The sequence below is a fragment of the Mycobacterium sp. IDUB_21 genome (assembly GCF_055419425.1).
The window spans coordinates 57,672-146,989 of record NZ_JBVAXQ010000014.1 but is presented as its reverse complement, the minus strand read 5'-3'; the positions used below and the strand labels follow the sequence as shown (position 1 = coordinate 146,989).

The window sequence follows — 89,318 nt, the reverse complement described above, 5'->3', positions numbered from 1 at the left end:
TTCGTGGCGCAGTTGGGCCGCAACTTCGCGATCATCTACGAGCAGGCCAATGCTCATGGTCAGAAGGTGCAGACCGCGGGCAACAACATGGCCAACACCGACGCCTCCGTCGGCTCCAGTTGGGCCTGACCAAAGCCAGAACGCAAGCAAGAACCGGCGCAGCCTGGAGGCTGCGCCGGTTCTTGCGTTCGAGGTCGGTGCGGCCGGGTTACCCGCCGCCGGCCGGTCCGCCCGGGGAGACCGATGCGCACCCGCCCAGCACCGTGGTGGAGATGAACGTCGCGGCATTGGCCAGATAGTTGTCGGACGGATCGTAGGTCGGCAGCGCCAGCACGAACGCCCGCCGATATTGCGCGGACAGCTCCGCGAAATCCTGGAGGGTGGGGTTGTTACTGCGGCGGCCCAGCTGCTGCATCTTGTTGGCCAGACTGATCATCACCGGTCCGACGGCCAGGTTGATCGCCTTCTGTTGGGGGTTCCAGTAGGTGCCCGGGATGCTCGGGTCGATCTCCGTCCACTCGCCGGTGTCGGTGCCGAACTTATTCAGCGCGGCCCGCCAGTCCGCGCACACCGGATTGGGCCCGGTCAGGTAGCGCTGCGGGTTGGTGGGGTTACCCGGCGAGGCGGTCTTGGTGGGCGCCGACTGCGCCTCGACCAGCGGCGCGCGGGTCGCCGCCGATCCGTTGTTGCTGGCCGCGCAGATCGCCGCCAGCGCCGATGCCGCGCTGTGTGCGGTACCGGCCAGGGCCGCGTCGCGTTCGGTGTAGGTGGGGATGTGCTCGACGAAAGCGCGAGCATAGGCGATGAACTGCTCGTAGAGCTCGCGCATCACCCGGTGCGGGGTGAGCTTCACCAGCCCGACCGTCTGTGCGGCGGCGTTGCGCACCACCTGCCCGGCGGCCAGGTACTCCTTCTTCTGTTCGTCGTTCCACGCCGTGGCCGGGATCGACTGATCGCGCTCGTTCCATTTGCCGTGTCCCAGCAGGGACAGCGTGTTGGACAGGTTGCCGCTGATCGACCCCCACGCAATACAACTGGGGTCGTTCATGATGATCGCGACCGGCCCGGTGTCGTCGGCGCTGGCGATGCCCGAGGCGGCCGCGTTGCGGCTGGAGGCCGCGCCATCCAGCGACCCCTTGCCCGGGTCACCGCCCAGCAGCACTACCCCGACCAGAACGAGGGCGACCACAGCCAGCACGACCACGGCGGCCAGCCCCCATTTGAGGCTGTTGGTCTGCTTTGGTGTGGCGTCGACGTCGTCGTCGTCGTCCTCGAAGTCATAGTCGAAGTCGTCGACGTCATCGGTGCCATTGGTCACAGTGAGCCAGCTTAAAGCACCGACCGGCTCGGGGCAGGGCTGCGCGATGGCTCTACACTTGGCGACCGTCGAACCGTTACCTAGAACCGTCCTCAAACCAGGGGGTATTTCGTGCTGCGCAGCCACGACGCCGGCTCATTGCGGGCCACCGACGCGGGGCGCACTGTCACGCTGGCCGGCTGGGTGGCCCGCCGACGCGACCACGGCGGGGTCATCTTCATCGACCTGCGTGACGCCTCGGGGGTGGCGCAGGTGGTGTTTCGGGATCTCGCGGTGCTGGACCAGGCCCACCGACTGCGTGCCGAGTTCTGTGTCGCGGTCACCGGCGTCGTCGAGGTCCGGCCGACTGGGAATGAGAACCCCGAACTTCCCACCGGTGCCATCGAGATCAACGCGGCCGCCCTGACCGTCCTCAATGAGGCCGCGCCGCTGCCGTTCCAACTCGACGAGTCAGCCGGTGAGGAGGCCCGCCTCAAGCACCGCTATTTGGACCTGCGCCGCGAAGACGGCCCCGGGGCGGCGCTGCGGCTGCGTTCCAAGGTCAACGCGGCCGCCCGTGCGGTGCTCGCCGAACATGACTTCATCGAGATCGAAACCCCCACCCTGACCCGGTCCACCCCGGAGGGTGCACGCGACTTCCTGGTGCCGGCCCGGCTGCAGCCGGGCTCGTTCTACGCGCTGCCGCAGAGCCCGCAGCTGTTCAAGCAGCTGCTCATGGTGGCCGGCATGGAGCGCTACTACCAGATCGCCCGCTGCTACCGCGACGAGGACTTCCGCGCCGACCGCCAGCCGGAGTTCACCCAGCTGGATCTGGAGATGAGCTTCGTCGACGCCGAGGACGTGATAGGCATCGCCGAACAGGTGCTCACGGCGCTGTGGGCGCTGATCGGCTACGACTTGCCGACCCCGCTGCCCCGGATGACCTACGCCGACGCGATGCGCCGGTTCGGCTCCGACAAGCCCGATCTGCGGTTCGGACTGGAGCTGGTGGAGTGCGCCGAGTTCTTCGCCGACACCACTTTCCGGGTCTTTCAGGCGCCCTATGTGGGCGCGGTGGTCATGCCGGGTGGTGCGTCGCAGCCGCGCCGCACCCTGGACGGCTGGCAGGAGTGGGCCAAGCAGCGCGGAGCCAAGGGTCTGGCTTATGTGCTGGTCGGTGACGACGGCGAACTGTCGGGGCCGGTGGCCAAGAACCTCACCGACGCCGAACGCGCCGGGCTGGCCGGGCACGTCGGCGCCGCGCCGGGGGACTGCATCTTCTTTGCGGCCGGGCCGGTCAAATCGTCCCGGGCGCTGCTGGGAGCGGCTCGCGGCGAGATCGCCCGGCGGCTGGACCTGATCGACGCAGGCGCCTGGGCGTTCACCTGGGTCATCGACCCGCCGCTGTTCGAACCCGCCGGCGACGCCGCGGCCGCCGGGGATGTCGCCGTCGGCTCCGGAGCGTGGACCGCGGTGCACCACGCCTTCACCTCGCCGAAGCCCGAATACGCCGGCAGCGTGGAGTCGGACCCGGGTGCGGTGCTGGCCGACGCCTACGACGTGGTGTGCAACGGCAATGAGATCGGCGGGGGCTCAATCCGTATCCACCGCCGCGACATCCAGCAACAGGTCTTCAAGGTGATGGGACTGGGTGAAGCCGAGGCTGCCGAGAAATTCGGATTCCTGTTGGACGCCTTCAGTTTCGGTGCTCCGCCACACGGCGGGCTGGCGTTCGGCTGGGACCGGGTGGTGGCACTGTTGGCTGGGGTCGACTCGATCCGCGAGGTCATTGCGTTCCCGAAGTCCGGCGGCGGCATCGACCCGCTGACCGACGCCCCGGCGCCGATCACCGCCGCCCAGCGCAAGGAAGCCGGGATCGACGCCAAGCCCGAGCAGCGCTGAACCGTAGACCCGGGCCGGGCCCATCGGTCAAGCTGGGCACATGGAATCCGCTGAATTTGCACGACTCGTCGCGGCGAACATCCCGTTCGCCGACGTGCTGGGGATCGAACTCGGTGGGGCGACACCGCACCAGGTGAGCGCCACCATGGCTTGGGCGCCCGAGAAGTGCACCACCGCCGGCATCATGCACGGGGGAGCGCTGATGGCGTTCGCCGACACCGTCGGGGCGGTGTGCGCGGTCGCCAACCTGCCCCGGGGTGCGAGCACCTCGACCATCGAATCGAAAACCAACTTCTTCCGGGCGGTGCGCGAGGGCACCGTCACCGCGACCAGCGTCCCGCTGCACGTCGGAAGGACCACGATCGTGGTGCAGACCGACCTGGCTGATGACCGCGGGAAGCGGGTCGCCCGGGTCACCCAGACCCAGGCGGTACTGGCGCCGAAGTAGTCGGTCTCACCAGAACGGTTTGTCTCACCAGAACGGTTTGAGGAGGCCGCGCAGCGCCGGGGGCACCCAGCCCTTCACCGACGACGGGAATACTTTCCCCGGACCGCATTTGGGCCACGCATAGGGCCCCTGCTCATCGAGGACCCGAGTGGCGACGGCTATCTGTTCCTCCCGCGACGCCTTCGCCGGCGAACCCACGCCGCCGAATGCGTGCCAGGTCGATGGTTTGAACTGCAGCCCACCGTAGAAACCGTTGCCGGTATCGGCGGCCCAGTTGCCGCCCGACTCGCATTGGGCGACCGCATCCCAGCCCATCATCATGGCGTTGTCGGCGTGAGCGACCCCTGCCGAGCCCAGCAGTGCGCCCACGATCCCCCCGGTGATCAGCCCGGATGCGGCCCACGCGAGGTGCCGCCTCCCGAACTGCACGACACGCCGTGCCGTGTTCCGGTACATATCACAACCTCCGTGATAGTTGTCTATCAGTGAGGTTTACGAGCATAACGCGACAATTGATGAAATTGCACATTTTTACTACCTAACGATGCAAATGGGTTTGATGTTGTTAGCTGGGGTAAAAGTCAATTAGCGTTGCTGTAGTTAACGAAGTTGTAATTGGTACGTATGTTGCGAGAGATCTCTTAGAAATTAAGAGTAATTTGAGCGACTAATGTTATTAGAGTGACAGATGTGACGGGTGTGACTAAATTTCGGCATCACGACGCGCGCGGTCGCTTCCATCCCGCCGCGGCCGAAGCGCCCTAGGCTGCCTCGGGTGGCCGACCGCTATGGAACCGACATCCTCGCCGACAACCCGCACTCCACCCGTAAGGCCCGTTCCACCGAGGTTCCGGTGGAACTGGGCATGGTGGTCGAAGACGCCCAGAGCGGTTACGTCGGCGCCGTGGTGCGGGTGGAATACGGCCGCATCGACCTCGAAGATCGCCGTGGCCGCACCCGCGGATTCCCGGTCGGCCCGGGCTATCTGATCGACGGCAGACCGGTGATCCTCACCGAGCCGCGGCCGGTCACGCCCAAAACGCCCGTCCGCACCGCTTCAGGCTCGGTGGCGGTGCCCGGCGCCCGCGCCAAGGTGGCACTGGCCAGCCGGATCTACGTCGAGGGCCGTCACGACGCCGAACTCGTCGAACAGGTCTGGGGTCATGACCTGCGCATCGAGGGCGTGGTCGTCGAGTACCTGGGCGGCATCGACGACCTGGCCGGCATCGTGGCGGAATTCGAGCCCGGGCCGGGCCGCCGGCTCGGGGTGCTGGTCGACCACCTGGTCACCGGATCCAAGGAGACCCGGATCGCCGAGAAGGTGCGCTGCGGGCCAGGTGGTGCGCACACCCTGATCGTCGGACACCCCTATGTCGACATCTGGCAGGCGGTCAAGCCGGCCCGGCTCGGATTGCGGGCGTGGCCGACGATCCCGCGCAACATCGAGTGGAAACACGGCATCTGCGCCGCGCTGGGCTGGCCGCACAACGACCAGGCCGACATCGCCGCGGCCTGGCAGCGTATCCGCGGCCGGGTCCGCGACTGGACCGATCTGGAACCGGAGCTGATCGGGCGGGTCGAGGAGCTGATCGACTTCGTGACGCAATCCCCCTGAATCCGGCCAACGCGGCCGAAACAGCGGGTTGGATGACAGCTATGAAAACAATTGCCGCCGTGGCGCATGCGCCCAACCAGCCCTTCGAGATCATCGAGTTGGACCTGGACGGCCCCGGACCGGGCGAAGTGTTGATCAAATTCACCGCCGCCGGGCTGTGCCATTCGGATCTGCACCTGGCCGACGGTGACTGGCCGGCCCGGTTCCCGATCGTCGGCGGACACGAGGGCGCCGGGATCATCGAGGACGTCGGCCCCGGGGTCACCAAAGTCAAGCCCGGCGATCACGTGGTGTGCTGCTTCATCCCCAGCTGCGGCAACTGCCGCTACTGCTCGACCGGTCGGCAGAACCTGTGCGACATGGGCGCCACCATTCTGGAGGGCTGCATGCCCGACGGCACCTTCCGCTTTCATTCGGGCGGAACCGATTACGGCGGCTTCTGCATGCTGGGCACCTTCGCCGAGCGGGCGACCGTCTCGCAGCACTCGGTGGTCAAAGTCGACGACTGGCTGCCGCTTGAGACCGCGGTGCTGGTCGGTTGCGGGGTGCCCACCGGTTGGGCGACCGCCAACTACGACGGCGGGGTTCGCGCCGGGGACGCCGTCGTGGTCTACGGCATCGGCGGGGTCGGCATCAACGCGGTGCAGGGCGCCGCGCACGCCGGCGCCAAATATGTGGTGGCGGTCGACCCGGTGGAGTTCAAGCGCGAGACGGCGCTGGCACTCGGGGCCACGCACGCCTTCGCCACCGCCGAGGAGGCGATGGTCAAGATCGCCGAACTCACTTGGGGGCAGATGGCAGACCAGGCGCTGATCACCGTCGGCGACCTCGACGAGGCCGTCACCACCGCGGCGTTCAACACCATCGGCAAGGGTGGCACCGTCGTGATCGCCGCACTGGCGAAGCTGGAAAGCCTCGACGTACATGTGTCGGGTTCGCAGCTGGCGTTGTTCGGCAAGACCATTAAAGGCACCCTGTTCGGCGGGGCCAACCCGCAGTACGACATCGTGCGACTGCTGCGACTCTACGACGCCGGCCAGCTCAAGCTCGATGAGCTCATCACCCGCCGCTACACCCTGGAGCAGGTCAACGAGGGTTACCAGGACCTGCGCGACGGTAAGAACATCCGCGGGGTGATCGTGCACGGCTGACGCAGCCGTGGTCAGACGGGAATGGTATGCCTGAAGTTGTGTCCGACGGACTGTTCGACCTCACCGGCGCCCCCGCACCCGAACCCGGAGCCCCCGCGTCCACACCGTTGGCGGTGCGGATGCGCCCGGCGTCCCTCGACGAGGTGGTCGGCCAAGACCACCTGCTGGGGCCGGGTTCCCCGCTGCGCCGGCTGGTGGACGGCTCCGGGGCGGCCTCGGTCATCCTCTACGGTCCCCCCGGCACCGGAAAGACCACGCTGGCCTCGCTGATCTCCGGGGCGACCGGCCGCCGTTTCGAGGCGCTGTCGGCACTGAGCGCCGGGGTCAAAGAAGTGCGCGCCGTGATCGACACCGCACGGCGCGCGGCCGCCTACGGCGAACAGACCGTGCTGTTCATCGACGAGGTGCACCGGTTCTCCAAGACCCAGCAGGATGCGCTGCTGTCGGCCGTGGAGAACCGGGTGGTGCTGCTGGTGGCGGCCACCACCGAGAACCCGTCGTTCTCGGTGGTCGCCCCACTGCTGAGCCGGTCGCTGATCCTGCAACTGCGGCCGCTGGGTCCCGAAGACATCGCCACCGTGGTGCGCCGCGCCATCGACGACGAGCGCGGACTGGGCGGGCGTATCGAGGTGGCACCGGATGCGGTCGACCTGCTGGTGCGGTTGGCCGCCGGGGATGCCCGCCGCGCCCTGACTGCGCTGGAGGTGGCGTCCGAAGGGGTGGCGGCGGGCGAACAGGTCGGTGTGGCGACCGTCGAGGGGTCACTGGATCAGGCCGCGGTGCGCTACGACCGCGACGGCGACCAGCACTACGACGTGATCAGTGCGTTCATCAAGAGCGTGCGCGGCTCCGACGTCGACGCCGCGTTGCACTATCTGGCCCGGATGCTGGTCGCGGGGGAGGACCCGCGGTTCATCGCCCGCCGGCTGATGATCTTGGCCAGCGAGGACATCGGGATGGCCGATCCGACCGCGCTGCAGACCGCGGTGGCCGCCGCGCAGACTGTGGCGCTGATCGGCATGCCCGAAGCGCAGCTGACCCTGGCGCATGCGTGCGTGCACCTGGCGACCGCACCGAAGTCCAACTCCGTGACCACCGCGTTGGGCGCGGCGATGAACGACATCAAGGCCGGCAAGGCCGGGGCGGTACCGGCGCACCTGCGCGACGGCCACTACTCGGGGGCGCAGGCGCTGGGCAACGCCGTCGGCTACCGGTATGCTCACGATCATCCGGATGGTGTTGTGCCACAACAATACCCACCTGACGATCTGGTCGGGGTCGACTACTATCAGCCCACCGGACACGGCAACGAACGCGAGATCAGCGGGCGGTTGCAGAAGCTGCGGGCCATCATCCGCCGCCGCTAGCCCCCGTGGCCGCGTGGGAATCTCACGGCGAGACACGCCCGCGATACGTCGTGGATTTCCCGCTCGGGGCGGGGCGCGGTGTCTAGTCAGCCGGTGACGCCGGCCTGGGCCAGCCACTCGGCCAGTGAGCGCCCGGCGTCCAGCACGTGCCGCTCGGCGATGGCACGCGACGCCTCGGCGTCCCGGTCGGCCAGTGCGGTCACCAGCTTCTGGTGGTCTTCCAGCGAATGGTGCTCGTGTTCGGGGAACACCGTCAGGAAGTTCGTCGGCACCACCCGCGCGGCATGCCGGATCTGTATCAGTAGCTGCGGCGAGTGGGCGGCCCGGTGGATCTCCTGGTGGAACTGCCAGTTGGCGTCGCCGATGCGGTCCGAGCCGCGCAGGGATTCGACGTCGGCGGCCAGCGTCCGCAGGTGCGTGACGTCTTCGGCGGTGAGCCGCTCGGCGGCCCAGGCGGCGGCTTGCCCGGTCAGCACGCCCAGGATGGTGAAACTGTCCAGCACGTCCTCGGGGCGGACCCCGATCACCGTGACGCCGCTGCGCGGCGCGACCTGGACCAGTCCCTCGTAGGACAACTCCAGCAGCGCCTCGCGGACGGGGGTGCGACTGGTGGCGAACTCCGCGGTGATGGCATCCAGGTCCAGGCGGGTACCGGGAGCCAGGTCGCCGGTGAGGATGCGGTTGCGCAGCTCGCGTGCGGCGCGCTCCCGCACGGTGCCGCCGATGTCGACATTGTTGGCCGTCACGGCAGGAATGGTACACATCACAAAACCCAATAGTTGATATCTGATATATCAGATGGTAGATATCAATTGTGACTTCCCGAACCTCGCGAACCGACCAGATGGCCCTCGTCGCCTTCCTGCAAGCGGGCAACGCCTCGGTGTACGCCGGATCGTGGCGCCATCCCGCCACCGAGCACGGCTACCTCGACGCCTCCTACTACGCCAAGATCGGCCGGCAGCTCGAGGAGGGCTGCTTCGACCTGATGTTCTTCGACGACCGGCTGGCGATGCCGGGGATCTACGGCGGAGCGGTCGCCGACGCGGTGCGCTACGGGGCGCGGCCGGTGAAGCTGGACCTCTCGACCGTCCTCGGTGTCCTGGCTCAGGCCACCTCGCGGATCGGGCTGGGGGCAACATATTCCACCACCTACTACGCGCCGTTTCACGTGGCGCGCACCTTCGCCACCCTCGATCACCTGTCCCGGGGCCGCGCGGCATGGAACGTGGTCACCTCGGTCAACGACGGTGAAGCGCAGAACTACGGTCTGACCAGCCATCTCAGCCACGACGAGCGCTACGACCGCGCCGACGAATTCCTCGACGTGGTCGCCGGGCTGTGGGACACCTGGGAGGACGGCGCCATCGTGGCCGACCGCGCCACCGGCATCTACGCCGACCCGGCCAAGGTGCACGAGCTGCGGCATGTGGGCGAATACTTCTCGGTGCGCGGACCGCTGACCGTGCCACGCACCCCACAGGGCCGCCCGGTCATCATCCAGGCCGGCTCGTCCGGACGGGGGCGCGAATTCGCCTCCCGCTGGGCAGATCTGATCTTCACCGGCGACCCCGGGATCGAGGTGGCCCGCAGCCACTACGCCGACCAGAAGGAACGCATCGCCGACGCCGGGCGCGACCCGGCCTCGGTGAAGCTGTGTCCGATGGCCTATGCGGTGGTGGGCGAGTCCGAGGACCACGCCAAGCATCGCGAGCAGGTGTTCCTCAACGATCTGGTGGACCCGATGGCCTCGCTCACGCTGCTGTCCGAGCTGATGAACTACGACTTCGCCCAGCACAACCTGGACGATCCGATCACCGACGAACTGATCGCCTCGGTCTCGGGCATCCGCGGGCTGGTGCAGAACCTGCGCACCCACATCGGCGACGACATCACCCTGCGGGACCTGGCCGGACATCGCGCGACTCTGCTGCAGGGGCCGCGCTTCGTCGGCACCGGAACCCAGGTCGCCGACCAGATGGAGGAATGGTTCCACGGCGGCGCCTGCGACGGATTCGTCTTGGCGGCAACACATTCACCGGGTGCCTACGAAGACGTGGTCCGGATGGTGGTCCCGGAGCTGCAGCGGCGCGGGCTGTTCCGCACCGAATACCGGGGCGCCACCCTGCGCGAGCACCTGGGCCTGGCCCGGCCCGGTGCGGCCGCAGTTCCGGCATGATGCTGGACGGCATCCGGGTGCTCGACCTGGCTACCCTGGCGGCCGCTCCACTGGTGGCCACCTACCTCGGCGAGTTCGGCGCCGACGTGATCAAAGTCGAGCAGCCCGGCTCCGGCGACCCGATCCGCAGCTGGGGCAGCCAGCGTGACGGTGTAGGGCTGATGTGGAAGTCGGTGTCGCGCAACAAGCGGTCGATCACCTGCAACCTGCGGGTCACCGAAGGCCAGCAGTTGGCGCGGAAGCTGGCAGCCCACGCCGACGTGGTGATCGTCAACACCCGACCCCAGACGCTGCGCACGTGGGGGCTGGACTATGCGGCACTGCGCGCGGTCAACGATCGCATCGTGATGTTGCACATCACCGGCTATGGGCTGTCCGGCCCGAAAAGCGACCGCCCCGGTTTCGGCACGCTCGGCGAGGCGATGAGCGGCTTCGCCAACATCACCGGCGAAACCGACGGGCCCCCGACCCTGCCGCCGTTCATGCTGGCCGACGGGGTGGCCTCGCTGAACGCCGCCTACGCGGTGATGATGGCGCTGTATCACCGTGACGTGCACGGCGCTTCGGGCCAGTTGATCGACGTCAACCTGATCGACCCGCTGGCGCGGCTGCTGGAACAGACCCTGCTCGGCTACGACCAGCTCGGACTGGTGCCGACGCGGGCCGGCAACCGCTGGGACATCTCCGCACCCCGCAACACCTACCGCACCAAAGACGGTCGCTGGCTGGCGATGTCGGGCAGCTCACCGGCATTGGCGCTGCGGGTGTTTCACGCGATCGGGCGTGGCGACCTGATCGGCGACGCCGATTTCGCCGATCCGCAGCGCCGCCTCGCCCGCGCCGCCGAGGTCGACCAGGTGGTCGCCGACTGGGTGGCGACCAAGACCCTGGACGAGGCCATGGCAGTCTTCAACGCCGAACACGTCGCGGCCGCAGCGGTTTACGACATCACCGACCTGGTCGCCGACGAACAACTCGCACACCGTGAGGTGTTCGTCCGCGTCGGCGACGACGAACTCGGCGCCATGACCGTCCAAGCGCCGGTGCCGCGGTTCTCCGACGCCAAAGGTCGCGTCGAGCATCTGGGCCCGCGGCTGGGGGAACACAACACCGACGTCTACCGCGAACTGCTCGACATGACCCCATCCGACATCGACGACCTGCGCGCCCGCGGCGTGCTGTGACCCTGGCCCTCAAGGAGAACCCGATGCTGCTACGCCGCTCCGAGCTGGCCGTGCCCGCGGCCAACGACAACATGTTCGCGCGGGCCGCCGCCTCCCAAGCCGACCTGGTCTTCTTAGACCTGGAAGACGCCACCGCGCCCGCGCACAAAGTGGCCGCGCGCGCCAAGGTCATCACCGCGCTCAACGAACTCGACTGGGGGCGCACCGCCCGCGCCATCCGGATCAACGGGCTGGACACCGCGTGGTGTCATGACGACATCATCGACGTCGTCACCGCCGCCGGCCACAACCTGGACACCATCGTCGTCCCCAAGGCCTGCACCGCCCGCGACGTGTGGTGGGTGGATCTGCTGCTCACCCAGTTGGAGACGAAACTCGGCCTGGAGCGCAAGATCCGCCTCGAAGTGCTCATCGAGGAGGTCGAGGGCCTGGCCAACGCCGAGGAGATCGCCACGGCCAGCCCGCGGGTCGACGCGCTGATCTTCGGGGTCGGTGACTTCTCGCTGTCGCAGGGCGCGCGGGTGGACACCAACTTCGCGCCGATCTGGGACTACCCGGGTGACTTCTGGCACTACGCCCGCAACAAAGTTCTGGTCGCGGCCCGCATCGCCGGGATCGACGCCATCGACTCGCCCTACCCCGACTACGCCGACCTGGACGGCTACCAGCGGGAGGCCAGGCGGTCCTCGCTGTACGGCTACACCGGAAAGTGGGCGATCCACCCCAGCCAGGTCCCGGTCGCCAACACGGTGTTCTCACCGACGTCCGAGGAGATCGCGCTCGCCGAACGCAACATGGCCGCCTACCGCGAAGGCGAGGCCAAAGGCCTGGGTGCGGTCGGGGTCGAAGGCGTGCTGGTCGACGCCGCGCACGTGAAAATGGCGCAGAACACCCTGGCCAGGGTCGCCCTGATCGACGGCGGCTAGCTATCCGGGGCAGCAGGCGTCCGTAGGCTGGACGGCGATGGATACCGAAGTGCTCGACGTCGACACCGCCCGGCGTCGCACCGTGGACCTCACCGCGCAGGTGCGGTCGTTCTGCGCGGCCCACGGTGACGGGTTGTGCAATGTCTTCGTGCCGCACGCGACGGCTGGGGTGGCGATCATCGAGACCGGAGCCGGCTCCGACGCCGACCTGGTCGACACGCTGGAGCGACTGCTGCCGCGCGACGACCGCTACCGGCACGCACACGGGACGCCGGGGCACGGGGCCGATCACGTCATGCCGGCGATCGTGGCGCCGTCTATCACGGTGCCGGTCGCCGATGGTGAGCTGCTGCTCGGCATCTGGCAGTCCGTGGTCCTCGTCGACCTCAACCGGGACAACCCGCGACGTTCGGTGCGGCTGAGTTTCGTCGACAGCGCCTGATCCGCACCCTCGAGCCGGTGATCGGCAGACCGGTACTGTAGGGCCGTCTAATAGGTGCGATAACGGCGGGAAAGCGACTTTCAGAGTGCAGACACACGAGATCAGGAAACGCTTCCTCGATCACTTCGTGAAGGCGGGCCACACCGAGGTGCCCAGTGCTTCGGTGATCCTCGATGACCCGAATCTGTTGTTCATCAACGCCGGCATGGTGCAGTTCGTGCCGTTCTTCCTCGGGCAGCGGACCCCGCCGTATGCCACCGCCACCAGCGTTCAGAAGTGCATCCGTACCCCCGATATCGACGAGGTGGGCATCACCACCCGGCACAACACCTTCTTTCAGATGGCCGGCAATTTCTCGTTCGGGGACTACTTCAAGCGCGGCGCCATCGAGCTGGCCTGGACGCTGTTGACCAACAGCGTCGACGAGGGCGGCTACGGGCTGGACCCGGAAAGGATCTGGGCCACGGTCTACCTCGACGACGACGAGGCGATGGCGCTGTGGCAGGAGATCGCCGGGTTGCCGACCGAGCGGATCCAGCGCCGCGGAATGGCCGACAACTACTGGTCGATGGGCATCCCGGGGCCGTGCGGCCCGTCATCGGAGATCTACTACGACCGCGGCCCCGAGTTCGGCGTCGACGGCGGCCCGGTCGCCAACGAGGACCGCTATATCGAGATCTGGAATCTCGTCTTCATGCAGAACGAGCGCGGCGAAGGTACCTCCAAGGAGGACTTCGAGATCCTCGGACCGTTGCCGCGCAAGAACATCGACACCGGGATGGGCATCGAGCGGGTCGCGTTCCTGTTGCAGGGTGTGCACAACGTCTACGAGACCGACCTGCTGAGGCCGGTCATCGATGTGGTGGGAACGGTGGCAGCGCGGCCCTACGACGCCGGCAACCCCGCCGACGATGTGCGCTACCGGATCATCGCCGACCACTCCCGTACCGCGGTGATCCTGATCGGCGACGGAGTCAGTCCCGGCAACGACGGACGCGGCTATGTGCTGCGCCGGCTGCTGCGAAGGGTGGTGCGCGCGGCCAAGCTGCTCGGCATCGACACCCCCATCGTGGGCGAGCTGATGGCGACCGTCCGCGACGCGATGGGGCCGTCCTACCCCGAACTGGTCACCGACTTCGACCGGATCAACCGCATCGCGGTCGCCGAGGAGACCGCCTTCAACCGCACCCTGGCCTCAGGATCCCGGCTGTTCGAAGACGCGGCGGCTGCGACAAAAGCCTCCGGGACCACCCTGCTGTCGGGAACCGACGCCTTCACCCTGCACGACACCTACGGCTTCCCGATCGAGCTGACGTGCGAGATGGCGGCCGATGCCGGCCTGAGCGTCGACGAAGCCGGCTTCCGGGAGCTGATGGCGCAGCAGCGGGCTCGCGCCAAGGCCGACGCCGCGGCCCGCAAGCACGCCCACGCCGATCTGAGCGCCTACCGAGATCTGGTCGACGCCGGACCGACCGAGTTCACCGGCTTCGACGAGTTGAGCTCGCAAGCAAGGATTCTCGGGATTTTCGTGGACGGCAAGCGGGTGCCGGTGGTGGCGCACAGCGGCGGCGCCGAAGTGCCGGATCGGGTCGAGCTGGTGCTGGACCGTACGCCGCTGTACGCCGAGTCCGGCGGCCAGATCGCCGACGCGGGCACCATCACCGGCGTCGGCAGCGGTGCCGCCGCTAAAGCACTCGTCACCGATGTGCAGAAGATCGCAAAAACATTGTGGGTGCACCGCGTCAACGTCGAATCCGGTGAGTTCGTGGAAGGCGACACGGTGACCGCGGCCGTCGATCCCGACTGGCGGCGCGGCGCCACCCAGGGCCACTCCGGAACGCACATGGTCCACGCCGCCCTGCGACAGGTTTTGGGGCCCAACGCCGTTCAAGCCGGATCGCTGAACCGTCCGGGCTATCTGCGGTTCGACTTCCAGTGGCAGGGTGCACTGAGCGAGGAACAGCGCACCCAGGTCGAGGAGGTGGCCAACGAGGCCGTGCAGGCCGACTTCGCGGTCAACACCTTCAATACCGGGCTCGAGCAGGCCAAAGCGATGGGCGCGATGGCGCTGTTCGGCGAGGCCTACCCCGACGAGGTGCGGGTGGTCGAGATCGGCGGCCCGTTCTCGCTGGAACTGTGCGGCGGCACCCACGTGCACAACTCGGCGCAGATCGGCCCGGTGACCCTGCTCGGCGAATCCTCGGTCGGATCCGGGATACGCCGGGTGGAGGCCTACGTCGGGCTGGACTCGTTCCGCCACCTGGCCAAGGAGCGGGCGCTGATGGCCGGCCTGGCGTCCTCGCTGAAGGTGCCGTCCGAGGAGGTGCCCGCCCGGGTGGCAAACCTGGTGGAGCGCCTGCGGGCCGCGGAGAAGGAACTCGACCGTGCCCGACTGGCGAGCGCACGCGCGGCCGCGGCAAATGCCGCCGCCGGCGCCGAACAAGTCGGTAACGTGCGCTTGGTGGTGCAGCGGATGTCCGGTGGGATCGGCGGTGGCGACCTGCGCTCGCTGGCCGGCGACATCCGCGGCAAACTGGGTGAGGAACCGGCGGTGGTGGCGTTGATCGCCGAGGCGCCTTCGGATTCGCCGGGCAACGTGCCCTACGTGGTGGCCACCAATGGCGCCGCGCAGGAACTCGGGCTGCGCGCCGACGATCTGGTCAAAGACCTGGCGGCGGCGGTGGCCGGCCGCGGCGGCGGCAAAGCCGACCTGGCGCAGGGCTCCGGTAAGGACTCTGGTGGTATCGACGCCGCACTGGCGGCCGTCCGGTCGGCGGTCGCCCGGAGCGCCCCGGCGTGACTGTGCCACAACATCGCACTCCGGACCGGCCCGGCGGGCCGGACGATCCCGGCCGCGGACGGCGGCTCGGAGTGGATGTGGGCAGCGTGCGTATCGGGGTGTCCTGCAGCGACCCCGACGGCCTGCTGGCCACCCCGGTGGAGACCGTTCGCCGGCATGCCTCAGGTTCGCATCTGCGGCGGCTGGCCGACCTGGTCGGCGAGTACGAGGTCGTCGAGGTGGTGGTCGGGCTGCCCCGGACCTTGGCCGATCGGACCGGTTCGGCCGCCGAGGATGCCATCGCGGTGGCCGACGAACTGGCCCGCGAATTGAAGAAGACGCTGGCTGCGGGATCGATGCCCGTGCCGGTGCGGCTGGCCGACGAGCGGCTCAGCACCGTGAGCGCGGCGCGCGCCCTGCACGCTGCCGGCATGCGGTCCAAACGTCAGCGGTCGGTGATCGACCAGGCTGCAGCAGCGACGATCCTGCAGAGCTGGCTCGACCAGCGCCGGGCCCTGACCGCACCGGCCCCGGCGGTTCCGACGGAGGACGATAGTGCCCGATGAACAACCAGGGACGGCTCAGGACAAACGCACCACGAAAGCCAAACCCGTTGCGGTCGGACCGCCGCGCCGCCGGATGAGCCGGGCCCAGCGGGCCCGAGATGACCGCAAGCAACGCCGGCACAACCGGCATCGCCGCCTGGTCGGCGGGCTGGGCGTGGCACTGGTTGCCATGATCGTGATCGCCGGGGTGTTCCTCGGCTCCAAGTTGTGGCACAAGCGCGGTCCGGTGGTCGATTACACCGGTGAGGGCGGCCAGCAAGTGCTCATCGAGGTGCACGAGGGCGACTACACCACCGCGATCGCCGAAACCATGCTGGGTGCCGGGGTGATCGCGAACGTCGAAAAGTTCCTCGACGCCGCGCACGGCAACGGTTCCATCGCTGCCATCCAGCCCGGCTTCTATCGGTTGCGGACCGAGATCCCGGCTGCCACCGCGGTGCACCAGCTCAGCGACCCGGCCAACCGGATGGGCAAGCTGGTGATCCCGGAAGGCCGCCAACTCGACGACACCACCGACATGAAGACCAACGCGGTGACCCCGGGGGTACTCACGCTGATCGCCGAGGCCAGTTGCCTGGACCTCAACGGCGACCGGCACTGCGTCAAGGCGCAGGATCTGCGGCGGGCCGCAGCGACGGAGACGCTGCAGGCGCTGTCGGTGCCGGCCTGGGCCGTCGACCCGGCGACCAAGATGGGCCGCGACCACCGCCGCATCGAGGGGCTGATCACGGCGGGCACCTGGAACGTCGACCCGACCGCACCGGCACCGGTGGTGCTGTCGAAGGTGATCGGCCAGAGTGTCGCGGAGCTGACCAAGTCCGGCCTGCCCGGCATCGCCGAGCAGCTGGGCATGACGCCCTACGAACTCCTGGTGGTGGCGTCGCTGGTGCAGCGCGAAGCCCTGCCGCAGGACTTCACCAAGGTGGCCCGGGTCATCGACAACCGGCTCAGCGAGCCGCAGCGCCTGGAGTTCGACTCGACGGTCAACTATCCGCTGGACCGCCAGGAGGTAGCCACCACCGACGCCGACCGGGCCAAGGTGACGCCGTGGAACACCTACGCCTCCGAAGGCCTGCCGGCCACCCCGATCTGCTCGCCGGGAGTGGAGGCCCTGCAGGCCGCCGAGCATCCCGAGCCGGGGGACTGGCTGTATTTCGTGACGATCGACAAGGACGGCACCACCTTGTTCACCCACAACTATCAGCAGCACCTGACCAACATCGAGATGGCGCTGGACAACGGTGTCCTCGACAGTTCCCGCTGACCCGCGGCCACGCAAGGCGGCCGTACTCGGCTCGCCGATCGCACACTCCCGCTCACCACAACTGCACCTGGCGGCCTACCGCGCGCTCGGCCTGCAGGGCTGGACTTATGACCGGATCGAGTGCGACGCCGACGAGTTGCCGGCGCTGGTAGCCGGATTCGGGCCGGAATGGGTCGGCGTGTCGGTCACCATGCCGGGCAAGTTCGCCGCGCTGTCCTTCGCCGACGAGCGCACACCGCGCGCCGAGCGCATCGGCTCGGCCAACACCCTGGTGCGCACCGCCGCCGGCTGGCTGGCCGACAACACCGACGTCGACGGGGTGAGCGGGGCGCTCGAGTCGGCCAGTCATGTTTCCGGGGAGGCGATCGTGCTCGGGTCGGGCGGCACCGCCCCGGCCGCGGCGGTGGCGTTGGCCGAACTCGGGGTCAGCCACATCACTGTGGCCGCTCGCAACCCGGACAACGCCGCCCGAATAGTGGCGTTGGCGACCGATGTCGGTGTGCCCGCACGGTATTGCGCGCTGGACGCTGCCGCACTGGGAGAGGCGGCGGCCTCGGCTTCGGTGATGGTCAGCACCCTTCCGGCCGACGTCGCGGCCGGGTACGCGCCGGTGCTGGCCGGGGTGCCGGTGCTGTTGGACGCGATCTATGACCCGTGGCCGACGCCGCTGGCGGCCGCGGTGAGTGCCGCGGGCGGCACCGTGATCAGCGGCCTGCAGATGCTGCTGCACCAGGCCTTCACCCAGGTCGAACTGTTCACCGGCCGGCCCGCACCCCGGGCGGAGATGACTTGCGCGGTCGCCGAGCCGGCCTGAGCATGGCTCCATGCAGGGGGCGGCGGCGGGCCTGGTGGCGGCGTGGCTGACGCTGCTGAGCAGCTATGACATCCGGCAGCGCCGGCTGCCGAACTGGCTGACGCTGCCGGCGGCGGTGGTGGTGCCGGCTGTCGCGGTCGAGGTCGGCCGAGGAACCGCGGCGCTGGCCGGGGCGGCGGCGCTGGCCGCGGTCTATCTGGCCGTGCATCTGATCGCGCCGGACGGGCTGGGCGCCGGCGACGTCAAGCTCGCAGCCGGCCTCGGCGCATTGACCGGCTCCTTCGGCGCCGACGTGTGGTTGCTGGCGGCGTTGGGTGCGCCGTTGCTGACCGGGGTGTGGGGCTTGATCGCCGCGGCCGGGCGACGGGGACCGACGATTCCGCACGGGCCGTCGATGTGCCTGGCCAGCGCGGTGGCGGCAGGTCTGGGGATGTACTGAGAATGCTGAGACACGTCGTGTGCCGAGGTAGCTGGCCGTTTGACGAGGGGCGAACACAAATTAACGGCATGGTTAGTCTTGACAGGAAACGTTTGCTACTCAGCCCATTATTAGCTAATATCTTCAGTATTGAACTCTGCTGACCGGGTGTAGCCAAGAGGGGGTGACCGTGAAGCGAGCCGTACTTGGGGGCGCAGCCGCTGCCGCGGTCGTCGTCGGGGCCACCGTGCTGGCTACCAACATGGCGTCACCGTCCCTGCCTGACGTGCAGGTTCCGGCGGTTTCGCTGTCCAGCGCCGAGGGGACCGACGCCACCGTGCAGTGGCTGGACCTGTTCGCGCAGACCTCTACCGGCAATGCCGACTCGTTCGGCGGGTACCTGCTGGACCCCAGCTCGGCCGTGCCGCCCGGCGAATCTCCGCTGGTGCTCATCGACCCGCAGAACTCCGCCGAGGACTTCGACCGGATTCTCGACGGGGTCGTCGGCAATGCGGGTAGCCAGCTCAAGGCGGTGACCTCGCCCAGCAACGGGCCCGACGCCGTCACCTATCTGATTCTCAAAAACGGTTCCTGACCTCCCTCCGGGGCGGTGGACCGGTTCGAATCCCGGTGAGCGCGGCACTGAGCCGTCTGTGTGCGCAACCGTAACGTCCTCCAAGCCCGGGGACCCAAGACCGGCATGGGAAGATGGGACACGTGTTGCGTTGGATAACCGCCGGGGAATCACACGGTCGTGCGCTGGTCGCCCTGGTCGAGGGCATGGTCGCCGGAGTGGCCGTCACCTCGGCTGACATCTCGACCCAACTCGCCCGGCGTCGTCTCGGCTACGGTCGCGGCGCCCGGATGAAGTTCGAGGCCGACGCGGTCACCGTGTTGTCCGGGATGCGCCACGGTGTCAGCCTGGGCGGCCCGATCGCGGTCGAGATCGGAAACACCGAGTGGCCCAAGTGGGAGACGGTGATGTCCACCGATCCGGTGGATCCGGACCTGCTCGACAGCGAGGGCGGGGCCCGCAACGCACCGCTGACCCGTCCGCGGCCCGGCCACGCCGACTACGCCGGCATGCTCAAATACGGCTTCGACGACGCCCGGCCGGTGCTGGAGCGGGCCAGCGCCCGCGAGACGGCCGCCCGGGTCACCGCCGGCACCTTTGCGCGCGCATTCCTGGACCAGGCCTTGGGCGTGCAGGTGATCTCCCATGTGATCTCGATCGGCGCCTCCGAGGCCTACGACGGCCCGGTGCCGCAACCCGGGGACCTGGCCGCCATCGACGCCAGCCCGGTACGGGCCTATGACGAGACGGCCCAGGAATCCATGATCGCCGAGATCGAGGCGGCCAAGGCCGACGGCGACACCCTGGGCGGGGTGGTGGAAGTGGTCGTGTCGGGCCTGCCGATCGGGCTGGGTTCCTTCATCAGCGGCGACGACCGCCTGGACAGTCAGCTGGCCGCCGCGGTGATGGGCATTCAGGCGATCAAGGGTGTCGAGATCGGCGACGGTTTCACCACCGCCCGCAGGCGCGGCAGCGCGGCCCACGACGAGATGTACCCCGGCCCCGACGGTGTGGTGCGTTCCACCAACCGGGCCGGCGGGCTCGAGGGCGGGATGACCAACGGCCAGCCGTTGCGGGTGCGCGCGGCGATGAAACCGATCTCCACCGTCCCGCGGGCACTGGCCACCGTCGACATGGCCACCGGCGACGAAGCGGTCGCGATCCATCAGCGCTCCGACGTGTGCGCAGTCCCGGCCGCGGCAGTGGTCGCCGAGGCCATGGTGGCGTTGGTGCTGGCCCGGGCGGCGCTGAACAAGTTCGGGGGAGACTCGCTGACCGAAACCCGGCGCAATATCGAGGCATACCTGCGTTCGGTGGCAGAGCGGGGACCGGCGGGCGGCCAGGCCCGGGCATCGGGGTAGACGCCGTGACGCCCAGAGCGGTTCTGGTGGGGTTGCCCGGGGCGGGCAAGTCCACTATCGGACGGCGCCTGGCCAAAGCGCTCGGCGTCGAGATACTCGACACCGATGCCGTCATCGAGGCCCGCACCGGACGTAGCATCGCCGACATTTTCGCCACCGACGGCGAGCAGGAGTTCCGTCGCATCGAAGAAGAAGTGGTGCGCGCGGCGCTGGCCGACCACGATGGTGTGCTGTCACTGGGTGGGGGAGCAGTCACCAGTCCCGGGGTGCGCGATGCGCTGGCCGGTCACACCGTGGTGTTCCTTGAGATCAGTGCCGCCGAAGGCGTACGGCGCACCGGTGGCAGCACTGTACGGCCGCTGCTGGCCGGGCCGGGCCGGGCCGAGAAGTTCCGCGAGTTGATGTCGCAGCGGGCGCCGCTCTACCGGCGCCTCGCGACGATTCGGGTCAACACCAACCGGCGAAACCCGGGAGCGGTGGTGCGCTATATCGTGTCCCGACTGCAGGACGCCGCGCCGAGCGCCGATACCACTCGGGCCACCCGAGCCACTCCGGCGCAGCCACCGCCGCCGCCGGCACCCGCCGGCTCACCGCCCACCCCCGCCACGATGGCCGCACGACAGACCGGAGGACGCAAGTGACCCAGATTCCCGAGCCGATCACCGTAACGGTGGCCACCGATCCGCCGTACCCGGTGGTGATCGGCAAAGGCCTGCTCGGTGATCTCGCCGGCCTGCTCGCCGGCCGCAACAAGGTCGCGATCCTGCACCAGCCCACGTTGGAGGAGACCGCGGAGGGAATCCGGGCCTATCTGTCCGACAAGGGAATCGAGGCGCACCGCATCGAGATACCGGACGCCGAGGACGGCAAGTCGCTGCAGGTGCTGGGCTTCATCTGGGATGTGCTGGGGCGGATCGGCCTCGACCGCCGAGACGCCCTGGTCAGCCTCGGGGGAGGCGCTGCCACCGATGTGGCCGGATTTGCGGCGGCCAGTTGGCTACGCGGCATCTCGATCGTCCATGTGCCGACCACCTTGCTGGCGATGGTCGATGCCGCGATCGGCGGCAAGACCGCCATCAACACCGAGGCCGGCAAAAACCTGGTCGGCGCGTTCCATCAACCGGCGGCCGTCGTCGTCGACCTGGCCACCCTGGAGACGCTGCCGCAGCGCGAGATCGTCGCCGGCATGCCCGAGATCGTCAAGGCCGGTTTCATCGCCGATCCGGTGATCCTGGACCTGATCGAAGCCGATCCGAAAGCCGCGATGGACCCGACCGGCGAGGTGCTGGGCGAGTTGATCCGCCGCGCGATCACCGTCAAGGCCGAAGTCGTCGCCGCCGACGAACGGGAGTCGGGCCTGCGCGAAATCCTCAACTACGGCCACACTCTCGCGCATGCAATCGAGGCGCTGGAGCACTACCAGTGGCGCCACGGCGACGCGGTGTCGGTCGGGTTGGTCTTCGCCGCCGAGCTGGCCCGGGTGACCGGACGACTGGACGACGAGACCGCCGACCGGCACCGCTCGATCCTGCTGTCCCTGGGCTTGCCGGTCAGCTACTACGAAAGCGCCCTTCCGGCGCTGCTGGAATACATGATGGGGGACAAGAAGACCCGGGCCGGCGTGCTGCGGTTCGTGGTACTCGACGGCCTGGCCAAGCCGGGCCGGCTGGATGGGCCCGACCCGATGCTGCTGGCCGCCGCCTACGACGAGGTGGGCCGGCGTTTCCGATTGGAGCGACGGTGAACCGGATCAACGTCATCAACGGCCCCAACCTGCAACGGCTGGGCCTGCGAGAGCCGGATGTCTACGGCGACACCAGCTATGAGGACCTGCAGGCGCTCATCGAGCGGGAAGCACGTGAGCTCGGTGTCGACGTCGTGGTACGGCAGAGCGACAGCGAAGCCGAACTGCTGGCCTGGATTCATTCCGCCGTCGACGCCGCCGAACCGGTGATCCTCAACGCCGGTGGCCTGACCCACACCTCGGTGGCGCTGCGCGACGCGTGCGCCGAGCTCACTGCTCCGCTGATCGAACTGCACATCTCCAATGTGCATGCCCGCGAAGACTTTCGGCGGCACTCCTACCTGAGCCCCATTGCCAACGGGGTGATCGTCGGCCTGGGCGTGCGGGGCTACCTGCTGGCGCTGCGCTACCTGGCCGAGTCGTCGGGCTAAGGGCCGCAGAGGCCGCTAAGCGTCGTTGTCCTTGACCGGGGGGATCTCGGTGGTCGCTTCGGTGTCGGCCGGGAATTCCTCCGTGGTGAAACCTGCGCTCGGCCCGGCCAGCGTCGCGTCGGTGCCGGTATGGGCGTCGGCCTCGGCTGCGCCAGCCTGGCTGGTCCCGATGGCCGCGGTGTCAGAGGTCTCCTCGGCGGCCACCGGGGCGGCGCCCACGGTGGCGAACACATCGGTCGCGGGGGCGGCCTCGTCATGGGCGGCCAGGCCGTGGTGGCGCTGCGGCGACTTCTCGTATTCCTTGTCGACGCGCCGGCGTCCGAGCGTGACCGCGGCCACCGCCGGCACGAACACCAACAGCGCGGTGAAGGCCGCGAAACTGGTCAGCTCGTTGAAGAGTGAGCTGACGTAGAGCGCCTTGTCGACCAGGCCGATGATCCACGACACCACGCCGCCGACCAGTCCGGCGACCAGTCCGGCGCCCAGCCAGGTCATGGCGAGGTCGTCGCGCCGGTCCGGGTCGGGGTTCGCTCCGGCGTCGGCGCGGCCGTCGGAATAACCCCACACCATGACCGCGATCACGAACAGAATCATCAGGATCAAGCTGATCAAGCCGGCCTGCGACTCGAAGGCGTTGATCAACACCCCCTGGATCAGTCGGATGACGACCATCAGCGCTGCGAAGACCAACCCGCGAAGAAACCACTTGCTCATGGGGGCACAGCGTAGCGAGTACCGTCACACCGCGTGACACATTCCTCCCGTCGGCTGCGTCTGAGCGCCGCGATCGGTGCGGCCGATCTGGACGCGATGCTGGTCACGGACCTGGTCAACGTGCGTTATCTGTCCGGTTTCACCGGTTCGGCCGGCGCTCTGCTGGTTTACGCCGACGAACGGCCGCCGGTGTTGGCGACCGACGGCCGGTACCGAACCCAGGCCGCCCGGCAGGCTCCGGATCTGCAGGCGGCGATCGAGCGGGCCGGGGTGAGCTACCTGGCCGCGCAGGCCGCGGCGGCCGGAGTGCGCCGGCTGGGGTTCGAGGGGCACGTGGTCACCGTCGACGGGTTCGACATGCTCTCGGCAGCCTTTCAAGCGGGGGGAGCCGCAGCTGAACGCGCCGTCGCGGGTGCCGAGCTGATTCGCGCCTCGGGCACGGTGGAGGCGTTGCGGGAAGTGAAAGACGCCGGCGAGGTGGCGCTGTTGCGGCTGGCCTGCGAGGCCGCCGACGCCGCGCTGACCGACCTGGTGGATCGCGGTGGCCTGCGGCCTGGCCGCACCGAGCGGGAGGTCCGCCGGGAACTGGAAGCCCTGATGCTCGACCACGGCGCCGACGGCGCCTCCTTCGAGACCATCGTGGCCGCCGGCCCGAACTCGGCGGTACCGCATCACCGGCCCACCGACGCCGTGCTGGCCGCCGGCGACTTCGTCAAGATCGACTTCGGGGCCCTGGTGGCCGGCTACCACTCCGACATGACCCGCACCTTCGTGCTGGGGCAGGCCGCCGACTGGCAGCGGGAGATCTACCAGGTGGTCGCGGCCGCGCAGCGGGCCGGTAGGGAGGCGTTGCAACCGGGTGCCGGGCTGCGTGACGTCGACACCGCCGCGCGTGCGGTGATCGCCGACGCCGGGTACGAGAAGACCTTCGGTCACGGCCTGGGTCACGGGGTGGGGCTGCGGATTCATGAAGCGCCGGGAATCAACGCGACGGCCGACGGTACACTGCTTGCCGGTGCTGTGGTGACCGTGGAGCCCGGCGTCTATCTGGCTGATCGTGGCGGGGTCCGTATCGAGGACACGCTCGTGGTCGCTGATACTGCCGGGCAAACCCCGGACCTGCTGACTCGGTTCCCCAAGGAACTGACCATTCTCTAGGAGACGTGAACGACCGTGGCTTCAACTGCTGACTTCAAGAACGGGCTGGTGCTGGTGATCGACGGCCAGCTCTGGCAGATCACCGAGTTTCAGCACGTCAAGCCGGGCAAGGGCCCGGCCTTCGTGCGTACCAAACTCAAGAACGTGGTGTCGGGCAAGGTCGTGGACAAGACCTACAACGCCGGCGTGAAGGTGGAGACCGCCACCGTCGACCGCCGTGATGCCACCTACCTGTACCGCGACGGCAACGACTTCGTGTTCATGGACAGCGAAGACTACGAGCAGCACCCGCTGCCCGAATCGCTGGTCAGCGACTCGGCGAACTACCTGCTGGAGAGCATGCTGGTTCAGATCGCCTTCCACAATGGGGTGCCGCTGTACCTGGAGCTGCCGGTGAGCGTCGAACTGGCGGTCACCCACACCGAGCCCGGCCTGCAGGGCGACCGCTCCAGCGCGGGCACCAAGCCGGCCACCATGGAGACCGGCGCCCAGATCAACGTGCCGCTGTTCATCAACACCGGAGACAAGCTGAAGGTCGACACCCGCGACGGCAGCTACCTGGGACGGGTCAACTCCTGACCATGCCGGATGGCAAGCCGCCGAGGCCTGCGAGGTCTGTCAAGGGCCGGCATCAGGCCCGCAAACGCGCAGTTGATCTGCTGTTCGAGTCCGAAGCCCGTGGCCTGACCCCCGCCCAGGGCGCCGAGATGCGGGCGGCACTGGCCAGCGAGCAACTCGACGTGGCACCGCTGCATCCGTACACGGTCATGGTGGCGCACGGCGTGGCCGCCCACAGCGCTCATATCGACGACCTGATCACCTCGCACCTGCAAGGCTGGAGGCTGGAGCGACTGCCGGCCGTCGACCGCGCGATCCTGCGGGTGGCGATCTGGGAGCTGCTGCACGCCGAGGACGTGCCCGAGCCGGTCGCCGTCGATGAGGCGGTGAAGTTGGCCAAGGAGCTGTCCACCGATGAGTCACCCGGCTTCGTCAACGGGGTGCTGGGCCAGGTGATGCTGGTGACGCCCCAGCTGCGGGCGGCATCACAGGCGGTCCGCGAGGCGAGCAAGGCCGCCGAGCCCGAGCCCGCAGCTGAGTCCGAACCCGGCCCTGACGAGTAACGCCGTCTCAGTGCCGGGGTGGGCAACTGCCCTGCGGCCCGCGCGGAACGCACCGGACGAGTTGGTCGTCCCGATCGTGCAGGCACCAGAGGTAGAAGGCGTCGCCGATCTTGTTGACGCCCTCGAACGGGCTGGCCGTCACCTCGCCGTCGGCGATGACTACTGCCTCGCCCTGCACCGCGGCGGCGCAGCCTGCGGCGCCCAGTCGTTCGCAGGCCTCCTCGGCCGTCTGCGTGCCGGCCAGAGCGGTCGTATAGACGTCGATATCGACGATTTCATCCACCACCAGACCGAGGCTACCGACGGCGGTGTCGCGGCGACATGGTATTCGGCTTCCGGATCGTAGGGCCTTTTACCCTTGTGAGCCCCTAGCCGGACGTGACCGAAAGCACCCCGCCCTACCGCGGCGCAGGCCACACTGGCCCTATGAGCTCGGACAGCGACGGGAGGCGCCGGAGGCTACGAGTTTCGGCGCTGGCGGCAGTGGCGAACCCGTCGTACTCCCGGGTCGACACCTGGAACCTGCTCGACGACGCCTGCCGCCAACTGGCCGAGGTCAACCGGAACGGCCTGGACACCACCCACCACGCTGCGCGGGTGAAGCGCCTACTGGACCGGCTCGGCGCCTACGAGCGCTACTGGCTGTTCCCCGGCGCCGCGAACCTGACAGCGTTTCGCGGCTATCTCGAGTCGATGGCAACCGTGTCGTTGCGCGAGCAGGTGTCGCTGGTGGTGCGGCTGCTGTCGGACTACGGCGACCGGGCGGCACTGTTCGACCTCGGCGCGCCGTTGTCCGACCAGGAGTTGGTGTCTCAGGCTCGGCAGCAGCAGTTCTACACCGTGCTGCTGGCCGACGACTCGCCGCCGGAGGCCCCCGAGAGCCTGGCGGAGAATCTGCGCGCACTGCGCAAACCCGACGACGAGGTGCAGATCGAACTGCTGGTGGTGTCCAGCGTCGAGGACGCCGTCACCGCGGTCGCCCTCAACGGGGAGATCCAGGCGGCGATCGTGCGGCATGACCTGCCGTTGCGGTCGCGCGACCGAGTGCCGCTGATGACCACGCTGCTGGGCGCCGAGGACGACGCCGGGATCGTCGACGGCGGCCACGATGCCATCGAATGCGGCGAGTGGATGCGCCTGTTGCGGCCGCACATCGACCTCTATCTGCTGACCGACGAGTCGATCGCCGCCGACACCGAAGACGAGCCCGACGTCTACGACCGCACCTTCTACCGGCTCAACGACGTCACCGACCTGAGCAGCACCGTGCTTGCCGGGATCCGGAAACGTTACGCCACACCGTTTTTCGATGCTCTGCGGGCCTACGCCGCCGAGCCGGTCGGTCAGTTCCACGCGCTTCCGGTGGCGCGCGGCGCCAGCATCTTCAACTCGCGTTCGCTGCAGGACATGGGGGAGTTCTACGGCCGCAACATCTTCATGGCCGAGACCTCGTCGACTTCCGGCGGGCTGGATTCGCTGCTCGACCCGCACGGCACCATCCGGGTCGCCATGGACAAGGCCGCGCTGACCTGGAACGCCGACCACACCTACTTCGTCACCAACGGCACCTCGACGGCCAACAAGATCGTCGTGCAGGCGTTGACCCGGCCGGGCGACATCGTGCTGATCGACCGCAACTGTCACAAGTCGCACCATTACGGCCTGGTGCTGGCCGGTGCGTATCCGATGTATCTGGACGCCTACCCGCTGGCGCCGTTCGCCATCTACGGCGCGGTGTCGCTGCGCACCGTCAAGCGCGCGCTGCTCGACCTGGAGGCCGCCGGGCACCTTCACCGGGTCCGGATGCTGCTGCTGACCAACTGCACGTTCGACGGCGTCGTCTACAACCCGCAGCGGGTGATGGAGGAGATCCTGGCCATCAAGCCGGACATCTGCTTCCTGTGGGACGAAGCGTGGTACGCGTTCGCGACGGCGGTGCCGTGGGCCCGGCAGCGCACCGCGATGGTCGCCGCCGAACGCCTCGAGACCATGCTCTCCTCACCCGGCTACGCGCGGGAGTACCGAGAGTGGCGCGCCACCATGGCGGGCGTCGACCGGGACCAGTGGAGCGAGCACCGGCTGCTGCCGGAGCCTTCGGCGCGGGTGCGCGTCTATGCGACCCACTCCACCCACAAGTCACTGTCGGCGCTGCGGCAGGCGTCGATGATCCACGTCCGCGATCAGGACTTCAACGCGCTGGCCCGCGAATCGTTCACCGAGGCGTTTTTGACCCACACCTCGACGTCGCCGAATCAGCAGCTGCTGGCGTCGCTGGACCTGGCCCGCCGGCAGGTGGACATCGAAGGCTTCCAGATGGTCCGGCGGGTCTACGACATGGCACTGGTGTTTCGCCACCGGATCCGCAAGGACCGGCTGATCAGTAAGTGGTTCCGCATACTCGACGAGGACGACCTGGTGCCCGACCGATTCCGGGCGTCGACGGTCAGGTCCTACCGCCAGGTCCGACAGGGTGCGCTGGCCGAGTGGAACGAGGCGTGGCGTTCCGACGAGTTCGTCCTCGACCCGACCCGGGTCACCCTGTTCGTCGGCAAGACCGGGATGAGCGGCTACGACTTCCGCGAGAAGATCCTGATGCAGCGTTTCGGAATTCAGATCAACAAGACATCCATCAACTCGGTGTTGTTGATCTTCACCATCGGCGTCACCTGGTCCAGCGTGCACTACCTGCTCGACGCGCTGCGCCGGGTCTCGACCGAACTGGACCGGGCCTGGAAAGCGGCCAGCACCGACGATCGTGCGCTGCAGCAGCGCAGGATCGTCGAGATCACCGAGGATCTGCCGCCGCTGCCCGATTTCAGTGAGTTCGATGCCGCGTTTCGGCCCGAAGGCGCAAGCACATTCGGTGATATGCGCTCAGCGTTCTACGGCGGCTACGAGGAGTCCGATCGCGAGCATGTGCTGCTCGGCGACGCCGGCCGCCGGGTCGCCGACGGCAAGACCCTGGTGTCGACCACCTTCGTGGTGCCGTATCCGCCCGGCTTCCCGGTGCTGGTCCCCGGACAGGTGATCTCCAAGGACATTCTGTACTTCCTGGCCGAACTCGACGTCAAAGAGATCCACGGCTACAACCCCGAGCTGGGGCTGGCGGTGTTCACCCCGAAGGCTTTGGCCCGCTACGCCCGTGCACCTGCGGCAGGCGATTTGCCTCAGCGCGATTGTTAACCGGCCCGCCTGCGCTGCCGCGGCGCAATGCGGGCGCGGCGGCCGGTTTCCGCTGGCAGCCGGGTGCTGCCGGGTGGCGCAATGAATTGCTCGGCTGATCAGCAGGATTCGCTGTGCTGCCATTGCCGTCGCTGCGCCCTTAGCGTGTCTGCATGGCCGAAGTCCCTGTGGCAGCAAGCCCGATCCGCCGAGCGGACCGGGCGCGGCAGGTCGCCGACGTACTGCGCCACCAGATCCATGGAGGCGCCTATGACGTGGGACTTCCCGGCGAATCGGAATTGGCAGACGAATTCGCCGTCTCCCGCAACATTATTCGTGAGGCACTGGCTGCGCTGAAGGACGAAGGGCTGATCCACCGGGGGCCGAGGACCGGCACTCACGTGGCGCAGCTCAAAGTCGACCATGACCTGGACACCCTGCTCGGCCTGCAGGAGACCTTCGATGCTCAAGAGGTCCGCAACGAAGTGCGGGTCGCGACGGTGGTGTCCGCCCCGCCCTCGGTCGCCCGGCGATTACTGCTCGGCGCCGGCGCGAAGGTGGTGTTCATCGAACGGCTGCGGTACCTCGGTGACGTGCCCCTGAGCCTGGATCAGACCTATCTGGCACCCGACATCGGCGCCGCCGTGCTGACCCATCCGCTGGAGGCCAACGATGTCTTCCCCCTGCTCGAACAGATCAGCGGGCAGCGCCTCGGCGCCGCCAGCCTGGCGCTGGAAGCGATTCCGGCAGATCCGCACTCGGCCGCGCTCCTGCAGATTCCGCGCGGCGCGGCGCTGCTGATGCTCGAGCGCCTCACCAACTTCGAAGACGGCAAACCTGTCGACCTCGAATACATCCGGATGCGTGGTGACCGGGTCACCATGCGCGGCAAACTGACAAGGAGCATTCCATGACGCTGGTCAACGGCCGTTCCGACGTACCCGTGACGATCGACGAATCGCTGTGCATCCAGGGCTGCACCCTGTGTGTCGACATCTGCCCGCTGGATTCACTGGCGATCAACCCGGACAACGGCAAGGCCTTCATGCACGTCGATGAGTGCTGGTACTGCGGACCGTGCGCCGCCCGGTGCCCAACCGGGGCGGTCACCGTCAACATGCCCTTCCTCATCCGCTGAATACATTGACCGCCAAGGTGTTTCATGAAACGATCCGTGATCGCGCTGATCTGCGCCGCCGTCGTCGCGGCGGGCTGCTCATTGGACTCCGCGCCGTCGGGTGATTCCGTCGACGTGGTGGTGGGCTACCAGTCCAAAACCATCAACACCGCGACCGCCGGCACCCTGCTGCGCGCCCGCGGCTATCTGGAGCACCGGCTCGCCGACATCACCAGCCGGACCGGCACCAGATACCGCGTCGACTGGCAGGACTATGACACCGGGGCGCCGATCACCGCGCAGATGCTCGCCGAGAAGATCGACATCGGATCGATGGGCGACTATCCGATGCTGGTCAACGGGCTCAGGACCCGGACCAGTGAGCAAGCCCGCACCCAGATCGTCTCGGTGACCGGCTACCACCCTGCCGGCGCACTGAACATGGTGGTGGTGGCGCCTGATTCGCGTGCGGACACGCTGACCGATCTGACCGGTGCCAAGGTGTCGGCCAGCGTGGGGTCGGCAGGCCATGGCACCCTGCTGCGCGCACTTGCCGGCACCGGCGCGCAAGTCGAGGTGCTCAACCAGCAACCGCAGATCGGCGCCTCATCGCTGGAATCCGGTCAGGTACAAGGGCTGTCACAGTTCGTAGCCTGGCCCGGGCTACTGGTCTATCAAGACCGGGCGAGACTGCTCTACGACGGCGCCGAGCTCAACTATCCGACCCTGCACGGTGTGGTGGTGCGCCGCGGGTACGCGCGCGAGCACCCTGAAGTGCTCGGTGCATTCCTGCAGGCTCAGCTGGACGCCACCGATTTCCTGAACCGCAAACCGTTGGAGGCGGCCCGGATCGCCGCAGCGGACAGTGGGCTGCCGCCGGAAGTCGTTTACCTCTACAACGGGCCGGGCGGAACGTCGTTCGACACGACCCTCAAGCCGGCCCTGGTCGACGCGTTGAAGAACGACGTGCCCTACCTGAAGTCGATCGGCGACTTCGCCGACCTGGACGACTTCGACGTCGATGGCTTCGTCGTCGACGGGCCGCTGCGGGCGGCGTTCGCCGAACGAAAAATCGACTACGACAAGGCGGTCGCCGCGATCGACAAGCCGGCGACGACCGGTGGCGAGCTCTGGTTGGACGGATCCGACACCACCGTGACCGTTGCCGATCCGGTGGCCCTGCTCGAAGCCGTCCGGGCTGCGACTGACCGCGGCGATCACGTCCGGGCGGCCTATGTCCACGACGCCGAACTGGGCACCCGCTGGTTCGCCGACAAGTCCGCGTGGGTCCGCGACGGTGCCCAATACCTGCCGTTCGACACCACCGCAGGCGCGCAACGCTACATCGCCGCGCATCCGGGCGCCGCCGCGCTGGATTACCAGCAGGCACTGGCGGGTGCGGCGTGACCGCGGTGATGACCGGTGCCCCGGCGGCTTCCATCCCGGTCGGGGCAGCGCCACGCCGGCCGCGGTTGGCGAGGCGGGCATGGCTGTTGCGGCTGACATCGGTGGCCGTCGCGGTCGGGCTGTGGCAGCTGTTGACCGTTGCCGACGTGCGGTGGTGGCTGCGGTTCGACACCTTGCCGACCGTCGATGAGGTCTTCGCGACCCTGGTGCGCCGGCTGGGCACCGACCAATACTGGCTCGACCTGGCGCAGTCGCTGATCCGGATTCTCACCGGTTTCGGGCTGGCCGCTGCTGCCGGGGTGGCCACCGGCATTCTGCTGGGCCGATCCCGGATGGCGGCCGACATGGTGGGGCCGCTCACCGAACTGATCCGGCCCATCCCGGCGATCGCCATCGTCCCGGTGGCGATCCTGCTGTTTCCGGCCGGCGAGCAGGGCATCGTGTTCATCACGTTCCTGGCGGCCTACTTCCCGATCCTGGTCAGCACCCGGCACGCGGTGCGCGCGCTACCGACCCTGTGGGAGGACTCGGTCCGCACGCTGGGCGGCGGACGTTGCGATGTGCTGACCCAGGTGGTGTTTCCGGGAATCCTGCCGGGCCTGTTCGGCGGCCTGTCGGTCGGGATGGGGGTGTCGTGGATCTGCGTGATCTCTGCGGAGATGATCTCGGGCCGGCTCGGTATCGGATACCGCACCTGGCAGGCCTACACGGTGCTGGCCTATCCGGACGTGTTCGTCGGCATCATCACCATCGGAGTGCTCGGGTTCGCCACCTCGGCGGCCGTCGAGGTGGCGGGGCACCGACTGACCCGCTGGCTGCCCCGTAGCGAGGAGAACGCACGATGACGGCAGGCATGAGCCTCACCCTGGACCGCGTCCGGTTGTCCTACACCGACGTCCCGGTCATCGACGAGCTGAGCCTGGCCGTGCGACCCGGCGAGATCCTGGTACTGACCGGACCGTCCGGGTGCGGCAAGTCCACGGTGCTGCGCGCACTGGCCGGACTGCTGGCGCCCGAGCGCGGGAGCGTCCTGGCCGACGACGCCGCGGTGACCACCACCTCCGGTGACCGCGCGGTGGTCTTCCAGGACAACGCGCTGCTGCCGTGGCGTTCGGTACGGTCCAACATCGAACTGGCGCTGCGATTGCGCGGTGTGCCGCGCGCCGGTCGGCGCGATCAGGCCGATCGGTGGATCGCCGAGTTGGGTCTGACCGGGTTCGGCGGCTATCTACCCAAAAGCCTGTCGGGCGGTATGCGGCAACGGGTCCAGTTGGCCCGCGGGCTGGCCGGGGCGCCACGCGCGGTGATGATGGACGAGCCGTTCGGGGCCCTGGACAGCTCGACCCGTGGGGCCATGCAGGCGCTGCTGATCGACACCTGGGAAACGCATCCGACCACGATCGTGTTCGTCACCCACGATGTCGACGAGGCGCTGGCACTGGGGGACCGGGTGGCGGTATTGGGCCGCACCGGGCAGCCGCTGCGGGCGCTCATCGACGTCCCCGAACCGCGCAGCGGCAGAGCCGTACCGGAGCTGCGCGCCGAAATCCTTGCCGCATTGGACTACTCATGATGCAGATACCTGATGCCGGGCAACAGTTGCGGCTGGACTGCGACGTGCTGGTGATCGGCGGCGGCACCGCCGGCACCATGGCCGCACTGACCGCCGCCGAGCAGGGCGCCCGGGTGCTGCTGCTGGAGAAGGCCCACGTGCGGCACTCCGGTGCACTGGCGATGGGCATGGATGGCGTCAACAACGCCGTCATTCCCGGCAAGGCCGAACCCGAAGACTACGTGGCCGAGATCACCCGCGCCAACGACGGAATCGTCAACCAGCGCACCGTGTATCAGACCGCCACCCGCGGCTTCGCGATGGTGCAGCGGCTGGAGCGATACGGCGTGAAGTTCGAGAAGGACGAGCACGGCGAGTACGCGGTGCGCCGGGTGCACCGCTCCGGGTCCTATGTGCTGCCGATGCCCGAAGGCAAAGACGTCAAGAAAGCGCTGTACCGGGTGCTTCGGCAACGCGCGATGCGCGAGAAGATCCGGATTGAGAACCGGCTGATGCCGGTGCGGGTGCTCACCCACGCCGGCCGTGCAGTCGGGGCGGCCGCATTGCACACCCGCACCGGCGAATTCGTCGCGGTGGGCGCCAAGGCGGTGATCCTGGCGACCGGGCCGTGCGGGCGGTTGGGGCTGCCCGCGTCGGGCTACCTGTACGGCACCTACGAGAACCCGACCAACGCCGGTGACGGCTATTCGATGGCGTATCACGCCGGCGCCGAGTTGTCCGGCATCGAATGCTTCCAGGTCAACCCGCTGATCAAGGACTACAACGGACCGGCCTGCGCTTATGTGGCCAACCCGTTCGGCGGCTATCAGGTGAATGCGCTGGGGGAGCGGTTCGTCGACTCCGACTACTGGTCGGGGCAGATGATGGCCGAGGTCAAATCCGAGATCGATTCCGCACGTGGCCCGATCTACCTCAAGGTGTCGCACCTGCCCGACGAGACACTCGCGGCGCTGGAGAACATCCTGCACACCACCGAGCGGCCCACCCGCGGCACCTTCCACGCCAACCGCGGCCACGACTACCGCACCCACGACGTGGAGATGCACATCTCCGAGATCGGTCTGTGCTCCGGGCATTCCGCTTCGGGAGTATGGGTCGACGAGCACGCCCGTACCACCGTTGCCGGCCTGTACGCGGCAGGCGACCTGGCCTGCGTACCGCACAACTACATGATCGGCGCCTTCGTGTTCGGCGACCTGGCCGGAGCACACGCGGCATCGACGCTGGCCGGTGTGGCGGCTCCGCAGAGCCTTCCAGCTGACCAGCTGGCCGACGCGCATGAGCTGATCTACCGTCCGCTGCGCCACCCCGACGGCCCACCGCAGCCGCAGGTGGAATACAAGCTGCGCCGGTTCGTCAACGACTATGTGGCGCCGCCCAAGTCCGCCGCCAAGCTGTCGCTGGCGGTACACACATTCGAGCGGATGCGCGGCGAGATCGCGCAGATGGGGGCACGCACCCCGCATGAGTTGATGCGGGCGGTCGAGGTGTCGTTCATCCGGGACTGCGCCGAACTGGCGGCCCGATCGTCGCTGACCCGCACCGAGTCACGCTGGGGCCTCTACCACGAGCGTGCCGATCTGCCCGGCCGTGACGACGCGCAGTGGGGGTATCACCTCAACGTTCGCAAGCGCACCGACGGGCAGATGGAGTTCCTCAAACGCCCCGTCGCACCGTATTTCGTCGCGGTGCCCGAACTCGACGGGCTGCCGCCGGCCGACCAGTCGGTGCACCCGGTTGCGCAGCCGCCGTTGTTGGGCGGCCAGGCGCCGGCGACCGCACAAACGCGGGTCACATCGCAGTCCGCCTCGTACCCGCCGTCGCCGCGGATCGCGGCCGTTGTCGCCCTGGAGAACCCGACGCTGGCCGAGCTGGCCGATTTCCTCGGCGACCCCGATCCCGGGGTGCGGCGGACCGCGGTCGCCGCACTGACCGAGCACACCCCCGACGGCTACGAATCCGCGTTGTTCGACGCGCTCGCCGACGATGACGCGGCGGTGCGCCGGAGCGCCGCCGACGGTGTGCGGGAACTGGTCGAGGTGGTGGCGGACCCCGCGGCGGCCGGTGCCCAGCTGGGCTCGCCGGATCCGGTGGTCCGCGCCTGCGTGGTGTATCTGCTGTCCAGCCGGCGCGTCGGGGACCCGGCGGACTATCGCGCCACGCTGGCCGATCCGGACCATCGGGTGCGCATCGAGGCGGTGCGTGCGCTGGTCTCGGTCGACGATGCGCGCACGGTGGCCACCGCCGCGGCCGACGGCAACCGTGAGGTGCGCATCGCGGTCGCCGACGCGTGCGCGACGTTGCGGGCCGGAGCCGAGACCGTTCGGCTGCTGATCGGCGACCCGGATCCGCTGGTGCGCGCCGCAGCACTGTCCGCGCTGGGCGAAGTCGGTTGTGGCGACGACGATATCGCCGCCGTGACACCGGCGCTGGAATCCTCGGCGTGGCAGGTGCGGGTCGGCGCGGCGCGCGCGCTGGGCGGCTCGCATGCCGCGGCGGCGGTGCCCCGTCTCACCGTGGCTCTCGATGACCCACACCTCGATGTCCGCAAAGCCGCCGTGCTGGGTTTGACCCGCTGGGCTCCATCGGACGTCGCCGCCCGGGATGCGTTGAGTATCGCGGTGAAGGACAGCGATGCCGATGTCCGCGCCTACGCGCGTCGAGCGCTGCAGGAGGCGGGCCGGCACCCAGGCGCATAGGTCGGTGACAACCACGGAAACGGCATGTACCCCGGCCCGGGTCGGTACCCTGACTCGGCATGGCCGAAACCTCCACCAATCCCCGCCTGTCCGTGCAGGACTGGGTGCAGGCCGGGTTTCGCATTCTGGCCGAGGACGGGCTCAAGGCGTTGACCATCGACCGGCTCTGCCAGCGGCTTCGGGTCACCAAAGGGAGCTTCTACTGGCACTTCGCCGACATGAAGACCTACCGGCAGGCCCTGATCGACACCTGGGCCGCCGTGCGTGACGAGGACCGCGGCGATTTCGAGGCGCTGTCCGCGTTGCCGCCGCGCGAGCGACTCTCGCGCATGATGACCTCGCTGGTCGGGCCTCGGCACTGGATGCTCGAACGCGCGATGCGTGAATGGGCCCGCTCGGAGGAGAACGTCGCCGAAGCGGTGCGCGGCTCGGATCGGCGGGTGCTCAAGGCGGTTCGCCAAGGCTTTCTCGATGACGGCTTCGATCCCGACGAGGCCGACATGCGCGCCAACGCGACGTTCGCCGCCGGCATCGGGTTTCTGCATCTGTCCGGTTCCCGGCCCAGTCCGCGCGCCGTCGGACGGCGCGAACAGTTCCTGGACCTGATGCTGCGACACTGAAGAATCCATACCAAAAGGTATGGTACGGTCCGGGCATGGCAGCTTCGGCGACACCGACCGGGGAATTCATCGACCGGCTGGCCGAACGCGCCGCGGAAGCCGAAGAGCTGCGCCGACTGCCGGCGGCCACCGTCGACGACTACCGAAAATCCGGACTGGCCGCCCTGCTGCTGCCCGCACGCTACGGCGGACAACAGGCCGAATTTCCCGAGATTCTCGAGCCGATCCGGCGGATGGCGCACGGCTGCGCATCCAGTGCCTGGACGCTGGGGTTCTACACCCTGCACAACTGGATGCTCGCGCTCTTCGGAGAGCAGGCGCAGAACGAGGTGTTCGCCTCAGGGCCGGTGCTGTGTCCCGCGCCGTTGGCGCCGACCGGCCGCGGGCTGCCCGACGGCGACGGGATCCGCCTGCGCGGGCGGTGGTCCTGGGCCACCGGGGTGATGGACGCCGACTGGATCCTGGTCGGAGCGATCTGCGGAGCCGATGACGCGCCGTACCCGGCGCTGGTGCTGCTGCCGGCGTCCGACATCCGCATCGAGGACGTCTGGCACACCGCGGGTATGCGGGCCACCGGCTCCAACGATGTCGTCGTCGAAGATGTTTGGGTACCGCAGCACCGCCTGGTCAAAGTCGCCGACATCTACTCGGGAACCGCGCCCGGTGCTTCGCTGCATGACGCCACGGCATACCGGTGGCCGATGGTCCCGGCGCTGGCACTGGTGGCCGCGATGCCCGCGCTGGGCTCGGCCGAACGAGTTGCGGACCTCTACGCCCAGCGACTCGGAGAGCGCGTGCTGGCGTATTCCGGTGCGGCGCAGAAGAACCAGCCGGCCGCGCAGATCCGCCTCGGTGACGCGCGAGTGCGGTTGCGCGCACTGCGCGGGCTGCGCGACGACACGGTGGGCCGGCTCCAGGACGCGGTCAGCGGCGGAGAACGGATCAGCCGCTCGGTTCGTGCCGATGCCCGCGCGGCGGCCGCGCACATCGTGCACGAATCCCGGGCGGTGATCGCCGATCTGCTCGAGGCCTCCGGTGCCAGTGTGCACTTCTTGGACAACCCGCTGCAACGGATCAAACGTGACGTCGACATCATCTGCGGGCACGTCGTTTTCGACTACGACGTGGCGCGCGAGCTGGCCGGGGCGCTGGAGGTCGGAGTGAAGATCTCGCCGATCTCGATGATCTGAGCGCGGTTAGATCCCCAGGGCGCGATAAGTCCGGCGGACGAACTTCGGTTGTGCGACCCGCAGTTTGGCGACCGAGGTGTTGCCGGCGACGGCGGCAGCGGCCTCGGTGGACAGCGTCGGTGAGTTCTGGACCAGGTACAGCAGGATCAGGTCCGCGCCCGGATCGGCCTGCCACCAGGTCCCGTAGGCGCCCGGCCAGCTGAACGCGCCCGCGCCTCCCGGCCCGAACAGGGCCTGCGAGCGCACCGGGTCGGTCACCACCGACAGGTTGAGACCGAATCCGCGGCCGACCCAGAACGGCGCCCCCAGAAACGGGTGCTGCTTCTGGGCGTCGGTGAGCCGGTCGGTGCGCATCGCGCGCGCCGACTCCTCCGAGAGCACCCGGGTGCCGTCGAAGACACCGTCGGCCAGCAGCATTCGCGCGAAAGCCAGATAGTCGTCGGCGGTGGACATCAGCCCGCCGCCGGCGTTGGGAAACGCCGGCATGGTGATCGGCACCGGCCCCATGGCGTCGTCGCGCAGCGTGTCCCCGTCGAGGCGGTACATGGTGGCGCTGCGTCCGCGGGCCTCGGGTGAGATGCAAAACCCGGTGTCGGCCATCCCCAGCGGGCCCAGGATCCGCTCGTCGAGCACCTGGGGCAGCGGCTTGCCCTCGATGCGGGACAGCACCACACCCAGCACGTCGATGCCGTGCCCGTAGGTGACCCGCTCGCCGGGCTGATCCGCCAAGGGCAGGGCGGCCAGCGCCGTCAGCCAGGCCTCCGGTCCGCGCCCGAACGGCAGGCGCTGATACTCCCGCGCGATCGGCCCGGACACCGAGAATCCGTAGCCGATGCCGCAGCGGTGTGTCATCAGGTCTTCGATCGTGAGCGCTCGCCGCGCCGGAGTGGTTCGCTCCAGCGGCCCGTCCGGGTCGATCAGCACCTTCGGCGCGGCGAACTCCGGCAGCCAGCGGCTGATCGGGTCGTTCAGTCGCAGCCGGCCCTCGTCGAGCAGGGTCATTGCGGCGGCGACCGTGATGGGCTTGGTCATCGAGGCGATCCGGAACACCGTGTCGCGGGTCATCGGCAGTCGAGCCCCGACGTCGCGGTACCCGATCTCGTTGACCTGTAGCAGCTTGCCGCGCTGCCAGACGACGGTCACCGCGCCCGCGAGCAGGCCGGCGTCGCAGGCTTCGGCGAGGGGTGCCCGGTTGGGGTCGAGATTCACCCGCCCAGGCTAGCGGCGATGTTCCTCCCGCGAGCGCGCGTGTCCCCGGTCGACACCCCGGGCAACGGACCGGATCTGCGCACCCTCGCGCCGGGCCCCCTCGCGCCGGGCCCCCTCGCGCCGGGCCCCCTCGCGCCGGGCCGATGGCCGGCGGGGTGTTAGGCTACCCGGCAGTTCGACATCCTTTAACGATCCGTCCCGCGAGGCGGAGAAGGAGGTCCAGCGGTTTCGCATGGGCGCTGCCGGTAATTCCAGCACCGACCGGGAATTGATGTCCTCGGCGGATGTGAGTCGCACGGTTTCTCGTATCGCACATCAGATCATCGAGAAGACCGCCTTGGACGGTTCCCAGGATCCCGACGGCGCCGACGCGCCACGCGTGGTGCTGTTGGGCATTCCGACCCGCGGCGTCACCCTGGCCGATCGATTGGCCGCCAGGATCAGCGAATTCTGCGGGGTGGACGTCGGGCACGGCGCCCTGGACATCACGCTGTACCGCGATGACCTGATGCGTCAGCCACCGCGGCCCCTGGAATCCACCTCGATCCCGGCCGGCGGCATCGACGACGCCTGCGTGATCCTGGTCGACGACGTGCTCTACGCCGGCCGCTCGGTCCGGGCCGCCCTCGATGCGCTGCGCGACGTGGGCCGGCCCCGGATCGTGCAGCTGGCGGTGCTGGTCGACCGCGGGCACCGCGAACTGCCGGTACGCGCGGACTACGTCGGCAAGAACGTGCCGACCGCACGCGGTGAGAGCGTGCACGTCCTGCTGTCCGAGCACGACGGCCGTGACGCGGTGGTGATCACCCGATGACCCCCAGACACCTGCTGGCGGCGGGGGATCTGAGCCGCGACGAGGCCACCGCGATTCTCGACGACGCCGACCGGTTCGCCCAGGCGCTGGTCGGCCGCGAGGTCAAAAAGCTGCCCACGCTGCGTGGACGCACCGTGATCACGATGTTCTACGAGAACTCCACCCGCACCCGGGTCTCGTTCGAGGTGGCCGGCAAGTGGATGAGTGCCGACGTGATCAACGTGTCCGCGTCGGGATCCTCGGTGAGCAAAGGGGAGTCGCTGCGCGATACGGCGCTGACATTGCGCGCCGCCGGCGCCGACGCGCTGGTCATCCGGCATCCGGCGTCGGGGGCGGCGCACCTGCTGGCCGAATGGACGGCGGGCGCCGACAAGACGGGCCCGGCGGTGGTCAACGCCGGCGACGGCACCCACGAGCATCCGACCCAGGCGCTGCTGGATGCGCTGACCCTGCGGCAGCGGCTCGGTGCAATCGAGGGCCGCCGCGTGGTGATCGTCGGCGACATCGTGCACAGCCGGGTGGCCCGCTCCAACGTGAAGCTGCTGGCGACGCTGGGCGCCGAGGTGGTGCTGGTGGCCCCGCCGACCCTGCTGCCGGTCGGGGTCGCCGACTGGCCGGTGACGGTGTCGCATGACTTCGACGCCGAGCTGCCAGCCGCCGACGCGGTGCTGATGCTGCGGGTGCAGGCCGAGCGGATGACCGGCGGGTTCTTCCCGTCGGAGCGCGAGTACTCGGTGCGGTACGGATTGAGCGAGAAGCGCCGGACGATGCTGGCCGACGACGCGGTGGTGCTGCACCCCGGCCCGATGCTGCGTGGCATGGAGATCGCCTCGTCGGTGGCGGACTCGTCACAATCCGCGGTGCTGCAACAGGTTTCCAACGGCGTCCACGTGCGGATGGCGGTGCTGTTCCATCTGCTGGTGGGTGCCGGGTCGGCGGCGGGGTCGGCGGGGGAGGAGACGCCGTGAGTGTGCTGATCCGTGGGGTGCGGCTCTACGGCGAGGGAGACCAGGTTGACGTTCTGGTCGATGACGGCCAGATCACTGAGATCGGCACCGGCCTGCGTGTTGCAGATGGTTGCGACGTTGTCGACGCGCCGGGTCAGGTGCTGCTGCCAGGTTTCGTCGACCTGCACACCCATCTGCGTGAACCGGGTCGCGAATACACCGAGGACATCGAAACCGGCTCGGCCGCAGCGGCCCTCGGTGGCTACACCGCGGTATTCGCGATGGCCAACACCACGCCCGTCGCCGACTCGCCGGTGGTCACCGACCACGTCTGGCAGCGCGGTCAGCAGGTCGGACTGGTCGACGTGCACCCGGTCGGCGCGGTCACCGTCGGACTGGGTGGAACGCAGCTGACCGAGATGGGCATGATGGCGGCCGGCGCCGCGGGTGTTCGGATGTTCTCCGACGACGGTGTGTGCGTGGCCGATCCACTGGTGATGCGCCGCGCACTGGAGTACGCCACCGGACTGGGGGTGCTGATCGCCCAGCACGCCGAGGAGCCCAGGCTTACCGTCGGCTCGGTCGCCCACGAGGGACCCAACGCCGCCCAGCTGGGGCTGTCCGGCTGGCCGCGCGTCGCCGAGGAGTCGATCGTGGCACGCGACGCCCTGCTGGCCCGCGACGCCGGTGCCCGCCTGCATATCTGCCACGCGTCTACCGCAGGGACCGTGGAACTACTCAAATGGGCTAAGGCGCAGGGTATCTCGGTGACCGCCGAAGTCACCCCACATCACCTGATGCTCGATGACAGCCGGCTGGCCGGCTATGACGGGCGCAATCGGGTCAACCCGCCGCTGCGCGAGGCCTCCGACGCGGCCGCGCTGCGCCAGGCTCTGGCCGACGGCGTCATCGATTGTGTGGCCACCGACCATGCCCCGCACGCCGAGCATGAAAAGAGCTGCGAGTTCGCCACCGCCCGGCCCGGGATGCTCGGGTTGCAGACCGCACTGTCGGTGGTGGTGGCCACCATGGTTCAGCCCGGGCTGCTGACCTGGCGCGACGTGGCCCGGGTGATGAGCGAGCGGCCCGCTGCGATCGTCGGTCTGCCCGATCAGGGCCGGCCGCTGGAGGTGGGCGAGCCGGCCAACCTGACGGTGGTGGATCCCGAGGCGAGTTGGGTGGTGACCGGCCGGCAACTGGCCAGCCGGTCGGCCAACACCCCGTATGAGGCGATGACGCTGCCGGCCACAGTCACCGCGACCCTGCTGCGCGGCCGGTTGACCGCCCGTGGCGGGAAGAGCCCGGTATGAACACTCCCACGATGGTCGCCTCGCTGATCTTCGCGCTGGTGGTGGTGGCGCTGATCGGGTTGCTGATCCGGTTGATGATGCGCGGCTGGCGGCACCGCGGTCAGTTGCAGGAGGCCCTGATCGGGACGCTGCCGTCGGTGCCCGACACGGTGGGCCCGCCCACCGTCGCCCCCACCCGCGGCCTGTATCTGGGCTGCACGCTTGCGCCCAAGTGGAACGACCGGGTCGTGGTGGGGGACCTGGGCTATCGCACCAAAGCGGTGCTGACCCGTTATCCGGAGGGAATCATGGTGCAACGCAGCGGCGCTCGGCCGATCTGGATTCCGCAGGACTCGGTCGTTGCGGTCCGCACCGAACGCGGCATCGCCGGGCGCACCATCCCTACGCGTAACCACGACGGAGTGCTGGCGATCCGCTGGCGACTGCCGTCGGACACCGAGATGGACACCGGCTTCCGCGCCGACGACCGTGCCGACTACACCCGCTGGCTGGAAGGCGACAACACATGAATCCACGCGCGGTGCTGGTTCTCGAGGACGGCAGGACGTTCACCGGAAAGCCTTTCGGAGCCGTGGGACAACGGCTGGGCGAGGCGGTGTTCTCCACCGGCATGTCCGGCTACCAGGAGACGCTGACCGACCCCAGCTACCACCGGCAGATCGTGGTGGCCACCGCTCCGCAGATCGGCAACACCGGCTGGAACCGCGAGGACGGCGAGAGCCGCGACGACCGGATCTGGGTGGCCGGCTACGTGGTACGCGATCCGTCGCCGCGGGCGTCGAACTGGCGGGCAACCGGAACCCTGGACGACGAACTGGTGCGCCAGGGCATCGTCGGGGTGGCCGGTGTCGACACCCGCACCGTGGTGCGCCACCTGCGCAGTCACGGCTCGATGAAGGCCGGGGTCTTCTCCGGCGACGCGCTGGCGCCGGTAGACGAACTGGTGAACCGGGTCCGTGAACAACCGTCGATGCTGGGTGCAGACCTTGCCGGGGAGGTCAGCACCGACGCGGAGTATGTGGTGGAACCAGATGGGGCACACCGCTTCACCGTCGCCGCACTGGATCTGGGCATCAAAACCAACACGCCGCGCAACTTCGCCCGGCGCGGAATCCGCAGTCATGTGCTGCCGTCGTCGGTGGACTTCGACCGGATCGCCGAGCTCAAGCCCGACGGGGTGTTTCTGTCCAACGGCCCGGGCGACCCCGCCACCGCCGACCACCTGGTGGCGTTGACCCGCGAAGTGCTCGGGGCCGGGATTCCGCTGTTCGGAATCTGTTTCGGCAACCAGATTCTGGGTCGGGCGCTGGGGCTGAGCACCTACAAGATGGTGTTCGGCCATCGCGGCATCAACATCCCGGTGATCGACCACGCCACCGGCCGGGTGGCGGTGACCGCGCAGAACCACGGCTTCGCCTTAGAGGGGGAGGCAGGCGAAGTCTTTACGACCGACTTCGGTCCGGGCGTGGTCAGTCACACCTGCGCCAATGACGGGGTGGTCGAGGGGGTCAAGCTCGCCGACGGCCGGGCCTTCTCGGTCCAGTACCACCCCGAAGCAGCGGCCGGGCCGCACGACGCGGAATACCTTTTCGACCAGTTCGTCGACCTGATGGAGACCAAGTAATGCCGCGCCGCGCCGACCTGCGTCACGTACTGGTGATCGGATCCGGGCCGATCGTGATCGGCCAGGCCTGCGAGTTCGACTACTCCGGCACCCAGGCGTGCCGGGTGCTCAAGGCCGAGGGCCTGCAGGTGAGCCTGGTCAACTCCAATCCGGCCACGATCATGACCGACCCCGAGTACGCCGACCACACCTACGTCGAGCCCATCACCTGGGAGTTCGTCGAGAAGGTGCTCGCCCAGCAGGCCGAACGGGGCAACAAGGTCGACGCGCTGCTGGCCACCCTGGGCGGACAGACCGCGTTGAACACGGCGGTCGCACTGCATGAGCACGGGGTGCTGGAACGCTACGACGTCGAACTGATCGGCGCCGACTTCGACGCCATTCAGCGCGGCGAGGACCGCCAGCAGTTCAAGGACATCGTCGCCCGGGTCGGTGGCGAGTCGGCCCGCTCGCGGGTCTGCTACACCATGGCCGAGGTCGAGGACACCGTCGCCGAACTCGGCCTGCCGGTCGTGGTGCGGCCCTCCTTCACCATGGGCGGCCTGGGGTCCGGTCTGGCGGCCAGCCTCGACGAGGTGGCTCGGATGGCCGGCGACGGACTGGCCGCCTCACCCACGGCCAATGTGCTGATCGAGGAATCCATTTACGGCTGGAAGGAATTCGAGCTCGAGCTGATGCGCGACAGCAACGACAATGTCGTCGTGGTCTGCTCGATCGAGAACGTCGACCCGATGGGCGTGCACACCGGCGACTCGGTGACCGTCGCCCCGGCGATGACGCTGACCGACCGGGAATACCAGCGGATGCGTGACCTGGGCATCGCGATCCTGCGCGAGGTCGGCGTGGACACCGGCGGCTGCAACATCCAGTTCGCGGTGGACCCGAAAGACGGCCGGCTCGTCGTGATCGAGATGAACCCGCGGGTGTCGCGGTCGAGTGCGCTGGCGTCGAAGGCCACCGGCTTCCCGATCGCCAAGATCGCCGCGAAGCTCGCCATCGGCTACACCCTCGACGAGATCCTCAACGACATCACCAGACAGACCCCGGCCTGCTTCGAGCCGGCACTGGACTACGTCGTGGTCAAGGCGCCGCGCTTCGCGTTCGAGAAGTTCCCCGGAGCCGACCCGCGACTGACCACCACGATGAAATCGGTGGGCGAAGCGATGTCCTTGGGCCGCAACTTCATTGAGTCACTGGGCAAGGTGATGCGCTCGCTGGAGACCGATCGTGCCGGATTCTGGACGCAACCCGACCCGGACGGTACCGCCGAGGACGCGCTGGAGCGACTGCGCGTCCCCACCGAAGGCCGGCTCTACGACATCGAACTGGCGTTGCGGCTCGGCGCGAGTGTCGAGCAGGTCGCCGAGGCTTCGGGGGTGGACCCGTGGTTCGTCGAGCAGATCAACAGCCTGGTGGCGCTCCGAACCGAGGTGGTCGACACCCCGGTGCTGGACGCGGACCTGCTGCGGCGCTGCAAATACAACGGCCTGTCGGATCATCAGATCGCCGCGCTGCGTCCGGAACTGGCCGGCGAGGACGGGGTGCGGCTGCTGCGGTCCCGATTGGGGATTCACCCGGTATTCAAGACCGTCGACACCTGCGCGGCGGAATTCGAATCCAAAACGCCATACCACTACAGCACTTTCGAGCTCGACCCGGCCGCCGAGACCGAGGTGGCCGCCCAGGATGCGAAACCCAAGGTGCTCATCCTGGGCTCCGGGCCGAACCGGATCGGCCAGGGCATCGAGTTCGATTACAGCTGTGTACACGCCGCGATCACCTTGAGCCAGGCCGGGTTCGAGACCGTGATGGTCAACTGCAACCCCGAGACGGTGTCCACCGACTACGACACCGCCGACCGGCTCTACTTCGAACCGCTGACGTTCGAGGACGTGCTCGAGGTGTACTACGCCGAACAGCAGTCCGGCCAGGGCGGTCCCGGGGTGGTCGGTGTCATCGTGCAAATGGGCGGGCAGACACCATTGCGGCTGGCACAGCGGCTGGCCGACGCGGGAGTGCCCATCGTCGGAACCAGCCCGGAGGCAATCGATCTGGCCGAGGACCGCGGCGCGTTCGGCGACGTGCTGGCAAACGCCGGGCTGCCGGCGCCGCGTTACGGCACCGCGACCACCTTCGAGCAGGCCAAGAGGATCGCCGCCGACATCGGCTACCCGGTCCTGGTCCGCCCGTCCTACGTGCTCGGTGGGCGCGGCATGGAGATCGTCTACGACGAAGAGACGTTGCGCGGCTACATCACCCGGGCGGCACTGCTGTCGCCGGAGCATCCGGTGCTGGTCGACCGCTTCCTGGAGGACGCGATCGAGATCGACGTCGACGCCCTGTGCGACGGCACCGAGGTCTACATCGGCGGGATCATGGAGCACATCGAGGAGGCCGGTATCCACTCCGGCGACTCGGCGTGCGCGCTGCCGCCGGTGACACTGGGCCGCAGCGACATCGAGAAGGTGCGCAGCGCCACCGAGGCCATCGCCCACGGCGTCGGGGTGGTGGGACTGCTCAACGTGCAGTTCGCGCTCAAAGACGACGTGCTCTATGTGCTGGAGGCCAATCCGCGGGCCAGCCGCACGGTGCCGTTCGTCTCCAAGGCCACCGCGGTGCCGTTGGCAAAGGCCTGCGCGCGCATCATGCTGGGCACCACTATCGCCGGCCTGCGGGCCGAGGGTCTGCTGGCGGCCTCCGGCGACGGTGGCACCGTCGGCCCGCACGCCCCGATCGCAGTCAAGGAGGCCGTGCTGCCGTTCCACCGCTTCCGCCGCGCCGACGGATCCGGTATCGACTCGCTGCTGGGTCCCGAGATGAAGTCCACCGGCGAGGTCATGGGCATCGACCGCGACTTCGGCACCGCGTTCGCCAAGAGCCAGACCGCCGCTTACGGTTCGCTGCCCGCCGACGGCACGGTTTTCGTGTCGGTGGCCAACCACGACAAGCGTTCGCTGGTCTTCCCCGTCAAACGGCTGGCCGACCTGGGATTCCGGGTCCTGGCTACCGAGGGGACCGCAGAAATGTTGCGCCGCAACGGTATCCCGTGTGATGTGGTCCGCAAGAATTTTGAGGAGCCGAGCCCCGATCGTCCGGCTCAAACGGCGGTGGAGGCGATCCGGGCCGGTGAGGTCGACCTGGTGATCAACACCCCCTACGGCAACTCCGGCCCGCGGGTGGACGGCTACGAGATCCGCTCGGCCGCGGTGAGCGTGAACATCCCGTGCGTGACCACCGTCCAGGGCGCCGCCGCGGCGGTGCAGGGCATCGAGGCCGGCATCCGGGGCGATATCGGGGTGCGCTCCCTGCAGGAGCTGCACAGCACGCTCGGCGGGCACTAGTGGCCACGCAGTCCGGGGGATTCGGCTTCCGTCTGGCCGAGGCGATGTCGGCCCGCGGACCGCTGTGCTTGGGAATCGACCCGCATCCCGAATTGCTGGCCGCCTGGGGCCTGCCGCCGACGCCGGCCGGGCTGGACGCGTTCAGCCAGACCTGCGTCACGGCGTTCGCCGGGTTCGCCATCGTCAAGCCGCAGGTGGCGTTCTTCGAGGCGTACGGTTCGGCCGGCTACGCCGTGCTGGAGCGCACCATCGCGGCGCTGCGCGAGGCCGGGGTGCTGGTGCTGGCCGACGCCAAGCGCGGCGACATCGGCTCGACGATGGCCGCCTACGCGGCGGCCTGGGCCGGCGACTCCCCGCTGGCCGCCGACGCCGTGACCGCCTCGCCGTACCTGGGCTTCGGATCGCTGCAGCCACTGCTGGATACCGCCGCCGCGCACCGCAGAGGCGTCTTCGTGCTGGCCGCAACCTCCAACCCGGAGGGTGCCGGCGTGCAGCGCGCCCGGGTCGGTGGCGGCACCGTGGCGCAGGCGATCGTCGACGCCGCAGCGCAGGCCAATCGGGCGGCCGGGAGCCAGCCCGGCTCGATCGGGGTGGTGGTCGGTGCCACGCTGCGCGAAGTGCCCGATCTGAGCGCCCTGGGCGGCCCGGTGCTGGTGCCGGGCATCGGGGCCCAGGGCGGACGCCCCGAGGAGCTGGCCGGGCTGGGCGGGGCCGCCCCGGGCATGCTGCTGCCCGCGGTCTCCCGCGAGGTATTGCGGGCCGGCCCCGACGTCGCGGCGCTACAGGCCGCGGCCGAACGCATGCGTGACGCGCTGAGCTACCTGGCTTCGGGCTAGAGATAGACCATGCGGGCGCCGCCCCCCGGCAGCGCCCGCATGGTGCTCGTCGCTGATTACCAGCCGAAGTTCGCGCCGCCGTTGACGTTCTCACCGGCGCTGCCGCCGAACGGGCCGAGGTTGGCGCCGCCGGTGTTGGTTTCGCCGGCTTGGCCGCCGATGCCGTTGGGTCCCACATTGAAACCGCCGCCGGCGCCGTTGTTGAAGCCGCCGTCGAATGGGCCGAGGTTGGCGCCGCCGGTGTTGGTTTCGCCGGCTTGGCCGCCGATGCCGTTGGGTCCCACATTGAAACCGCCGCCGGTGCCGTTGTTGAAGCCGCCGTCGAATGGGCCGAGGTTGGCGCCGCCGGTGTTGGTTTCGCCGGCTTGGCCGCCGATGCCGTTGGGTCCCACATTGAAACCGCCGCCGGTGCCGTTGTTGAAGCCGCCGTCGAATGGGCCGAGGTTGGCGCCGCCGGTGTTGGTTTCGCCGGCTTGGCCGCCGATGCCGTTGGGTCCCACATTGAAACCGCCGCCGGTGCCGTTGTTGAACCCGCCGCCGAACGGGCCGGCCGTCAAGTCGGCGCCGCCGGTGCTACCTACGCTGCCGTTGACACCGTCGCCCGGGTCGGCGGCGGCGACACCGGCGCCGATACCCATCGCGCCCAAGGCAAGTACAGCCATGCCGGTCACAGCCCATTGGCTAATGGCCATTTTCATCGGATCCCGCTTTCATCTTGAATGGGCGCAACTCGACGGAAGCATGTTGATTTCAATTCGACCCCCGTCGAACCCCCCGGGCGGACCTCCCACCCCGCGCGGAACTGTATCCACGGCAATCGAATCGCGGCAAGCTTTACATTTGTTATCGACTTGCTGAGGGGCGGCGGATGGTGCCGATGGTCACCTCGCTGACCGGCCAGTTCGAGGCGTCGATGGCGTATCGGATTGCTCGGGGAAATCACGGCGACACGAATTTTGGCCAATAATTAATCTGCACGTCACGACATTCAGTGCAGTATCACAGGATAACTGCCGGTGATCTATCTGACATCGCAGCCGACGAAGCCGCCCGGCCAGGATAGTTGGGGGACCAGCCTTTCGTCGCACTGCCCTGGTCGTCGCTGCCGGTGCACTGAACACCCGGTGACCGCCCAGGCTCTTCGGTGAGTAGGGTTCGCCACGGAGAGGGGATCGTTATGATCAGGCCCCGTCGCGCCACACCCGACGCCGCACCGCACGTCGTCGTTTTGTTCGGCGCCACCGGCGATTTGGCTCGCCGCAAGCTGCTTCCGGGCCTGTTCCACCTGTCGAGGTCCAAGCTGGCGCCACAACTGCGCATCGTCGGCACCTCGCTGGACGACCTGGACGACGAGGCCTTCCGTGCGATCGCGGTGTCTGCGTGCGAACAGTTTTCGCACGGTGCGGCATCCTCGGAGGAGTGCCGGAGCTGGGCGCAGAACCTGACGTATGTCCCGCAGGGTGGCGGACCCGAGGCGCTGGCCGCTGCGGTGCGGGCGCAGGCGGGACAGCTCGACGGTGCGCCACGCCTGTTGCATTACCTGAGTGTTCCGCCCGCAGCGGCGATTCCGGCGATCCGGATGCTGGAGCAGGCGAAGCTGGTCGACGGCGCGGCGGTCATCATGGAGAAGCCGTTCGGCACCGACCTGGCCAGCGCGGTCGCGCTCAACGCCTCGATCCACCAGACGTTCGACGAGTCACAGATCTTCCGGATCGATCACTTCCTCGGCAAAGAGCCGGCGCAGAACATCCTGGCGTTTCGGTTCGCCAACGGCCTGTTCGAGCCGATCTGGAACCGCACCTTCATCGACCACATCCAGATCGACATTCCCGAGAAGCTCTCGCTGGAGGGCCGGGCGGCCTTCTACGAGCCGACCGGAGCGTTCAAGGACATGGTGGTCACCCATCTGTTCCAGGTATTGGCGTTCGTCGCGATGGAGGCACCGACCGAGCTGGCCTCCGACGCGATCAGCGTCGAGAAGAACAAGGTCTTCCGGTCCATGGTGCCTCTGGATCCGCACAACGTGGTGCGGGGTCAGTACCGGGGCTACCGCGACGAACCGGGTGTCGCGCGGGACTCCGACACCGAGACGTTCGTGGCGCTGCGGTGTGAAATCGACAACTGGCGTTGGGCGGGGGTGCCGTTCTATCTGCGTACCGGCAAGTGCCTGGCCGAAGGTCAGCGGATCATCTCGATCGCCTTCCGGGAACCACCCAGAAGCATGTTCCCGTCCGGGTCCGGGGTCGGTGCGCACGGCCCGGATCACCTCACGTTCGACCTGGCCGACCAGGCGAAGGTGTCGCTGTCGTTCTACGGCAAGCGGCCCGGGCCGGGGATGAAGCTGGACAAGCACAGCATGCAGTTCGAGATGGCCGGCACCGAGGCCGCCGGTGATGTGCTGGAGGCGTATGAGCGGCTGATCCTGGACGCCATGCACGGCGACCACACGCTCTACACGTCTTCCCAGGGCATCGAGCGGCTGTGGGAGGTCTCCGCCCCGCTGTTGGACGATCCGCCGCCGGTACGCGGCTATGACATCGGCTCGTGGGGGCCCAACGCCATCCACCAGCTCATCGCGCCGCACGCCTGGCGGCTGCCGTTCGACCGGGCCTGGCGTGGTGGCCGTTAGTCACTGAGCTCCCGCCCGAGCCCCGCGACCCGGCTACTACGCCGGATAGTTGGATCGTGCGCGACACGCGCGACACGCCGTGAGGTGCGAATTCAATGCTGCCGGGCTCGTGCCGATCTCTGGACACCACCGCGGGGCCCGGAAAACGCGCCGGAATTACCCGCTTCGGTCAATCAAAAGCCCAGTTAGGGCATGGTTTTCAAGGGTTTTTCATGGGACTGTGCGGCCGGGTACGGCTCGGGCGCGCAGCCATGTTCTGGCCCACTCGGGCCGCCGTGTACAGCCGCCTCACGCTGGGCATTTGTAGCCGGAAACGGGGGGTGGGGTTAGATTTCGTCAGACGGCGTGGGTACGGTCGTCGTCTCTGGCCGGAGTATCCGGTCGAGACAAGGAAAACATCGACGTTGTCGATGATGACGAGACGGAGGAATCGTGGCCCTTCCCCAGTTGACCGACGAGCAGCGCGCCGCCGCGTTGGAGAAGGCGGCGGCCGCGCGTCGAATCCGAGCGGAGCTCAAGGACCGGCTCAAGCGTGGCGGCACCAATCTCAAGCAGGTCCTCAAGGATGCCGAGACCGATGAGGTCCTGGGCAAGATGAAGGTGTCTGCGCTGCTGGAGGCGTTGCCGAAGGTCGGCAAGGTCAAGGCGCAGGAGATCATGACCGAGCTGGAGATCGCCCCTACCCGCCGGCTGCGCGGCCTGGGCGACCGGCAGCGCAAGGCGCTGCTGGAGAAGTTCGACTTCTCCTGACCCGACGGTGAGTGCCGGTGGAGGACCGGACAGTCGCTACGCGGGACGCGTCGTGGTGCTGTCCGGTCCATCCGCGGTCGGTAAGTCGAGCGTGGTCCGCTGCCTGCGGGAACGTATACCGGACCTGTACTTCAGCGTGTCGGCCACCACTCGGGCGCCTCGCCCGGGGGAGGTGGACGGCGTCGACTACCGGTTCGTGACGCCGGAGGAGTTCGAGCAGCTGATCGAGGCCGACGCGCTTTTGGAGTGGGCCGACATCCACGGTGGCCTGCAGCGATCGGGTACCCCGGCGGCCCCGGTCGTCGAAGCGACCCGGTCCGGTCGGCCCGTCCTGATCGAAGTTGACCTGGCTGGGGCTCGGGCCATCAAGAAGGCGCTGCCGGAGGCCGTCACGGTGTTCTTGGCGCCACCGGATTGGGAGTCGCTGCAGGTCAGACTGGTCGGCCGTGGTACCGAGTCCGCCGAGGTCATGGAACGCCGGCTGGCCACCGCCCGCACCGAGCTGGCGGCCCAAGGAGACTTCGACACGGTCGTGGTCAACAGTCGATTGGAAACCGCCTGCTCAGAATTGGTATCCTTGCTGGTGGAAACCGCACCGGACGCAGTCTGATCGACCCGGATGACGCCACAGGCGTGACCGGCCCAGCCATCAAGAGCCAGGAGATTGTCTTAAGTGAGTAGCTCGCAGGCCGACTCGGCCACCCTTTCCTCAACCGGTGAATCCGACGATTTCGACCCGGCGTTGATCGGCGGTTACGACACGCCGCTCGGAATCACCAACCCGCCCATCGACGAATTGCTGCAGCGGGCGTCGAGCAAGTACGCCCTGGTGATCTACGCGGCCAAGCGGGCGCGGCAGATCAACGACTACTACAACCAACTCGGCGAGGGCATCCTGGAGTACGTCGGGCCGCTGGTCGAGCCCGGCCTGCAGGAGAAGCCGCTGTCGATCGCGCTGCGTGAGATCCACGGCGACCTGCTCGAATACACCGAAGGCGAGTGACAGAGGCCGGGGCGGGACGGGTCGGTAGCGGTGGAGCGCAAGCGGATCGTTGTCGGCGTCTCCGGCGGAATCGCCGCGTACAAGGCGTGCACGGTGATCCGGCAGTTGGCCGAGGCCGGTCACTCGGTGCAGGTCCTACCGACCGAGTCCGCACTGCGGTTCGTCGGGGCCGCCACCTTCGAGGCGCTCTCCGGTAACCCGGTGCACACGGGCGTCTTCGAAGACGTTCCACAGGTTCCGCACGTCGCCATCGGCCAGCAGGCCGACTTGGTGGTGGTGGCGCCGGCCACCGCCGACCTGCTGGCCCGCGCGGTCGCCGGCCGCGCCGACGACCTGCTGACCGCCACCCTGCTCACAGCCCGCTGCCCGGTGCTGTTCGCCCCCGCGATGCACACCGAGATGTGGCAACATCCGGCCACCAGAGAGAATGTGTCGACGCTGCGAGCGCGCGGTGCGGTGGTTCTCGAGCCCGCGTCGGGGCGACTGACCGGAGCCGACACCGGGCCCGGCCGGCTGCCGGAGGCCGAAGAGATCAACACATTCGCGTCCCTGTTGCTGGAGCGCGCGGACGCGCTGCCCCACGACCTGGCCGGGTGCAAGGTGCTGGTGACCGCAGGCGGCACCCGTGAGCCGATCGATCCGGTCCGCTTCATCGGCAACCGCAGTTCGGGCAAGCAGGGCTACGCGGTGGCCCGGGTGGCCGCCCAGCGCGGAGCCGAGGTCACCTTGATCGCCGCGCACACTGCGGGGTTGATCGAGCCGGCCGGAGTCCACGTGGTGCACGTCAGCTCGGCCCCGCAACTGCACGACGCGGTGACCAAGCACGCCCCCGAGGCGCAGGTGTTGGTGATGGCCGCCGCCGTCGCCGACTTCCGCCCGGCCCGAATGGCGCAGGCGAAGATCAAGAAGGGCCCGGGGGAGGACGACCGGCCCCCCACGATCGACCTGGTCCGCAACGACGATGTGCTGGCCGGCGCGGTACGGGCGCGTGACGACGGGCAGCTGCCCAACATGCGGGCCATCGTCGGCTTCGCAGCCGAGACCGGGGATGAGAACGGCGACGTGCTGTTCCACGCCCGGGCGAAACTGCGCCGCAAGGGATGTGATCTGTTGGTGGTCAATGCGGTCGGAGACGGCAGGGCCTTCGAGGTGGACCACAACGACGGGTGGCTGCTGGCCGCCGACGGAACCGAGTCCGCCCTGGCGTCCGGGTCCAAGACACTGATGGCCAGCCGGATCGTGGACGCAGTGGTGGCATTCCTGGGGGCCGGCGGCGAGTGACACCGTCCAACGTTGCCGACGCACGAAAGACCGCACTGGCATTGACCGACTGATCGTCCGAGCAGTAACTTACGGATCGTAAGTTACTCGGAAGGGGCCGGACATGGACGATCGACGGTATGTGGTGGTCGGAGGCGGCCTCGCGGGGCTGGCCGCGGCGGTCTGGCTGGCCGAAGCGGGCAAGAAGGTCACCCTGCTGGAGCGGCGCGGGCGGCTCGGCGGACGCACCCAGGCGATGCAAGTAGACGGGATAGCCGACCTCCCGGACAACGGTCAGCATGTCATCGCGAGCGGCTACGAGCACCTGTTCCGGTACCTGAGCAGCGTCGGCACCCGGTCGATGGTCGAGTTTCCGACCGCTGGCACGCTGCGCTGGCCCGGTGGCGCCACGACCACCCTGGTGACCCGGGGGCTCGGCGCGGTGCGAACGCTGTTCGGTGCGCACCCCGATACCAGCCTGCTCGACCGGCTGCGCACGGCCGTCGCGACCGCGCGGCTCGCGCACCAGGCGCTGTTTCAACCCTCGGATCTACCCGATCTCACCACCGACCAGTGGCTTACCCGGGTCGGGATGCCCGCCTCGTCGCGAGAGGCGGTATGGGACTGGCTCGCCCTGGGGATCGCCGCCGAGCCGGTGGAACGCGGCTCGGCCAAGGTCTTCGCCGACGTGCTCGCCACCGGTATCCGGCTCGGCCTGCGTCACCGCGAAGCGGTGACGATCGGCTATCCCACCACCGACCTCGACACCCTCTACATCTCGGGCGCGCTCGCCGTGTTCGACCGGCTCGGCGTCGACGTGCGCTATCGCACGATCGCCCGACGAATCGTTGTGGAGGACAACGCCGTCCGCTCGGTGCAACTGGCAGACGGCGGCGAGATAGCGGCCGACGCGGTGGTCTGCGCGGTGCCCAACTCCAATATCGGCGGCTTGCTCGACGACCTGCCCGAGCACGCCGAAATCTACGCCGCGGCAGACAAGTTGCACCACACGCCGATCGTGAGCACCAACCTCTACCTGGACCGGCCGCTGGGCACCGAGACGGCGATGGAGTCGGTGATCGGCGGCACGGGCATCATCGACGAGGTGTTCGACCGGCAGCGCATGCAGCGCCGCGATCCGGCCGGCGCGTGGCTGTACTGCCTGACCACCAGCGGCGCCTACGAGCAGATCCACCGCTCCAGCGAACGGATCGTGGACGAGCAGATGGACCTGCTGCGCCGCTACTATCCGGCCGCGGCCGAGGCGAAGGTGGTGGCCGCGCAGGTGGTAAAGATGCCGAAGGCGACCTTCTCGCAGGTCGTGGGCACCGCGGGGCTGCGCCCGGATCAGCGCACCTCGGTGCCGAGCCTGGTGCTCGCCGGGGACTGGACCCGTACCGATTGGTCGGCGACCATGGAGAGCGCCGCGCAGAGCGCGGCCCGCGCGGTGGCGCTGCTACTTCAACTGCCGGAATCGGGGTGAGCGTGCCGACGGAGTCGCCGAAGCGGCGGATGCCGGCAGCAGCCCGGCGCACACAGCTGCTCGACCGCGCCCGCGACATCGTCGCCGCCGAGGGTTTCGCCGCGGTGACCATCGATAGGGTGGCCCGTGCCGCGGAGGTCACCCGGACGGTGGTCTACCAGAACTTCGGCGACCTGGCCGGACTGATGTCGGCGCTGCTCGACCGCGAATCGGCGATCGCCTTCGCCGGAATCCAGAGTGTGGAGGGGCCGCTCGCCGACGACCCGGACGCGCTCGGCCGCGGGATCCTGGCGTACCTGCATGCGGCGCCGACAAGTTGGCGCATCATCCTGAGCCCGCCCGCGGGAGCCCCGCCCCAATTGCAGTCTCGCACCGAGCTGGGCCGTCGCTACGCACGAAGCATCGCCGCCGGTCGGCTGTCGCAGCTTGCCGGTCGCCCGGTCGACGTCGACGGCGCGACGGCGCGACTGTTGTTGTCCGCATTGGAGGAACTGGCTCTGCTCCATCTCACCGACCCGCATGCGAACCCCGACGAGCTGGTGCTGCGCTATCTGCGGTCGCTGGTGGGCTGGGCGGTCCGGCTGGAGACAGCGACGCCGGACACGCCGTGAGCTTTGCGGTACCACTGCGCGCGCTCGCCGATGAGAGGCACAGGCGCAACCCGGACTGTCGACGCACGCGATCCGGACTGTAAGGTAGGCACCCACATGGCCGAGTCGTTCAGGTGTCTCGTCGTGGGGCATGTCGTTGCGCATCTCCCGGTCGCGGGGGAGCACAGGCATTACCCGGCCGGGGGGCGGGCAGCGGGCTGTCAGGCCGTCCCCAGGAGCGCATAGCTATATTTGCCCGAGCTAACTTTTGGATCGATTACCCGGAGGGTGACATTGTGAGCGAAAAGGGTCGGCTGTTCACCAGTGAGTCGGTGACCGAGGGACACCCCGACAAGATCTGTGACGCCATCAGCGACTCGGTGCTCGACGCGCTGCTCGCCGACGACCCCCAGTCTCGGGTAGCGGTGGAAACCCTGGTCACCACCGGACAGGTGCACGTCGTCGGGGAGGTGACCACCACCGCTAAGGAGGCATTCGCCGACATCACCAATACGGTGCGCAAGCGCATCCTGGAGATCGGCTACGACTCCTCCGACAAGGGCTTCGACGGCGCGTCGTGCGGCGTCAACATCGGGATCGGCGCGCAGTCCCCCGACATCGCCCAGGGGGTGGACACCGCCCATGAGAGCCGTGTCGGAGGCGCCGGCGACCAGTGGGACAAGCAGGGCGCCGGTGACCAGGGCTTGATGTTCGGTTACGCGATCCGGGACACCCCGGAACTGATGCCGCTGCCGATCGCGTTGGCGCACCGGCTGGCACGGCGGCTCACCGAGGTACGCAAGAACGGCACGCTGGGCTACCTGCGCCCGGACGGCAAGACGCAGGTCACCGTGCAGTACGAGGACAACGTCCCGGTGCGGCTGGACACCGTGGTGCTGTCGACCCAGCATTCCGACGGTATCGACCTGGACAAGACGCTGGCCGTCGACATTCGTGAGCACGTGGTCAACACGGTGCTCGCCGAGCTCGGCCACGAGACCATGGACACCTCCGATGTGCGGTTGCTGGTCAACCCGACCGGCAACTTCGTGGTCGGCGGGCCGATGGGCGATGCCGGGCTGACCGGGCGCAAGATCATCGTCGACACCTACGGCGGCTGGGCCCGCCACGGCGGCGGTGCGTTCTCCGGCAAGGACCCGTCGAAGGTGGACCGCTCGGCGGCCTACGCCATGCGCTGGGTGGCCAAGAACGTCGTCGCGGCTGGCCTGGCTGATCGGGTCGAGGTCCAGGTCGCCTACGCGATCGGCAAGGCCGCCCCGGTCGGGTTGTTCGTCGAGACGTTCGGCAGCGAGCACGTCGACCCGGCCAAGATCGAAAATGCCATCGGGCAGGTGTTCGACCTGCGGCCCGGTGCCATCATCAACGACCTGGAGCTGCTGCGGCCGATCTACGCGCCGACCGCCGCCTACGGCCACTTCGGCCGCACCGACGTCGACCTGCCGTGGGAGAAGCTCGACAAGGTCGACGACCTCAAGCACGCCATCTGATCCCGGCGAGCAGTCCCTCCGGTATTACGCGCTGAACCGGTAGTCGTCGAGATCGAAGCGCCGGCTGCGCCAGTAGGCCTCCACCGTGGTGGTGGGCCGCAGCGGGACATCGCCGTTCTTGTCGAAGTAGTAGCTGTTGGCCTGCCGGCAGCTGTCCTGCCAGAACACCTGCCGGTGCCGCTTGCTCATCATCTCGTCGAAGTAGCGGGCATTGGCCGCCTCGGAGATCTCCACCCGGGAGGCGCCGCGGCGCCGGGCGTCCTTCAGGCAGCGCACGATGTGATGGGTCTGCGCCTCGACCAGCGCGAAATACGACGATCCGACGTAGCCGTACGGGCCGAAAACGCTGAACAGGTTGGGGAATCCGGGGATGCTGACCCCCTCGTAGGCCTGTAGTCGGTGCTCGTCCCAGAACCGGCTCAGCGACTGTCCGCCGACCCCGGTGACGGCGAACGTCGGGATGCTGTCGCTGTCCATCACCTTGAATCCGGTGGCCAGAATGAGAACGTCGACCTCATGGGTCACGCCGCCCGCGGTCACCACGCCGGTGGGGGTGATCTGCTCGATAGGGTCGACGACCAGCGCCACGTTGTCGCGGTTGAACGTCGACAGGTAGGTGTTGTGGAAGCCGGGGCGCTTGCACCCCACCGCGTAGCGCGGCGTGAGCTGCTCACGCACCAGCGGGTCGTGCACCTGCCGGCGCAGGTAGGCCCGGCCGGCGGATTCCATACGTTCGGCCAACGGAAACACCGTGAAGTACTGCGCCGCAATCGGGAACGTCGCCTCGACGAAGGCCTGACTGGCCAGCCGCTGGACCGCCATTCCGCCGGGAAGGCGCATCGCCCAACGGAGCGGTGCCGCAAGCGGTAGGTCCATTTTCGGGAAGCACCAGATCGGGGTGCGCTGAAAAACGGTGAGCGAGGAGACGACCGGCGCGATCTCCGGGATCACCTGCACCGCCGACGCCCCGGTGCCGATCACCGCGACGCGCTTTCCCGCCAGGTCTTGCGAGTGATCCCAGCGCGCGGTGTGGATGGTCACCCCGGTGAACGTGTCGACACCATCGATATCGGGCAGCTTCGGAGTGGTCAGCACGCCGCTGGCGTTGATTAGAAACCGTGCCGTGACTGTCCCGCTGTGCTGATGCGGCGGCGGTCCCGGCTTCGCCTCTCCTGTCTGCACCCGCCACCACCCGCGCTCCTCATCGAACTCCGCCGAAAGCACCTTGGTGGCGAAGCGGATCCGGGAACGCAGCCCGTACTTGTCGACGCAGTGCTCGGCATAGTTCTTCAGCTCCCGGCCGGGTGCGTAGGTACGCGACCACTCGGTGCTCTGCTCGAAGGAGAACTGATACGAGAACGACGGAATATCCACTGCGATACCGGGATAGGTGTTCCAGTGCCAGGTTCCGCCGACCCCGTCGCCGGCCTCGATAATCAGATAGTCGGACATGCCGGCTTGGTCGAGGCCGATCGCGGCGCCAATGCCGGAGAACCCGGCGCCGACGATCAGGACCTCGTGGTCGGGTTTCGCGGTCACGGTGGCTCCTCGTCGCTGCTATCGATCGACGGTAGCGCGTCGGGCAGCGACGCGTCAGAGGGAATCGCGCTGTTCGAGCCGCCACGGCGGATTGCGGCGGTCCTCGCCGGCGTGAAACAGGCACAGCTGGTGGCCATCGGGATCACGCAGCCTGGCCTCTCGCCACAGCCAGGGCATATCGGTGGGCGGCTGGCTGAACTCGACCACGTCACGCAAACGCCGGTACTCACCGTCGAGGTCGTCGATTTCGAAGTAGATGGTCACCTGTTCGCCGGCCGGGGCGGTGCCGACACGTTCCACCGAAAAAGTGCTGTCCCCGGCCGGGCACTCGAACCGCAGGTAGTCGTCCGTCTTGACGATCAGCCGCAGACCCAGCAGTCGGTAGAACCGCTCCGAGCGGCCGATGTCGGTGGAGCCGAGGGTGACCTGGTTCAGTCGCATCGGATCGCCGAAGGTGCCGTGCTCAGCGCCGCTTTCAAAGCCGCCAGGCCGCGGTCGGTGGCCTCGGTGGCCGCCGGGATCACCCCGGCATAGCCCAGGTATCCGTGTACCAGCGTTTTGGCGTTGTGCACCTGCACCGGCACACCGGCGGCCGACAGCAGTTCGCCGTAGCGGATACCGTCGTCGCGCAGCGGATCGTGGCCGGCCACCGCGATGTAGGCCGGCGGCAGACCGGCCAGGTTCGCGGCACGCGCGGGCGCCAGCGTCGGCGGCGGATCACTCAGGTCGACATCGGCCGCGTAGGCGAGGGTCAACGCGGCAATCGCGTCCCGGTCGATGATCGGCGCGTGGGCGTTCTCGGTGAACGACGGCAAGGTGATGTCGTAGGTGGTGGCCGGATACCACAGCAGCTGGAAGGCGATGGCCGGCCCGCCGGCGTCCCGGGCGAGCTGAGCCACCACCGCGGCGAGGTTTCCACCGGCCGAATCCCCGGCCACCGCCAGCCGGTTCGGGTCCACGCCCAGCTCGGCGGCGTGCGCCGCCACCCACTCGGTAGCGGCCATGGCGTCCTGCACGGCGGCCGGGAACGGGTGCTCCGGGGCCAACCGGTAGTCCACCGACACCACCACCGCGTCGGCATCGACGGCGTGCTGGCGGGCCGTGCCGTCGTGGGTGTCGAGGTCGCCGGCGACGAAACCGCCGCCGTGGAAGAACACCACCACGCCGGCGCCGGAGTCCGCACCCGACGGCCGGTAGATGCGCACCGGAAGGTCACCGCCCGGGCCGTCGATGACGCGGTCCTCACTGGGCAGCTCGGGGTATACCGGCCGGCGCGGCAGGTCACGCATCTGGCGGCGCGCTGCCTCCACACCGTCGGCAAGTGTCAGTCGGAAGGGGACGACGTCCAGTACCTTCAGCACTATGGGATCGATAGCGGAGTCATCGTCGGTCAGCGGCATGGGAACACCGTACGCAACTCGGCTGGTCCCCACCGCCTGGGCTGCGGCCGGCTGGGCCGGTGTGGGCTACGGCATCTTTTTGACCGTGCTGGCGTTGCGCTCAGCGCCGGGGGAGGCGTTGACCGGGCATTGGGTCGGCCAGCCGGCGTTCAAGGCATCGATGGCGGTGCTGTTGGCGGTCGCCGCGGCCGCGCACCCGATCCTGCGTGAGGCGCGCTGGCTGATCCCCGCGTTGACCCTGTCGGCCGCCGGCGACTGGTTGCTGGCGATCCCGTGGTGGGAGCCGTCGTTCGTTGCCGGGTTGACGGCATTCCTGCTGGCGCACTTGTGTTTTCTGGCCGCATTGGTTCCCCTGGCGGTGCTCTCCCGGGGCCGGCTCGTCGGGGTGGGGCTGATCGGCGTGGGCTGTCTGGCCCTGTTGGTGTGGTTCTGGCCAGGCCTGGCTCGCGAGGGGATGACGGTCCCGGTGGCGGTCTACATGGCGGTGCTCGGTGCCATGGTGTGTGCGGCCCTGCTGGCGAAGCTGCCCACCCGCTGGACCGCAATCGGTGCCGTGTTCTTCGCCGTCTCGGACGCCATGATCGGAGCCGGCAAGTTCGTTCTGGGCAATGAGCTGTTGGCGGTGCCGATCTGGTGGGCGTACGCAGCGGCGCAACTGCTCATCACGGCCGGCTTCTTCTTCGGCCGATCCGGCATCGCCGACGAGGCTGTTGCGGACTGAAGGCGGACCGAAACCCGCTGGCGGGCCAGATCGCTCAGTGCCGGTGATGCCCAGTTCCGGGACGCAGCCGTTCCGGATCGAATGCGGGCAGCCGGCGGCGATGCGGCGCGGTCATGTGGTCGTGCGCCAGCGCGTCGCCGTGGCCGGACGCGATGTCGCCGATGCTGAACAGCGACTCGGTGTCTGGTTTGAAGTAGGAGCTGTGGCCGGCAATCGGTGAGCACAGGCCCGGGGGTTCGGCTTTGAACCGGGTCGACCCGTAGCCCTCGTCAGCCGGATTTCGCCCGAGCCCGACCGTCGCCGCGGTCCCGGGTACCGGCAGTTGCGGCTCGCCGGCCAATCCGGTGATCGGGTCCGACGATGCGGCACCCACATACACGTGCCCTCCGGCGGGTAGATGGAAGTCGTGGGCGCTGCGCGCCAGGTCGGTGCCGGGCGAACCGACGAGCACCACGTCGTCGGCCCGCATGCCGAAGCCGGCGGCGGCGTCGGCCGCCGTCGTCGAGCCGTACGAATGCCCGATCACGGTGATGTGGGAGGGGCCGCTGTGCGTCTCGCGCAAGGCGTTGACGTCCGCGGCCAGCAGTCTACCGCCGACCCGAGCCGAATTCGGTTGTGCCACCATCGGATCGAAGAGGCTGTCCGGGGCGCGATATCCCATCCACATGATGACCGAATTCGATCTAACCGGATCGGCGGCCACGACCTCGCGATAGACGCTCACCGCATCCGGATGCGCCAGGTAGCCGTCGCGGACGCTGCTGTGTGCCCCCGGTACCACCACGGTGGTGTTGTCAGCGGTGTCGGGATCGCCGATCGCGATCGCGGCCCGGCCCCGGCCGTCGAACGCCGCCGGGTCATAACTGATCAGCAGCACCGGGTTTGGGCCGCCGTTGGAATTACCGGAATTGAACGCAAGTCCGTCGCGGACCCGCAGCGCGTTGTCGTAGCGAATCATGTCCGCTGCGCTGAGCGCCTCGGTGGCGTTCTCCACCCGGCCGATGTCGTCGGCCAGCACCTGCCGGTTGACCCGGTCGCGTATTCGGGCCGGGACGCGGTAGCCCGCACCCAGCGACCGCAGCAGCACCGTGCGTGCCCGGTCGTCGGCGACGACATCGGCGACCACCCGTCGGATGTCGCGGACCTTGGCGGCCAGAAAGAGCTGGAACTGGCGGGCACCGGCCGGGGTGTCCAATGCCATCGTCCGCTGATCGCCCAGCGCATCGCAGATCTCGGCCCCGATGGCATCGAGACGCCGGCGAGCGTGGTGGGCTTGATCGACGGCGTCGCGCAGCGTCGCGGACAGCACCTGATCGGTCCTCGCCGAAGTCTGTTGCCTCGACATCAGTGAGCCTTCGCGGACTCGTGCCGCATCCACATGGGCGCCGCGCTGTTCGGACATACCCCAGCAAGCTAATTCAGCTCGATCAACGGCATGCTCGCCGATCCACAGGCCGCTCGGCTTGTGATCCGGCGGATGCCCCGGTCGGCGGAGTCTGCTACACCTGCGTGGTGAGCGTCGAGAGCGAACCCATCGCGCGGGTGCTGCCGATGCTGACGGTGCCGCACCTGGACCGCGAGTTCGACTATCTCGTCACCCCGGAGCAGTCCGCCCACGCCCTGCCCGGGGCACGGGTGCGGGTGCGCTTTCACGGCCGGCTGGTCGACGCCTTCGTCTGGGAGCGCCGCGCCGACACCGACCACGCCGGCAAACTGGGCCGGCTGGAGCGGGTGATCTCCAGCGAACCGGTGCTGACCACGGAGGTCCGCCGGCTGGTGGAGGCGGTGGCAGCCCGCTACGCCGGCAGCCGGGCCGACGTGCTGCGGCTGGCGGTACCGCCGCGGCACGCCCGGGTGGAACGCGAAGCGGTGACGCCACCGGAGACGCCGGTGCTGGCACCGGTCGATCCGGCCGGCTGGCAGCGCTACCGGGCGGGCGGCCCGTTCCTGGCTGCGCTCGGCGAGGGCCGGGCCGCGCGCGCGGTGTGGCAGGTGCTGCCCGGTGATTCGTGGACCGACCGGTTCAGTGAGGCCGCCGTGGCCGCCATCCGGGCCGGGCGCACGGCTTTGGCGATCGTGCCCGATCAGCGTGACGTGGACGCCCTGCGCCTCGCCGCGGTCGCCCGCATCGACGAGTCGGCTGTCGTCGCGCTGTCGGCGGGCCTGGGACCGGCCAGCCGGTACCGGCGCTGGCTGTCTGTGCTGCGCGGTGAGGCCCGGCTGGTGATCGGCACCCGCAGCGCGGTGTTCGCCCCGCTTGCCGACCTGGGTCTGGTCATGGTCTTCGATGACGGGGACGACAGCCTGGCCGAGCCGAGGGCGCCCTACCCGCACGCCCGCGAGGTGGCGATGCTGCGGGCGCACCTGTCGGGCTGCGCCGCACTGATCGGCGGCTATGCGCGCACTGCTGAGGCGCACGCGCTGGTGGCCAGCGGGTGGGCGCACGACCTGGTGGCGCCGCGGACGGTCTTGCGGTCGGCGGCGCCACGGGTGGTGGCCCTCGATGACAGCGGATATGCCGAACAGCGAGACCCGGCGGCGCGCACCGCCCGGTTGCCGTCGGTCGCCCTGCAGAGCGCGCGTACCGCACTGGCTGCCGGGGCGCCGGTGCTGGTCCAGGTGCCGCGGCGCGGGTATGTGCCGTCGCTGGCGTGCGGGCGCTGCCGCGCGGTCGCCCGCTGCAGGCACTGCACCGGCCCGTTGTCGCTGCCGGAGCGCGGTGGTGCCGCGGTCTGCCGGTGGTGCGGCCGGGTCGACCCGGCGCTGCGGTGTGCGCGCTGCGGGTCCGACGCCGTTCGTGCGGTGGTCATCGGCGCCCGGCGTACCGCCGAAGAACTCGGCCGCGCTTTCCCCGGCACCCCGGTCATCACCTCCGCCGGTGACACCATCGTCGACCGCACCGAGGACGGCCCGGCGCTGGTGATCGCCACGCCCGGTGCCGAGCCGCGCACCCCTCAGGGATACGGAGCGGCGCTGCTGCTGGACAGTTGGGCGCTGCTGGGCCGCCAGGATCTGCGTGCCGCCGAGGACACGCTGCGGCGCTGGATGGCGGCGGCGGCGCTGGTGCGCGACCGGGAGGCCGGCGGGGTGGTGACGGTGGTCGCCGAGTCGTCGATCCCGACCGTGCAGGCCCTCATCCGGTGGGATCCGGTCGGCCACGCCGATGCCGAGCTGACCACCCGCGCCGAGGTCGGATTGCCGCCGGCGGTGCATATCGCCGCGCTCGACGGGGACGCGGACTCGGTGACGGCGCTGCTGGAGCAGGCCCGGCTGCCCGACGACGCCGAGGTGCTCGGCCCGGTGCCGCTGCCGCCGGGGGTGCGGCGCCCGGCCGGTGTCCCCGACGAGCTGCCCGTGATCCGGATGCTGGCCCGGGTCGGCCGCGACCACGGTCTGGTGCTGGCCGCAGCACTGCGCCGTGGCGTCGGGGTGCTCAGTGCCCGCGGGTCGCACCATCCGGTGCGGGTGCAGATCGATCCGCTGCACATCGGCTGACCTGCCGACCGGAACGGCTCATAGACCGCCCGCAGTCACACCCACAGGGCCTACCTGCCTTGTATTTTCAGGACCTCATCGAGCGGGCGTCGCCGGGTGGGGGACGGGGTTTCGCCGCCAGTCGGAGCGTGTCCGACCCGAATCAGGATCTGCGGCACGGCGTTGCGGCCCATCAGCGTCTCGACGATCTCCCGGGCGACCGGAACCTCGGTGAGGTGGGTCAGCGGGCAGGTGGCCAAGCCGGCCATCGTGCACTCCAGCAGTACCGTCGAGAGCGCTTCGCCGGTTTCCAACGCGTCCGCCCGGGTTGTGCCATCGGTGGACAACACCACGATCGTCGACTCGTCCTCAGGGATTTGAACCCGTCGCTCATGCTGGTTGCCGGCCGGAAACGCGCGCCCGACGTCGACCCGGTCGCCTTCGGTCCTCGATGGCAGGGAACTGTAGGGGATGCCCGCGGACTCCTCGAACGGCACTGTCCAGCGGCGCAATTCGGCATGATAGGCGGAATCGTAAAGTCTTAGCGATTCGGCGAATTGGGAGGCCTGCACCAGGCGGGGACGCGCATCCTCCGGTAGTACGTCCAGATGCACGCGGTAGTGACCGATGCGATTGCGCAGCAGCGGTTCGAATGATTCCCAGTTCTCCGGCGGACCCAGTGGTAACCGGTCGCTGCGGCGTACCCAGATCGCCTCGGCGCGACGGCGGTGTCCGTCGGTGACGTACTCCATCGGCGAGAATCGGGCCGACGCGAGATGGTGAGGGTCGTTGGGATTGGGAAACCGCTCGACGTTGGTGTCCAGGCCGGACGCGGACATGGCGACCCGGAGGTGGTCCAGTGCGGCGCCGCAACCGATAAGGGCCTCACGCCCGGAACGATCCGACGGCAGCATACGGCCGGGATCGAGGAACAGCTGGAGTTCCTCGCCGTCAAGCACCCACCGCCACGGCTGGATGTTGTGCAGGGACGGAGCACGACACGCCGCCCATACCGCCTCCTTGACCGCTTGGGTCTCCACCATCGGGGCAGTCATCTCGACCTCCGGTCTCTACCTGTCATCCATGGTGCCGCGATCCCGCAGCACGCGGAAGGGCCGTTGGTACTTTGGGGCCGCGCCATCAGGGCCGATGGCTCCCGGGTCGAGGTCCAACGACCCCTGCCCAATCATCTGCGCCCGCAGTAACTTCAATCGACTCGCCGCGCTCGGGCTCGAAATGCCCCTCGGCCGGCTGGTCATGTGAGCGAGCCTCTGGCCCCCATCTGGTCATTGCGCATCGGGTCAGGCCGCCGAATCCGAATCCGGCTGTTGATCCTTGATCGCTGCCCGGATGAAATCGCCGATCTGACGCAGCGATCGGGTGGCCTCGGGCAGCAGCGGGGCAGCCAGCTGGAAGACGTGAATCTGGCCGGGCCAGATCCCCAACTCCACCGGCACCCCTGCGGCGGACAGCTCCTTGGCCGCCAGCCGCGCATCGTAGGCGAGTTCCTCAGCGCCGGAGACGTGGATCAGCGTCGGGGGCAGGCCGGGCTTGATGTGCTGCAGCGGTTCGTAGAGCACTCCGTCATGCGCGGCGATCAATGCGCTCAGCGCCGCGAACGAATTGTGCGGCAGCATCGGCCCATTGGCGGCCGGACGTTCCGAGGCGAGCTGCAAAAGCGGGGACAGCAGCGCCAATGCCGCGGGCTCCTCGCCGCCACCCCCGAGCCGTTCGGCGAGCGCCAGCGCCAGGTACCCGCCGGCGGAGTCACCGGCGATCGCGATCTGCTCGGGCGGGTAGTCGTGCTCGCGTAGCCACCGGTAGGCGTCATGACAGTCCTCGATGGCCATCTCGATGGTGTATTTGGGCAGCATCCGGTAGTTGACCGCCAGTACCGGGGCGTCGGCGAACTCCGAGAGTTTCGCGATGAGCCGCAGATGGGTGCTGATCCCGCAGCACAGGAACGCACCGCCGTGGCAGTACAGCACCACCCGGCCGGTCCGGGACGTCACTCCGCGAGCCCGCAGCAGTTGCGCGTGGGCGTGTGGCAGCTCCACCTTCGCGCGGGTCAGGCCGCGCGGCGCCGGTAGGGCGCACGCCGCACGCTCGACGGCGCTGTAGGGCAGCGGTAATCGCAGCACAGCACTGCTGACGGCCAGCGCATTGTGCACGGTCAATCGCACGGCACCGCTGAGAACGCGAGCTGCCAGGCTTGGATCGGGTTCGATGGTCTCGGTGATCCCCACGTTGTCTGCTTCATAGTCGGGCGAAGTGGGGATAACCATGACCGGACTCCTGACGACAATGCGATCGTTAGCAAATCAAACAATTCAACGCTGAAACGCCCGCGCTGATTCCGGGTACGCGAGCGCCCACCGGTATCCACCGTGTTCCTAAACTGTCCCGGTGCGCATAGTCTTCGCCGGCACCCCGGACACCGCGTTGCCGTCGCTGCAACGGCTGATCGACTCGCCGCGCCACGAGGTGGCCGCGGTGCTCACCCGTCCCGATGCGGTGTCCGGACGGCGAGGGAACCCGCAGCCCTGCCCGGCGGCGCGACTCGCCCTCGACCACGACATCCCGGTGCTGCGGCCGGCCAAGCCGAACTCGGCCGAGTTCGTTGCGGAGTTGGCTGAACTGGCACCGCAGTGCTGCCCGGTGGTGGCCTACGGGGCGCTGCTGCGCGATGGGCTGTTGGCGGTACCGCAGCACGGCTGGGTCAACCTGCATTTCTCGCTGCTGCCGGCTTGGCGGGGTGCGGGACCGGTGCAGGCGGCCATCGCCGCCGGTGACGAGGTGACCGGCGCCACCACGTTTCGCATCGAATCGGAACTCGATTCCGGGCCGATCTACGGCGTCGCCACCGAGAGGATCCGCGTGGGCGACACCGCCGGTGAACTGTTGGGCCGGTTAGCGGTCTCGGGTGCAGGACTGCTGGAGGCCACCCTCGACGGGATTGCCGACGGTGCGCTGACCGCGGTTCCGCAGTCTCGCGACGGGGTCAGCTACGCCCCGAAGATCAGCGTCGACGACGCGCGGGTGCGGTGGGATCTGCCCGCCGCGGTGATCGAGCGCCGCATCCGTGCCGTCACTCCGCATCCGGGCTCGTGGACGGTGATCGGTGACCTGCGGGTGAAACTGGGCCCGGTGGCCATCGCCGATGGCGGCCCGGAAGCGCTGAGGCCCGGGGACATTCACGTCGACCGGCGAAACGTCTGGATCGGCACCGGATCGGCGCCGGTGCGATTGGGCCAGATCCAGCCGCCCGGAAGGAAACCCATGGACGCCGCCGACTGGGCGCGCGGCGCCCACCTCGATGCCACGGTGCGAGCCTCATGACCCGCCCACCGCGCCGGCCCCAGGGTGGGCCGCGCAAACGCGAGCGCAAACCCCTGGATCCGGCACGTCGCGCCGCGTTCGACGTGCTGCAGGCGGTCTCACAGCGTGACGCCTACGCGAACCTGGCGTTGCCGGCGTTGCTGTCCGAACGCGGGATCGCCGGTCGCGACGCCGCTTTCGCGACCGAATTGACTTACGGCACCTGCCGGGTTCGTGGGCTGCTCGACGCGATCATCGGTGCGGCTGCGCAGCGCTCACCCGACGCGATCAACCCGGTGCTGCTGGACCTGCTGCGACTGGGCAGCTACCAGTTGTTGCGCACCCGGGTCGACGCGCATGCCGCGGTGTCCACCACGGTCGAGCAGGCGGCCATCGAATTCGACTCGGCGCGAGCAGGTTTCGTCAACGGCGTATTGCGCACCATCAGCACCCGTGACGAAGCGTCCTGGACCGCGGAGCTCGCGCCGGATGCGGCCATCGATCCGATCGGTCATGCGGCGTTCACCCGCGCGCACCCGCGCTGGATCGCGCAGGCCTTCGCCGATTCGCTGGGGGCCGCCGCCGGTGAACTCGACGCGGCGCTGGCCGCCGATGACGTGCGCCCCCAGGTGCATCTGGCCGCGCGGCCCGGTGCGCTGACCGCTGCCGAGTTGGCCGCCGCCGTGGACGGCACCGTCGGCCGGTACTCGCCGTACGCGGTGTACCTGTCCGGCGGCGACCCGGGGCGGCTCGACCCGGTGCGCGACGGTCGAGCCCTGGTCCAGGACGAGGGCAGCCAGCTGGTGGCCCGGGCGTGCGCGCTGGCCCCGGTCGACGGTGACACCGGGCGTTGGCTGGACCTGTGCGCCGGGCCCGGCGGCAAGACCGCGCTGCTGGCCGCCCTGGCCGCCGGGAACGGGGCCCGGGTGACCGCGGTGGAGCAGGCGCCGCACCGTGCCGCCCTGGTCGCCGAGAACACCCGCGGCCTCGATGTGGATGTGCTGACCGCCGACGGACGCGAGTCGGGATTGGAGCCCGGCTTCGACCGGGTGCTGGTGGACGTGCCGTGCACCGGCCTGGGTGCACTGCGACGTCGTCCCGAAGCGCGGTGGCGCCGCCAACCCGCCGACGTCCCGGTACTGGCGAAACTGCAGCGCGAACTGCTGGCAGCGGCGATCGCACTGACCCGCCCGGGCGGCGTGGTGCTGTATGCCACGTGCTCGCCGCATCTGGCCGAAACGGTCGGCGTGGTGGCCGATGCGCTGCGGCGGCACCCGGTGACCGCGCTGGACACCCGACCGCTGTTCGCGCCCCTGGACAGCCTGGGCGCGCTCGGGGACGGCCCGTACGTGCAGTTGTGGCCGCACCGGCACGGCACCGACGCCATGTTCGCCGCGGCTCTGCAAGTAGGCTGAGCCTCGTGTCACGACCCATGATCGCGCCGTCGATCCTGTCCGCGGACTTCGCCCGGCTCGCCGACGAGGCCGCCGCGGTCAAGGGCGCGGACTGGTTGCACGTCGATGTGATGGACGCCCATTTCGTGCCCAATCTGACGCTGGGTCTGCCGGTGGTGCAGAGCCTGCTGGCGGCCACCGACATCCCGATGGACTGCCATCTGATGATCGAGGACCCGGGCCGCTGGGCCCCGCCGTACGCCGAGGCGGGCGCCTACAACGTCACGTTCCACGCCGAGGCCACCGACAACCCGGTCGCGGTCGCCCGCGACATCCGGGCCGCCGGCGCCAAAGCTGGACTCAGCGTCAAACCGGGCACGCCGCTGCAGCCTTACCTGGAGATCCTGCGGGACTTCGACACCCTGCTGGTGATGTCGGTGGAACCGGGATTCGGCGGGCAGTCCTTCATCCCCGAGGTGCTGGGCAAGGTGCGCGCGGTGCGCAAGCTGGTCGATGCCGGGGAGTTGCGCATCCTGGTGGAGATTGACGGCGGCATCAACGCCGACACCATCGAAGAGGCCGCCGAGGCCGGCGTCGACTGTTTCGTGGCGGGCTCGGCGGTCTACAGCGCCGAGGACCCGGGCGCCGCGGTGGAATCGCTGCGCCGCCAAGCCCTCGCCGCGTCGCCGCATCTGCGCGCATGAGTAACCCTCCGGCCGCGACAGACGCCGCCGGCCTCGACGCCGCGATGCTGCTCGCCATCGAGCAGGCGCAGCGCGTCAAGGGCAAGACCTACCCCAACCCGCCGGTGGGCGCGGTGGTCCTCGACCGTGATGGGCGAGTGGTCGGTGTCGGAGGAACCGGACCGACCGGTGAGGCGCACGCCGAGGTGGTGGCGCTGCGCCGCGCCGGCGAGTTGGCCGCCGGCGGCACCGTGGTGGTCACCCTGGAGCCGTGCAATCACCACGGCCGAACCCCGCCGTGCGTGGATGCGCTGCTGGCCGCCGGTGTGGCACAGGTGGCCTACGCCGTCGCCGACCCCAACCCCGCCGCGGCGGGCGGGGCGTCGCGACTGGCGGCGGCCGGGGTCGAGGTGCTCTCCGGGGTGCAGGCCCACGCGGTGACGGCCGGGCCGCTGCGAGAGTGGCTGCACAAGCAGCGCACCGGCCTGCCACACGTCACCTGGAAGTACGCCACCAGCATTGATGGCCGCAGCGCGGCCGCCGACGGATCCAGTCAATGGATCACCAGCGAGGCCGCCCGGGCCGATCTGCACCGCCGCCGGGCGGCCGCCGACGCCATCGTGGTGGGTACCGGCACGGTGCTCGTCGACGATCCGACCCTGACCGCGCGACTGCCCGACGGATCCCTGGCCGACCGGCAGCCGCTGCGGGTGGTGGTGGGGGAGCGCGAGATCTCCGCGGATGCCCTTGTGCTCAATGACGACTCGCGCACCATGGTGATCCGCACCCACGATCCGGCCGAGGTGCTGCGGGCACTTGCCGATCGCACCGATGTGCTGCTGGAGGGCGGCCCCACGTTGGCCGGAGCGTTCCTGCGGGCCGGGGTGATCGATCGGATCCTGGCCTATGTGGCGCCGATCCTGCTGGGCGGGCCGATCACCGCCGTCGACGATGTCGGGGTGCCCAACATCGCCCGGGCGCTGCGCTGGCGGTTCGACACGGTGGAGCCGATCGGCCCCGACCTGCTGCTGAGCCTGGTGCCGCACTAGCGGCTGGCGCCGCTCACCGCGAGATGGCGGCCTCCGGCTCGGACACTTCGGCATCTTCGGCGTGAACGTCGTTGCGGCCGATGAACAATCCGAGCACCGCGCCGACCACACAGATGAGGGCGGTGATCCCGAAGATCTCGCCGTACATCATGGCGAACGCCAGCTTCGAGTTGTGCGCGGTCGCCGCCATCTTCTCGACCAGACTGCCACCGGAGCCCTTGGGTATGCCGGCCAAAATCTGATTGAACCGGTACAGGCCCCACGCCGACAGCGCGGCCAGACCGATCAGCATCCCCGTCATCCGGGCCACCACCACGGCGGACGCGGCGATGCCGTGCTCGCGCGCCGGCACGACCCGCATGACCGCCGAGGTCAACGGGCCGATCACCAGGCCCAAACCGAAACCGGCCAGGATCTGGTCGGTGTGTGCCGCCGGAAGGCTCAGGCCGAGCACCTCGTGGTGGTAGGCCATCAGGTCGACCGGCCACTTCGAGATCAGCCAGTAGCCCCCCGCGGCGATGAGCAACCCGACGAACGTCACCAGCCGGTCACCGGCCATGGTGGCGATCGCGCCGCCCACCACGGCGCCGATGGGCAGTGCGGCCAGGAACCACAGCAGCAGCATCGCCGCCTCGTTCTGGGTCTTTCCGAGCACGCCCTGGCCGAACAGCTCGACGTCAACCAGGGTGACCATCAGCGCGGCACCGGCACAGAGCGAGGATCCCAATGCGGCCAGAAACGGGCCCATCCGGGCGCCGGCCGGGTCGAGCAGCTTCGTCGGCGATCTGATCTCCCAGACGACGAACGCCACGAGCGCGATCGCCGCAACCAACAGGTACGCGGCACCGTGGTCGGGAAGCGCCTGTTTGGCGCTGGGGTCGGGGTTGTACAGGCCGATCGTCAGCAGTCCCAGGATGACCGCCAGCAGCAGCCCCCCGACCACATCGACACGCTCCCGGGAGCCGGCCTTGGACTGCGACGGGAGGCTGAAGTGGATCAAGACCATGGCCAGCCCGGTCAGCGGCACGTTGATCCAGAACACGTCTCGCCAGCTGGTCAGCGCCCAGACGATGAAGATGCCGTACAGCGGACCCAGCACACTGCCCAGTTCCTGGGCGCCGGCGATCCAGCCCAGCACCGCCGACCGGCGTCGCTGTGCCCACAGGTCAGCACCGAGGGCGAACGTCACCGGCAACAGCGCCCCGGCCGCGATTCCCTGGATGGTGCGGCCCACCACCAGCATCGACAGATCGGTCGCCAGCGCGGTCACCACCGAGCCGACGACGAACGTGGCCAGGCTGATCTGCAACAGCAGTTTGCGGCCGAAACGGTCGGAGGCCCGGCCCAGCAGCGGCATCGCGGCGATGTAGCCGAGCAGGTAGCAGGTGATGATCGGGGTGATCTGCTGGATCTTGTTGATCGGGATCCCGACGCCGGCAGGCTGCGGCGCCATGATGTCGCGCATGATCGTGACCACGACATAGGTGTCGAGAGCCCCGAGCAGGACGGCGAGGCTACCTGCGCTGATCGCGAGTCGGCGATTGACTCGCATCACGCTCCCGCCGGCTTCTCAACGGTCACCGGGGCGTTCCAGTTCGACAGCGTCATCTGAATCGAGTTGCCCGCACTGGGGTCCATCTGGGCCTGCACCAACTGGTGGTCACCGTCCTCTTCGATCCAGACCGTGGCCGCTGTCGGAGCGGTGGCCTTCAGCTGCGGCACCAGCTTGTTCACCTCGTCGGCGGGCACTTTGCCGGTGACCCGGACGGCCTTATGGCCGTTGATGGTCTCGCGTCCCTGCGACTTCGGGTCGTTCAGGTTGGCCAGCATGTTGGCCAATCCCTTGTCCGGGCTCAGGATCGCGGCCACGTCGTAGATCTTCTCGGCGGAGCCGTAGTTGTCGTAGTCGTCGCCGGTGATCGCCGCGTACAGGTCGCCGTCGATCACGATGAACTTGGCGTCGACGTCGGAGCCGAGCATGGTGATCGTCGTGCTGCCCTTGGCCGCGGTGGTCGGCTCGTTGGTCAGGTCACCCTCAAGGGTCTTGACCGGCAGGTTCTTGATCTGGCCGGTCACCGACAGCGCCAGGTGCGCGCTCTTGAGGTCGGCGGTGGTGGTGGCGGACTCCTTGACCAGGGTCGCCGCGTCCGGCAGCGGGGCGCCGGATTCCTTGCTGGAGCAGCCGGCGAACAGCGCGGCGGCGGTGGTGGCAGTGGCCAGGGCGATGAGAAGTCTGCGCATGGGTGACATCGTATAGAGGCCGCTCAGTCGCAGCCGCCCAGCGGGCGCATAAGTAGATGGCGACGACCCGCGGCGCCCGACTCCGTCGCCCTTGCGCTCGTCGCTAGCCTGATGTGATGTTCACCGGAATCGTCGAGGAGCTGGGCCAGCTGGTCAGCCGTGACGAACTGACCGACGCCGCGCGCCTGGTCATCCAAGGCCCCACCGTCGTCTCCGACGCCCGCCACGGTGATTCGATCGCCGTCAACGGGGTGTGCCTGACCGTGGTGGAGGTGCTGCCCGGCGGCCGGTTCTCCGCCGACGTGATGCGCGAGACGCTGGATCGGTCCAGCCTGGGATCGTTGCAGGTCGGCGGTCCGGTGAACCTGGAGCGCGCGGCCGCGCTGGGCAGCCGGCTGGGCGGACACATCGTGCAGGGCCACGTCGACGGCACCGGACGGGTACTGGCCCGCACGCCCGCGCAGCACTGGGAGGTGGTGCGGATCGCGCTGCCTGCGTCGCTGGCCCGTTACGTGGTGGAGAAGGGCTCCATCACCGTCGACGGCATCTCGCTGACCGTCGCCGGGCTGGGCTGTGAGCCGGACGACTTTCTCGAGGTGTCATTGATCCCGACCACACTGGAGCTGACCACGCTGGGCCGGGCGCCGGTCGGCACGCTGGTCAATCTCGAGGTGGACATCATCGCCAAATACGTCGAGCGTCTGGTGGCAAATCCCGCTGGGTGAGTCACAGGGCAAACCTTGGCTGACCGGTGGTTCATACTGGACGAGCGGGTTGCGCCGATCGGGCGGCCCCGGACGGCGATCTCAAGGTGGCAGAAGATGACGAAGTTGGACACCGTCGAGCGGGCGGTTGCCGACATCGCGGCTGGTAAAGCCGTTGTCGTCATCGACGACGAGGACCGGGAGAACGAAGGCGACCTGATCTTCGCCGCCGAGAAGGCCACCCCTGAGTTGGTGGCGTTCATGGTGCGCTACACCTCCGGATATCTGTGCGTGCCGCTGGACGGCGCGATCTGCGATCGGCTTGGTCTGCTGCCGATGTACGCGGTGAACCAGGACAAGCACGGCACCGCCTACACCGTCACCGTCGACGCGAAAAACAATGTCGGAACCGGGATTTCGGCTTCGGATCGGGCGACGACGATGCGCCTGCTGGCCGACCCGGGCAGTGCCGCCGACGAATTCACCCGGCCGGGACACGTGGTGCCGCTACGCGCCAAGGACGGCGGCGTACTGCGCCGACCGGGTCACACCGAGGCCGCAGTCGACCTGGCCCGGATGGCCGGCCTGCAGCCGGCCGGCGCGATCTGCGAGATCGTCAGCCAGAAGGACGAGGGCGCGATGGCCCAGACCGACGAGCTGCGGATCTTCGCCGACGAACACGGTCTGGCGCTGATCTCCATCGCCGACATGATCGAGTGGCGCCGCAAGCACGAGAAGCACATCGAGCGCGTCGCCGAAGCCCGCATCCCGACCCGGCACGGCGAGTTCCGGGCGGTCGGCTACACCAGCATCTACGAGGACGTCGAGCACGTCGCGCTGGTTCGCGGCGAGATCGCCGGGGCGCACAACGACGGTGACGACGTGCTGGTTCGAGTGCACTCCGAGTGCCTGACCGGCGACGTGTTCGGTTCGCGGCGATGCGACTGCGGTCCGCAGCTGGATGCGGCGCTGGCGATGGTGGCACACGAGGGCCGCGGGGTGGTCCTCTACATGCGCGGGCACGAGGGCCGCGGCATCGGGTTGCTGCACAAGTTGCAGGCCTACCAGCTGCAGGATGCCGGCGACGACACCGTCGACGCGAACCTCAAGCTGGGGCTGCCGGCCGATGCCCGCGACTATGGCATCGGCGCGCAGATCCTGGTGGACCTCGGGGTCCGCTCGATGCGCCTGCTCACCAACAACCCGGCCAAACGGGTCGGGCTGGACGGCTACGGGCTGCACATCATCGAACGGGTGCCGCTGCCGGTGCGGGCCAACGCCGAGAACATCCGCTACCTGCTGACCAAGCGCGACCGGATGGGCCACGAGCTGACCGGGCTGGAGGACTTCGACGACTCCGCGCACCTGCCCGATGAGTTCGGTGGAGCGCTGTAGATGAGTCCTGCAGCCGGGGTGCCGGACATGCCGGCGCTCGACGCCTCCGGTGTGCGCCTGGCGATCGTCGCCAGTACTTGGCACACCCGGATCTGTGATGCCCTGCTGGCCGGTGCCCGCAAGGTGGCCGCCGACGCCGGTATCGCCGAGCCGACGGTGGTGCGGGTGCTCGGGGCGATCGAGATTCCGGTGGTAGCCCAGGAAGTCGCCCGCAACCACGACGCAGTCGTCGCACTGGGTGTGGTGATCCGTGGTGGGACACCGCATTTCGACTATGTGTGTGACGCGGTCACCCAAGGTCTGACCCGGGTGTCGCTGGATGCCGCGACGCCGGTGGCCAACGGGGTGCTCACGGTCAACGACGAGGAGCAGGCGCTGGATCGCGCCGGGCTGCCCGATTCGGCCGAGGACAAGGGGGCGCAGGCGGCCGCCGCCGCGCTGAGCACGGCGCTGACCCTGCGCGACCTGCGCGCCGCGCTGTGACGGGCCCTTCCGGATCCCCGCAGTGGGATCTGCAGGTGCGCCCGCGCCTGATGCGCATCGGCTTATGGAGCGCGGCGATCCTGATCGTCGCGATCCACGTCGTGGTGAGTTTTCTGCTGACGATCCGCTCCAGCGGCGTGATCTTCCGCACCTACGACCGGGTGGCGGTGGTGGTGCTGGGCATCATCGTGGCCGGATCGATGCTGCTGTGGACCAGGGCCCGGGTGCGGGCGGGCGAATCCGGGGTGTCGGTGTGCAACGGGCTCGGCGACCGGTTGATCCCGTGGTCGCAGGTGGTCGGGGTGTCCTTCCCGCCCGGCAAGCGATGGGCCCGGCTGGAGTTGCCCGACGACGAATACATTCCACTGGTGGCCATCCAGTCCGCAGACAAGGAGGACGCCGTGGCGGCCATGCGTGCGCTGCGAGCCCTGGTCGTGCGCTACCGGCCGGCGCCACCACCATCCGACTGATCCTATGACGACGACCCGCTGCGCCCGACTCCGTCGCGCTTGCGATCGTCGCTAGCCTGGTAACCGTGCCAGACCCCGCGACCTATCGCCCGGCGCCCGGCTCCATTCCCGTCGAGCCGGGCGTCTACCGGTTCGTCGACGCACACGGCCGGGTCATCTACGTGGGCAAGGCGAAAAGCCTGCGGTCGCGGCTGACGTCGTACTTCGCCGACGTCGCCGGCCTGCACCCGCGCACTCGCCAGATGGTGACCACCGCCGCGAAGGTGGAATGGACGGTGGTCAACACCGAGGTCGAGGCGCTGCAGCTGGAATACAACTGGATCAAGGAGTTCGACCCGCGGTTCAACGTCCGCTACCGCGACGACAAGACCTACCCCGTGCTGGCTGTCACCCTGAACGAGGAGTACCCGCGGCTGATGGTCTACCGCGGACCGCGACGCAAGGGAGTGCGCTACTTCGGGCCCTACTCGCACGCCTGGGCCATTCGCGAAACCCTGGACCTGCTGCTGCGGGTATTTCCGGCGCGCACCTGTTCGGCAGGGGTTTTCAAGCGCCACCAGCAGATCGGCCGGCCCTGCCTGCTGGGCTATATCGGCAAGTGCGCGGCACCGTGTGTCGGGCGGGTCAGCGTCGAGGAGCACCGGCGGATCGTGGACGACTTCTGCGACTTCTTGGCCGGCAAAACCGACCGACTGGTGCGCAGCCTCGAACAGCAGATGCTGGCCGCCTCCGATCAGCTCGACTTCGAGCGGGCGGCGCGGCTGCGGGACGACGTTGCGGCGCTCAAACGGGCCTTGGAGAAGCAGGCTGTGGTGCTCGGCGACGGCACCGACGCCGACGTGGTGGCGTTTGCCGACGACGACTTGGAGGCGGCGGTCCAGGTCTTCCATGTGCGCGGCGGACGGGTGCGTGGGCAGCGCGGCTGGATCGTCGAAAAGCCCGGCGACCCCGGCGATTCCGACAGCTCGCTGGAGCGGCTGGTCGAGCAGTTTGTCACCCAGTTCTACGGCGACCAGGCCGAGTTGGAGGGCTCCGCCGACGAACCGACCAACCCGGTGCCCCGCGAGGTTCTGGTGCCCTGCCTGCCGGCCAACGCCGACGAGCTGATCAGCTGGCTATCTGACCTGCGTGGTTCACGGGTGTCGCTGCGGGTGCCGTTGCGCGGCGACAAGCGCGCGCTGGCCGAGACCGTCGAGCGAAACGCCAAAGACGCGCTGCAGCAACACAAGTTGAAACGAGCCGGGGACTTCACCGCCAGATCTGCTGCGCTGCAGAACATTCAAGAGGCGTTGGGACTTGCCGACGCCCCGCTGCGCATCGAATGCGTCGACATCAGTCACGTGCAGGGCACCGATGTGGTCGGGTCGCTGGTGGTCTTCGAGGACGGATTGCCCCGCAAGTCGGACTATCGCCACTTCGCGATCCGAGAGGCCGCCGGCGAGGGCCGCTCCGACGACGTGGCCTCGATCGCCGAGGTGACCCGACGCCGGTTCCGTCGTCACCTGGACCCCGAAGTACTTGCCCCGGAAGGAAAGTCACGTAAGTTCGCCTATCCGCCGAACCTCTACGTGGTGGACGGGGGTGCTCCGCAGGTCAACGCAGCGGCCGCGGTGCTCGCCGAGCTCGGTATCACCGACGTCGCGACGATCGGACTGGCCAAGCGACTGGAGGAGGTGTGGGTTCCCTCGGAGCCGGACCCGATCATCTTGGCGAGGCAGAGCGAAGGCCTGTATCTGTTGCAGCGGATCCGTGACGAAGCGCACCGGTTCGCCATCACCTACCACCGCAGCAAACGATCCAAGCGAATGACGGCGTCTGTGCTGGACGCGGTGCCCGGTCTCGGTGAGCATCGGCGCAAGGTGTTGATCTCGCATTTCGGCTCGGTGGCGCGGCTGAAAAAGGCTACCGTCGAGGAGCTCACCTCGGTCCCGGGAATCGGCGCTGCGACCGCTGCGGCCGTACTCGAGGCACTGGGGGTCGCCGACGGCACGACGGGTGCCGCTGAACAGCAACGGATGTCGGGATGACCAGGGAATCACCAAAGGGCGTGCGGGAGCGCGACGTCGCCGGTTCCGGAGACGGCGCCGGTATCGACGTGGTGCTGGTCACCGGGCTGTCCGGCGCAGGGCGCGGCACCGCGGCCAAGGTGCTCGAGGACCTTGGCTGGTACGTCGCCGACAACCTGCCGCCTGACTTGATCACCCGGATGGTGGACCTGGGCCTGGCGGCGGGGTCCCGGATCACCCAGTTGGCAGTGGTGATGGATGTGCGCTCGGCCGGTTTCACCGGAGACCTCGACTCGGTGCGTACCGAGCTGGCGACTCGCGGCATCAATCCCCGGGTGCTGTTCATGGAGGCCTCCGACGAGGCGCTGATCCGCCGTTACGAACACAACCGCCGCAGCCACCCGCTTCAGGGGCAGCAGACACTCACCGAGGGAATCGCCGCCGAACGGGTCATGCTGGCGCCGGTTCGCGCGGTGGCCGACCTCGTGATCGACACTTCGGTGCTCAGTGTGCGCGAGCTGCGGGAGAGCATCGAGGAGATGTTCGGCGGAGACGCGGTAAGCGCGCCGACGTCCATCACGGTCGAGTCGTTCGGGTACAAGTACGGCCTGCCGATGGACGCCGACATGGTGATGGACGTGCGGTTCCTGCCCAACCCGCACTGGGTCGACGAACTGCGCCCGCACACCGGACAGCATCCGGCGGTGCGCGACTACGTGCTGAGCCAACCGGGCGCAGACGAGTTCCTCGACTCCTACCATCGGTTGCTGTCCCTGGTGGTCGGCGGCTATCGACGAGAGGGAAAGCGATACATGACCGTGGCCATCGGATGCACCGGCGGCAAACACCGCAGTGTCGCCATCGCCGAGGCGCTGGCGCGGCTGGTGGACACCGCGGATGACAACGACGAGGTGTCGGTGCGGGTGCTGCACCGGGATCTGGGCCGCGAATGAGCCGCCGATGAGTGTTGAACCCGCGCACGGCGACCCGAGCATCGTCGCGCTCGGCGGCGGGCACGGACTGTACGCGACCCTGTCGGCTGCCCGCCGGCTCAGCCCGCACGTCACTGCGGTGGTCACCGTCGCCGACGACGGCGGATCGTCGGGCCGGTTGCGCGGCGAACTGGATGTGGTGCCGCCCGGGGACCTGCGCATGGCGCTGGCGGCGCTGGCCTCCGACAGCCCCGCCGGGCGGCTGTGGGCGACCATCTTGCAGCACCGGTTCGGCGGCACCGGTGCGCTGGCCGGCCATCCGATCGGCAACCTGCTGTTGGCCGGCCTCAACGAGGTGCTGGCCGACCCGGTGGCAGCGCTCGACGAGCTCGGCCGGATGCTGGGCGTCAAGGGCCGGGTGCTGCCGATGTGCCCGATCGCGCTGCAGATCGAAGCCGACGTGTCCGGGCTCGACGCCGACCCACGACTGCCCCGGCTGATCCGCGGCCAGGTGGCGATCGCGACCACGCCTGGAAAGGTGCGCCGGGTGCGGCTGCTGCCCGGCAATCCGCCGGCGACCCGACAGGCCGTGGACGCCATCATGTCTGCGGACCTGGTGGTACTGGGCCCCGGATCGTGGTTCACCAGTGTGATCCCGCATCTGCTGGTGCCCGGACTGGCGTCTGCGCTGCAGACCACCAAGGCCCGACGCGCCCTGGTGCTCAACCTGGTCGCAGAACCGGGGGAGACCGCCGGATTCTCGGTGGAGCGGCACTTGCACGTATTGGCCCAGCATGCGCCCGGATTCACCGTCGACCACATCATCATCGACGCCGGACGGGTGCCCAGCGAGCGGGAACGCGAGCAGTTGCGTCGCGCCGCGACCTTGTTCGAGGCAGAGGTTCGGTTCGTCGACGTTGCCAGACCTGGTACACCTTTACATGACCCAGGAAAGTTGGCGGCTGTGCTGGACGAGGTTCGCAACGCCGGCGCGTCGTCGCCGGCGATCCCGACACCCGTCCCGGCGCCCGCCGAGGGCGGGGGCCGGCAATCCGGCGTGAGTGGACCGAGCGGGCTCGGGCCGGGAGGTGACAAGTCGTGGCGATGACGGCCGAAGTCAAGGATGAGTTGAGCCGTCTCGTGGTCAGCTCGGTCACCGCGCGGCGCGCGGAGGTCGCGGCGTTGCTGCGCTTTGCCGGCGGGCTGCACATCGTGGCCGGCCGGGTCGTGGTGGAAGCCGAGGTGGATCTGGGTGTCATCGCGCGCCGATTGCGCAAGGACATCTTCGATCTCTACGGCTACAACGCGATCGTGCATGTGCTGTCGGCGAGCGGGATGCGCAAGAACACCCGCTATGTGCTGCGGGTCACCAAGGACGGCGAAGCGCTGGCCCGCCAGACCGGGTTGCTGGACCTGCGTGGCCGCCCGGTGCGCGGCCTGCCCCCACAGGTCGTCGGCGGCAGCGTCGCCGATGCCGAAGCTGCTTGGCGGGGCGCGTTTTTGGCGCACGGCTCACTGACGGAGCCGGGTCGGTCTTCGGCACTGGAGGTCGGTTGCCCGGGCCCGGAGGCGGCTCTGGCGCTGGTCGGCGCGGCCCGGCGGCTCGGGGTCGGCGCCAAGGCCCGCGAGGTGCGCGGGGCGGACCGGGTGGTGGTGCGCGACGGCGAGGCGATCGGTGCGTTGCTGACCAGGATGGGCGCCCAGGACACCCGGTTGATCTGGGAGGAGCGCCGGATCCGCCGCGAGGTGCGCGCGACCGCCAACCGACTGGCCAACTTCGACGACGCCAACCTGCGTCGCTCGGCACGCGCCGCGGTGGCGGCGGCTGCGCGGGTGGAACGCGCGTTGGCGATCCTCGGTGACACCGTGCCCGATCATCTGGCCACAGCCGGCAAACTGCGCGTCGAGCACCGCCAGGCGTCGCTGGAGGAGCTGGGCCGGCTGGCCGAGCCACCGATGACCAAAGACGCGGTGGCCGGGCGGATTCGGCGATTGTTGTCGATGGCCGACCGCAAGGCCAAGCAGGACGGCATCCCCGACACGGAGTCGGCGGTCACCCCGGAGTTGCTGGAAGACGCCTAGCGGCGCTGACCGCGCCGGGGCGTTGATCCGCACAGTTGCGGGTTGATGCACCGGCCAGGGCCGTGATGCGGGGCCAGAAGATCTGCGGATCCTGAAACCGCTTCGCACGCCTGCGCTTACCGCTATAACAGAACGGGCACGGCAGGGAGCGAGGACAGCATGGGGTTCATCAGACCGTCGGTTCCAGATGTGGACCCCGAAACTTGGCGTGCCACCCCCTGGGCGAGGCGCGTCCAGGTCTGCAGCAGGGACTGGGCTGAACAGGGCTTCGGCACCCCGTCGGGGGTCTACCTGATCTACATGTTCAAGATCGCGGCCTACGCCGTGGGCGCGGCGGCGGTCATCGCCCTCACGCCGGGCCTGGGTGGGCTGGACCGCATTTCCGAGTGGTGGACGCAGCCCATCGTCTATCAGAAGCTCGTGGTCTTCAGCCTGCTGTTCGAGATCCTGGGCCTGGGTTGTGGATCCGGCCCGCTGACCGCCCGGTTCTGGCCGCCCATCGGCGGCGTCCTGTACTGGTTGCGGCCCAACACAATCCGATTGCCGCCGTGGCCGGGCAAGGTCCCGTTCACCCGCGGCGACACCCGCGCGCTCATCGACATCGCGCTGTACGCCGCCGTGCTGGCCTCCGGTATCTGGGCCTTGCTGTCGCCCGGGCAGGGCGATCGCGGCGCGGTGGGCCTGCTCGACCCGATGCTGGTGGCGCCGATGATCGTCGCCCTGGTCCTGCTGGGCCTGCGGGACAAGACGATCTTCCTGGCCGCCCGCGCCGAGCATTACGGCCTGACCCTGCTCGTCTTCTTCTTTCCCTACGTCGACCAGATGGCCGCGTTCAAGCTCATCATCCTCGGGTTGTGGTGGGGTGCGGCCACATCCAAACTCAACCATCACTTCCCGTACGTGGTCGCGGTGATGACGAGTAACAACGCGCTGCTGCGCTCCAAGATGTTCACCGGCGTCAAGCACCTGATGTACCGCGATCACGTCAACGACCTGCGCCCCACCCGGATACCGCAGCTGATGGCACACGTCGGCGGCACCACAGCCGAATTCGTCGTCCCGGCGCTGTTGGTGCTCGTCGCCGGAGATCATCCGTGGCGGTGGATCTTGATCGCATTCATGGTGATCTTCCACCTCAACATCCTTTCCAACCTCCCGATGGGAGTCCCGTTGGAATGGAACGTGTTCGTCCTCTTCTCGCTGTTCTTCCTGTTCGGGCAGCACCCCGAGATCGCCGTCTACGACCTGCGGTCGCCGCTGCTGGCCGCCATCCTTCTCATCGGGCTCGTGGTGATGCCGGTCGCGGGAAATATGTTTCCGCAGCAGATTTCGTTCCTCCCGGCGATGCGGTACTACGCGGGAAACTGGGCGGCCAGCTTCTGGTGTTTTCGCGCCGGTATCGAGGACGTCGTGGAGGCCAACGTCGTCAAGAGCTCGGCACTGGTCATCAACCAGTTGGCGAGGTTCTACGACCAGTCCACCGCCGTCCTGGTGGCGGACAAGGTCCCCGGGGCGTTCCGCGCCATGCACCTGCACGGCCGGGCGCTGAACGGGTTGCTGCCCCGGGCGGTCGAGAACGTGGCCGACTACAGCATCCGGGACGGCGAGATCATCGCCGGGCCTCTGATCGGTTGGAACTTCGGCGAAGGCCACCTGCACAACGAGCAGCTGCTGGCCGCGGTGCAGCGCCGCTGCCACTTGGCCGACGGCGACCTGCGGGTGATTGTGCTCGAAGGCCAACCCATCCACCGGAAAGAGCAGGCCTACCGGATCGTCGACGCCAAATCCGGGCTGATCGAAGCGGGCTACGTGGCCGTGGCCGACATGCTCAGCCGCCAGCCCTGGCCGGAGCCCGGCGATGAGTTCCCGGTGCACGTCACCACCGCGAAATCTTCCGGCCCCAGGGCACGGTAACCCCGGCTACCGGTCCACTGACAGGACTGTTTCGTCGGCCAACACTCGCACGAGTTCGCCCACCGAAACCGCACCGGAGATCACCGAGTGGTCGTTGACGACGAAATGCGGGACGGCACCGATGCCCAGTTCGGCGGCCCGGCGCTCGTCGGCGCGCACGTCGGCGGCGAACGCGTCACCGGCCAGCGCAGCGGCCGCGTCGTTGCTGTCGAGGCCGGCCTCCACGGCAAGCCGCAGCAGCACGTCGGGATCGCCGATCGCGGCGCCCTCGGTGAAGTAGGCCCGCATGAAACGCTCCTGCACCGCATCGGCGCAGCCGCGTTCCGCGCCGAGATGGATCAACCGGTGCGCGTCGAAGGTGTTGCCACGACGGGCCTCGCGCCAGTTGAACTCCAGGCCGGCTTCGGCGGCGGCCCGCTGCTGCTGTTGGACCATGTGCAGTCCGCGCTCGGCATCGACGCGGTACTTCGCCGCCATCAGCTCTGGAAGCGACTGGCCCAGCGAACGTGGAGCGGTCGGGTCCAACTCGAAGCTGCGCCAGTCGATCACGGCCGCAACCCCGGTCTGTGCCAGTGCCGCCTCCAGGTTGTGTTTGCCGATGTAGCAGAACGGACAGATCACGTCGGTCCAGATCGCTACCCGCATGGGCACCGACGATGCCACATCGCTTTACACCCAGGCCCTGCACTGTGGGGCCGGTCACGCACTAGCTGCGATGGCGGGCATCTGCTTCGCCCGGCTTCGCCGCGCTCGCAATGCCCGCTAGGCTGGCGGCAAATACATCAGCAACTGAGCAACACGAGGAGAGGCCAGTGACGGTCCGGGTAGGCGTGAACGGCTTCGGCCGCATCGGGCGCAACTTCTTCAGGGCATTGGACGCGCAGAAAGCCCAGGGCGTCAACACCGACATCGAGATCGTCGCGGTCAATGACCTGACCGACAACGCGAGCCTGGCGCACCTGCTGAAATTCGACTCGATCCTGGGCCGGCTGCCTCACGACGTCAGCCTCGAAGGTGACGACACCATCGTCGTCGGCAACACCAAGATCAAGGCGCTGGAGGTCAAGGAGGGCCCGGCGGCCCTGCCCTGGGGCGACTTGGGCGTCGACGTCGTCGTCGAGTCCACCGGCATCTTCACCAAGCGCGACAAGGCGCAGGGCCACCTGGACGCCGGGGCCAAGAAGGTGATCATCTCCGCGCCGGCCAGCGACGAGGACATCACCATCGTGCTCGGCGTCAACGACGACAAGTACGACGGCAGCCAGAACATCATCTCCAACGCCTCGTGCACCACGAACTGCCTGGGCCCGCTGGCCAAGGTCCTCAACGACGAGTTCGGCATCGTCAAGGGCCTGATGACCACCATCCACGCCTACACCCAGGACCAGAACCTGCAGGACGGCCCGCACTCTGACCTGCGTCGGGCCCGCGCCGCCGCGATCAACATCGTGCCCACCGGTACCGGTGCCGCCAAGGCGATCGGCCTGGTGCTGCCCGAGCTGAAGGGCAAGCTGGACGGCTACGCGCTGCGGGTGCCGATCCCCACCGGCTCGGTCACCGACCTGACCGCCGAGCTGCGCAAGTCGGCGTCGATCGCCGACATCAACGCGGCGATGAAGGCCGCCGCCGAGGGGCCGATGAAGGGCATCCTGAAGTACTACGACGCCCCGATCGTCTCGAGCGACATCGTCACCGACCCGCATTCGTCGCTGTATGACTCCGGGCTGACCAAGGTGATCGACAACCAGGCCAAGGTGGTCTCCTGGTACGACAACGAGTGGGGCTATTCCAACCGGCTGGTCGACCTGATCGCCCTCATCGGCAAGTCCCTGTAAGTCCGGCCGCCGTGAGCATTCAGTCTCTGGAAGATCTTCTGGCGCAGGGGGTGAGTGGCCGCGGCGTGCTGGTGCGCAGCGACCTCAACGTCCCCCTCGACGACGACGGAGATATCACCGATGCGGGCCGCATCGCGGCATCGGTGCCCACCCTGCGCGCGCTCGTCGACGCCGGCGCCAAGGTGGTGGTGACCGCGCACCTGGGCCGCCCCAAGGGCAAGCCCGACCCGGCGCTGTCGCTGGCGCCGGTCGCGGCCGCGCTCGGCGAACAGCTGGGCCGGCATGTCCAGCTGGCCGGTGATGTGGTCGGCACCGACGCCCTGGCCCGCGCCGAAGGCCTCACCGACGGTGACGTGCTGCTGCTGGAGAACATCCGTTTCGACCCGCGGGAGACCAGCAAGGACGATCACGAGCGCCTCGCCCTGGCCCGGGCGCTGGCCGAGCTGGTCGCCGCGCCGGACGGCTCGCCGGGCGCGTTCGTCTCCGACGGGTTCGGGGTGGTGCACCGTAAGCAGGCCTCGGTCTACGACATCGCCACCCTGCTGCCGTCTTACGCCGGGACGCTGGTCGCCGCCGAGATCCGGGTGCTGCAGCAGCTGACCGAGTCGACCGAGCGCCCCTACGCCGTGGTGTTGGGCGGGTCGAAGGTCTCCGACAAGCTGGGTGTGATCAAGTCGCTGGCGACCAAGGCCGATTCCATCGTGATCGGCGGCGGCATGTGCTTCACCTTCCTGGCGGCACAGGGACTCCCGGTCGGCACCTCGCTGCTGGAGGCCGACATGGTGGACACCTGCCGGCAGCTGTTGGACGACTACGCCGACGTGCTGCGGCTGCCGGTGGACATCGTGGTCGCCGAGGCGTTCGACTCCGCCGCCACCGGCGAGCTGGTCGCGGCCGACGCCATCCCGGTGTCCAAGATGGGGCTGGACATCGGTCCCGGCTCGGTGGAGCGGTTCGCGGCCCTGCTGTCGAACGCCAAGACCATCTTCTGGAACGGTCCGATGGGCGTGTTCGAGTTCCCGGCGTTCGCCGCCGGCACCAAAGGAGTGGCCGAGGCGATCGCGACGGCCACCGGCAAGGGCGCTTTCAGCGTCGTGGGCGGCGGCGACTCCGCCGCGGCGGTGCGGGCACTCGGGATTGATGAGGACGGTTTCTCGCACATCTCCACCGGGGGTGGGGCGTCCCTGGAATACCTTGAGGGAAAACCATTGCCAGGCCTGCAGGCGCTGGAAACCGGAGGAACGCAATGAGTCGCAAGCCGCTGATCGCCGGCAACTGGAAGATGAACCTCAACCATTTCGAGGCGATCGCGCTGGTACAGAAGGTGGCCTTCTCGCTACCGGACAAGTACTACGACAAGGTCGACGTCACCGTGCTGCCGCCGTTCACCGACCTGCGCAGTGTTCAGACCCTGGTGGACGGGGACAAGCTTCGGCTGACCTTCGGCGCCCAGGACCTCTCGCAGCATGACTCGGGCGCCTACACCGGTGAGATCAGTGGGGCGTTCCTGGCCAAGCTGGGCTGCAGCTTCGTCGTCGTCGGGCACTCCGAACGACGCAGCTACCACGGCGAGGACGACGCGTTGGTGGCCGCCAAGGCAGCCGCCGCGCTCAAGCACGGCCTCACCCCGATCATCTGCATCGGCGAGCACCTGGAGATCCGGGAGGCCGGCAACCACGTTGAGCACTGCCTGGAGCAGTTACGCGGCTCGCTGGCCGGGTTGAGCACCGAGCAGATCGGCGCGAGCGTCATCGCCTACGAACCGGTGTGGGCGATCGGCACCGGCCGGGTCGCCGGTGCCGCCGATGCCCAAGAGGTGTGCACGGCGGTACGTGCGGAACTGGGCAAGATTGCCTCGCCGAAGGTCGCCGAGGCCGTGCGGGTGCTCTACGGCGGCTCGGTCAACGCCAAGAACGTCGGTGAGCTGATCGCCCAGCCCGACGTGGACGGCGGACTGGTCGGCGGGGCGTCGCTGGACGGCGAGCAGTTCGCCACCCTGGCGGCACTGGCCGCCGGCGGACCCCTTGTCTAGCCGAACCATGACGCGACCCGACGGCACGGTAGGGTTGCGGCCATGATCTTGACGCTGCAGATCCTCTTGGTGATCACCAGCTTGCTGCTGGTGCTGCTGGTGCTGCTGCACCGCGCCAAGGGCGGCGGCCTGTCGACTCTGTTCGGCGGTGGCGTGCAGTCCAGCCTGTCCGGCTCGACGGTGGTGGAGAAGAACCTGGACCGGCTGACGTACTTCGTCATCGCCATCTGGCTGACCTCGATCATCGCGGTCGGCCTGCTGATCAAATACGCCTGAGTCCGCCGGTTGGCGGCTAGCGCACCACCCGGTTGCGCATGGCGTTGAACATGCCGCGCACCGCGTTCTCGGTCGCCGTCAGCGGTGACATCGCCGTCTCGCCGACCTCGACGAGGTAGTCGATCCGGTTGACGATGGCCTCTACCGGCTCGATCAGCGCGACCAACCGGCGGGACAGGTCGTCCAGGCCGGCCATGGTCTCCTCGAGGTGGTCCAGCCCGCCGCCGAGGCGTTCGACCGTGGCGTTGAGGCCGACCAGTGAGCTGTTCAGCTCGTTCATCGTGTCGCCCAGGCCGGTCAGGACGCCCTCGAGTTGCCCGACGGTGACGTCGGCGTTCAGTGCCGCCTGAGCCAGTGTCTTGAGCCGATTGCGTTCGGTGCCGGTCCCCGAGCTTCTGTCTGCCATGACGTCCATTATGACGCCGCGGTTGGTTCGCCGAGCGCGGCTAGCCAGATTTCCCGGGCAGCTCCGAGGCCGCTGCGGCGTCGAGCAGCCACACCGTCTCTTCGCGTCCGATCGCTCCGGCGGCCGGCACCGACACCGGGTCCGCGCCGCCGATCGCGGCGGCCACCGCCCCAGCCTTGGCGGCCCCGGAAACCACCAGCCACACCTGCCGGGAGCGGCGGACCGCGGGCAGCGTCAGCGTGATGCGGCGCGGCGGCGGTTTGGGTGAGTCGGGCACCCCGACCACCAGACGTGTCGTCTCGCGAACCGCGGGGGTATCGGGGAACAGCGAGTTGATGTGGCCCTCGGCGCCCATCCCCAGCAGGTGCACATCGAAATCCGGTGCGGGCTGGCCCGGTTCGGCGTTGGCGGCCAACACCTCCTGGTAAGCCTGCGCGGCGGCGTCGAGGTCGTCACCGCACTCACCGTCACTCGCGGGCATGGCATGCACATTGGCGGCCGGGATGTCGATGCGGCCCAGCAGTGCTTCGCGGGCCTGCTTGTCGTTGCGTTCGGCATCGGCTGCCGGGACGAAGCGGTCGTCGCCGAAGAACAGGTGCACCGTGGTCCAGTCGATCCGTCCGGCATGCTCACCCAGTCGCTGCAGCAGCGCAATGCCGCTGCCGCCGCCGGTCAACACGATCAGCGCGCGGCCCCGGGCGGCCAGCGCCGTCTCGATGGCATCGGCGAGCCGGTCACCGGCGGCGGCGATCAGTTCATCGGCGTCCGGGTAGGTCACTACGGTCACAGGTACTCCACTTCTTCGAGGCCGGCCAGCGCGGCGCCGTACACGGCGTCGGGGTCCAGCCGGCGCAGGTCTTCAGCCAGGCACTCGGCTGTCACCCGGCGTGGCAGCGGGACCAGCGCGTCGGGGCTGGCTGTGCGGCTCAAGGTGGCGATCACCCCGTTCTGAGGTCGGCTCAGTGTCACCGTCTCGCTGTCGCGCACCAACTCGATCTTCAGCTCACCGCCCGCTCGGCGCACCGGTCCGTCGGTGCGGCTGGCCAGCCAGCCGGCCAGGATGTCCAGGGCCGGCTCGGTCGGCAGTCCGGACACCACCGCCGAGCGGATCGGCTCGTACGGCGGCTGATCCAACGCGGAGGCCAGCAGCGCCCGCCAGTAGGTGATGCGACTCCAGGCCAGGTCGGTGTCACCGGCGGCGTAGCCGCCTCGCCGGCCCTTGATCGCCGCCAGCGGGTCCGCGCTGTTGGTGGCGTCGGTGATCCGACGCACTGCCAGTGCGCCCAGCGGATCCTCGGCCGGTGCCGCCGGCGCAACATCGGGCCACCACGCGACCACCGGGATGTCGGGCAGCAGGAACGGCACCACGACCGCATCGGCGTGCTCGGCGAGCGGGCCCGACAGCCGCAGCACCACCACTTCGCCGGCGCCGGCGTCGCCGAACATCCGCAGTTGGGCGTCCAGGCGGGCGTCGCGGGACTCGGTGCCGTCGGTCATCACGACGATCACCCGGCTGGGATGCTCCTGGCTGGCCATGTTGGCCGCGGCGATGGACTCGTCGAGCAATGTGTCGTTCTCGGTGCTTTCCAGGGCGATGATCAGGCTCAGCACCCGGCCCGTCGTCGCCGCACCGACCTGCTCGCGTAACTGGTTGAGCTTCTTGTTGATCGCGTTGGTGGACGTGTTCGGCAGGTCGACAATCATGTTAGGGCCGCCGCCATTCCCGGTCGGAGCGCGCCAGCATCTCGAACGACGACCGCGGACCCCAGGTGCCGGCCGCATAGGGCTCGGGCTTGCCGTGCTCCGACCAGTTCTCGAGCACCGGATCGAGTATCTCCCAAGATAATTCGACTTCGGCGTTGACCGGAAACAGCGACGGCTCGCCGAGTAGCACGTCCAGGATCAGTCGTTCGTAGGCTTCCGGCGAGTCCTCGGAGAACGCCGAGCCGTAGGAGAAGTCCATGTTGACGTCGCGGACTTCCATCAGATGGCCCGGCACCTTGGAGCCGAACCTCAGGGTGATCCCCTCGTCGGGCTGCACCCGGATCACCAGTGCGTTCTTGCCCAGTTCGTCGGTCATGGTGTCGTCGAACGGCAGGTGCGGCGCCCGCTTGAACACCAGCGCGATCTCGGTGACGCGGCGCCCCAGCCGTTTCCCGCTGCGCAGGTAGAACGGCACACCGGCCCAGCGCCGGGTGTCGACTTCCAGGGTGATGGCCGCATATGTCTCGGTCCGCGAGTCGTGGGCGAACCCCTCCTCGTCGAGGAGGCCGACCACACGTTCGCCGCCTTGCCACCCGGCGGCGTACTGGCCGCGGGAGGTGGTCTCATCCAGCGGCTGCGCCAGCCGGGTGGCGGAGAGCACCTTGATCTTCTCGGTCTGCAACTCGGCGGGGGAGAAGCTGACGGGCTCCTCCATGGCGGTCAGGGCCAGTAA

84 protein-coding genes and 2 pseudogenes (1 of these 86 only partly in view) are annotated in these 89,318 nt (G+C 68.7%); 66 read left to right on the top strand and 20 right to left on the bottom strand.

What is annotated here, in order from left to right; translation table 11 throughout:
• Positions 1-129 (top strand): annotated as a pseudogene (locus ACZYY4_RS19380) (type VII secretion protein EsxI); the annotation flags it as partial.
• Positions 130-208: 79 nt separating this feature from the next.
• On the opposite strand, the gene ACZYY4_RS19375 reads toward ACZYY4_RS19380, so the two are convergent.
• Positions 209-1,318 (bottom strand): hypothetical protein, encoded by a 1,110-nt coding sequence (locus ACZYY4_RS19375; RefSeq protein WP_463811627.1) that lies wholly within the window; start codon positions 1,316-1,318, stop codon positions 209-211.
• A gap of 111 nt (positions 1,319-1,429) precedes the next feature.
• Here ACZYY4_RS19375 and aspS point away from each other — a divergent pair, with 111 nt between their 5' ends.
• Together aspS and ACZYY4_RS19365 are read left to right on the top strand one after the other, a co-directional pair.
• The gene (aspS, locus tag ACZYY4_RS19370; protein WP_463811625.1) at positions 1,430-3,199 is read left to right on the top strand and encodes an aspartate--tRNA ligase; all 1,770 of its coding nucleotides are present in this window, start codon (positions 1,430-1,432) and stop codon (positions 3,197-3,199) included.
• 40 nt (positions 3,200-3,239) lie between these two features.
• Entirely contained in the window at positions 3,240-3,647 is a 408-nt protein-coding gene (locus ACZYY4_RS19365; RefSeq protein WP_463811624.1) for a PaaI family thioesterase, read from the top strand.
• A 24-nt stretch (positions 3,648-3,671) separates the two neighbouring features.
• On the opposite strand, the gene ACZYY4_RS19360 is transcribed toward ACZYY4_RS19365, so the two are convergent.
• Positions 3,672-4,103, bottom strand: coding sequence for a transglycosylase family protein (locus tag ACZYY4_RS19360; RefSeq protein ID WP_463811622.1), 432 nt, complete (start codon positions 4,101-4,103; stop codon positions 3,672-3,674).
• A gap of 319 nt (positions 4,104-4,422) precedes the next feature.
• Between ACZYY4_RS19360 and ACZYY4_RS19355 the strand changes: the two genes are divergently transcribed.
• From ACZYY4_RS19355 to ACZYY4_RS19345, 3 genes are read left to right on the top strand one after another with little or no spacing between them, the layout of a single operon-like run.
• Positions 4,423-5,262 (top strand): DUF3097 domain-containing protein, encoded by an 840-nt coding sequence (locus ACZYY4_RS19355; protein WP_463811620.1) that lies wholly within the window; start codon positions 4,423-4,425, stop codon positions 5,260-5,262.
• A 41-nt stretch (positions 5,263-5,303) separates the two neighbouring features.
• Positions 5,304-6,413: an NDMA-dependent alcohol dehydrogenase gene (locus tag ACZYY4_RS19350; RefSeq protein ID WP_463811619.1), complete on the top strand. Its 1,110-nt coding sequence runs from the start codon at positions 5,304-5,306 to the stop codon at positions 6,411-6,413.
• Between the two features lie 26 nt (positions 6,414-6,439).
• A complete protein-coding gene (locus tag ACZYY4_RS19345; RefSeq protein ID WP_463811617.1) occupies positions 6,440-7,780 on the top strand; it encodes a replication-associated recombination protein A in 1,341 nt (446 codons plus the stop codon).
• Between the two features lie 86 nt (positions 7,781-7,866).
• Here the strand turns inward: ACZYY4_RS19345 and ACZYY4_RS19340 are convergent, their stop codons facing one another.
• Positions 7,867-8,526, bottom strand: a complete 660-nt coding sequence (locus ACZYY4_RS19340; protein ID WP_463811616.1) for a GntR family transcriptional regulator — start codon at positions 8,524-8,526, stop codon at positions 7,867-7,869.
• Between the two features lie 98 nt (positions 8,527-8,624).
• Between ACZYY4_RS19340 and ACZYY4_RS19335 the strand changes: the two genes are divergently transcribed.
• The 14 genes and pseudogenes from ACZYY4_RS19335 to aroQ all read left to right on the top strand — a co-directional run bounded on the left by ACZYY4_RS19335 (position 8,625) and on the right by aroQ (position 22,462).
• Positions 8,625-9,959 (top strand): LLM class flavin-dependent oxidoreductase, encoded by a 1,335-nt coding sequence (locus ACZYY4_RS19335; RefSeq protein ID WP_463811652.1) that lies wholly within the window; start codon positions 8,625-8,627, stop codon positions 9,957-9,959.
• On the top strand, positions 9,959-11,143 hold the full coding sequence (locus ACZYY4_RS19330; RefSeq protein WP_463811650.1) for a CaiB/BaiF CoA transferase family protein: 1,185 nt from the start codon (positions 9,959-9,961) through the stop codon (positions 11,141-11,143). Before ACZYY4_RS19335 ends, ACZYY4_RS19330 begins: the two co-directional genes overlap by 1 nt.
• Positions 11,144-11,166: 23 nt before the next feature.
• A complete protein-coding gene (locus ACZYY4_RS19325) occupies positions 11,167-12,069 on the top strand; it encodes an HpcH/HpaI aldolase/citrate lyase family protein (RefSeq protein WP_463811615.1) in 903 nt (300 codons plus the stop codon).
• 49 nt (positions 12,070-12,118) lie between these two features.
• Positions 12,119-12,511 carry a secondary thiamine-phosphate synthase enzyme YjbQ gene (locus ACZYY4_RS19320; protein ID WP_463811648.1) on the top strand — a complete coding sequence of 131 codons (393 nt, stop codon included), beginning with the start codon at positions 12,119-12,121 and terminating at the stop codon, positions 12,509-12,511.
• An 85-nt stretch (positions 12,512-12,596) separates the two neighbouring features.
• A complete protein-coding gene (alaS, locus tag ACZYY4_RS19315) occupies positions 12,597-15,311 on the top strand; it encodes an alanine--tRNA ligase (RefSeq protein ID WP_463811614.1) in 2,715 nt (904 codons plus the stop codon).
• Positions 15,308-15,856, top strand: coding sequence for a Holliday junction resolvase RuvX (ruvX, locus tag ACZYY4_RS19310; protein WP_463811613.1), 549 nt, complete (start codon positions 15,308-15,310; stop codon positions 15,854-15,856). The genes alaS and ruvX overlap by 4 nt, the downstream gene beginning before the upstream one ends.
• Positions 15,857-15,929: 73 nt before the next feature.
• On the top strand, positions 15,930-17,120 hold the full coding sequence (gene mltG, locus ACZYY4_RS19305; RefSeq protein WP_463811646.1) for an endolytic transglycosylase MltG: 1,191 nt from the start codon (positions 15,930-15,932) through the stop codon (positions 17,118-17,120).
• Positions 17,098-17,934, top strand: coding sequence for a shikimate dehydrogenase (locus ACZYY4_RS19300; protein WP_463811612.1), 837 nt, complete (start codon positions 17,098-17,100; stop codon positions 17,932-17,934). The genes mltG and ACZYY4_RS19300 overlap by 23 nt, the downstream gene beginning before the upstream one ends.
• 10 nt (positions 17,935-17,944) lie before the next feature.
• A complete protein-coding gene (locus ACZYY4_RS19295) occupies positions 17,945-18,373 on the top strand; it encodes a prepilin peptidase (RefSeq protein ID WP_463811610.1) in 429 nt (142 codons plus the stop codon).
• 163 nt (positions 18,374-18,536) lie between these two features.
• Positions 18,537-18,947 carry a hypothetical protein gene (locus ACZYY4_RS19290; RefSeq protein ID WP_463811609.1) on the top strand — a complete coding sequence of 137 codons (411 nt, stop codon included), beginning with the start codon at positions 18,537-18,539 and terminating at the stop codon, positions 18,945-18,947.
• A gap of 122 nt (positions 18,948-19,069) precedes the next feature.
• The gene (gene aroC / locus ACZYY4_RS19285) at positions 19,070-20,287 is read left to right on the top strand and encodes a chorismate synthase (RefSeq protein ID WP_463811608.1); all 1,218 of its coding nucleotides are present in this window, start codon (positions 19,070-19,072) and stop codon (positions 20,285-20,287) included.
• 5 nt (positions 20,288-20,292) lie between these two features.
• Positions 20,293-20,820: pseudogene (locus ACZYY4_RS19280) on the top strand (shikimate kinase); the annotation flags it as partial.
• 104 nt (positions 20,821-20,924) lie between these two features.
• On the top strand, positions 20,925-22,031 hold the full coding sequence (gene aroB, locus ACZYY4_RS19275; protein ID WP_463811607.1) for a 3-dehydroquinate synthase: 1,107 nt from the start codon (positions 20,925-20,927) through the stop codon (positions 22,029-22,031).
• The gene (gene aroQ / locus ACZYY4_RS19270; RefSeq protein ID WP_463811606.1) at positions 22,028-22,462 is read left to right on the top strand and encodes a type II 3-dehydroquinate dehydratase; all 435 of its coding nucleotides are present in this window, start codon (positions 22,028-22,030) and stop codon (positions 22,460-22,462) included. Before aroB ends, aroQ begins: the two co-directional genes overlap by 4 nt.
• 15 nt (positions 22,463-22,477) lie before the next feature.
• Here the strand turns inward: aroQ and ACZYY4_RS19265 are convergent, their stop codons facing one another.
• Positions 22,478-23,176, bottom strand: a complete 699-nt coding sequence (locus tag ACZYY4_RS19265) for a B-4DMT family transporter (RefSeq protein WP_463811605.1) — start codon at positions 23,174-23,176, stop codon at positions 22,478-22,480.
• 33 nt (positions 23,177-23,209) lie between these two features.
• Between ACZYY4_RS19265 and ACZYY4_RS19260 the strand changes: the two genes are divergently transcribed.
• The 3 genes from ACZYY4_RS19260 to nusB are packed head-to-tail and all read left to right on the top strand — an operon-like array spanning position 23,210 to position 25,455.
• A complete protein-coding gene (locus ACZYY4_RS19260; RefSeq protein ID WP_463811604.1) occupies positions 23,210-24,334 on the top strand; it encodes a M24 family metallopeptidase in 1,125 nt (374 codons plus the stop codon).
• A gap of 15 nt (positions 24,335-24,349) precedes the next feature.
• Positions 24,350-24,913 (top strand): elongation factor P, encoded by a 564-nt coding sequence (efp, locus tag ACZYY4_RS19255; RefSeq protein WP_463811603.1) that lies wholly within the window; start codon positions 24,350-24,352, stop codon positions 24,911-24,913.
• A gap of 2 nt (positions 24,914-24,915) precedes the next feature.
• Positions 24,916-25,455, top strand: coding sequence for a transcription antitermination factor NusB (gene nusB / locus ACZYY4_RS19250; RefSeq protein ID WP_463811602.1), 540 nt, complete (start codon positions 24,916-24,918; stop codon positions 25,453-25,455).
• A gap of 7 nt (positions 25,456-25,462) precedes the next feature.
• Here the strand turns inward: nusB and ACZYY4_RS19245 are convergent, their stop codons facing one another.
• Positions 25,463-25,741, bottom strand: coding sequence for a hypothetical protein (locus ACZYY4_RS19245; RefSeq protein ID WP_463811601.1), 279 nt, complete (start codon positions 25,739-25,741; stop codon positions 25,463-25,465).
• A gap of 140 nt (positions 25,742-25,881) precedes the next feature.
• On the opposite strand from ACZYY4_RS19245, the gene ACZYY4_RS19240 reads away from it, so the two are divergent.
• The 9 genes from ACZYY4_RS19240 to ACZYY4_RS19200 all read left to right on the top strand — a co-directional run bounded on the left by ACZYY4_RS19240 (position 25,882) and on the right by ACZYY4_RS19200 (position 37,223).
• Positions 25,882-28,638 carry an aminotransferase class I/II-fold pyridoxal phosphate-dependent enzyme gene (locus ACZYY4_RS19240; protein WP_463811600.1) on the top strand — a complete coding sequence of 919 codons (2,757 nt, stop codon included), beginning with the start codon at positions 25,882-25,884 and terminating at the stop codon, positions 28,636-28,638.
• Between the two features lie 152 nt (positions 28,639-28,790).
• Complete coding sequence (locus ACZYY4_RS19235; RefSeq protein ID WP_463811599.1) at positions 28,791-29,531, top strand: GntR family transcriptional regulator; 741 nt, start codon at positions 28,791-28,793, stop codon at positions 29,529-29,531.
• Positions 29,528-29,755, top strand: coding sequence for a 4Fe-4S dicluster domain-containing protein (locus ACZYY4_RS19230; protein ID WP_463811598.1), 228 nt, complete (start codon positions 29,528-29,530; stop codon positions 29,753-29,755). Before ACZYY4_RS19235 ends, ACZYY4_RS19230 begins: the two co-directional genes overlap by 4 nt.
• Positions 29,756-29,779: 24 nt before the next feature.
• On the top strand, positions 29,780-31,141 hold the full coding sequence (locus ACZYY4_RS19225) for an ABC transporter substrate-binding protein (RefSeq protein WP_463811597.1): 1,362 nt from the start codon (positions 29,780-29,782) through the stop codon (positions 31,139-31,141).
• An 8-nt stretch (positions 31,142-31,149) separates the two neighbouring features.
• Complete coding sequence (locus tag ACZYY4_RS19220) at positions 31,150-31,986, top strand: ABC transporter permease (protein WP_463811644.1); 837 nt, start codon at positions 31,150-31,152, stop codon at positions 31,984-31,986.
• Positions 31,983-32,714: an ABC transporter ATP-binding protein gene (locus ACZYY4_RS19215; RefSeq protein ID WP_463811596.1), complete on the top strand. Its 732-nt coding sequence runs from the start codon at positions 31,983-31,985 to the stop codon at positions 32,712-32,714. The genes ACZYY4_RS19220 and ACZYY4_RS19215 overlap by 4 nt, the downstream gene beginning before the upstream one ends.
• Positions 32,711-35,413, top strand: a complete 2,703-nt coding sequence (locus ACZYY4_RS19210; RefSeq protein WP_463811595.1) for a fumarate reductase/succinate dehydrogenase flavoprotein subunit — start codon at positions 32,711-32,713, stop codon at positions 35,411-35,413. The genes ACZYY4_RS19215 and ACZYY4_RS19210 overlap by 4 nt, the downstream gene beginning before the upstream one ends.
• A 59-nt stretch (positions 35,414-35,472) precedes the next feature.
• Positions 35,473-36,033: a TetR/AcrR family transcriptional regulator gene (locus tag ACZYY4_RS19205; RefSeq protein ID WP_463811594.1), complete on the top strand. Its 561-nt coding sequence runs from the start codon at positions 35,473-35,475 to the stop codon at positions 36,031-36,033.
• Between the two features lie 35 nt (positions 36,034-36,068).
• A complete protein-coding gene (locus ACZYY4_RS19200) occupies positions 36,069-37,223 on the top strand; it encodes an acyl-CoA dehydrogenase family protein (protein ID WP_463811593.1) in 1,155 nt (384 codons plus the stop codon).
• Positions 37,224-37,229: 6 nt separating this feature from the next.
• Here the strand turns inward: ACZYY4_RS19200 and ACZYY4_RS19195 are convergent, their stop codons facing one another.
• Entirely contained in the window at positions 37,230-38,432 is a 1,203-nt protein-coding gene (locus tag ACZYY4_RS19195) for a serine hydrolase domain-containing protein (RefSeq protein WP_463811592.1), read from the bottom strand.
• 232 nt (positions 38,433-38,664) lie between these two features.
• On the opposite strand from ACZYY4_RS19195, the gene pyrR reads away from it, so the two are divergent.
• From pyrR to pyrF, 7 genes are read left to right on the top strand one after another with little or no spacing between them, the layout of a single operon-like run.
• A complete protein-coding gene (pyrR, locus tag ACZYY4_RS19190) occupies positions 38,665-39,246 on the top strand; it encodes a bifunctional pyr operon transcriptional regulator/uracil phosphoribosyltransferase PyrR (RefSeq protein ID WP_463811591.1) in 582 nt (193 codons plus the stop codon).
• Positions 39,243-40,214 (top strand): aspartate carbamoyltransferase catalytic subunit, encoded by a 972-nt coding sequence (locus tag ACZYY4_RS19185; RefSeq protein WP_463811590.1) that lies wholly within the window; start codon positions 39,243-39,245, stop codon positions 40,212-40,214. Before pyrR ends, ACZYY4_RS19185 begins: the two co-directional genes overlap by 4 nt.
• Positions 40,211-41,503, top strand: a complete 1,293-nt coding sequence (locus ACZYY4_RS19180; RefSeq protein ID WP_463811589.1) for a dihydroorotase — start codon at positions 40,211-40,213, stop codon at positions 41,501-41,503. The genes ACZYY4_RS19185 and ACZYY4_RS19180 overlap by 4 nt, the downstream gene beginning before the upstream one ends.
• Positions 41,500-42,012 (top strand): PH-like domain-containing protein, encoded by a 513-nt coding sequence (locus ACZYY4_RS19175; protein WP_463811588.1) that lies wholly within the window; start codon positions 41,500-41,502, stop codon positions 42,010-42,012. The genes ACZYY4_RS19180 and ACZYY4_RS19175 overlap by 4 nt, the downstream gene beginning before the upstream one ends.
• Positions 42,009-43,127, top strand: coding sequence for a glutamine-hydrolyzing carbamoyl-phosphate synthase small subunit (gene carA / locus ACZYY4_RS19170; protein WP_463811587.1), 1,119 nt, complete (start codon positions 42,009-42,011; stop codon positions 43,125-43,127). The genes ACZYY4_RS19175 and carA overlap by 4 nt, the downstream gene beginning before the upstream one ends.
• Positions 43,127-46,468: a carbamoyl-phosphate synthase large subunit gene (gene carB / locus ACZYY4_RS19165; RefSeq protein ID WP_463811586.1), complete on the top strand. Its 3,342-nt coding sequence runs from the start codon at positions 43,127-43,129 to the stop codon at positions 46,466-46,468. The genes carA and carB overlap by 1 nt, the downstream gene beginning before the upstream one ends.
• The gene (gene pyrF / locus ACZYY4_RS19160; RefSeq protein WP_463811585.1) at positions 46,468-47,304 is read left to right on the top strand and encodes an orotidine-5'-phosphate decarboxylase; all 837 of its coding nucleotides are present in this window, start codon (positions 46,468-46,470) and stop codon (positions 47,302-47,304) included. Before carB ends, pyrF begins: the two co-directional genes overlap by 1 nt.
• Positions 47,305-47,360: 56 nt before the next feature.
• On the opposite strand, the gene ACZYY4_RS19155 is transcribed toward pyrF, so the two are convergent.
• A complete protein-coding gene (locus ACZYY4_RS19155) occupies positions 47,361-47,966 on the bottom strand; it encodes a hypothetical protein (protein WP_463811584.1) in 606 nt (201 codons plus the stop codon).
• 515 nt (positions 47,967-48,481) lie between these two features.
• On the opposite strand from ACZYY4_RS19155, the gene zwf (ACZYY4_RS19150) reads away from it, so the two are divergent.
• From zwf (ACZYY4_RS19150) to metK, 8 genes are all read left to right on the top strand, one after another.
• A complete protein-coding gene (zwf, locus tag ACZYY4_RS19150; protein ID WP_463811582.1) occupies positions 48,482-49,933 on the top strand; it encodes a glucose-6-phosphate dehydrogenase in 1,452 nt (483 codons plus the stop codon).
• A gap of 432 nt (positions 49,934-50,365) precedes the next feature.
• Positions 50,366-50,683 carry an integration host factor, actinobacterial type gene (gene mihF, locus ACZYY4_RS19145; RefSeq protein WP_085263782.1) on the top strand — a complete coding sequence of 106 codons (318 nt, stop codon included), beginning with the start codon at positions 50,366-50,368 and terminating at the stop codon, positions 50,681-50,683.
• 7 nt (positions 50,684-50,690) lie between these two features.
• Positions 50,691-51,293: a guanylate kinase gene (gene gmk, locus ACZYY4_RS19140; protein ID WP_463811581.1), complete on the top strand. Its 603-nt coding sequence runs from the start codon at positions 50,691-50,693 to the stop codon at positions 51,291-51,293.
• A gap of 63 nt (positions 51,294-51,356) precedes the next feature.
• Positions 51,357-51,686, top strand: coding sequence for a DNA-directed RNA polymerase subunit omega (gene rpoZ / locus ACZYY4_RS19135; protein ID WP_463811580.1), 330 nt, complete (start codon positions 51,357-51,359; stop codon positions 51,684-51,686).
• Between the two features lie 30 nt (positions 51,687-51,716).
• Positions 51,717-52,967, top strand: coding sequence for a bifunctional phosphopantothenoylcysteine decarboxylase/phosphopantothenate--cysteine ligase CoaBC (gene coaBC / locus ACZYY4_RS19130; RefSeq protein ID WP_463811579.1), 1,251 nt, complete (start codon positions 51,717-51,719; stop codon positions 52,965-52,967).
• A gap of 103 nt (positions 52,968-53,070) precedes the next feature.
• Positions 53,071-54,429: a hydroxysqualene dehydroxylase HpnE gene (hpnE, locus tag ACZYY4_RS19125; protein ID WP_463811578.1), complete on the top strand. Its 1,359-nt coding sequence runs from the start codon at positions 53,071-53,073 to the stop codon at positions 54,427-54,429.
• 29 nt (positions 54,430-54,458) lie between these two features.
• On the top strand, positions 54,459-55,040 hold the full coding sequence (locus tag ACZYY4_RS19120; protein WP_463811642.1) for a TetR/AcrR family transcriptional regulator: 582 nt from the start codon (positions 54,459-54,461) through the stop codon (positions 55,038-55,040).
• 275 nt (positions 55,041-55,315) lie between these two features.
• On the top strand, positions 55,316-56,527 hold the full coding sequence (gene metK, locus ACZYY4_RS19115) for a methionine adenosyltransferase (RefSeq protein WP_463811577.1): 1,212 nt from the start codon (positions 55,316-55,318) through the stop codon (positions 56,525-56,527).
• A gap of 24 nt (positions 56,528-56,551) precedes the next feature.
• Here the strand turns inward: metK and ACZYY4_RS19110 are convergent, their stop codons facing one another.
• Genes ACZYY4_RS19110 through ACZYY4_RS19100 form a run of 3 tightly spaced genes read right to left on the bottom strand, consistent with a single transcriptional unit; the run spans position 56,552 to position 59,466 of the window.
• Entirely contained in the window at positions 56,552-58,066 is a 1,515-nt protein-coding gene (locus ACZYY4_RS19110) for a flavin-containing monooxygenase (protein ID WP_463811576.1), read from the bottom strand.
• A gap of 54 nt (positions 58,067-58,120) precedes the next feature.
• A complete protein-coding gene (locus tag ACZYY4_RS19105; protein WP_463811575.1) occupies positions 58,121-58,507 on the bottom strand; it encodes a VOC family protein in 387 nt (128 codons plus the stop codon).
• Positions 58,498-59,466, bottom strand: a complete 969-nt coding sequence (locus ACZYY4_RS19100; RefSeq protein ID WP_463811574.1) for an alpha/beta hydrolase — start codon at positions 59,464-59,466, stop codon at positions 58,498-58,500. Before ACZYY4_RS19100 ends, ACZYY4_RS19105 begins: the two co-directional genes overlap by 10 nt.
• Between ACZYY4_RS19100 and ACZYY4_RS19095 the strand changes: the two genes are divergently transcribed.
• Positions 59,465-60,187 (top strand): lysoplasmalogenase, encoded by a 723-nt coding sequence (locus tag ACZYY4_RS19095; RefSeq protein WP_463811573.1) that lies wholly within the window; start codon positions 59,465-59,467, stop codon positions 60,185-60,187. The two genes, ACZYY4_RS19100 and ACZYY4_RS19095, sit on opposite strands and share 2 nt — an antisense overlap.
• A 34-nt stretch (positions 60,188-60,221) precedes the next feature.
• On the opposite strand, the gene ACZYY4_RS19090 is transcribed toward ACZYY4_RS19095, so the two are convergent.
• Positions 60,222-61,589, bottom strand: a complete 1,368-nt coding sequence (locus ACZYY4_RS19090; protein WP_463811572.1) for a DUF4226 domain-containing protein — start codon at positions 61,587-61,589, stop codon at positions 60,222-60,224.
• Positions 61,590-61,738: 149 nt separating this feature from the next.
• Here ACZYY4_RS19090 and ACZYY4_RS19085 point away from each other — a divergent pair, with 149 nt between their 5' ends.
• Complete coding sequence (locus ACZYY4_RS19085) at positions 61,739-63,682, top strand: primosomal protein N' (protein WP_463811641.1); 1,944 nt, start codon at positions 61,739-61,741, stop codon at positions 63,680-63,682.
• Between the two features lie 50 nt (positions 63,683-63,732).
• Here the strand turns inward: ACZYY4_RS19085 and ACZYY4_RS19080 are convergent, their stop codons facing one another.
• Positions 63,733-64,716, bottom strand: coding sequence for an Acg family FMN-binding oxidoreductase (locus ACZYY4_RS19080; RefSeq protein WP_463811571.1), 984 nt, complete (start codon positions 64,714-64,716; stop codon positions 63,733-63,735).
• Positions 64,717-64,962: 246 nt separating this feature from the next.
• Positions 64,963-65,946, bottom strand: coding sequence for an alpha/beta hydrolase (locus ACZYY4_RS19075; protein WP_463811570.1), 984 nt, complete (start codon positions 65,944-65,946; stop codon positions 64,963-64,965).
• A 121-nt stretch (positions 65,947-66,067) separates the two neighbouring features.
• Between ACZYY4_RS19075 and ACZYY4_RS19070 the strand changes: the two genes are divergently transcribed.
• Genes ACZYY4_RS19070 through ribD form a run of 4 tightly spaced genes read left to right on the top strand, consistent with a single transcriptional unit; the run spans position 66,068 to position 70,105 of the window.
• Positions 66,068-67,000, top strand: a complete 933-nt coding sequence (locus ACZYY4_RS19070) for a methionyl-tRNA formyltransferase (RefSeq protein WP_463811569.1) — start codon at positions 66,068-66,070, stop codon at positions 66,998-67,000.
• On the top strand, positions 66,997-68,394 hold the full coding sequence (locus ACZYY4_RS19065; RefSeq protein ID WP_463811568.1) for an RsmB/NOP family class I SAM-dependent RNA methyltransferase: 1,398 nt from the start codon (positions 66,997-66,999) through the stop codon (positions 68,392-68,394). Before ACZYY4_RS19070 ends, ACZYY4_RS19065 begins: the two co-directional genes overlap by 4 nt.
• 17 nt (positions 68,395-68,411) lie before the next feature.
• A complete protein-coding gene (gene rpe / locus ACZYY4_RS19060; RefSeq protein WP_463811639.1) occupies positions 68,412-69,077 on the top strand; it encodes a ribulose-phosphate 3-epimerase in 666 nt (221 codons plus the stop codon).
• On the top strand, positions 69,074-70,105 hold the full coding sequence (ribD, locus tag ACZYY4_RS19055) for a bifunctional diaminohydroxyphosphoribosylaminopyrimidine deaminase/5-amino-6-(5-phosphoribosylamino)uracil reductase RibD (RefSeq protein WP_463811567.1): 1,032 nt from the start codon (positions 69,074-69,076) through the stop codon (positions 70,103-70,105). Before rpe ends, ribD begins: the two co-directional genes overlap by 4 nt.
• Positions 70,106-70,118: 13 nt before the next feature.
• Here the strand turns inward: ribD and ACZYY4_RS19050 are convergent, their stop codons facing one another.
• Together ACZYY4_RS19050 and ACZYY4_RS19045 are read right to left on the bottom strand one after the other, a co-directional pair.
• Positions 70,119-71,657: an MFS transporter gene (locus tag ACZYY4_RS19050; protein ID WP_463811566.1), complete on the bottom strand. Its 1,539-nt coding sequence runs from the start codon at positions 71,655-71,657 to the stop codon at positions 70,119-70,121.
• Complete coding sequence (locus ACZYY4_RS19045) at positions 71,657-72,355, bottom strand: LppX_LprAFG lipoprotein (RefSeq protein ID WP_463811565.1); 699 nt, start codon at positions 72,353-72,355, stop codon at positions 71,657-71,659. The genes ACZYY4_RS19050 and ACZYY4_RS19045 overlap by 1 nt, the downstream gene beginning before the upstream one ends.
• Before the next feature lie 107 nt (positions 72,356-72,462).
• Between ACZYY4_RS19045 and ACZYY4_RS19040 the strand changes: the two genes are divergently transcribed.
• The 9 genes from ACZYY4_RS19040 to ACZYY4_RS19000 all read left to right on the top strand — a co-directional run bounded on the left by ACZYY4_RS19040 (position 72,463) and on the right by ACZYY4_RS19000 (position 82,332).
• Complete coding sequence (locus ACZYY4_RS19040) at positions 72,463-73,071, top strand: riboflavin synthase (protein ID WP_463811564.1); 609 nt, start codon at positions 72,463-72,465, stop codon at positions 73,069-73,071.
• 96 nt (positions 73,072-73,167) lie between these two features.
• Positions 73,168-74,445, top strand: coding sequence for a bifunctional 3,4-dihydroxy-2-butanone-4-phosphate synthase/GTP cyclohydrolase II (locus ACZYY4_RS19035; protein ID WP_463811562.1), 1,278 nt, complete (start codon positions 73,168-73,170; stop codon positions 74,443-74,445).
• Positions 74,446-74,928: a 6,7-dimethyl-8-ribityllumazine synthase gene (gene ribH, locus ACZYY4_RS19030; RefSeq protein ID WP_463811560.1), complete on the top strand. Its 483-nt coding sequence runs from the start codon at positions 74,446-74,448 to the stop codon at positions 74,926-74,928. It begins immediately after the preceding gene.
• A complete protein-coding gene (locus ACZYY4_RS19025) occupies positions 74,925-75,398 on the top strand; it encodes a PH domain-containing protein (RefSeq protein WP_463811559.1) in 474 nt (157 codons plus the stop codon). The genes ribH and ACZYY4_RS19025 overlap by 4 nt, the downstream gene beginning before the upstream one ends.
• 65 nt (positions 75,399-75,463) lie before the next feature.
• Positions 75,464-77,425 carry an excinuclease ABC subunit UvrC gene (gene uvrC, locus ACZYY4_RS19020; protein ID WP_463811558.1) on the top strand — a complete coding sequence of 654 codons (1,962 nt, stop codon included), beginning with the start codon at positions 75,464-75,466 and terminating at the stop codon, positions 77,423-77,425.
• Complete coding sequence (gene rapZ / locus ACZYY4_RS19015; protein ID WP_463811557.1) at positions 77,422-78,357, top strand: RNase adapter RapZ; 936 nt, start codon at positions 77,422-77,424, stop codon at positions 78,355-78,357. Before uvrC ends, rapZ begins: the two co-directional genes overlap by 4 nt.
• 7 nt (positions 78,358-78,364) lie before the next feature.
• The gene (gene yvcK, locus ACZYY4_RS19010; protein ID WP_463811556.1) at positions 78,365-79,444 is read left to right on the top strand and encodes a uridine diphosphate-N-acetylglucosamine-binding protein YvcK; all 1,080 of its coding nucleotides are present in this window, start codon (positions 78,365-78,367) and stop codon (positions 79,442-79,444) included.
• A complete protein-coding gene (whiA, locus tag ACZYY4_RS19005) occupies positions 79,441-80,418 on the top strand; it encodes a DNA-binding protein WhiA (protein ID WP_463811638.1) in 978 nt (325 codons plus the stop codon). Before yvcK ends, whiA begins: the two co-directional genes overlap by 4 nt.
• A gap of 159 nt (positions 80,419-80,577) precedes the next feature.
• Complete coding sequence (locus ACZYY4_RS19000) at positions 80,578-82,332, top strand: DUF3556 domain-containing protein (protein WP_463811555.1); 1,755 nt, start codon at positions 80,578-80,580, stop codon at positions 82,330-82,332.
• Between the two features lie 6 nt (positions 82,333-82,338).
• Here the strand turns inward: ACZYY4_RS19000 and ACZYY4_RS18995 are convergent, their stop codons facing one another.
• Positions 82,339-82,977 (bottom strand): DsbA family oxidoreductase, encoded by a 639-nt coding sequence (locus ACZYY4_RS18995; protein WP_463811554.1) that lies wholly within the window; start codon positions 82,975-82,977, stop codon positions 82,339-82,341.
• Between the two features lie 167 nt (positions 82,978-83,144).
• Between ACZYY4_RS18995 and gap the strand changes: the two genes are divergently transcribed.
• From gap to secG, 4 genes are read left to right on the top strand one after another with little or no spacing between them, the layout of a single operon-like run.
• The gene (gap, locus tag ACZYY4_RS18990) at positions 83,145-84,167 is read left to right on the top strand and encodes a type I glyceraldehyde-3-phosphate dehydrogenase (protein WP_463811553.1); all 1,023 of its coding nucleotides are present in this window, start codon (positions 83,145-83,147) and stop codon (positions 84,165-84,167) included.
• An 11-nt stretch (positions 84,168-84,178) separates the two neighbouring features.
• Entirely contained in the window at positions 84,179-85,417 is a 1,239-nt protein-coding gene (locus ACZYY4_RS18985; RefSeq protein ID WP_463811552.1) for a phosphoglycerate kinase, read from the top strand.
• Positions 85,414-86,199 carry a triose-phosphate isomerase gene (gene tpiA, locus ACZYY4_RS18980; protein WP_463811551.1) on the top strand — a complete coding sequence of 262 codons (786 nt, stop codon included), beginning with the start codon at positions 85,414-85,416 and terminating at the stop codon, positions 86,197-86,199. Before ACZYY4_RS18985 ends, tpiA begins: the two co-directional genes overlap by 4 nt.
• 42 nt (positions 86,200-86,241) lie before the next feature.
• The gene (gene secG, locus ACZYY4_RS18975; protein ID WP_463811550.1) at positions 86,242-86,475 is read left to right on the top strand and encodes a preprotein translocase subunit SecG; all 234 of its coding nucleotides are present in this window, start codon (positions 86,242-86,244) and stop codon (positions 86,473-86,475) included.
• 16 nt (positions 86,476-86,491) lie between these two features.
• Here secG and ACZYY4_RS18970 read toward each other — a convergent pair whose 3' ends face one another.
• The 4 genes in view from ACZYY4_RS18970 to zwf (ACZYY4_RS18955) are tightly spaced (at most 31 nt apart) and all read right to left on the bottom strand, a layout consistent with a single transcriptional unit that may run on beyond the window.
• Positions 86,492-86,890 carry an ATPase gene (locus ACZYY4_RS18970; protein ID WP_463811549.1) on the bottom strand — a complete coding sequence of 133 codons (399 nt, stop codon included), beginning with the start codon at positions 86,888-86,890 and terminating at the stop codon, positions 86,492-86,494.
• Between the two features lie 31 nt (positions 86,891-86,921).
• Complete coding sequence (gene pgl / locus ACZYY4_RS18965) at positions 86,922-87,668, bottom strand: 6-phosphogluconolactonase (protein ID WP_463811548.1); 747 nt, start codon at positions 87,666-87,668, stop codon at positions 86,922-86,924.
• Complete coding sequence (gene opcA / locus ACZYY4_RS18960) at positions 87,665-88,585, bottom strand: glucose-6-phosphate dehydrogenase assembly protein OpcA (protein WP_463811546.1); 921 nt, start codon at positions 88,583-88,585, stop codon at positions 87,665-87,667. The genes pgl and opcA overlap by 4 nt, the downstream gene beginning before the upstream one ends.
• Before the next feature lies 1 nt (position 88,586).
• Positions 88,587-89,318, bottom strand: partial view of a glucose-6-phosphate dehydrogenase gene (gene zwf / locus ACZYY4_RS18955; RefSeq protein WP_463811545.1) — the final stretch only. The gene runs 825 nt beyond the window's last position; only the last 732 of its 1,557 coding nucleotides appear in the window; its start codon lies off the right edge, out of view; it ends in the stop codon at positions 88,587-88,589.

Excerpts from the sequence above, each read along its gene's own strand:
- ACZYY4_RS19200 (WP_463811593.1), top strand. The coding sequence starts at position 36,069 with ATGGCAGCTTCGGCGACACCGACCGGGGAATTCATCGACCGGCTGGCC.
- ACZYY4_RS19000 (WP_463811555.1), top strand. The coding sequence starts at position 80,578 with ATGGGGTTCATCAGACCGTCGGTTCCAGATGTGGACCCCGAAACTTGG.
- ACZYY4_RS19210 (WP_463811595.1), top strand. The coding sequence starts at position 32,711 with ATGATGCAGATACCTGATGCCGGGCAACAGTTGCGGCTGGACTGCGAC.
- ACZYY4_RS19040 (WP_463811564.1), top strand. The coding sequence starts at position 72,463 with ATGTTCACCGGAATCGTCGAGGAGCTGGGCCAGCTGGTCAGCCGTGAC.
- ACZYY4_RS19265 (WP_463811605.1), bottom strand. The coding sequence starts at position 23,176 with ATGAGCAAGTGGTTTCTTCGCGGGTTGGTCTTCGCAGCGCTGATGGTC.
- ACZYY4_RS19080 (WP_463811571.1), bottom strand. The coding sequence starts at position 64,716 with ATGACTGCCCCGATGGTGGAGACCCAAGCGGTCAAGGAGGCGGTATGG.
- ACZYY4_RS19120 (WP_463811642.1), top strand. The coding sequence starts at position 54,459 with ATGCCGGCAGCAGCCCGGCGCACACAGCTGCTCGACCGCGCCCGCGAC.
- ACZYY4_RS19035 (WP_463811562.1), top strand. The coding sequence starts at position 73,168 with ATGACGAAGTTGGACACCGTCGAGCGGGCGGTTGCCGACATCGCGGCT.
- mltG (WP_463811646.1), top strand. The coding sequence starts at position 15,930 with ATGAGCCGGGCCCAGCGGGCCCGAGATGACCGCAAGCAACGCCGGCAC.
- ACZYY4_RS19235 (WP_463811599.1), top strand. The coding sequence starts at position 28,791 with ATGGCCGAAGTCCCTGTGGCAGCAAGCCCGATCCGCCGAGCGGACCGG.
- rpe (WP_463811639.1), top strand. The coding sequence starts at position 68,412 with ATGATCGCGCCGTCGATCCTGTCCGCGGACTTCGCCCGGCTCGCCGAC.
- ACZYY4_RS19085 (WP_463811641.1), top strand. The coding sequence starts at position 61,739 with ATGCTGACGGTGCCGCACCTGGACCGCGAGTTCGACTATCTCGTCACC.
- ACZYY4_RS18970 (WP_463811549.1), bottom strand. The coding sequence starts at position 86,890 with ATGGACGTCATGGCAGACAGAAGCTCGGGGACCGGCACCGAACGCAAT.
- ACZYY4_RS19205 (WP_463811594.1), top strand. The coding sequence starts at position 35,473 with ATGGCCGAAACCTCCACCAATCCCCGCCTGTCCGTGCAGGACTGGGTG.
- ribH (WP_463811560.1), top strand. The coding sequence starts at position 74,446 with ATGAGTCCTGCAGCCGGGGTGCCGGACATGCCGGCGCTCGACGCCTCC.
- carB (WP_463811586.1), top strand. The coding sequence starts at position 43,127 with ATGCCGCGCCGCGCCGACCTGCGTCACGTACTGGTGATCGGATCCGGG.
- zwf (WP_463811582.1), top strand. The coding sequence starts at position 48,482 with ATGATCAGGCCCCGTCGCGCCACACCCGACGCCGCACCGCACGTCGTC.
- ACZYY4_RS19230 (WP_463811598.1), top strand. The coding sequence starts at position 29,528 with ATGACGCTGGTCAACGGCCGTTCCGACGTACCCGTGACGATCGACGAA.
- ACZYY4_RS18995 (WP_463811554.1), bottom strand. The coding sequence starts at position 82,977 with ATGCGGGTAGCGATCTGGACCGACGTGATCTGTCCGTTCTGCTACATC.
- ACZYY4_RS19095 (WP_463811573.1), top strand. The coding sequence starts at position 59,465 with ATGGGAACACCGTACGCAACTCGGCTGGTCCCCACCGCCTGGGCTGCG.
- carA (WP_463811587.1), top strand. The coding sequence starts at position 42,009 with ATGAATCCACGCGCGGTGCTGGTTCTCGAGGACGGCAGGACGTTCACC.
- ACZYY4_RS19045 (WP_463811565.1), bottom strand. The coding sequence starts at position 72,355 with ATGTCACCCATGCGCAGACTTCTCATCGCCCTGGCCACTGCCACCACC.
- ACZYY4_RS19345 (WP_463811617.1), top strand. The coding sequence starts at position 6,440 with ATGCCTGAAGTTGTGTCCGACGGACTGTTCGACCTCACCGGCGCCCCC.
- ACZYY4_RS19240 (WP_463811600.1), top strand. The coding sequence starts at position 25,882 with ATGAGCTCGGACAGCGACGGGAGGCGCCGGAGGCTACGAGTTTCGGCG.
- ACZYY4_RS19185 (WP_463811590.1), top strand. The coding sequence starts at position 39,243 with ATGACCCCCAGACACCTGCTGGCGGCGGGGGATCTGAGCCGCGACGAG.
- ACZYY4_RS19325 (WP_463811615.1), top strand. The coding sequence starts at position 11,167 with ATGCTGCTACGCCGCTCCGAGCTGGCCGTGCCCGCGGCCAACGACAAC.
- rapZ (WP_463811557.1), top strand. The coding sequence starts at position 77,422 with ATGACCAGGGAATCACCAAAGGGCGTGCGGGAGCGCGACGTCGCCGGT.
- ACZYY4_RS19105 (WP_463811575.1), bottom strand. The coding sequence starts at position 58,507 with ATGCGACTGAACCAGGTCACCCTCGGCTCCACCGACATCGGCCGCTCG.
- ACZYY4_RS19050 (WP_463811566.1), bottom strand. The coding sequence starts at position 71,657 with ATGCGAGTCAATCGCCGACTCGCGATCAGCGCAGGTAGCCTCGCCGTC.
- yvcK (WP_463811556.1), top strand. The coding sequence starts at position 78,365 with ATGAGTGTTGAACCCGCGCACGGCGACCCGAGCATCGTCGCGCTCGGC.
- ACZYY4_RS19065 (WP_463811568.1), top strand. The coding sequence starts at position 66,997 with ATGACCCGCCCACCGCGCCGGCCCCAGGGTGGGCCGCGCAAACGCGAG.
- ACZYY4_RS19295 (WP_463811610.1), top strand. The coding sequence starts at position 17,945 with ATGCAGGGGGCGGCGGCGGGCCTGGTGGCGGCGTGGCTGACGCTGCTG.
- tpiA (WP_463811551.1), top strand. The coding sequence starts at position 85,414 with ATGAGTCGCAAGCCGCTGATCGCCGGCAACTGGAAGATGAACCTCAAC.
- ACZYY4_RS19330 (WP_463811650.1), top strand. The coding sequence starts at position 9,959 with ATGCTGGACGGCATCCGGGTGCTCGACCTGGCTACCCTGGCGGCCGCT.
- pyrR (WP_463811591.1), top strand. The coding sequence starts at position 38,665 with ATGGGCGCTGCCGGTAATTCCAGCACCGACCGGGAATTGATGTCCTCG.
- ACZYY4_RS19075 (WP_463811570.1), bottom strand. The coding sequence starts at position 65,946 with ATGGTTATCCCCACTTCGCCCGACTATGAAGCAGACAACGTGGGGATC.
- ACZYY4_RS19220 (WP_463811644.1), top strand. The coding sequence starts at position 31,150 with ATGACCGGTGCCCCGGCGGCTTCCATCCCGGTCGGGGCAGCGCCACGC.
- ribD (WP_463811567.1), top strand. The coding sequence starts at position 69,074 with ATGAGTAACCCTCCGGCCGCGACAGACGCCGCCGGCCTCGACGCCGCG.
- ACZYY4_RS19215 (WP_463811596.1), top strand. The coding sequence starts at position 31,983 with ATGACGGCAGGCATGAGCCTCACCCTGGACCGCGTCCGGTTGTCCTAC.
- ACZYY4_RS19350 (WP_463811619.1), top strand. The coding sequence starts at position 5,304 with ATGAAAACAATTGCCGCCGTGGCGCATGCGCCCAACCAGCCCTTCGAG.
- ACZYY4_RS19365 (WP_463811624.1), top strand. The coding sequence starts at position 3,240 with ATGGAATCCGCTGAATTTGCACGACTCGTCGCGGCGAACATCCCGTTC.
- hpnE (WP_463811578.1), top strand. The coding sequence starts at position 53,071 with ATGGACGATCGACGGTATGTGGTGGTCGGAGGCGGCCTCGCGGGGCTG.
- ACZYY4_RS19225 (WP_463811597.1), top strand. The coding sequence starts at position 29,780 with ATGAAACGATCCGTGATCGCGCTGATCTGCGCCGCCGTCGTCGCGGCG.
- ACZYY4_RS19335 (WP_463811652.1), top strand. The coding sequence starts at position 8,625 with ATGGCCCTCGTCGCCTTCCTGCAAGCGGGCAACGCCTCGGTGTACGCC.
- ACZYY4_RS19100 (WP_463811574.1), bottom strand. The coding sequence starts at position 59,466 with ATGCCGCTGACCGACGATGACTCCGCTATCGATCCCATAGTGCTGAAG.
- whiA (WP_463811638.1), top strand. The coding sequence starts at position 79,441 with ATGACGGCCGAAGTCAAGGATGAGTTGAGCCGTCTCGTGGTCAGCTCG.
- opcA (WP_463811546.1), bottom strand. The coding sequence starts at position 88,585 with ATGATTGTCGACCTGCCGAACACGTCCACCAACGCGATCAACAAGAAG.
- ACZYY4_RS19155 (WP_463811584.1), bottom strand. The coding sequence starts at position 47,966 with ATGGCTGTACTTGCCTTGGGCGCGATGGGTATCGGCGCCGGTGTCGCC.
- nusB (WP_463811602.1), top strand. The coding sequence starts at position 24,916 with ATGCCGGATGGCAAGCCGCCGAGGCCTGCGAGGTCTGTCAAGGGCCGG.
- ACZYY4_RS19360 (WP_463811622.1), bottom strand. The coding sequence starts at position 4,103 with ATGTACCGGAACACGGCACGGCGTGTCGTGCAGTTCGGGAGGCGGCAC.
- ACZYY4_RS19090 (WP_463811572.1), bottom strand. The coding sequence starts at position 61,589 with ATGTCCGAACAGCGCGGCGCCCATGTGGATGCGGCACGAGTCCGCGAA.
- secG (WP_463811550.1), top strand. The coding sequence starts at position 86,242 with ATGATCTTGACGCTGCAGATCCTCTTGGTGATCACCAGCTTGCTGCTG.
- ACZYY4_RS19175 (WP_463811588.1), top strand. The coding sequence starts at position 41,500 with ATGAACACTCCCACGATGGTCGCCTCGCTGATCTTCGCGCTGGTGGTG.